The sequence below is a fragment of the Sphingobacterium sp. KH_072 genome (genome assembly GCF_057837975.1).
Genome location: NZ_CM174457.1, coordinates 230,687 through 346,029, shown reverse-complemented (window position 1 = coordinate 346,029; position 115,343 = coordinate 230,687). Strand labels below are relative to the sequence as shown.

The 115,343-nt window shown below is 42.3% G+C and carries 98 protein-coding genes and 1 pseudogene (2 of these 99 running past the window's edge); 31 read left to right on the top strand and 68 right to left on the bottom strand.

The window, feature by feature from the left end; all coding sequences use genetic code 11:
* The 8 genes in view from AC3IRT_RS01580 to AC3IRT_RS01545 are tightly spaced (at most 40 nt apart) and all read right to left on the bottom strand, a layout consistent with a single transcriptional unit that may run on beyond the window.
* On the bottom strand, positions 1–1,363 hold the 5' portion of the coding sequence (locus AC3IRT_RS01580; protein WP_489394796.1) for a cytochrome c oxidase subunit I. Its footprint begins 524 nt before the window's first position; the window shows 1,363 of its 1,887 coding nt (coding positions 1–1,363); its start codon is at positions 1,361–1,363; its stop codon lies off the left edge, out of view.
* A 26-nt stretch (positions 1,364–1,389) separates the two neighbouring features.
* Entirely contained in the window at positions 1,390–2,727 is a 1,338-nt protein-coding gene (locus AC3IRT_RS01575) for a cytochrome c oxidase subunit II (RefSeq protein WP_489394795.1), read from the bottom strand.
* A gap of 40 nt (positions 2,728–2,767) precedes the next feature.
* Positions 2,768–4,003 carry a quinol:cytochrome C oxidoreductase gene (locus tag AC3IRT_RS01570; RefSeq protein ID WP_489394794.1) on the bottom strand — a complete coding sequence of 412 codons (1,236 nt, stop codon included), beginning with the start codon at positions 4,001–4,003 and terminating at the stop codon, positions 2,768–2,770.
* A gap of 19 nt (positions 4,004–4,022) precedes the next feature.
* Positions 4,023–4,655 carry a c-type cytochrome gene (locus AC3IRT_RS01565; protein ID WP_489394793.1) on the bottom strand — a complete coding sequence of 211 codons (633 nt, stop codon included), beginning with the start codon at positions 4,653–4,655 and terminating at the stop codon, positions 4,023–4,025.
* Positions 4,648–5,184, bottom strand: a complete 537-nt coding sequence (locus AC3IRT_RS01560) for a DUF3341 domain-containing protein (RefSeq protein ID WP_489394792.1) — start codon at positions 5,182–5,184, stop codon at positions 4,648–4,650. The genes AC3IRT_RS01565 and AC3IRT_RS01560 overlap by 8 nt, the downstream gene beginning before the upstream one ends.
* Positions 5,185–5,189: 5 nt before the next feature.
* Entirely contained in the window at positions 5,190–6,671 is a 1,482-nt protein-coding gene (nrfD, locus tag AC3IRT_RS01555) for an NrfD/PsrC family molybdoenzyme membrane anchor subunit (protein WP_489394791.1), read from the bottom strand.
* A 29-nt stretch (positions 6,672–6,700) separates the two neighbouring features.
* Positions 6,701–9,715 (bottom strand): TAT-variant-translocated molybdopterin oxidoreductase, encoded by a 3,015-nt coding sequence (locus AC3IRT_RS01550; protein ID WP_489394790.1) that lies wholly within the window; start codon positions 9,713–9,715, stop codon positions 6,701–6,703.
* A gap of 39 nt (positions 9,716–9,754) precedes the next feature.
* Positions 9,755–11,044 (bottom strand): cytochrome c3 family protein, encoded by a 1,290-nt coding sequence (locus tag AC3IRT_RS01545; RefSeq protein WP_489394789.1) that lies wholly within the window; start codon positions 11,042–11,044, stop codon positions 9,755–9,757.
* A 225-nt stretch (positions 11,045–11,269) separates the two neighbouring features.
* Here AC3IRT_RS01545 and AC3IRT_RS01540 point away from each other — a divergent pair, with 225 nt between their 5' ends.
* The gene (locus tag AC3IRT_RS01540; RefSeq protein WP_489394788.1) at positions 11,270–11,734 is read left to right on the top strand and encodes a methionine-R-sulfoxide reductase; all 465 of its coding nucleotides are present in this window, start codon (positions 11,270–11,272) and stop codon (positions 11,732–11,734) included.
* Between the two features lie 568 nt (positions 11,735–12,302).
* Here the strand turns inward: AC3IRT_RS01540 and AC3IRT_RS01535 are convergent.
* A complete protein-coding gene (locus tag AC3IRT_RS01535) occupies positions 12,303–13,025 on the bottom strand; it encodes a 3-keto-disaccharide hydrolase (protein ID WP_489394787.1) in 723 nt (240 codons plus the stop codon).
* A 66-nt stretch (positions 13,026–13,091) separates the two neighbouring features.
* Complete coding sequence (locus tag AC3IRT_RS01530) at positions 13,092–13,625, bottom strand: NAD(P)H-dependent oxidoreductase (RefSeq protein WP_489394786.1); 534 nt, start codon at positions 13,623–13,625, stop codon at positions 13,092–13,094.
* Positions 13,626–13,717: 92 nt separating this feature from the next.
* On the opposite strand from AC3IRT_RS01530, the gene mutL reads away from it, so the two are divergent.
* The 4 genes from mutL to AC3IRT_RS01510 are packed head-to-tail and all read left to right on the top strand — an operon-like array spanning position 13,718 to position 18,313.
* A complete protein-coding gene (gene mutL / locus AC3IRT_RS01525; protein WP_489394785.1) occupies positions 13,718–15,601 on the top strand; it encodes a DNA mismatch repair endonuclease MutL in 1,884 nt (627 codons plus the stop codon).
* A gap of 24 nt (positions 15,602–15,625) precedes the next feature.
* Positions 15,626–16,339 (top strand): rhomboid family intramembrane serine protease, encoded by a 714-nt coding sequence (locus AC3IRT_RS01520; protein ID WP_489394784.1) that lies wholly within the window; start codon positions 15,626–15,628, stop codon positions 16,337–16,339.
* Positions 16,340–16,365: 26 nt separating this feature from the next.
* Positions 16,366–17,220 (top strand): rhomboid family intramembrane serine protease, encoded by an 855-nt coding sequence (locus tag AC3IRT_RS01515; RefSeq protein WP_489394783.1) that lies wholly within the window; start codon positions 16,366–16,368, stop codon positions 17,218–17,220.
* Positions 17,221–17,224: 4 nt separating this feature from the next.
* Positions 17,225–18,313 (top strand): endonuclease/exonuclease/phosphatase family protein, encoded by a 1,089-nt coding sequence (locus AC3IRT_RS01510; protein WP_489394782.1) that lies wholly within the window; start codon positions 17,225–17,227, stop codon positions 18,311–18,313.
* A gap of 10 nt (positions 18,314–18,323) precedes the next feature.
* On the opposite strand, the gene AC3IRT_RS01505 is transcribed toward AC3IRT_RS01510, so the two are convergent.
* From AC3IRT_RS01505 to AC3IRT_RS01495, 3 genes are all read right to left on the bottom strand, one after another.
* On the bottom strand, positions 18,324–18,842 hold the full coding sequence (locus AC3IRT_RS01505) for a fumarate hydratase (RefSeq protein ID WP_489394781.1): 519 nt from the start codon (positions 18,840–18,842) through the stop codon (positions 18,324–18,326).
* Between the two features lie 15 nt (positions 18,843–18,857).
* Positions 18,858–20,255: a class II fumarate hydratase gene (fumC, locus tag AC3IRT_RS01500; protein ID WP_489394780.1), complete on the bottom strand. Its 1,398-nt coding sequence runs from the start codon at positions 20,253–20,255 to the stop codon at positions 18,858–18,860.
* A gap of 100 nt (positions 20,256–20,355) precedes the next feature.
* Entirely contained in the window at positions 20,356–20,925 is a 570-nt protein-coding gene (locus AC3IRT_RS01495; protein WP_489394779.1) for a hypothetical protein, read from the bottom strand.
* 136 nt (positions 20,926–21,061) lie between these two features.
* Between AC3IRT_RS01495 and AC3IRT_RS01490 the strand changes: the two genes are divergently transcribed.
* Positions 21,062–22,678, top strand: a complete 1,617-nt coding sequence (locus AC3IRT_RS01490) for a S41 family peptidase (RefSeq protein ID WP_489394778.1) — start codon at positions 21,062–21,064, stop codon at positions 22,676–22,678.
* A 76-nt stretch (positions 22,679–22,754) separates the two neighbouring features.
* On the opposite strand, the gene nagB is transcribed toward AC3IRT_RS01490, so the two are convergent.
* A complete protein-coding gene (gene nagB / locus AC3IRT_RS01485) occupies positions 22,755–24,671 on the bottom strand; it encodes a glucosamine-6-phosphate deaminase (RefSeq protein ID WP_489394777.1) in 1,917 nt (638 codons plus the stop codon).
* Between the two features lie 210 nt (positions 24,672–24,881).
* Between nagB and AC3IRT_RS01480 the strand changes: the two genes are divergently transcribed.
* Together AC3IRT_RS01480 and AC3IRT_RS01475 are read left to right on the top strand one after the other, a co-directional pair.
* Positions 24,882–25,547 (top strand): TlpA family protein disulfide reductase, encoded by a 666-nt coding sequence (locus tag AC3IRT_RS01480; RefSeq protein ID WP_489394776.1) that lies wholly within the window; start codon positions 24,882–24,884, stop codon positions 25,545–25,547.
* A gap of 75 nt (positions 25,548–25,622) precedes the next feature.
* A complete protein-coding gene (locus AC3IRT_RS01475) occupies positions 25,623–26,810 on the top strand; it encodes a trans-sulfuration enzyme family protein (protein ID WP_489394775.1) in 1,188 nt (395 codons plus the stop codon).
* A gap of 23 nt (positions 26,811–26,833) precedes the next feature.
* Here AC3IRT_RS01475 and AC3IRT_RS01470 read toward each other — a convergent pair whose 3' ends face one another.
* From AC3IRT_RS01470 to AC3IRT_RS01460, 3 genes are all read right to left on the bottom strand, one after another.
* Positions 26,834–28,087, bottom strand: a complete 1,254-nt coding sequence (locus AC3IRT_RS01470; RefSeq protein ID WP_489394774.1) for a metallophosphoesterase — start codon at positions 28,085–28,087, stop codon at positions 26,834–26,836.
* A 2-nt stretch (positions 28,088–28,089) separates the two neighbouring features.
* Positions 28,090–29,127 (bottom strand): ferrochelatase, encoded by a 1,038-nt coding sequence (gene hemH / locus AC3IRT_RS01465; protein ID WP_489394773.1) that lies wholly within the window; start codon positions 29,125–29,127, stop codon positions 28,090–28,092.
* Positions 29,128–29,197: 70 nt separating this feature from the next.
* Positions 29,198–30,046 carry a 4-hydroxy-3-methylbut-2-enyl diphosphate reductase gene (locus tag AC3IRT_RS01460; protein ID WP_489396089.1) on the bottom strand — a complete coding sequence of 283 codons (849 nt, stop codon included), beginning with the start codon at positions 30,044–30,046 and terminating at the stop codon, positions 29,198–29,200.
* Positions 30,047–30,142: 96 nt separating this feature from the next.
* Between AC3IRT_RS01460 and AC3IRT_RS01455 the strand changes: the two genes are divergently transcribed.
* The 3 genes from AC3IRT_RS01455 (at position 30,143) to AC3IRT_RS01445 (ending at position 33,062) form a co-directional block, all read left to right on the top strand.
* On the top strand, positions 30,143–30,460 hold the full coding sequence (locus AC3IRT_RS01455; RefSeq protein WP_489394772.1) for a Rieske (2Fe-2S) protein: 318 nt from the start codon (positions 30,143–30,145) through the stop codon (positions 30,458–30,460).
* 50 nt (positions 30,461–30,510) lie between these two features.
* A complete protein-coding gene (locus tag AC3IRT_RS01450) occupies positions 30,511–30,834 on the top strand; it encodes a hypothetical protein (RefSeq protein ID WP_489394771.1) in 324 nt (107 codons plus the stop codon).
* A 110-nt stretch (positions 30,835–30,944) separates the two neighbouring features.
* The gene (locus AC3IRT_RS01445; RefSeq protein ID WP_489394770.1) at positions 30,945–33,062 is read left to right on the top strand and encodes a M3 family metallopeptidase; all 2,118 of its coding nucleotides are present in this window, start codon (positions 30,945–30,947) and stop codon (positions 33,060–33,062) included.
* A 58-nt stretch (positions 33,063–33,120) separates the two neighbouring features.
* Here AC3IRT_RS01445 and AC3IRT_RS01440 read toward each other — a convergent pair whose 3' ends face one another.
* From AC3IRT_RS01440 to AC3IRT_RS01425, 4 genes are all read right to left on the bottom strand, one after another.
* Positions 33,121–34,986, bottom strand: coding sequence for a M1 family metallopeptidase (locus AC3IRT_RS01440; RefSeq protein ID WP_489394769.1), 1,866 nt, complete (start codon positions 34,984–34,986; stop codon positions 33,121–33,123).
* Between the two features lie 93 nt (positions 34,987–35,079).
* Positions 35,080–35,517, bottom strand: a complete 438-nt coding sequence (locus tag AC3IRT_RS01435) for a hypothetical protein (RefSeq protein ID WP_489394768.1) — start codon at positions 35,515–35,517, stop codon at positions 35,080–35,082.
* Between the two features lie 27 nt (positions 35,518–35,544).
* Positions 35,545–35,946: a bactofilin family protein gene (locus tag AC3IRT_RS01430; protein WP_489394767.1), complete on the bottom strand. Its 402-nt coding sequence runs from the start codon at positions 35,944–35,946 to the stop codon at positions 35,545–35,547.
* A gap of 30 nt (positions 35,947–35,976) precedes the next feature.
* Positions 35,977–36,831: a M23 family metallopeptidase gene (locus tag AC3IRT_RS01425; protein WP_489394766.1), complete on the bottom strand. Its 855-nt coding sequence runs from the start codon at positions 36,829–36,831 to the stop codon at positions 35,977–35,979.
* 127 nt (positions 36,832–36,958) lie between these two features.
* On the opposite strand from AC3IRT_RS01425, the gene mutY reads away from it, so the two are divergent.
* From mutY to AC3IRT_RS01400, 5 genes are all read left to right on the top strand, one after another.
* On the top strand, positions 36,959–38,011 hold the full coding sequence (gene mutY, locus AC3IRT_RS01420) for an A/G-specific adenine glycosylase (protein ID WP_489394765.1): 1,053 nt from the start codon (positions 36,959–36,961) through the stop codon (positions 38,009–38,011).
* 19 nt (positions 38,012–38,030) lie between these two features.
* The gene (locus AC3IRT_RS01415; protein ID WP_116775128.1) at positions 38,031–38,474 is read left to right on the top strand and encodes a single-stranded DNA-binding protein; all 444 of its coding nucleotides are present in this window, start codon (positions 38,031–38,033) and stop codon (positions 38,472–38,474) included.
* A gap of 81 nt (positions 38,475–38,555) precedes the next feature.
* Positions 38,556–39,596, top strand: a complete 1,041-nt coding sequence (gene pheS, locus AC3IRT_RS01410) for a phenylalanine--tRNA ligase subunit alpha (RefSeq protein WP_489394764.1) — start codon at positions 38,556–38,558, stop codon at positions 39,594–39,596.
* A 52-nt stretch (positions 39,597–39,648) separates the two neighbouring features.
* Positions 39,649–40,224 (top strand): TetR/AcrR family transcriptional regulator, encoded by a 576-nt coding sequence (locus AC3IRT_RS01405; protein WP_116775130.1) that lies wholly within the window; start codon positions 39,649–39,651, stop codon positions 40,222–40,224.
* A 76-nt stretch (positions 40,225–40,300) separates the two neighbouring features.
* Positions 40,301–40,720 (top strand): nucleoside-diphosphate kinase, encoded by a 420-nt coding sequence (locus AC3IRT_RS01400; protein WP_489394763.1) that lies wholly within the window; start codon positions 40,301–40,303, stop codon positions 40,718–40,720.
* Between the two features lie 93 nt (positions 40,721–40,813).
* On the opposite strand, the gene ybeY is transcribed toward AC3IRT_RS01400, so the two are convergent.
* Complete coding sequence (gene ybeY, locus AC3IRT_RS01395; protein WP_489394762.1) at positions 40,814–41,251, bottom strand: rRNA maturation RNase YbeY; 438 nt, start codon at positions 41,249–41,251, stop codon at positions 40,814–40,816.
* On the bottom strand, positions 41,251–41,667 hold the full coding sequence (gene ruvX / locus AC3IRT_RS01390; protein ID WP_489394761.1) for a Holliday junction resolvase RuvX: 417 nt from the start codon (positions 41,665–41,667) through the stop codon (positions 41,251–41,253). The genes ybeY and ruvX overlap by 1 nt, the downstream gene beginning before the upstream one ends.
* A gap of 136 nt (positions 41,668–41,803) precedes the next feature.
* On the opposite strand from ruvX, the gene def reads away from it, so the two are divergent.
* Complete coding sequence (gene def, locus AC3IRT_RS01385; protein WP_489394760.1) at positions 41,804–42,427, top strand: peptide deformylase; 624 nt, start codon at positions 41,804–41,806, stop codon at positions 42,425–42,427.
* A 1-nt stretch (position 42,428) separates the two neighbouring features.
* Here the strand turns inward: def and AC3IRT_RS01380 are convergent, their stop codons facing one another.
* The 5 genes from AC3IRT_RS01380 to dcd form a co-directional block, all read right to left on the bottom strand.
* Positions 42,429–43,472, bottom strand: a complete 1,044-nt coding sequence (locus AC3IRT_RS01380) for a glutaminyl-peptide cyclotransferase (protein WP_489394759.1) — start codon at positions 43,470–43,472, stop codon at positions 42,429–42,431.
* Between the two features lie 66 nt (positions 43,473–43,538).
* The gene (locus AC3IRT_RS01375; protein ID WP_489394758.1) at positions 43,539–43,895 is read right to left on the bottom strand and encodes a YraN family protein; all 357 of its coding nucleotides are present in this window, start codon (positions 43,893–43,895) and stop codon (positions 43,539–43,541) included.
* Positions 43,896–43,904: 9 nt separating this feature from the next.
* Entirely contained in the window at positions 43,905–45,881 is a 1,977-nt protein-coding gene (gene dnaG, locus AC3IRT_RS01370) for a DNA primase (protein WP_489394757.1), read from the bottom strand.
* A 35-nt stretch (positions 45,882–45,916) separates the two neighbouring features.
* Entirely contained in the window at positions 45,917–47,863 is a 1,947-nt protein-coding gene (locus AC3IRT_RS01365) for a polysaccharide biosynthesis protein (RefSeq protein ID WP_489394756.1), read from the bottom strand.
* A gap of 39 nt (positions 47,864–47,902) precedes the next feature.
* Positions 47,903–48,439 carry a dCTP deaminase gene (gene dcd / locus AC3IRT_RS01360; RefSeq protein ID WP_116775578.1) on the bottom strand — a complete coding sequence of 179 codons (537 nt, stop codon included), beginning with the start codon at positions 48,437–48,439 and terminating at the stop codon, positions 47,903–47,905.
* 102 nt (positions 48,440–48,541) lie between these two features.
* Between dcd and AC3IRT_RS01355 the strand changes: the two genes are divergently transcribed.
* Complete coding sequence (locus AC3IRT_RS01355) at positions 48,542–49,186, top strand: 4'-phosphopantetheinyl transferase family protein (RefSeq protein WP_489394755.1); 645 nt, start codon at positions 48,542–48,544, stop codon at positions 49,184–49,186.
* 37 nt (positions 49,187–49,223) lie between these two features.
* On the top strand, positions 49,224–50,225 hold the full coding sequence (gene dusB / locus AC3IRT_RS01350) for a tRNA dihydrouridine synthase DusB (protein ID WP_489394754.1): 1,002 nt from the start codon (positions 49,224–49,226) through the stop codon (positions 50,223–50,225).
* A 21-nt stretch (positions 50,226–50,246) separates the two neighbouring features.
* On the opposite strand, the gene AC3IRT_RS01345 is transcribed toward dusB, so the two are convergent.
* The 8 genes from AC3IRT_RS01345 to AC3IRT_RS01310 form a co-directional block, all read right to left on the bottom strand.
* Positions 50,247–52,808, bottom strand: coding sequence for a hybrid sensor histidine kinase/response regulator (locus AC3IRT_RS01345; RefSeq protein ID WP_489394753.1), 2,562 nt, complete (start codon positions 52,806–52,808; stop codon positions 50,247–50,249).
* 80 nt (positions 52,809–52,888) lie between these two features.
* Positions 52,889–53,233, bottom strand: coding sequence for a response regulator (locus tag AC3IRT_RS01340; protein ID WP_489394752.1), 345 nt, complete (start codon positions 53,231–53,233; stop codon positions 52,889–52,891).
* A gap of 13 nt (positions 53,234–53,246) precedes the next feature.
* Entirely contained in the window at positions 53,247–54,611 is a 1,365-nt protein-coding gene (locus AC3IRT_RS01335) for a hypothetical protein (RefSeq protein ID WP_489394751.1), read from the bottom strand.
* Positions 54,612–54,772: 161 nt separating this feature from the next.
* Complete coding sequence (locus AC3IRT_RS01330) at positions 54,773–55,540, bottom strand: sulfite exporter TauE/SafE family protein (RefSeq protein ID WP_489394750.1); 768 nt, start codon at positions 55,538–55,540, stop codon at positions 54,773–54,775.
* 178 nt (positions 55,541–55,718) lie between these two features.
* Entirely contained in the window at positions 55,719–57,032 is a 1,314-nt protein-coding gene (locus tag AC3IRT_RS01325) for a dicarboxylate/amino acid:cation symporter (protein ID WP_489394749.1), read from the bottom strand.
* 24 nt (positions 57,033–57,056) lie between these two features.
* Entirely contained in the window at positions 57,057–58,592 is a 1,536-nt protein-coding gene (locus AC3IRT_RS01320) for a lipopolysaccharide biosynthesis protein (RefSeq protein ID WP_489394748.1), read from the bottom strand.
* Positions 58,593–58,871: an acylphosphatase gene (locus tag AC3IRT_RS01315; protein ID WP_489394747.1), complete on the bottom strand. Its 279-nt coding sequence runs from the start codon at positions 58,869–58,871 to the stop codon at positions 58,593–58,595.
* 85 nt (positions 58,872–58,956) lie between these two features.
* Complete coding sequence (locus AC3IRT_RS01310; RefSeq protein WP_489394746.1) at positions 58,957–60,129, bottom strand: amidohydrolase family protein; 1,173 nt, start codon at positions 60,127–60,129, stop codon at positions 58,957–58,959.
* Positions 60,130–60,462: 333 nt separating this feature from the next.
* Between AC3IRT_RS01310 and AC3IRT_RS01305 the strand changes: the two genes are divergently transcribed.
* The gene (locus AC3IRT_RS01305; RefSeq protein ID WP_489394745.1) at positions 60,463–62,910 is read left to right on the top strand and encodes a TonB-dependent receptor; all 2,448 of its coding nucleotides are present in this window, start codon (positions 60,463–60,465) and stop codon (positions 62,908–62,910) included.
* Positions 62,911–62,994: 84 nt separating this feature from the next.
* On the opposite strand, the gene AC3IRT_RS01300 is transcribed toward AC3IRT_RS01305, so the two are convergent.
* Positions 62,995–63,648: a hypothetical protein gene (locus tag AC3IRT_RS01300; RefSeq protein ID WP_489394744.1), complete on the bottom strand. Its 654-nt coding sequence runs from the start codon at positions 63,646–63,648 to the stop codon at positions 62,995–62,997.
* 254 nt (positions 63,649–63,902) lie between these two features.
* On the opposite strand from AC3IRT_RS01300, the gene AC3IRT_RS01295 reads away from it, so the two are divergent.
* From AC3IRT_RS01295 to AC3IRT_RS01255, 9 genes are all read left to right on the top strand, one after another.
* Positions 63,903–64,454, top strand: a complete 552-nt coding sequence (locus AC3IRT_RS01295) for an RNA polymerase sigma-70 factor (protein ID WP_489394743.1) — start codon at positions 63,903–63,905, stop codon at positions 64,452–64,454.
* 84 nt (positions 64,455–64,538) lie between these two features.
* Positions 64,539–65,528 (top strand): FecR family protein, encoded by a 990-nt coding sequence (locus tag AC3IRT_RS01290; protein ID WP_489394742.1) that lies wholly within the window; start codon positions 64,539–64,541, stop codon positions 65,526–65,528.
* A 224-nt stretch (positions 65,529–65,752) separates the two neighbouring features.
* Entirely contained in the window at positions 65,753–69,043 is a 3,291-nt protein-coding gene (locus tag AC3IRT_RS01285; RefSeq protein WP_489394741.1) for a SusC/RagA family TonB-linked outer membrane protein, read from the top strand.
* 10 nt (positions 69,044–69,053) lie between these two features.
* Entirely contained in the window at positions 69,054–70,670 is a 1,617-nt protein-coding gene (locus tag AC3IRT_RS01280; protein ID WP_489394740.1) for a RagB/SusD family nutrient uptake outer membrane protein, read from the top strand.
* A 26-nt stretch (positions 70,671–70,696) separates the two neighbouring features.
* The gene (locus tag AC3IRT_RS01275; protein ID WP_489394739.1) at positions 70,697–71,749 is read left to right on the top strand and encodes a glycoside hydrolase family 18; all 1,053 of its coding nucleotides are present in this window, start codon (positions 70,697–70,699) and stop codon (positions 71,747–71,749) included.
* 76 nt (positions 71,750–71,825) lie between these two features.
* Positions 71,826–73,052 carry a DUF1735 and LamG domain-containing protein gene (locus AC3IRT_RS01270; RefSeq protein WP_489394738.1) on the top strand — a complete coding sequence of 409 codons (1,227 nt, stop codon included), beginning with the start codon at positions 71,826–71,828 and terminating at the stop codon, positions 73,050–73,052.
* A 12-nt stretch (positions 73,053–73,064) separates the two neighbouring features.
* Positions 73,065–74,027: a BT_3987 domain-containing protein gene (locus AC3IRT_RS01265; protein WP_489394737.1), complete on the top strand. Its 963-nt coding sequence runs from the start codon at positions 73,065–73,067 to the stop codon at positions 74,025–74,027.
* Between the two features lie 546 nt (positions 74,028–74,573).
* On the top strand, positions 74,574–75,371 hold the full coding sequence (locus AC3IRT_RS01260; protein WP_489394736.1) for a tyrosine-protein phosphatase: 798 nt from the start codon (positions 74,574–74,576) through the stop codon (positions 75,369–75,371).
* Between the two features lie 288 nt (positions 75,372–75,659).
* A complete protein-coding gene (locus AC3IRT_RS01255) occupies positions 75,660–76,160 on the top strand; it encodes a hypothetical protein (protein WP_489394735.1) in 501 nt (166 codons plus the stop codon).
* Positions 76,161–76,247: 87 nt separating this feature from the next.
* Here the strand turns inward: AC3IRT_RS01255 and AC3IRT_RS01250 are convergent, their stop codons facing one another.
* From AC3IRT_RS01250 to AC3IRT_RS01150, 21 genes and pseudogenes are all read right to left on the bottom strand, one after another.
* Entirely contained in the window at positions 76,248–77,804 is a 1,557-nt protein-coding gene (locus tag AC3IRT_RS01250) for a gliding motility protein RemB (protein ID WP_489394734.1), read from the bottom strand.
* Positions 77,805–77,876: 72 nt separating this feature from the next.
* A complete protein-coding gene (locus AC3IRT_RS01245) occupies positions 77,877–78,875 on the bottom strand; it encodes a mannose-1-phosphate guanylyltransferase (protein ID WP_489394733.1) in 999 nt (332 codons plus the stop codon).
* A 66-nt stretch (positions 78,876–78,941) separates the two neighbouring features.
* Positions 78,942–80,327: a nucleotide sugar dehydrogenase gene (locus AC3IRT_RS01240; RefSeq protein ID WP_489394732.1), complete on the bottom strand. Its 1,386-nt coding sequence runs from the start codon at positions 80,325–80,327 to the stop codon at positions 78,942–78,944.
* Between the two features lie 34 nt (positions 80,328–80,361).
* A complete protein-coding gene (locus tag AC3IRT_RS01235; protein WP_489394731.1) occupies positions 80,362–81,729 on the bottom strand; it encodes a capsule assembly Wzi family protein in 1,368 nt (455 codons plus the stop codon).
* Positions 81,730–81,926: 197 nt separating this feature from the next.
* The gene (locus AC3IRT_RS01230; protein ID WP_489394730.1) at positions 81,927–83,165 is read right to left on the bottom strand and encodes a WcaI family glycosyltransferase; all 1,239 of its coding nucleotides are present in this window, start codon (positions 83,163–83,165) and stop codon (positions 81,927–81,929) included.
* Between the two features lie 13 nt (positions 83,166–83,178).
* On the bottom strand, positions 83,179–83,754 hold the full coding sequence (locus tag AC3IRT_RS01225; protein WP_489394729.1) for a WcaF family extracellular polysaccharide biosynthesis acetyltransferase: 576 nt from the start codon (positions 83,752–83,754) through the stop codon (positions 83,179–83,181).
* Positions 83,755–83,840: 86 nt separating this feature from the next.
* A pseudogene (locus tag AC3IRT_RS01220) lies at positions 83,841–83,999 on the bottom strand (DapH/DapD/GlmU-related protein); the annotation flags it as partial.
* A 330-nt stretch (positions 84,000–84,329) separates the two neighbouring features.
* Complete coding sequence (locus AC3IRT_RS01215) at positions 84,330–85,496, bottom strand: glycosyltransferase (RefSeq protein WP_489394728.1); 1,167 nt, start codon at positions 85,494–85,496, stop codon at positions 84,330–84,332.
* Between the two features lie 90 nt (positions 85,497–85,586).
* A complete protein-coding gene (locus AC3IRT_RS01210; RefSeq protein ID WP_489394727.1) occupies positions 85,587–86,714 on the bottom strand; it encodes an EpsG family protein in 1,128 nt (375 codons plus the stop codon).
* Positions 86,711–87,589, bottom strand: a complete 879-nt coding sequence (locus AC3IRT_RS01205) for a glycosyltransferase family 2 protein (RefSeq protein WP_489394726.1) — start codon at positions 87,587–87,589, stop codon at positions 86,711–86,713. The genes AC3IRT_RS01210 and AC3IRT_RS01205 overlap by 4 nt, the downstream gene beginning before the upstream one ends.
* Positions 87,590–87,595: 6 nt before the next feature.
* Complete coding sequence (locus AC3IRT_RS01200; RefSeq protein ID WP_489394725.1) at positions 87,596–88,726, bottom strand: polysaccharide pyruvyl transferase family protein; 1,131 nt, start codon at positions 88,724–88,726, stop codon at positions 87,596–87,598.
* Between the two features lie 6 nt (positions 88,727–88,732).
* Positions 88,733–89,761 (bottom strand): nitroreductase family protein, encoded by a 1,029-nt coding sequence (locus tag AC3IRT_RS01195; RefSeq protein WP_489394724.1) that lies wholly within the window; start codon positions 89,759–89,761, stop codon positions 88,733–88,735.
* Positions 89,758–91,284 carry a lipopolysaccharide biosynthesis protein gene (locus AC3IRT_RS01190; protein ID WP_489394723.1) on the bottom strand — a complete coding sequence of 509 codons (1,527 nt, stop codon included), beginning with the start codon at positions 91,282–91,284 and terminating at the stop codon, positions 89,758–89,760. Before AC3IRT_RS01190 ends, AC3IRT_RS01195 begins: the two co-directional genes overlap by 4 nt.
* Before the next feature lie 15 nt (positions 91,285–91,299).
* A complete protein-coding gene (gene gmd / locus AC3IRT_RS01185; RefSeq protein WP_489394722.1) occupies positions 91,300–92,412 on the bottom strand; it encodes a GDP-mannose 4,6-dehydratase in 1,113 nt (370 codons plus the stop codon).
* 205 nt (positions 92,413–92,617) lie between these two features.
* Entirely contained in the window at positions 92,618–93,568 is a 951-nt protein-coding gene (locus tag AC3IRT_RS01180; RefSeq protein ID WP_489396088.1) for a GDP-L-fucose synthase family protein, read from the bottom strand.
* 7 nt (positions 93,569–93,575) lie between these two features.
* Positions 93,576–95,954, bottom strand: a complete 2,379-nt coding sequence (locus AC3IRT_RS01175; protein WP_489394721.1) for a GumC family protein — start codon at positions 95,952–95,954, stop codon at positions 93,576–93,578.
* Between the two features lie 77 nt (positions 95,955–96,031).
* Positions 96,032–96,847, bottom strand: a complete 816-nt coding sequence (locus tag AC3IRT_RS01170) for a polysaccharide biosynthesis/export family protein (protein ID WP_489394720.1) — start codon at positions 96,845–96,847, stop codon at positions 96,032–96,034.
* Between the two features lie 32 nt (positions 96,848–96,879).
* Complete coding sequence (locus AC3IRT_RS01165; protein ID WP_489394719.1) at positions 96,880–97,623, bottom strand: tyrosine-protein phosphatase; 744 nt, start codon at positions 97,621–97,623, stop codon at positions 96,880–96,882.
* A gap of 187 nt (positions 97,624–97,810) precedes the next feature.
* Positions 97,811–99,427 (bottom strand): hypothetical protein, encoded by a 1,617-nt coding sequence (locus AC3IRT_RS01160; protein ID WP_489394718.1) that lies wholly within the window; start codon positions 99,425–99,427, stop codon positions 97,811–97,813.
* 30 nt (positions 99,428–99,457) lie between these two features.
* Positions 99,458–100,198: a hypothetical protein gene (locus AC3IRT_RS01155; RefSeq protein ID WP_489394717.1), complete on the bottom strand. Its 741-nt coding sequence runs from the start codon at positions 100,196–100,198 to the stop codon at positions 99,458–99,460.
* A gap of 35 nt (positions 100,199–100,233) precedes the next feature.
* Positions 100,234–101,652 (bottom strand): exopolysaccharide biosynthesis polyprenyl glycosylphosphotransferase, encoded by a 1,419-nt coding sequence (locus AC3IRT_RS01150; protein WP_489394716.1) that lies wholly within the window; start codon positions 101,650–101,652, stop codon positions 100,234–100,236.
* 143 nt (positions 101,653–101,795) lie between these two features.
* On the opposite strand from AC3IRT_RS01150, the gene AC3IRT_RS01145 reads away from it, so the two are divergent.
* Together AC3IRT_RS01145 and AC3IRT_RS01140 are read left to right on the top strand one after the other, a co-directional pair.
* Positions 101,796–102,062, top strand: a complete 267-nt coding sequence (locus AC3IRT_RS01145) for a transposase (protein WP_489394682.1) — start codon at positions 101,796–101,798, stop codon at positions 102,060–102,062.
* A 23-nt stretch (positions 102,063–102,085) separates the two neighbouring features.
* On the top strand, positions 102,086–102,880 hold the full coding sequence (locus AC3IRT_RS01140) for an IS3 family transposase (protein ID WP_489394683.1): 795 nt from the start codon (positions 102,086–102,088) through the stop codon (positions 102,878–102,880).
* A gap of 407 nt (positions 102,881–103,287) precedes the next feature.
* Here the strand turns inward: AC3IRT_RS01140 and AC3IRT_RS01135 are convergent, their stop codons facing one another.
* The 10 genes from AC3IRT_RS01135 to AC3IRT_RS01090 all read right to left on the bottom strand — a co-directional run.
* Entirely contained in the window at positions 103,288–104,889 is a 1,602-nt protein-coding gene (locus AC3IRT_RS01135; RefSeq protein ID WP_489394715.1) for a tetratricopeptide repeat protein, read from the bottom strand.
* Between the two features lie 340 nt (positions 104,890–105,229).
* A complete protein-coding gene (locus tag AC3IRT_RS01130; RefSeq protein WP_489394714.1) occupies positions 105,230–107,140 on the bottom strand; it encodes a polysaccharide biosynthesis protein in 1,911 nt (636 codons plus the stop codon).
* Positions 107,141–107,308: 168 nt separating this feature from the next.
* The gene (locus AC3IRT_RS01125; protein ID WP_489394713.1) at positions 107,309–109,699 is read right to left on the bottom strand and encodes a GumC family protein; all 2,391 of its coding nucleotides are present in this window, start codon (positions 109,697–109,699) and stop codon (positions 107,309–107,311) included.
* Positions 109,700–109,705: 6 nt separating this feature from the next.
* Positions 109,706–110,476 (bottom strand): polysaccharide biosynthesis/export family protein, encoded by a 771-nt coding sequence (locus AC3IRT_RS01120; RefSeq protein ID WP_489394712.1) that lies wholly within the window; start codon positions 110,474–110,476, stop codon positions 109,706–109,708.
* A 197-nt stretch (positions 110,477–110,673) separates the two neighbouring features.
* Positions 110,674–111,018, bottom strand: a complete 345-nt coding sequence (locus tag AC3IRT_RS01115; RefSeq protein WP_489394711.1) for a hypothetical protein — start codon at positions 111,016–111,018, stop codon at positions 110,674–110,676.
* Between the two features lie 47 nt (positions 111,019–111,065).
* A complete protein-coding gene (locus tag AC3IRT_RS01110) occupies positions 111,066–111,992 on the bottom strand; it encodes an MraY family glycosyltransferase (RefSeq protein ID WP_489396087.1) in 927 nt (308 codons plus the stop codon).
* Positions 111,993–112,035: 43 nt separating this feature from the next.
* Entirely contained in the window at positions 112,036–112,944 is a 909-nt protein-coding gene (locus tag AC3IRT_RS01105) for an NAD-dependent epimerase/dehydratase family protein (protein WP_489394710.1), read from the bottom strand.
* Positions 112,941–113,756: a glycosyltransferase family 2 protein gene (locus AC3IRT_RS01100; protein ID WP_489394709.1), complete on the bottom strand. Its 816-nt coding sequence runs from the start codon at positions 113,754–113,756 to the stop codon at positions 112,941–112,943. Before AC3IRT_RS01100 ends, AC3IRT_RS01105 begins: the two co-directional genes overlap by 4 nt.
* Positions 113,756–114,649, bottom strand: coding sequence for a hypothetical protein (locus AC3IRT_RS01095; protein ID WP_489394708.1), 894 nt, complete (start codon positions 114,647–114,649; stop codon positions 113,756–113,758). Before AC3IRT_RS01095 ends, AC3IRT_RS01100 begins: the two co-directional genes overlap by 1 nt.
* A gap of 4 nt (positions 114,650–114,653) precedes the next feature.
* On the bottom strand, positions 114,654–115,343 hold the 3' portion of the coding sequence (locus AC3IRT_RS01090) for a glycosyltransferase family 2 protein (RefSeq protein WP_489394707.1). Its footprint extends 42 nt past the window's final position; only the last 690 of its 732 coding nucleotides appear in the window; its start codon lies off the right edge, out of view; the stop codon is at positions 114,654–114,656.

The following is a 115,343-nucleotide window of genomic DNA, read 5'->3' as shown; positions in this document are numbered from 1 at the left end:
TACGGCCAAACATTTTTGGATACCAGTGGTACACACCACAAAGCATTCCGAAGATCGAAGCAGATCCCATTACCAAGTGGAAGTGAGCTACTACGAAGTACGTATCGTGCAAGTTGATATCTAGTGCCGCATTACCTAAGAAGATACCAGTTACACCACCAGATACGAAGAAGGATACCATACCAATGGCAAACAACATCGCTGGAGTAAATCGGATATTACCACGCCACAAAGTCGCAATGTAGTTAAATGCTTTTACTGCTGATGGTACCGCAATGATCAACGTCGTGATCATAAATACACCACCTAAGAATGGACTCATACCGGTCACAAACATATGGTGACCCCATACGATAAATGATAATACAGTAATACCAACTAAAGAGTAAACCATCGCGTGGTAACCAAAGATGGGCTTACGCGCATTGGTAGAAATTACTTCCGAAGTCAAACCTAACGCAGGCATAACTACGATATATACCTCTGGGTGACCTAAGAACCAGAATAAGTGTTGGAACAAAATTGGAGAACCACCTTCATTCGGTAAAATTTGACCACCTACTACTAAATCAGATAAGTAGAAAGATGTACCTGCAGATCTATCGAAGATCAAGAGAACAACAGCAGAAACCAATACCGGAAAGGATAGTAAACCTACGATAGCCGTCAGGAAGAAAGCCCAAATCGTTAAAGGCATTTTCCAAAGATCCATACCTTTTGTACGCATATTCAAGATTGTACTTACATAGTTAGTACCACCTAAAACCTGAGATGCAATGAACAGGACCATACTCGCTAACCACAACGTCATACCCAAACCTGAACCTGCGATAGCAGTTGGTACGGCAGACAATGGCGGATAGATCGTCCAACCAGCGGAAGCTGGACCAGACTCGATGAAGAACGATGCGATCATGATGATACAGGCTACAAAGAAGAACCAGTACGAAAGCATATTCATCAAAGGCGAAGCCATATCACGTGCTCCAATTTGATACGGAATCAATAAGTTACTAAATGTACCTGATAAGCCGGCTGTCAATACAAAGAACACCATCATCGTACCGTGAATGGTCACTAATGATAAGAAGAACTCTGGCTTAATGCGACCACCCTCAGCCCATTTTCCTAAGAAAACTTCTAAGATTGGAAATTCAGCATCTGGCCACGCGATTTGAATACGAAACAAGATCGACAAGATCATAGCAAAAACGGCCATGATAATACCCGTAATCAAGAATTGCTTGGCGATCATCTTGTGATCCTGGCTAAATACATATTTAGTCAAGAATGTCTCATGATGATGGTGATGATCGTGCGAATCGTGATCTGCTGCGCCGTGCGATATAACTGTAGTTGACATATCTAAAATTAAAACTCTTTAAAAAATTAATTCAATGAAGCTGTTTTCAAAACTTCTTCTCCTTTATCTGCCTGAGCATACTCTTGCTGCAGGGACTCCGTGAAGAACTTCGGTTGTTTAGCAAGCCATTCTTTATATTCCGCTTCGGTCACCACTACGACCTTTTTCTGCATATTGAAGTGACTGGATCCACAGATCTTAGCACACAACATCACGAAGTCATACGATTGATCGTTCAACTTATCACGCATATCACGTGTGGTGGTAGTCGGCGTAAATTGGAAGTAATTCGTCATACCCGGTACAGCATTGATCTGCACTCTGAAATCTGGCATGTAGAAAGAGTGAATAATATCTTTCGAAATGATGTGGAAACGAACTGGTTGATTTACCGGCAATACAATATCGGCTCCTTGTACATCATCCCAAGCAGTTTTGTCTGTAAAGTCAATACCGTAAGGATTCGTTGGTGACGTCAATTTGTAGTTACGCTTACCGATACTTCCATCAGCTCCAGGATAACGAACCGTCCACATAAACTGCTCACCCATTACTTCTACTTGAAGCGCTGAATCTTGCAATTCTTGAGGAACGTTGGTAATCTTTCTCCAAGTAAAGAAACCGAACAGTACTAACACGGTCAATACGATAGCCGGTACAATAGTCCACAAGCGCTCGATCGCGTCATTGTGTGGGTAGAAATAAGCTTTGCGGTTCAGACGCATGCGGTATAAGTATGCGAAAACCAACAGAAGAATATGCACCACAATCATCACAAAAGTGGTGATGATCAACGTGATGATAAACATCTGATCGATATCTTTACCATGCTCGGTAACTGCTGCTCTCCATGACCATACTCCCCATACTGCGTACGAATAATACGTGCCTGCTAGAAATAGCACTAGGAAAACCAGAAGCAAGGCCGCCTGAAGGTTGTTATTTGCTAATGGATTGTACTTCCCGTTGATACGGCGAGATAATGTGTAGATGTGTTGTATCTTACCAATGACTGCCACGATGATACAGATCAGTAGGAAATACATCAAGTAATAAGTAATATCCTTATATACTTGCGAATCGATCTGCTTATCTGCCTCTACCGATGCTGTTGCAGCACCAGTAGTCGCTTGCTCATCCGGAGAAACTACTGCCGAAGTAGTAGTATCACCAGAAGCATCATCCGTAGCTACCGTTATGCTATCTACCTGTGCTTCATCACCCGGCGTAGCTGCCTCATCAACCTGTACATTGCTCACTACCGTATCTTGTAAAGAAGCGGATGCTGGCAAAGCCACGAATAAATTCAACAGGAGCAAACAGCCTATTATCGTCTTGAACTTGTTATATTTTGTAAACTTCATTTTCTATAAAAACGTTTATACGTAATACGCTACTTAACCCTTAAATCTGATGATGTAAACTCTCATCCAAGAATGGATGATGTTTCGGTGCCAATGCATGTTTGCTCAGCTTACTAAGCACTAGGAAGGTGAACAAGCCGGAAAAGCCAATCGCTGTACCTATCTCAATGATACCAAAACCACGATGCGCTTCTACTGTACCAGGCATAATCATAATGTAATAATCTAACCAGTGACCTAAAAGAAGTAAGATAGCGACACCCATCATAAAATTCTCTTTACGTTTTGCATCACGATCTACTAACAGTAGCAATGGTGCTACAAAGTTAATCACGATACTCAACCAGAACCAAGGCTTATACTCTGGTTCCCATCTTTTGTAAAAGTATACTGTTTCTTCCGGAATGTTAGAGTACCAGATCAACATGAACTGTGCAAACCACACGTATGTCCAGAAGATAGAGAATCCAAACATCAATTTACCTAAGTCATGTAAGTGGTTTTCATTCACCCACGACATATATCCAGCTTTCTTCAACAAGATCAAGATCAATGTAATAGCAGAGATACCGCTTACCCACATCGCTGCGAAGTTGTACCAACCGAACATGGTAGAGAACCAGTGTGCTTCTAGAGACATAATGGTATCAAACGACCAAATTGGCGTCGTAAAACCAAAGACTACTAGAAATAGAGCCGATAATTTAAAGCTCTTTTTATAGCCAGTCAATCCACCGCTTAAATCCTCATTGTAAGATAACTTAGCTAAGATAAAAGCGAAGATGCTGTAAGAACCCATGAACAATACCTGACGGATCAAGAATCCTGGTACATTCAAGAATGCTGCTTTTCCAGCTATTAAGGCATCATAGTTAGGACTTGTTGGATCTGTAAGACCATCAGCATGCCAGTGGTGATATAGATTGTGTGTGTATAATCCTAAACCAACGATGATCAATAAAATTAAAGATGCGATCGGTAATACACTTGCCATTGCCTGCGGAATGCGTAGTAAACCTGCAGACCAGCCAGACTGAGTGACTAATTGTAATGCCACGAAGAATGCGCCAGCGGCACATACACAAGTGAAATAATAGCCCATCAATAATAAATTGGCGTAAGTACGCTCATGGATGATGTGATCATGCGACAACAAACCCCATGCAATACTTGCTATACCAATTACAACAGCGACAATGCTCAAAATTTTGGCTACGCCACCAAATTGAAACTGCTCGCTAAAATTATAATCGTGATGATGATTGTGAGTTCCCATTTATTAACTTGATGTTTAATTATTTCTTTTGTAATTCTTGCACATACATAACAACTTTCCACCGATCTTCTGGTGAGATTTGTGATGCGTGCGGCCCCATAGAGTTCCATCCGTAAGTGATGGTGTGAAAGATCTTACCAGCAGTCAATTCAGACATTTGCCCACCACGTGAAGATGGTGTACCAGCAGACTTTTGGTAAGAAGGTGGCTCAGGGAAGTTCTCCAAAGCACGTTTGCCTCTAGAATCTTCTACTTCTCTGTCCTTTGTGATCGTACCGTCACCATTTCCATCTGCTCCGTGACAAACTGCACAGTAGGTCACGTATAATGCATGCCCTTCCTTCAAGTTCTGCTCAGTAACAGTCAATGGGTTGGTCGTGATCTCAGCACCTGCCAATTCATATCCTTCTACACTGTTTTCGTAATCGAAACGTGTGAAACCAATCGGTGTAGTACCTGAAGGTGGCGTTTGAGCCGTGATCCCGTTTTTAAAGTTTTTATTTGGCTGATCTGGATTGAAAGCAATCGGATCATACATATTGCGAGAAAATTCCCAACCTGTACTACGAGTAGTACCGTCTCCGCAAGCAGAAACTACAGCAGCTAATGCAACCGCCGCACATACAGTTCCAAGAAAGTTCTTCTTATTCATAGCTAACATATTTCCTTTCATTGTATTTAACCTCTACCGCTCCAGCGTCTTTCAACAAGCCGTCAATAAGGGTGTGATCTGTATTTTCATTCGCATCGATAGCGATGATAAATCTATCATCAGATGCACGCAAGTCCATCACACGTGGTGTACGACCTGGAAACAAATGATTGCGATAGAAGAACGTAGCCACCATACCCAATGCACATAGTAAGATCGTTACCTCAAAAGTAACCGGTACAAAGTTGGGCAAAGGTAAAGATGGTTTACCACCTACATTCATCGGCCAATCGTATGCTGTTGTATAAAACAACAAGCTAAAACCTAAAATCGTTCCTGTAGCACCTGCAACAAAAGCTGCGATAGGTAAGCGAGATGGCTTCACGCCTAACTTCGCTTCAATACCGTGAATCGGCATCGGTGTATAGCAATCGTAAATGCTGATATTGTTCTCCTGCAATTTATCGATCCCGTGCATCATCTCGTCGGGATCTGCAAAACTACCTAGTATATATTTTGTGTTGCTCATTGCTATTATTTTTTACGTAAAGCATTAATATCCTCTTCCGAAACGGAATCATACTTTGTTAACGAATCTCTAAAGTGCTGTACTTGCTCCTCAGGGAATGCACCCTCTTGAACCAATTTCGTTTTTTGCTGTAGTGAAGCACTTTTCAATAGCAATTTCACCTCTGCCATAGCAATACTTGGCAAGAAACGGATAAACAGTAAGAACATAGTAAAGAATAGACCGATAGATCCGATGAAGATACCCACATCTACCCAAGTTGGGTAAAACATTGCCCAAGATGATGGCAAATAATCACGGTGAAGTGACGTCACGATAATTACAAAACGCTCAAACCACATACCGATATTTACCACGATAGATAGTACCCATGAGATCGGAATACTGGTACGGATTTTCTTGAACCAGAACAACTGTGGAGAGATTACGTTACACGTCATCATCGCCCAGTAAGCCCAAGCGTACGGACCAGCCACACGATTGGCAAAAGCGTACATCTCGTATTCGGAACCCGAGTACCATGCTACAAAAAGCTCTGTCAAGTAGGCAATACCTACAATAGATCCCGTTGTCATGATAATCTTGTTCATCGATTCGATGTGGAACATCGTGATATAGTTCTCAAAGTTCATCACTTTGCGAAGAATCAACAATAGTGTCTGTACCATGGCAAAACCAGAGAAGATCGCTCCCGCAACGAAGTATGGAGGGAAGATCGTGGTGTGCCATCCCGGAATTACCGAGGTAGCAAAGTCCATGGATACAATGGTGTGTACCGAAAGTACCAGTGGTGTAGAGATACCGGCTAATACTAAGGAAACGATTTCAAAACGTTGCCAAGTCTTTACCGATCCATTCCAACCAAATGATAAGGTTGAATAAATTTTCTTTTTCAAACCAGTGGCACGGTCACGTACCGAAGAGATATCCGGTAATAAACCTACGTACCAGAATACTAATGATACCGTAAAGTAAGTAGAGATCGCAAAGGCATCCCATACAAGTGGAGAGTTGAAGTTTACCCAAAGTGAACCATATTGATTCGGAAGTGGGAAAATCCAATAGGCTAACCAAGGACGACCCATGTGAGCTACTACGTACGTAGCGGCACAGATTACAGCGAAGATCGTCATCGCTTCTGCCGAACGGTTAATGGAGTTACGCCAGTTTTGGCGGAAGAGCAAGAGTACAGCGGAGATCAACGTACCGGCGTGACCGATACCTACCCACCATACAAAGTCGGTGATATCCCATGCCCAACCTACGGTCTTGTTCAAACCCCAAGCACCAATACCAGTCCAAAATGTGTAACCGACACTGATAACCCAAAGCATGGCTCCGCAGACAGCCACGATAAATCCTATCCACCAAGCTTTGTTAGGCTTGTTTTCTACCGGAAGCAATACATCGTTCGTGATTTGCGCGTACGAGATATCTTTCCCGGTAACTAATGGTTCTCTTAATATTGATTCGTTATGCGATGACATAGTTGTTTATTTCAAAAATTTGAACAAGATTAAGCTTCAAAGCTGTTTCTAACTTTCGTCATATAACCGATGTTCGGTTGTACGTTGATTTCTTCCAATACGTAGTAGATACGCTCGCTACGCAATGCTTTGGAAACTTCTGAATTAGGATCGTTAGCATCTCCGAAGATCATAGCATTTGCGCTACAAACGCCTGAACATGCCATTTTGATATCTCCATCTTTCAGCGGACGACCTTCTACTTTTGCTTGAAGCTTACCTGCTTGGATACGTTGGATACACATCGAACATTTCTCCATTACCCCACGTGAACGAGTGGTAACATCTGGGTTCAACACTAATTGCGTGAACTCATTGTTCAAGTAGTTATCAAAACGAGAGTCATTCCAGTAGTTGAACCAGTTGAAGCGACGCACTTTGTACGGACAGTTGTTCGCACAATAACGTGTACCAAAACAACGGTTGTAAGCCATGTGGTTCAATCCTTCTGACGAGTGTACAGTAGCTAATACCGGACAAACCGTCTCACAAGGAGCGTGCTCACAGTGCTGACACATCATCGGCTGATGTACCACTTTCACATTCTCGAATGAAGAAAGGTTAGCAATATCATCTTCTTTGGTGTAATCTACTCCGTCTTCTTCGATCGTGTAATAACGGTCGATACGCATCCAGTGCATCTCACGACGACGGCGAACCTCGTCACGACCTACTACTGGAATATTGTTTTCGATGTTACATGCTACGATACAAGCACCACAACCTGTACATGCGTTCAAGTCGATCGCCATCACCCATTTGTGACCTGGCTGCTCGTACTTGTTCCACAAATCGTACGTTTTGTGATCATCAGAGAACTTACCGGCTTCAGAAGCTGGGTTCTTTAAGAATTTAGAGAATGTCGTTTCACGAATGATGTTACGACCTTCAATAGTATGGTGTGTTTGCGTCTGTGCCAACTCGTAAATACGAGAAGCTTTCGTAATAGATACTTTATTGACAAACTGCAAGCTTCCAGCTTTCACTTGTGCGAAAGGAAACGCGTTCACCCCTACATTATTACCTGCTTTACCGACTTTAGTACGACCGTAACCTAAAGCTACTGATGCTGTACCCAAAGCCTGACCTGGCTGTGCTAATACAGGAAGTTCTACTTCGAAATCACCTGCTTTGATCGTAGCCGTGCTTTTTTCTCCAAAACCAAGACGTTCTGCATCTTTAGGATTAAGGGCAACATAGTTGTCCCAAGTAACTTTAGATACTGGATCTGGCAATTCTTGCAAGAAAGCATTGTTGGCATAACGTCCGTCGCGGATTGCAGCAGATTCGTACAACGCTAATTCGAAGTCGTCACCTGCTTTAAGAGCTTGAGCAGCTGTAGTTGCCGCAGAAGCTGCCGCATTTACATTACCTGCAAAAGAAGCCGCACTAGCCGTAGCATTACCTTTATACTCAAATCCTGTCTGTAGGATATCCGTCCAGTTTTTGGTGCTACCAGCTAAAATATTAGTTTCCCAAATAGTGCGAACGTACGTGTAGATGTCCGTGTTGTTACCTGCCCAAGTTAGCAAGCTAACTTCAGCTTGGCGGGTGTTGAATACCGGATTGATCGTTGGTTGTACGATGGTGTAATAACCGACTTTTGATGACTCATCACCCCACGATTCCAAGAAATTGCTAGTCGGAGCAATTGCTTTCAATTCTGAAGCAGTCTCGTCTGCACGATCGGAGAATGAAAGTGTGAAATCTATTTTTGAAAGGGCTTGCTTTACAGCAGCACTATCGTAGTAATCGTATACTGGGTTGCTATTCCAAAGGATAGCTGTACCGATCTGACCTGCATTGGCCATGCCCAATAAAGCGGCAAATTCAGATTCAGAACCTTGGTATTTCTTAGAATAGTTTGCAAGATCTATTGTCGTACCGTACGCGCCAATAGCGACATTGATCGCATTGGTCAACGTTTGGATATGTACATCATTAGCGCCAGCTACGACCAATGCTTGGCCGCGGTTTTTCAACAATTCTTGCGCCGCTAGCTTAATTGCTTTTGCTGCGTTTGCTTGTTGAATAGCTCCAGCTAGTGAAGAACCGGTGATCTCGTTGTATAATGAGATCAAAACAGCTGCTTCTTCCGAAGGCTTGATGGCAATACGCACATCTGCATTGGTACCCGTCATGCTCAATCCAGTTTCGAATTGGATATGACGCGACATTTTGCCTGCTTCTAAAGATTTATAGTTTCTATTCTTAATGTAGTCTTGTGTGTGCTCTTCGCCATCCAACCACGTTCCTAAGAAATCAGCGCCTACTGAAAGGACTACTAATGCTTGTTCGAAATTGTATGATGGCACTACTGCTTGTCCGAAGCTAGCTTCATTGGCCGCGCGAATACCCGAGTAAGAGATCGAATCCAATTGTACGTGAACTGTACCAGGATACTTATTCGTGAACTCTGCAATAGCAGCCAATGAAGTCGGGCTATTGATTGTTCTTGAAACGATGGCAACGCGTTTTCCGGCTTGAACCGATTTATTTAATGCCTCAATTACTTTAGCATCCAATTTTGCCCATTCTACATCTCTACCACCAATCTGTGGATTCTGTAGTTTATTCGTCATGTCGTACAAGTCCAGTACCGAAGCGACCGTAGCCGACTCTGTACCTTGTACTAAACCAACACTATTTGGGTTTGCCTCTACCAAGATAGGACGACCTTCACGTGTACGTACTAATATACTCTGTCCATTAAAAGATGAAGCATAATAGTTAGGAACACCTGGCGTGATCTCCTCTGGCTTGATTAAGTAAGGAACGGCCTTGTGAACAGGTGTCGTTTGACAAGCTGCCAAAGAAACCGCTCCCAAACCGAAACCTAAAACCTTTAGGAAGTCGCGGCGAGGCGTTTTGGTGCTCAATCCTTCTTCATTCAACACATCCTCTACAGGAATCGACTCAGAAAACTCTCCCTTGCTCGATTGTACGAACGCAGGAGTTTGATTTAGTTCTTCTAACCCTTTCCAATATTTTTTGTTGCTATCCATGTAAAGCTATATATTAAGATTGCGTTTTTTCTGATTTGATTAATAGTGACACTTACCACATTCTAGACCACCGACCATAGCGGCTGTCATTTTCTCTCCTTTTTTCAATTTATCGTGTGCCTCGATTAATTGATCATAGTATTGATTGTCGGTATCCACCGAAGTTTCGCGGTGACAATCGATACACCATTTCATGGTTAGTGGAGAATATTGATATACTTCTTCCATCGATTCGATCGGACCATGACAAGTCTGACATTCTACACCTGCAACAACAACGTGTTGTGAGTGGTTGAAATAAGCGAAATCTGGAAGGTTGTGGATTCTAATCCATTCGATTGGGCGTGTATCGTTACCATAAGTACGTGTCTCTACATCCCAATCTACCGCACGGTACAACTTGGCAATCTCTGGTGAGATACCGCTCTCGTTGTCGTAGTGATCGCCAGCAGTAATCGTATTATGACAGTTCATACATACGTTTGCAGATGGAATAGATGCATTCTTAGATTTGAACGCTCCACCATGACAGTATTGACATTCAATCTGATTCACACCTGCGTGAATCTGGTGCGAGAACTTGATCGGCTGTACCGGCTGATAGCCTTGGTGCACACCTACATTCCATCCAGTCTTCCAACCGACAACACCTAAAAGTGCAACAATCATTAAGACTGCAAAGAACACCAATTTCTTATTACGAACGAATGCCTTAGCAAACTGACCCAATTTGGATTCCCGAGTAGCATACTCTGCGGTAGCAACATCGATCGATTCTTTGTTGGTATCGATTACTTTCTCTAAAGTCTTCGCAATGCGAGACAATAAGATAGAAACGCCTACAACAATAACCACGAGTACCGACACGATGACAATCATCAACGAGCTAGCACCTTGGCTACCACCAGCACCACCACCTTGGGCAGCAGCTTGTTCTTTCTTCTCAGCTGCCTTTACTTCTTCTGCTTGCAGGTACGCGATGATATCACGCACATCGTCATCAGACAGGTTGCTGTAAGAAGCCATCATTGTAGGGAATTGCCCTTTCAGCTCTACCGCTTGCGGATCACCAGAATCCACCATGGCTTGCGGACTGTGCACCCACTTAATAATCCATGATTCTTCACGACGATCGGTTAATCCTGCCAAATCTGGCCCCGTCAATTGACGACCTACAGCATGACAAGAATTACATGCGTTCGCTTTAAAAAGAGCACCTCCATTAGAGGCATCCTGCGCATTTGATACACTTGTAGCGGCAAACAACAACACCAAACCAACTGATATTGACTTCGCCAGTTTTCCCAAAACGGATGAGATATTTCTCATATTTAGCACTTTATACTATTTTAATGTGTATGATATATTCAAAATCTCTTTGAAAGCAGTGTTTTCACCCCACTAAACTTTGCACAAAAGTATAACTATTTAAACAATCCCTGACAATTTGGTGACTGAATAGTTTAATTTATAAACGTTCTAAATAGTCAGCTTAAAACGCCATTTAAATGGGTTTATTTCGTATTTTTGTATAGAGATACAAACAAATTTAGCATGAAATTAATTATAATTTTGGGCATCATTTGGATTTCATTACTACAGGTGAATTGTAGTAATGAATCTACTAAAAATCGAACGGAAATGAACAACGGCAAGTATAACGAATTAACAGCAGAAGAGAAATATGTAATTGAGGATAAAGGAACAGAGCGACCATTCACGGGCGACTTGCTAGACAATAAACAGCAGGGCACGTATTTATGCAAGCGATGTGACGCTCCGCTATACCGTTCAGAAGACAAATTTGAGTCTTTTTGCGGATGGCCAAGCTTCGATGATGAGATCGAAGGATCTGTACGCCACGAGACCGATGCAGATGGTCGCCGGACAGAAATTTTGTGCAGCGCGTGCGGTGCACACTTAGGTCACGTATTTAATGGTGAAGGCTTTACAGAGAAAAATACACGTCATTGTGTGAATTCGATCTCGATGAAGTTTGTACCGGAAGTGGTGGAGTAGGTTTTGGGGGAGTTAAGAAAGTTGACGATAGTAGTTGAGAAGGTTGATAGTGTTGAGGGTTGATAATGTTCATAAAGTTGATAGCGCTTTAGATTGCCACAGCCTCGTGCCTCGGCTTCGCAATGACGATTTCACTTAACCGATGACCTTCCTTTACATCGTCATCGCGCGGAAGCACGACAACACGATCTTAATTATTAGAATACAGAAAGTTCAAAGATTGCCCATCCTTTCACACACGCTGTTCCCATCATTGGCTATACATTGCCGTATGCTACGCATGCTATACTACATAAATAGTACATTCGCAGTACACTCACACCCGAGAAAAGGTTAAGTAGACGACTATCTAACCCGAATAAATGCCCTATCTGACGGCGCGAAACACCGCCGTAATCAAGAAACAAATGTGCTTTGTAAGACGACTTTTACGTAACGGATAACCTCCTCTGATCTCGTCATCGCGCGGAGGTACGACAACGCGATCTTAATGATTAGAATGCAGAAAGTTGCAAGATTGCCACAGCCTCGTGCCTCGGCTTCGCAATGACGAGGTATTCTAACCAAATTAAAGCAGCTCTTTAATCCGAATATTCCGAAAGGATACCGAGTCCGTATGGTTTTGTAAAGCAATCCTACCTGAAGCATACTTTCCAAAGTCAGGGTAGGCCGTAATCGGACTATTGCTCACTAATTCGTGAAAAGCAGGTGAATCCACTTCGCGCTCGAAAGTTAGTTTGTCATTCAACCAAAAGCTCACCTTACCCTTTTGCTGCACTATCCGCGCTTTATTCCATTGCCCGTAGGGCAATGGCAAAGAATTCTCCGCCTTACAATCTACCGAATACAAGCAGCCTGCCCAATGCGTCGAATCCCGCTGATGTCGCGGCTCGGCATATTGATTATCTAATAATTGCATCTCTAAGCCTGTAGCAAAAGTAGCAGCATAGGCCGAATCTTCTTTTACGTTGATCAGAATGCCGCTATTTCCCCCTTTTTTCACTTTCCACTCCAGATCCAATTCAAAATCTTTGTATTCCTTATCCGTGATGAGATCTCCAAATACGCCATCCGATTTGTGCGGATCGCAGATTAATTCTCCCTGCTGCACTTTCCATTTCGATGCTACATTTCCCGTATTGTACAAATGCCAGCCCGTCAAAGAATCACCTTTCAGCAAATCATTCCACTCTCCTATTGTATCTTCTTGCTCCACTGCGGTCTGTTTTTTTTCCGACTGCGCACAGCTTGCTAGCAATAGAACAAGTAAGATATTGAATACTATTCTCATAAAGTCTATATTGAGCTCACAAGATAGGGATTGCATGGAGAAAATAGATGATGCTATCGTCAGATGTTACAAAGCATCTAGGTACGCTATATATAAAGGTACACTACGGGCAATCCATGATTCTTGCGTATTGAACTCCAGATCGTAGTACGCAAACAATGGGCGGTAGTCTGCCTTAATATAATCGAAGGTCAACTCGAAGGGTCGCGTTAGTTCTTCTAACGTGTATTTATACTTCTCTTCGGCCCTATATATATGTTCTGCTACGCCCACCGAAATCGCGAGCGCAATTTTCTTATCAGCCATCTTAAAACCACTTTTACTGCCATACGCCCAACCATAGGTGAGCACCTCATCCTGCCAAGTCTTAAAAAGTGGCGGACTGCTAAACCAATACAGCGGAAATTGAAAAACAATTTTATCATATTGCCCCACAAGACGTTGCTCTGCCGCCACATCAATCACACCATCTGGATAGTGGCTATACAAATTATGTATATGGTATCGATCAGGATATTGCTGCAACTCACTGATCCACCTTTTATTGATCACCGAATTTTGCAGATCCGGGTGTATGACTATAATTAATACTTTCTCCATACTACGAGTTCACATTTTCAATTCGAAGATCTCGCTTTATTTTTCGACTAATGTCATCCAGTGATAATAAAGCATTTTTGTAACTTCGCGTTATGACGTCGGATATCATTCAACTATTGCCAGATGCTGTGGCCAACCAGATCGCTGCTGGAGAAGTTGTACAACGACCCGCTTCGGCTGTGAAGGAATTGGTGGAGAACGCGATTGATGCTGGAGCAGATCAGATCAAACTGATCGTGAAAGACGCCGGAAAATCGTTGATCCAAGTGATCGACAATGGCTGTGGCATGAGCGTGACAGATGCACGCCTTTGTTTTGAAAGGCACGCTACTTCAAAAATTCGAAAAGCAGAGGATCTCTTTGCCATTCGCACGATGGGATTTCGTGGTGAAGCCATGGCTTCTATCGCCGCTATTGCACATGTAGAATTGCGCAGCAAACGGGTGGAAGATGAACTGGGCACGATTGTACAAATCGAGGGCTCTACTGTGCTTGATCAATACCCCGAAAATATTCCTGCCGGAACTAATATCTCTATCAAGAATTTATTTTACAATATCCCGGCTCGCCGCAATTTCTTAAAAAGCAATGCGGTGGAGATGCGACATATCATAGATGAGTTTCAGCGTGTGGCTTTGGCACACCCAGAAATCAGTTTCTCACTGCATAGCGATGGCAACGAAGTCTTTCGCTTGCCAAAAGAGGTATTGAAACAGCGTATTGTACATTTATTTGGAAATAGCTACAACCAGCGGTTGGTGCCGGTAGAAGAGGATACTACGATTCTACGCATTCAAGGTTTTGTGGGCAAACCAGAGTTTGCCAAGAAGACACGCGGCGAGCAGTTTTTCTTTGTGAACAAACGCTTCGTAAAAGACCCATATCTGAATCATGCGGTGATGAATGCTTTTGAAGATATCCTTCCCTCTGATTCTTTTCCATTTTATGTGCTGTGTATTGACATCGATCCTGCAAAGATCGATATCAACGTGCACCCGACGAAAACGGAAATCAAATATGAAGATGAGAAGTCCATTTATGCCATTCTTCGGTCTGCGGTGAAGCGATCGCTGGGTAGGTACAATATCGCACCTACGCTTGATTTCAATCAGGAGACGAGTTTCAATAATATGATCTCCCAAAAACCGTTGGACGAGATCCAAGCACCAACAATTACATTCAATCCAAGTTTCAATCCATTTGAATCGGAAGGTGGCACCACGGCTCGCACCTCCACACGAAGTGCAGATTACGCGAAGGGATTCGAAAAAAAGGCCGGCATTCCGCAAAACTGGGATACGCTATACCAAATCACCGAACAGGACAACGGTGCACAACAGCTGCCACTGATACCTGCCGATGAAGAAGAAACTTCGGAAAAAGAAGAAGTAAAAACCAACTTCGTCAAACAGCCGTTTCAGCTACATAATAAATACATCGTATCCCAGATCCATTCGGGCTTTATGCTGATCGACCAACAAGCGGCACACGAGCGTATATTGTACGAGCAGTTTGTGGAACATCTAGAACGGCAGCAAGGATTGAGTCAGCAAAGCCTCTTCCCACAAGCCATCGAATTAAGCAATGCCGATGCGGCATTGATGCAAGATCTATTGCCCGAGATACAGTCTCTAGGATTTCAGCTACGCCCATTTGGAAAAACAACGTATATTGTAGACGGTATTCCGGCAGATGTGGGCAACCACCTGAACGAAACTACGGTGATTGAGCAATTGCTGGAAGATTTTAAGAACAACAAAGATGAGCTCAAAATGAGCAAGCGAGAGAATCTAGCCAAAAGTCTGGCGCGCAGCGCTGCTTTGAAAACTGGCACAGCACTTGACCATGCTTCGATGGGAGACCTGATAGACAAACTGTTTGCCTGTGCGGCACCGAGCATCTCTTTACAAGGAAAACCGATCATTATTACGTTTACGCTACAGGAGCTGGCCGAACGATTTGGAAAAACACTATAACACAAACTATACTTTTAAGATTGTATGAATCCGTTGAATAATTTACCACCAATTGCCAAAAACCTACTTATAATTAACGTAATATTCTTTGTCGGGTCGGCAATCTTTTCCGGATCTACGTTCTTTTTTGGCGTTTTTTATCCAGATTCTCCTTTATTTAAGGTTTGGCAACCCATCACATACATGTTTATGCATGGTAACTTGATGCATATCTTTTTCAACATGTTTGCCTTAGTGATGTTTGGTGCGATCATTGAGCAGGCTCTGGGCAACAAGCGCTTTCTTAATTACTATTTGATTTGCGGTTTAGGCGCATTGGTATTGCAATATGGTGTGCAAGCCGTCGAAGTATATCAAATTACGGGAACGGTAAGCGCGCGCGACTGGTTGGACATCGACCTCTATAGCAATAGTGTACGACCGACTCGCCCGATGGATCCAGATAGTTACGATTTACTTCGTTCGGTATATACCACTCCAATGGTTGGTGCATCGGGCGCCGTTTTCGGCCTTTTATTGGCCTTTGCGTACCTGTATCCCAACATGCCTTTGCAGTTCTTATTTATCCCGGTACCTATCAAAGCTAAATACTTTGTAGGTGGATATATTCTGATCGAGATTTACCTGGGCTTTGCCAATAGTGGCTCTTCTATTGCTCATTTGGCGCACGTAGGCGGCGCACTTTGTGGTTTTATCCTGCTTAAAGCTTGGGGAATCCGACGTACAAATTTTTATTAGAATAGGTGATGTATAACGAAGGGACTTTGAAGGAATTTCTCCGAACGACATATCGTTCAGGATCTCCTGTACCCTATATTATCTCGGCGAAAATCCTGTTGTTCGTACTGATCCACATTTTTGATCTTCTGTATGACACCGAAACCATCGCCGCGCCCTTGTTTGATCAAGCGTTGGCCCTGCTGAGTCTTCCAAAAGCATTTCCTGTTTTTTTACAGCAGCCATGGTCATTGCTGACCTATTCTTTTCTCAATCAAAATTTACTCGAATTACTGTTTGATTGCCTTTGGCTGTACTGGACTGGGCGCATTTTCCTCAATCTATTACAGACTCGTCAACTGATTACGGTATATATTGGCGCCATAGTATGGGGCGCTGTGATCTATTTGGCGATAGGTCAGATCAACTTCTTCGCACAACAAGGGACTTCTTATCTATACAGCGGCGCGGTAGCCAATGCTGCTGTGATCGGATCATTACTCATTTTAGTGCCGGAAACGGAAATTCGATTGTTTTTATTTGGCAATGTGCGCCTGCGCACCATCGGTCTGATATATTTGGCATTACAATTGGGTTATTATACCATGGTTGATCAATCGTCCGCCGGATCGTATGTAGCCGCTATAATTTGGGGAGTAGGTTTTATGCATGCGCTAAAGCAGGGTAATGATTGGAGCTACCTGTTTCGTCAGAAAAAGAAGCATTCACTAAAGGTGGTGCATCACAAGCCGACAGGCCCAACATATAAAAGTTACCGAGCAGATCTTCCGAATCAGGAAGTGATTGACGAGATCTTAGACAAAATATCACTGAATGGATATGATAGTCTAAGCGCATTTGAAAAAGAAATCCTCTTTAAAGCCAGTAAGCAGGAAAAGTAGTACCATGCCCAGACAGACGAACAAACTTGGTTTTTTCAGCAAAATTATATTGTTGCTCAATGCATTTGCTGTGTTGACCTTATTAGCTAGTTACTCGGCATCATTCATTAATCCGACTTTATTTTGGCCTACCGCTATTTTTGGTCTAGCCTACCCTCCTATTCTTCTCGCTAATATCGTCTTTGTAATCTATTGGCTCATTAAGAAACCAAAATTTGCCATCGCATCTCTTGTCGCCATTCTAATTGGATGGCCGCTTATGAGCAAACATATCGCCTTTAATAGCGCGACTGCGGCACACGCAGAAGATAGCACACTTCGCGTCATGTCGTACAACGTACACCTATTTCAGGCCATTCAAGATAAAAACACACAGACGCACGATAGCGTGATCAAGCTAGTGCAAGACCACGAGCCGGATGTTCTTTGCATGCAAGAATTTCAAAGCACCGTGACTGGCGAGCAGAAATTCACTGAAAAGCTGAAAAAGGCCTGCGGTTTTAAAGATTACTACTTCTCGCCGGCCAATGAGAATGCGTATCATGGCTACGGACATGTGACCTTCTCTAAATATCCGATCGTCGATGCTGGGGTGATCAATGATTACTCTTACGGTATCAACCGTATTGTATTTACCGATATCGCCAAAGATCAGGACACGATTAGAGTGTATAATGTACACCTGCGCTCTTTCTTGTTGCAGGATGAAGACAAAGATTTTATAAAAAATCCGTCTGGTGCTGATGATGAGAAAGCAGCTAGTAAACGCGTAGGCCGTAAATTGAAAGATGCCTTTTATTACCGTAGCAGACAAGTGGAGTATCTTCTAGCGCATTTTGAGACGACCAAACATCCTAAGTTGGTGATGGGAGACTTCAACGATACGCCAATGTCGTTTAGCGTGAATACGATTGGAAAAAACATGAATAATGCTTTTCAAAAGAAAGGCAATGGCTGGGGTGTTACCCACTTTGAGGTGTTTCCAATACTACAGATCGATTATATCTTTTCGGACTATGATGTATTGGATTATGGCATCATTAAACGCAAGTTTTCCGATCATTACCCGATCTGGGCAGATGTGAAGCTCTAAGATTTCTATTTTAATATTCCCAACGTGGCTTGGGCACACAAGTAATATCTGCCATTTTTCGTAACACAATAGGTCGTTGGTCAAAGCGGCTTACCAACACCACACTATCCGCGCTTTTTGCCGTTATTTTGAATCGCGGAATATACGTTCCCGACCGGTAACAGCCCGAAATCTTCTGTTTAAAATTGGGTTTGGTGTACAAGCCATCAACGATCAGACTGTCGCCACGCACCACATAAACGCCTTTGGCATATTCGGTCCAACTACCGGATCCAAAACAGCTATCCGGCATATTTTTAACCGTCGAATTAACGTAAAAAGTAGCGTAGATAGAATCACAAGTCACCTTAAATTCGTGTAGTGTATAATGCAACATTTGCTGCTGATCTGCCGTAGAATCCTGCGCCCATTCCCCTTGAAAAAAATCAGCTCCCGTAGTCTGCATCTCCGATTGCCTCACACAGCTGGCAGAAAACAAAAGCATGCCCACTAAAAGTAGGCATGCTTGGCTACGATATGTATTTATCATCGTAAAAATAATATACTATTTGATGTTTCCAACCATCGTCTCTGGGCGTACCCACGCATCGAAGTCTTCAGCAGTTACATAACCCAAACGAACCGCTTCCTCTTTCAAGGTAGTGCCATTTTTATGAGCCGTCTGCGCGATCTCCGCCGATTTGTAATAACCGATTTTAGTATTCAATGCGGTCACTAACATTAAGGAGTTGTCCACCAACTCTTTGATACGCGTATGATTTGGTTCGATTCCTTGTGCACAATGCTCATCAAACGACATACAGGCGTCGCCAATCAAACGGGCGGACTGCAAGAAATTGTAAGCCATCAATGGCTTGAATACGTTCAATTCATAATGACCTTGCGTACCTCCGATCGTGATCGCTACATCATTACCCATTACCTGCGCTGCCACCATCGTCAAAGCTTCACATTGCGTTGGGTTTACCTTTCCAGGCATGATAGATGATCCGGGTTCGTTTTCTGGGATCAAGATTTCACCAATTCCCGAGCGTGGCCCCGAAGCTAGCATACGAATATCATTCGCAATTTTATTGAGTGAAACGGCCAACATCTTCAATGCACCGTGTGATTCCACAATCGCATCGTGTGCCGCCAAAGCCTCAAATTTATTAGGCGCCGTTACAAATGGAAGTCCGGTAAAGTCAGCAATGTATTTTGCGACCAACACATCGTATCCTTCTGGGGCATTCAATCCTGTACCTACGGCTGTACCACCCAATGCTACTTCAGACAAATGCGATAGGCTGTTATTCAACGAACGCAAACCGTAATCCAACTGTGCTACATAGCCCGAGATTTCTTGTCCTAAGGTTATTGGTGTAGCGTCCATCAGGTGTGTTCTACCAATTTTTACTACTTCTTTGAAATCGGCAGATTTCTTCGCCAACGTATTACGCAATTGCGTTACGCCAGGAATCGTCGTTTCTACCACTGCTTTGTACGCCGCGATATGCATTCCTGTCGGATACGTATCATTGGAAGATTGCGACTTATTGACATCGTCATTTGCTTTCAACACAGGCTCGCCCTCTCCGATCTGACCGCCAGCCAGTACTTGCGCACGATTGGCAATTACTTCGTTCAGGTTCATATTAGATTGCGTACCAGAGCCAGTCTGCCAGATCACCAATGGGAAATGCTCGTCTAGCGTACCAGCCAATATTTCATCACACACCGCAGCGATAGCATCTCTTTTCTCGATAGGCAATACGCCCAAATCGTAGTTAGCGTAAGCAGCAGCTTTCTTCAAGTAAGCAAAACCATCGATCACTTCCTTCGGCATAGAGGCCGATGGACCTATTTTAAAATTATTGCGTGAACGCTCCGTTTGTGCTCCCCAGTATTTGTCTGCAGGCACTTGGACTTCGCCCATGGTATCCTTCTCGATTCTGAATGACATAGTAAAATATTATTGTTGTGTATACAGCAAAGTTAATGAAAATAAGCCTTTTTGGGGAATCTATAAACCACCGCAGGCAAGCTGAAATGTCACATTAAGGTCACATACCCAATCTCCTATTCACATGCTCTTTGATGTGGTGATACAATTGTTTGGGCTTCAGTGTACGCCAAGGAAAATCATTGAGGTAATCTCCAAAACTCACATAATAATCGATCTGATTGCGCACAAACTCCTCGATCACATGCGGCCGAAAGTTGAGCCCAGCAATCCAGCCGTCTTCAATATCTTGAAACCATTCTTCGTAGTAAGAATCATCCGACGCATGAAAGTTAAGCACATTCTCTCCGATCAGCACAAATTGGTTGATGCCTGCATCGATCATTACGTCGATAAGTTCTCGTTTCATGATCATAATATCATTATAGATGGCGTCATTCCACTCTCCGATCAGCTCGATAATCGCGTAACCACGATCGTAGTCGGCATATAAAATTTTGAGATATAAGGTATGAGATCCAAATTCATCCCACTGCGGGTGCAACAGAAAATTATAGATCTTCTTATCAAATTCAAACTCACTATACTCCATTCCGAAGAATGGACTGCGTTCATCATCCGACGCAATGTAATCATCTCTCCAGTTGTAAAAAGGCTCTATTTCGTGCATTTAAAGATTTTTTCAAATATTATAAATTATTTATTTTTATAAAAACATGTTGGACTGTATTTTGTACATAAAATAATTGTTATTATGTTTTTAACATTGTGATTTTGCAAGTAATTTTGCTTTCCAAACCACGTAGATGCAGAAGGAGACTAGGAAGAATATTTTTGTTGCCGCCACCTATGGCGCGACCTTAGTGTTGGGGTTAATTTTGGGGCAAAACTATGCAGATCAGCAAGGTAATAAGCCAGGCAATACGCTGGTGCCTATTGGCCTTTCTGATAACACCTACAAGTTGCAACAAGTGGTTGACCTGATCTCTGCGGCTTATGTAGACAGTATCAATACCGACTCCGTACAAAACGGAGCGATCAACCATATTATTGCCCATCTCGATCCTTATTCCACATTTCTGCTTCCGAAGGAATCTCAAGCCCAAACCGAAATTTTAGAAGGAACTTTCGAAGGTATTGGAATGGAATATTTCAACCTGAATGATACGCTTCTGATTGTCGGGCTTATTACGAATGGGCCAGCAGATAAGGCGGGCTTCAAAGTGGGCGACCGCATCCTGCGCATAGATAATAAGCACTTAGCTGGCGTAGGCGTATCGAAAGAAGAGGTAGATAAATTGATCCGTGGCAATCGCGGCTCGGAGGTGAGTTTTCATATCAAACGCGAGAATGTAGAACTACCCGTACCGATCAAAGCGATTCGCGATCAGATCAATGTGAGCTCTTTAGATGTAGCTTACATGATCGAGCCCACGATCGGATTCGTACGTATCCGCAGATTTGGTCAGCGTACCGCGGATGAATTTCGCTCAGCCATCATCCAACTAAAAAAGCAAGGCGCACAAAGCTTGGTATTGGATCTTCGAGATAATGGCGGCGGATATTTTCACGTGGCCATACAATTGGCGGGTGAATTTTTCTCCGACAAACGCCTCATTGTGTACACCGAAGGAGCGCACGAAAAACGTCGTGAATATTTCTCGGAGCGCACAGGAGAATTTAAAGATGGTAAATTAGTCGTATTGGTCAATGACCGCACGGCATCGGCTAGTGAAGTCGTGGCTGGCGCTATCCAGGATTGGGACCGCGGCACCATCATCGGGCGCCGAAGCTATGGCAAAGGGATCGTGCAAGAGCAGTTTGATTTTGCAGATGGATCAACGATTAATCTCAGCATTGCTAAATATTTTACGCCGCTGGGACGAAGCATTCAGAAAAAATATAGCGCCAATTGGTCCAATATGGATGCTAAGACAAGTTTGTACAAAGGATTATGGGCGCTAGACACGTTGTACGCGCACGGACAGACTTACAAGACGGGCATGGGCCGCGAAGTATATAGTGGCGGTGGCATTGTGCCCGATATTCTGATTCCAAGAGATTACAATGAATTGAGCCTGTTGTATCAGCAGATCACGAAGTCCAATTATCTCGATCAGTTTGTATACGAGCGGTTCACCAAACAGCTCCCTGCTTATTCAATTGAAAACTTTTTGCAAGGATACAATCTGCCGTACAACGAATACTTGGCTTTTATTGAGTTTATCAATAAAGCAGGTGGCATAGTGGTGTCGCCACAGAAACAACGCGATTTGCACGATCTAATTCAGACCGACATTGAAGCATTGGTCGGACGTTATTATTTTGGGCGCGAAGCATATTTTAAAGTCAAAAACCGAGATGACAAATACATTCGCAAAGCGATGGAAGCCTTAGCACCACCATTGATCGTACAAAAATAAGCCTCTCGAAAATCACTTCCGAAAGGCTTATCTATATCTTATTGTGCTTTCGCACAATGAAATGAATTCCTGATTACTAGAATTTCCAGCGTACGAATGCTTCAATCGCTTCGTAGTTGGCCAACCCAAGCTGGTGGTATAATCCGGCAGTTTCGCTCGTACGATCTTCTGCACGCACCCAGAATTCGCGTGGATCATCACCCGGGAATACCGGTACATCTTTTTGTGATTGGTGTTTGAAGATCGCAATACGTTTACGTTTTACCTCCTGCGGAGAAAGTGGGACGGCCATCTCAATCTCATGGATCGGATATTCGTGCCAAGCACCACGGTACAACCACAACCAACAATCTTTCGTCCACTCATCGGTTTCTCTCAAGCGGATCAATGCTTGTAGAATAATATCAAAACAGACGCGGTGCGTGCCATGTGGATCGGCAAAATCACCTGCCGCAAACACTTGGTGTGGTTTTACCTGACGAAGTAATTCTATCGTCTGTTGGATATCGTCTTCGAAATCCACTTCTTTTGAGAATTTGCCTCGATCATAGAATGGCAAATCTTGGAAATGAATGTGCTCATCTGGCAATCCAACAAAACGTGCTCCCGCAATCGCTTCCCCTTTGCGAATCAAACCTTTGATCGTACGAATCACTTCTGGATCTACTTGATTTGGTTTTTTAGATTCGAAGAAGGTTCTGGCTTCGTCGTATATTTTTTGCTTCGCTTCTTTTTCTTCAGCGCTAGATGCAAAATCAATCACAAACTCCAAATAACGCAATACATCATCATCCCAAACCGCGGTATTGCCAGAAGTCTGGTAAGCTACATGTACCTGATGGCCTTGATCTGCCAAACGGATAAACGTACCGCCCATGGAGATCACATCATCATCTGGATGCGGTGAGAATAGGATTACATTTTTAGAAGCCGGATTGGCACGCTCCGGACGATTGGAATCATCCACTCCCGGCTTACCGCCTGGCCAACCCGTAATGGTGCGTTGCAATTCATTGAACACGCGAATATTGATACCATAAGCTGGACCTTTTTCGGTAACCAACTGCGCCATACCATGTGTATTGTAATCGTCGTCTGTCAGCTTCAGAATGGCTTTATCCAACTCTAACGAAAGCCATACGACCGCTTTTTTGGCTAATTCATCTGTCCAAACTACATCTTCGGCCAACCAAGGCGTGTCAAAGCGCGTCAGCAAAGAAGCGGCATCTTGATCTAAGATGAATTCTACATTATCAGACAATTGTAAGTATGTAGCAGGGATGTCTGCCGAAAGTTCCCCTTCGATGGCTTTCTTAACAATTTCGGCTTTCTTCTCATTCCAAGCCATCAAGATAATCTCTTTGGCTTTGAAGATCGTGCCTACTCCCATCGTAATGGCTTTGGTAGGAACATTTTCTTTACCACCGAAATCTCTTGACGCATCTCTACGAGTCAAGTCATCTAGAGTGACTAAACGTGTACCAGAGTTTGGCGCAGAACCGGGCTCATTGAAACCAATGTGCCCCGTACGACCAATACCCAACAATTGAATATCCAAACCTCCGTAGCTGCTGATCTTGCGCTCATATGCTTCGCAATAAGCGTGAACCTCATCGGCGGCTACCGTACCATCTGGAATATGAATATTTTCAGTAGGAATATCGACCAGATCAAACAGATGTTTTTTCATGAAAGAAACGTAACTCTGGTCTGCCGTCGGGTGCATGGGATAGTATTCATCCAAGTTGAACGTGACAACATTTTGAAAGCTTAATCCTTCCTCGCGGTGCAAACGTACTAGTTCGCGATACACTTTGATCGGAGTAGCACCGGTAGCCAAGCCCAAAATTGCTTTTTCACCATTGTGCTGTTTGCTTTGAATTAAATGTGAGATACGATGGGCTACGTCGATCGACGCTTCATCTGCTGTTGGATATACCTTCACAGGCACCTTCTCAAACCGAGTTTCTTCCAATAAATTTAATCTGGCCATTCTATTAAAATAAGTTTTATTACGGTAGTGATAGAATAGCAAATGTAACGAAAAACACAGAAAATTTTGGCTGGATTGAAGAAATATCAAGCAAAAATATTCGGATACATCCATAAATGAGAAGATTGCTCCTATGTGCTCGCTACAATATTTAAACTTTTTGAGGCTAGCCAGTCTAACTTTAATTAAGTTTACAAAAACGAGAAAAGTATGAAGTCAATAATTGCATTGCTCCTATTTTGCCTACCTATCTTGGCGATTTCGCAATCTAAAGAAGAATTGATAGAGAAAATATCCGCAAACCCGAAAGATGTAGGTAGCATTGCCTTGATCCAGAAAGTTGGCAGCTACGATCCAGACTATAAAGAACTGACTGTTTTATTTAAAAAGCTGGACAAGAAAGTGCGCAAAAGCACACAAGGACAGATTTTTGACCGCTACCTACAAGCATTAGAAAATAGTTCGGTCGGCAAGAAAGCGCCAAGCATAACCCAGTTCGATCTAGAAGGGTCGCCGTACGCCCTCTCTGATTTGCAAGGACAATATGTGCTGGTTGATTTCTGGGCAAGTTGGTGCCCGCCATGTCGGGAGGAAAATCCAAAATTGGTCGCGCTTTATGAAGAATTCAAGGGCAAAAACTTTGAAATATTAGGCATTTCCTTCGATTCAGAATTCGAAAATTGGGCAAAAGCAGTGAAAGATGATAACCTGACTTGGAAGCATATCTCGGATTTGCAAGGTTGGAATAATTACGCTAGCCTAATATACGGTGTGAAAGCCATCCCTCAGAATATCCTAGTAGACCCAAAAGGTATTATCATCGGGCGCAATCTGCATGGCGACGCACTTCGTACAAAGTTGATGGAAGTATTGTAGTCTTGCCAAAAAGCACCCACCCGAATAGTCTACTATCTTGCCAGACTTTTTCTTATATTAGAAAAAAAAGAGATTATGAGAAAGGTAGAAACGGATTTGATTCACGAAGGCGAGCAGTACAATGATACACGGGCGATAACTCCGCCCATTTATCAGACAGCCACCTACACGGCTAGCGCAACCATTGAGGAACAATTAACAGATGCTACTGGAACCAAATCCCCTTATTTCTATCATAGACATGGTAATCCGACCAACAGCCAGCTCGGTGAACTCTTAGCCAAGCTGGAAAAAACAGAAGATGCGCTCTTACTAGCTACCGGTATGGCGGCGATATCTACTTCGGTGCTCGCCACTGTCGTAGCAGGAGATCATGTCGTGGTGCAGCATGCGCATTATGCCGCAGCGCAGGTTTTGTTCCGAGAATTTCTTCCTGCGTATGGCATTGAAGTAAGCCATGTAGATCAGACGAATATCTCCGAATTTGAACGCGCTATACAGAAAAACACCAAGCTGATTTATTTGGAAACGCCTTCTAACCCAAATCTCGAAATAACGGATTTGGAAGCCGTAGCGCAACTGGCGCGAAAAAACCAGATATTTACGATTGTCGACAACACGTTTGCCTCTCCAATCAACCAGACACCACTCGACTTTGGGATCGATGCTGTAGTGCACAGTGCGACGAAATATTTGGGTGGCCATAGCGATTTGACCGCTGGCGCAATCTGCGGCAGTAAGGAATTTATTCATAAAGCTTGGCGTAGATCACTGCTGTTAGGCGCTTCGCTTAGCCCGATGGATTCTTGGCTATTATTACGCGGGCTAAAAACACTTTCTTTGCGAATCAAGCAGATCAATGAAAATGCGTTGCGACTTGCCACATGGCTACAAGGACAGCAGGGGATAAAAAAGGTGACATATGCCGGCTTGCCTTCGCATCCGCAACATGCATTGGCTACAAAACAAATGCGTGGATTTACAGGAATGCTCTCGGTAGAATTGGCTGGGGCGGATGAACAGACCGCTTACGCCAACGCGCAACGTCTGTTAGAGAAACTCGAGATCTTTGCCAATGCGGTAAGTTTGGGTGGCGTGGAGTCGTTGATTACGCATCCGGCCAGTTTGTGGAATTCTACACAGCAGCCCGGAGCGCAAGGCAAACCAGCTTTCCCTTTAGGTTTGCTGCGTATCTCCGTCGGGATTGAGCATATTGACGATCTCAAAGCAGATCTACAGCAAGCGCTGGAGTCAACGCTTTAGTTAGAAATCTTCGCGGCAGCGCATTACGCCTGTCCGCGAAGCAATTCGAAGATCGTAATCTCAGGCAATATACCGACACGGCCGGGATAACCTAAAAAGCCAAAGCCTGTATTCACGTACAATTGCTTATTTCCTTCTTTGTATAAACCTGCCCACTCTGGATAGATATATTGTGCCGGACTCCACTGAAATTGCTCGGCACGCACGCCAAACTGCATCCCATGGGTATGACCAGCGAACATCGCGTCTACATCGGTATCTAATACTTGTGCGCGCCAATGTGATGGATCGTGCGACATCAACAATTTCACCGCATCTTCCTCCGTACCTTGCAATGCTTTAGTCAAATCTCCTTTTTTAGGAAAACGGCCCATACCCCAGTTTTCGACACCGACAATAGAGATGCTTTCGTTGCCCATCGTAATACGACGGTTTTCATCACGAAGCAGATCCCATCCCATCACTTTGTGGGTATCCACTAGATTTTGAAAGTTTTTACGCTTCGCCGCCGACTCTTCAAACCCATATTTGTAATCTCCATAATCGTGATTACCGAGCACAGAGAATACGCCCAATTCGGCTTTTACTTTGGAGAATATATCTTGGTAATCGCGCATTTCCGACGCCTCGTTATTCACCAAATCACCCGTAAAAAAGATCACATCCGGTTTCTCACCCAACAACATTTCCACGCCGCCTAATACCGCTTTGCGGTTGTAGAAAGAGCCCGAGTGTACATCGGATAATTGACCCAACTTCATACCATGAAACTCTTTGGGCAGGTTGGGAAGATATAATTTCTGATGGCGCACCTTGTAATCGTAAGCACTGGAGATCACGCCCCAAGTAAGCGGGAAGAAAGGTATTGATGCCACAGCAAGACCAGATTTCAACAAGAAATCTGATCGACTGATTCCATGCTTTTTCGTATCCACTTCTTCTTGCTGCTCTTCTACCGCCGGACTAGTTTCTTTTTTACGGAATAGCCTAGTCAGCCACACGCCACCACGGCGAATATCATCGATCAACAGAATAATCACATAGATCAGCTTGCACACTACCGTGATGAAAAAGGCGACCAAGATGATAGATCGATACATCAACGGGATACTATATTTGTACGAAATCAGCACTCCTGCCGCTAGGATTACGCTATATCCCCACCAGACCCAACTAAACCATTTCTTTTTGGCAAATTGTATTCCCGAACTGCGCAGCGCAAAGAATATGTACAAGTCAAAAACAAACAGTAAAATGGTATTATAGATAATCATCATAATTAATTCGTTTCATTTAGCGCCAAGCGCTTCAAAGATTCAATCCATTTCGGATTGAGGTTTAGACTCTCCACCATAGCCACCTCTTCGCCACCCAATGCTTTAAATTCATCGGCGTACTCCACCTGAATTTCATCCAGCGTCTCGATACAATCTGCCACAAAAGCCGGACTGAAAACTAATAAGCGTTTTTTGCCCGACGTGGCCAAATCGTGCAAAGCATCCGAAGTATACGGCTGTATCCAAGGCGTTTTTCCTAAACGAGATTGAAAACAAACGGAATATTGCGCTGGGCTAAGACCCAATTTCTGTACGATTGCTCTGGTAGTCGTATAACATTGTGACACATAACAATACGGATTGGTATTTTCGCGACAGACGGCACACCCATTGCTTTCGCAAGGGGTTTCATCTTTGCGCGGATTGATTTTTTGCAATTGCCTTACCGGCAGTCCATGATAGCTGAAGAGAATATGATCAAAGCTATTTAGGTCATGCCGTTGTGCATGCTCCGCAATCACATCGACTAACAGATCATCATCACAAAAGCTATTCACAAAGCTGATTGCGGGAATGTATTGCCATTCGCGTACAATCTCCATTACCCGATCGATGATCGATCCAGTTGTTGCGGAAGCATATTGAGGAAACATTGGAATAACGCGAATAGATTCCAACAACATGCCTTCCATCTCTCCGAGCACATCAGCCAAGGAAGGATTTTGATACCGCATCGCTAAAGCCACGTGGTATTCTTCACCTAAGGCTGCTTGCAACATTTCTTGTTGCTTCACACTATAATACATCAAAGGCGAGCCTGTCTCTTCGTCCCAAATGGTTTTGTACGTTGCGGCTGATTTTTGCGCTCTTCGTGGTACGATAGCGCCTTTCACGAGCAAAGAACGCGTAAAGTAAGGAATATCAATCACCCGGCCATCCATCAAAAACTCATCTAAATAACGACCAACATCGCGGGTAGTAGGCTTATCCGGTGTACCCAATTGCACCAGCAAAATGCCTTTTTTTGCACTCTTCTTCATGTACCAACAAATTTAAGATTTCTTGATTATTACGACCGTAAAACGCACGCAATGTGATGTAAAAATGACCTTACAATGCTTCAATTGATGCTTTTACATCCTTCATCAACCACATCGGTGTAGATGTAGCTCCGCAGATGCCCACCGACTCCTCGGGTTGGAAAACTGCTGCATCTAACTCACTCACATCAGACACAAAATAGCTGTTGGGATTAGCCGTTTTGCACACATCATATAAGACTTTTCCGTTAGACGATTTCTTGCCAGAAACGAAGACAATGCGATCATAAGCCTGCGCAAATTGCAACAAGTCTTCATAGCGATTAGATACTTGGCGACAGATCGTGTCATTGGCTTTCACTTCGTGACCGCGATTAATCAACTCTTCCTTGATCGCGTAAAATTTATCGACACTTTTCGTGGTTTGGCTATACAAGGTAAAGGATTGTGGCAATTCTACATCATCCAACTCAGCGATATCCTGAAACACGAGCGCTTCATCATTTGTTTGCCCTTTCAATCCAATCACCTCGGCATGACCATGCTTTCCGAAAATGAGTATCTTTTCTTTGTTATCGTGGGAAGTTTTGATCCGGTTTTGCAGTTTTAATACTACTGGACACGAAGCATCGATCAGCGTAATATTATTTTCCAGCGCCGTTCTATAAGTTTCCGGAGCTTCACCGTGCGCCCGAATCAATACCTTGGCATTCTGCAAGCTGGGCAAATCTTCGTGGCTAATGATCTGCAATCCTTTCGCTTTTAATCGCGCGACTTCTTCATCATTATGCACTATGTCGCCCAGACAGTAAAGCTGTCCTTCTTCTTCCAAGATCTCTTCGGCCATATCTATAGCATAGACCACTCCAAAACAGAAACCTGAATCCTTGTCAATGGTAACTTGTAAATTCTTCGACATCGTGTTACAAAGATAATCAATAGATGCGAGATCCAACTCTTTGTCAATCTGCATTTATATGCAACGATTATGCGTACAATTTGTTCATATTTATATATGATATGGCACGAATTTAAAATACCCGAACGGCAAGGTGTATCTTCTATCGAGGTGGATGGAAAAAAACTTTGCCTGATTTATGAAGCAGGACAGCCTCACATTACCAGTGCAAAATGTCCTCATGCTGGCGCGGACCTATCACAGGGCTGGTGCGAAGAAGGAAAATTGATCTGTCCATTTCATCGGCACGCATTCGACATCAAGACAGGCAGAGGAAATCCCGGACAGGGAAATTACATCAATACCTACCCTATTAAGCAGGAAAATGGCAATTGGTATGTGGGTATTTCTAAACCATGGTGGAAAATATTTTGAGATCATCACTAACTTATTTATATTTGATCTAAATAAATATAAATAAGCACATGTGTCATTCTCGAATGCTCAGCTCCAATGGGCAAACTCATATCACCTATTGCCTAAGTTGCAAAACCTATTACATCTGGCAAGATTCTTCACTGCTCTCTTTCGAGGAAGAACATTTCCAGCATTTCGCCGAATGTGTGCATACCTACAAAGGGCGAGAAAGATTCTTTAATTGCCCTGACGGCGTATCACGTATGATCTTGCCCACACCACTTCCCGAGTTATCATTGACATTTACTTTTTCCGAATGGGGAAATTTTATTCTGTCGCTCGAAGAAGCTCGGTACATGACTGAAATCTATCAGATGGTTGGGCAGCTCTAAAAGTATCGCTTTAGTAACGATAACCTATCGCCATAAAGTAGCGCTCGCGCTACAGTTGAAATTAATACCTACATTTGTAGGTAAAATTTCGACGACTAAACATATTTTAAATGATTAAAAAGCGATTACTTCCTATCTGCATGGTGATTACTTCCATTGTAGTAGGTTGTGGAGAATCTAACCAAAACGACACGATGAGTAACCCATTGTTAGGATTCTTTGACACCCCTTTTAATGTTCCTGCGTTTGACAAAATCAAAGACGAACATTTCCGTCCAGCATATGCTGAAGCCCTCCAATTGCACAATATAGAAGTAGATTCTATCGTCAATAACGAGGAAGACCCTACGTTCCAAAATACCATTGTGGCTTTGGAAAACGCAGGTTCTATGCTTAGCCAAGTAGCGGTAATTTTTGGCAACCTTAATTCGGCCAACAAAACGGATTCGCTACAAGCGATCGCTGCGGATATGGCGCCAGTGCTATCTGCACACCGCGATGAGATTCAATTAAATGCGAAATTGTTTGCTCGCGTAAAAGCCGTATACGATCAAAAAGATGCTTTGGGTCTGGATAAAGAAGATATCAAATTGCTAGAAGAAACGTACAAAGGATTTGTCCGTTCGGGGGCTAACTTACCAGAAGAAAGCAAAGAAAAACTAAAAGCGATCAACTCGAAATTATCTACGTTGACAAATGCTTTTGGCGAAAACCTACCTTCGGAAGCGAAAACTTACGAGCTGGTCATCGAAGATGAAAAAGACTTAGCAGGCTTACCTGATGGTGTGCGTGCTGCCGCAGCCGCTACGGCCAAGGAAAAAGGCAAAGAAGGAAAATGGGTATTTACCTTATCTAACCCATCGGTAATGCCATTTCTACAATATGCGGACAACCGCGAACTGCGCAAAGAAATCTGGAATGCTTACCAACTGCGTGGCAACAACGGCGGTGAGTTTGACAATAAGAAAAATGCCATTGAAATCGCTAACCTTCGTTTAGAAAAAGCGAAACTGTTGGGCTACTCTTCGCATGCAGCTTATGTATTGGAAGAATCTATGGCCGAAAATCCAGAAAATGTGTTCAACTTATTGAATAAATTGTGGGGACCTGCATTGGCCAAAGCCAAAGTAGAAGAAACAGATCTGCAGCAAGAGATTAAATTGGCAGGTGATACCTTCCAAGTAGCACCATACGATTGGCGTTATTATGCGGAGAAAGTTCGCGTAAAACGTTTTGCATTGAATGAAGAAGAAATCAAACCATACTTTGGCCTGGCGGAAGTGCGCGAAGGCGCTTTCCAAACCGCCGCTAAACTGTGGGGATTGAGTTTCGTAGCGTTGAACAATGTACCTGTATACCACGAGGAAGTGGAAGTATATGAAGTAAAAGACAAAGACGGGTCGCACTTAGGCATCTTGTATGCCGATTTCTTCCCACGCGATTCAAAACGCTCTGGTGCATGGATGACGTCTTACCGCTCGCAGTACACCAAAGATGGTAAACGTGTCGCTCCCGTAATCTCTATCGTGTGCAACTTTACTAAGCCGGTAGGCGACAAGCCTGCCTTGCTAACCTTTGACGAAGCGAGTACTTTGTTTCACGAATTTGGCCATGCATTACACGGTTTAATGTCTAATGTGAAATACAAAAGTTTGTCGGGCACATCTGTACCACGTGATTTCGTAGAATTACCTTCACAAATCATGGAAAACTGGGCAGCAGACCCAGCGGTAATGAAATCTTATGCTAAGCACTACAAAACAGGCGAAGCAATTCCAGATTCATTGATCGAGAAAATGCAGGAGGCAGGCACATTTGATCAAGGCTTTGCTACAGTAGAATACTTAGCAGCGTCGTTGCTAGACATGAATTACCATGCCGCAACTTCGCCGATCACCGCAGATGCTATCGCTTTTGAAGATGCTGCCATGCGCAAGATCGGATTGATCGATGCTATCATCCCGCGTTATAGAACGACTAACTTCCAACACATATTTGCAGGTGGTTATTCTTCGGGATACTACAGCTATATCTGGTCGGAAGTATTGGATTCTGATGCATTTGCTGCCTTTAAAGAGAAAGGTTTGTACGATCAATCTACGGCAAGTTCATTCCGTCGCAACATCTTGGAACGTGGCGGGACAGGCAATCCAGCCGAGATGTATCGCACCTTCCGTGGTGCTGATCCAAATCCAGTACACTTAATGAAAAAAAGAGGATTAAACTAATCCCCTTTTCCTCTCAAAAGCAAAAGAGCCAACTCGATGGAGTTGGCTCTTTTTGTTGTTATTTAGTAACCGTATTATCGCTCGATTCTACATCGGCTAAGCGCTGCGTAGGATCTATTGTTACTTTCCTTGGCTTTTTAGATAAAGCGATGTTGTACGTAGGTTTTGTCCAGAACCAATCTTCCAGCACCGTCCGTTTTACACCATCATACAGCGCGTATCCTTCCGCAGGTTTTTGTCCGCGCATTTCGCGAAGCGGAATGTAAAACAACTCTTGGCTGCCGTCTTGGTATTCTACCAATACATCCAATGGCATGGCCAGATCCGACTTATTCCGTAATACGATTTGCTGATCCGTTACCTGCTCTATACCATAATCTATCGTGCGTGTAGTATTGATGAATAGATTGAAGTACCATTTCAGATTGATGCCTGAAACCTCTTCAGCCACCCGTTTAAAATCATTCGGAGTCGGATGTTTGAACTTCCATTGATCATAGAATGCCAAGAATGTTTTCTCTAAGTTCTCTTTACCAATGATATAACCCAACTGCTCTGCCAACACAGAACCTTTTGTGTAAGAACTTTGCGTGTAGCCATAGTTGGTTTTATAGTAATCAGCCAACAAGCTCATCGGCTCTTCTTTTCCTGATAGCACAAGTTTGTAATACGCGCGGTACGAATCGATCATCGGGTTAGTTTCTACAGCGCCTTTCTTGTCGAACAACTGTTGGAACGCGATGTCTTGCACATAGCTCGTAAAACCTTCGTCAAACCATTCATCGACCGTTTCATTGATACCAAACAGATGTTGGTACCAAGAGTGTGCTGCTTCATGGAAAATCACGCCCACCAATCCCTCTAGTTTTCGTCCGCCAGTTACTAGCGTTGCTGTTCCGTATTCCATGCCACCGTCGCCACCTTGCAAAATGCTGTACGTCGGCCATGGATATGCACCAAATTTTGCGGAAGCAAAATCAAAAAACTCCGTCGCCAAACCTAACGCCGTTTTCCAGTTTTGAATCACCTCCTTATCTGTGGGCAGAAAGACCGTATACACCGTCACACCACCGTTGGTTTTCGCGGAATCGACCATCATTTTGGGATCTGCCGCCCAAGCAAAATCGTGTATTTGATTGGCTTTGAAATGCCAAGCCACTTTATTGTTTTTGTCAGCCTTTGGTTTGGCCGACCGATCATATCCTTTCACTTGCTTAGGGTTTTGTAACTTACCTGATCCGCCCACCACAAAATCTTTATTTAAGTGAATCGTGACATCAAAATTGCCAAATGGTGCAATGAATTCACGCGCCACATATTCGTCCAGGTGCCATCCGTAATCATCGAAATGGGCCATTTTTGGATACCATTGTGTCATCGACAAAGCCACACCTTCTTTGGAATTGCGACCGCTACGGCGAATCAGCTCAGGCACCTGCGCATCCCAAGTCATATGAAATTCGCCCACGGCACCGTCTTCTAACGTCGCAGGCAATTCTACTTCCAATATGGTACCGCTTACCGCGTACTTTGTGGGAGCCCCATTAAAGGTCAGCGATTTTATTTTTTGATAGCCGATCTCATTAGGTTGTAATAGCGAAATTCGACTTTGCAGCGCACTCGAATTACCAGACTTGGCCATCATCCGCTTATCAGGATCTGGAATGGTTTGCAATCGGTAATCCATCATGCTACCGGGCTGAAAAGCATTGAAATACAAGTGAAAATACACTTTATTTAGTGGCTTGCCGGAGTTGTTGGTATATAATAATTTCATATCTCCAGCATATTGATATGCTTTTTCGTCGACATCAATATGCATGGTATAATCCACTCCCTGCTGCCAATAACCTTTTCGCTGCGCTTGAGCTTGCAACATCAAAAGAGAAAGGCCAAGGGAAAGAAAAGTATAAAGTAGCTTCATAGAAGCCAAACTTACAAAACAAAAGAAACTATTGGCGAGAAGGCTTCGTAAAAAATATGCGATAGAGCAGTACTTGGTGACTTATGACTCGCTTTAGGCCAGCGTTACCGGCACACCCAAGCTTTCCAAATGACGCAGCATTTCAGCCATCTCATCGACAGATTGAAACAGTTTATTGCGCCAAAAACGAATGGGTTGGAATTTTTTCTTTTTGTGAATGGCTAGCAGATTGCCGCCAGAACGCAAGTGATTTTGAATATGGGTAATCTCTTTCAGGTCAAATTCCCAATTTTTGCTACCTTTTACAATGTGCAACGTTCCTGCTTTGGTAGACCATGTGGAGGGTTGCTGACTCCCTTTGACACTCAAAAACAAAAGCAATGGTAGACAAAAAAGAAGTGCAATAATCTTTGGGATCTCTTCTATATTGATATAAGAAGCTCCAATTCCGACCGCAAATAAAGAGCCGAGCAGAATTTGGATAAACCGCCCCCGATGTAAGGTATGAATGACGAAAGTGGTTTCGCTCATGTTAAAAATCGCGTAATAATGATGGCTTTAGTCGGCTTTACTTGCTAATAGCATGGGCTCACGCGCATCGGCTACCGTAACAGCACCGATCAACTGTCCGCCCATATCAACCGAAAATTGTGCTATCGCTGCATTGCCATACAATTTACCTACTGACTTGAGTGTAAGCGTTTGACATTGCACATCACCCTTGACATGGCCATATATTATTAATGTTTCGCAGGAAATATCACCATCTACAAAAGCCGACTCGCCAATAATCACACCTTTATTCATGCGGATATTGCCCTTGATCTTACCATCAATGCGCAAACTTTCTGTACCAATCAAATCACCTTCGATAGAGATTCCTTCCGCAATGACCGTGCTGATTTGGAAATCTTCTGGACGATTTAGTTTGCGGACTTTATCTTGCTTGGCGTTGAACATAATGGTTACTATCGACTTTATATGGATCTATTAAAATTGGAAATACTTTTCAGGATTAATCGTACGACCGCCTTGCAACACTTCGTAATGAAGGTGCGGCCCGGTGCTACGACCTGTACTACCCAACAAACCAACAATAGTACCTACATCAATACGTTGTCCAGATTTCACTCGAATTCTACTTAGATGCGCATAACGAGTCTCGTATCCATTAGCATGCCTTACAGCAACTAGGTTTCCATATCCACCTTTGTATCCGGCAAATATCACCGTTCCTTTAGCGGTAGATTTGATGTTTTCACCGGTACGACCTTTGAAATCAATACCAGAATGTCTTTCACGGCCACCTCCGGTGAATGGATTTCCTCGGTAACCGTAGCGAGATGTAATGCGACCGCTGTGTGGGCGACCGAATGGAGCGCCGTCCAACCGATTTTCTACATCTTCGAGCATGTTGACATAATATTTGGCTAATTCTTCAAGATTATCATCGTCTTCTACCAGTGGGCCACCGGCGTTGTTGAGAGCTATGGCTTTCAAGCCACGTTTTTTCATTTTAGCATTGATGCGGTTGAGGGTGCTATCAAAGCTATTGATGGAGCGTCTTACATCATCTATATTGACCTGCTTACTCGCATCGTCTAATGTAAGCTGCTGATTACGCTGTCGAAGTTTATCAATCTTCTCCAAGTATACATCTGCATACAGTTTCTCATTTCGATGGTTCACGAAATAAACAATCCCCACAACACCCAACAATACAACTGTAGCAAATGAAAACGCAATATGTTTCCAATAAGACAGTAAGAATGTAGGAATCTGAATCTTCTTGTTAGGGTTACCATCAGCGCTAACAATCAGTACAGAAGTCTTCTTCTTCAGCATAATTTTTTGCTCCTATATTTTTTTACACAGTCGCAAACTTACTGATTATTCAAACTTACCCTCATATTTTCACAATTTTTAACACTAATTTTTGCAATTCGGCACGATATTTTCAAACTTTGGCCTCATGTCATTTTCTTCAAAACTCATCGCGTGGTACGAAAAATATGGGCGAGAGTTACCTTGGCGGCAAACATCTGATCCCTATATCATCTGGCTATCGGAAATCATTCTGCAACAGACACGTGTAGAGCAAGGCCTACCCTACTTTCAGATTTTTGTAACACAGCTGCCAACGGTTCGTGATTTTGCGCAAGCAGAAGAAGATTTTATTTTACGACTATGGCAAGGCTTAGGATATTATTCGCGTGCTCGCAATATGCACAAAGCAGCGAAGGCGGTGCTAAGTGATTTCAATGGCGCATTTCCCACTTCATATGAAGAGGTGATTAAGCTACCAGGTATTGGCACATACACCGCCAGCGCCATTGCCTCATTTTCCAGCAATGAAGTGCGTGCGGTGGTTGATGGCAACGTGTACCGTGTATTATCTCGAGTTTTTGGCATTGACACCGACATCAACAGCGGGGCAGGAAAGAAACAGTTTCAAGAATTAGCTGATTCCCTGATTAGCACCAAACAACCCGGCTTATACAATCAGGCGATTATGGATTTTGGCGCTACAGTGTGTAAGCCGAAGCAACCTTTGTGTGCTGATTGTATCTTTGTCGATCAGTGTGATGCTTTTGCAAGCAATCGCATCGATCTGCTACCTAGAAAAGTGAAAACGACCAAAATACGAAAGCGGTATTTTCATTACTTTATCATTCGCCGTGGTGCAGAAGTGATGGTAGCCAAAAGACCGGAGGGCGACATCTGGGCAAACTTATATGAGTTCCCTATGCTGGAGACAAACGCTCCAATATTGGTGGACGAATTGCAGAACAGCGACGCCTATATTGCGCATTTCGACTCTGCAACACCCATTCCATTAGGCGCTCCGATCAAGCAAGTATTGAGCCATCAGCACATATACGCCCAGTTCTATTTGCTTCCAGAAGACGTGATGATTAAAAATAAAAAAACGGACTGGGAATACATTTTGTCAGATAATTTAGATAAATTAGCTAAACATAAGCTGATCTTCTCCTTCCTAAGGACGGACAACTTCCCAAACTAACACCCTAAATTACTCCATTATGGCAAGCGTAAACAAAGTTATACTAGTTGGACATCTTGGCAAAGATCCTGAAATTCGCTATTTAGACGGCAACGTTTCTGTTGCAAGTTTTCCACTGGCTACTTCCGAATTTTACAATAAAGACGGCAAAAAAGTGGAACAAACCGAATGGCACAATATCGTACTGTGGCGCGCTTTGGCAGATTTAGCGGTTAAATACTTGAAAAAAGGCAAACTCGTATACATTGAAGGTAAGTTACGCACCCGCACCTACGAGGACAAAGAAGGTGTGCGTCGATTTACCACGGAGATCGTAGCTGAAAGCTTCAATTTGTTAGGTAGACGTTCTGATTTTGAGCCGCAGTCGGGAGAGCGCAGTAGCGATAGACCCGAAGATCAACCCGATGAGGAAAAGGTAGACTTCCGCGAGAACGATGATGATAATGATGGCCTTCCATTTTAATTCAAGATAGCTAAAGCAACAGATTCTTGTTGCAACACAGAGGTGCAAGGAATTTTTAATATTTTCCAGTATCTTTGAGCCATGTTGCAAGATAAAATAGCGCAGTATACGCAGGAGATTCAGGAAAGTTCATTGACCAATACAGCCGAGATTGAAGCATTTCGCCTCAAATTTTTGGTGTCTAAAGGTATTGTAAAATCCCTATTTGAAGAATTTAAATCGGTTTCGACCGAAGAGAAACGGACGCTTGGAAAAGTATTGAATGAATTCAAAATCCTGGCAGAATCTACGCTACAGAACGCGATTGACTCCGTGGGCGACGCTAGCGACAGTCAAGAAAAGGCTTTCGACGGTGATTTAACGCTTCCGGGCGAAGGATTCCAATTTGGTTCCCGTCATCCGCTTTCTTTGGTTCGCAAGGAAATTGTGGAGATCTTCAAAAAATTGGGTTTTATCGTAGCAGAAGGGCCAGAAATCGAAGACGATTGGCACAACTTCTCTGCACTGAACTTCCCGCCAGAGCATCCCGCTAGAGATATGCAGGACACGTTTTTCATCAAAAAACAAGATGGAAACGACATCGCGTTGCGCACGCATACTTCCTCGGTACAAGTTCGTCTGATGCAAGCTGGTCAGCCGCCTTTCCGTGCGATCATGCCGGGAAGAGTATTCCGCAATGAAGCGATATCTGCGCGAGCACATTGCTTTTTTCATCAAGTAGAAGGTTTGTATGTAGATGAGAATGTATCATTTGCCGACTTGAAACAAACGCTCTTTCACTTTGTGCAGGAATTATATGGTGAAGGTACGAAAGTGCGCTTCCGCCCTTCTTATTTCCCATTTACAGAGCCTTCTGCAGAGATGGACATCTCGTGTACGATCTGTAAAGGTAAAGGTTGCCAACTTTGTAAAAACTCAGGTTGGGTAGAGATCTTGGGCTGTGGCATGGTGGATCCTAATGTGTTGGAAAACTGTGGGATTGACTCCAAAAAATATAGCGGATTTGCTTTTGGTATGGGTATAGAGCGGATCACCAACCTCAAATACGAAATCCGCGACCTGCGTCTTTTCTCTGAAAACGATACGCGGTTCTTATCCCAATTCGAAACAGAAATCTTATAACAAAGTAGCGCGACAAACGTTATAAACATCCGCCAAAGTAAAGCGCGACCTTATGGATACGGATATTATTGTAAACAATATTAAGAAATCTGCTCGCGAGCTGTTTAGGCGATATGGTTATAATAAAACCAGCGTCAACGAGCTCGCCAAGCATGCTAATGTGGCAAAAGCCACTTTTTACAAGCATTTCAGCAGCAAAGAGCTCATCCTGCACGCTGTGCTGATGGATTATATCCAAGAAAACGTACAGGATATTCTGAGTAAAGAAGTCGGTCAACAGGATTTACGCACCTTTCTAGCAAAAACGATTCTTCGCGTAAGTCGCGTCACGTACACGGTGTGTAATGAGTTTATTGGTTGGGAGTTTATCCGTGAATCGGCCAATGCGCAAGAATACCTCAAAATTCTATCCGACGATTTGGAATTTCTGCTACTCAGTTCCTTTATCCAAAATGAAACAATTGGTGCTGTCGTACCGGAGGAAAAGTTGACGTTTCTGATCAAATGCAGCAAGAACATTGTATTCTCCTTTGCTTTTACGGCAGTATCTGACGCAGATGTCCGCAAGAATTTCATCTCTTTCCAAAAGGATATGCTGCCGCATTTAGTGGCTGCTACACTCCAGTAGACAGCGAGCAATTTGTCATAGAGCTACGCTTTTTTTCGCTGTCAAATTCATACCTTTGCATAAAATTTCACCCAATATGGCAACTAACAGAACTTTTACGATGATTAAGCCGGACGCAGTAGCAAACGGACATATCGGAGCAATCTTGAATGACATTACCGCTGGCGGTTTCAAAATCGTAGCGATGAAATATGTACACCTTTCAGATACAACAGCAGGTAACTTTTACGCAGTACACAAAGAGCGTCCATTCTACGGAGAGCTAGTACAATTCATGACTTCAGGTCCCATTGTAGCGGCTATTTTGGAAAAAGAAAATGCTGTAGAGGATTTCCGTACTTTGATCGGTGCAACCGATCCCGCTAAAGCGGATGCGGGTACAATCCGTAATAAATATGCAAAATCTATTGAGGCGAATGCGGTACATGGTTCCGATTCGGACGAAAATGCTGCGATCGAAGGAAATTTCTTCTTCTCGCAATTAGAGCGTTTCTAGTCGAACCCGTTTATAAAACAGAAGGCCTGAATTGCATAATTCAGGCCTTCTGTTGTTATTAGCTAACGCAACTCGTCAAAACGAGAAATCATATTAGGCGAATGCTCTCGTACCCAAATAATGATCTTCTTTGGCAGTCATTAACTTTTTGTCCGCTGCTTTTTTATCCAAGTACCCACAAAGGTGTAGCACACCGTGGATAATCACGCGATGCAACTCATCGCTCTCCGGCACGCTAAACTTTTGCGCATTATCCTGAATACGATCTACGGAGATAAATATATCTCCAGCAACTACATCTTCGTCTTCTGAGCTATCAAATGTCACGATATCGGTAAATGTATCGTGATTTAGATATTGTTTATTGATCTCTAACAGATACTCATCCGAGCAAAAGATAAAGTTCAACTCCCCAACACGGCCAAAGCCTTCGGCTTTGATGGTATCAGCGATCCATTGACGCACCTTTTGCTTTTGTTTTAATGTAAAGTCGATCTCTTCGACGAAGAAAGTAATATCTTTTAATGCCATTAGTAGATGGATTTGCTATTCATATAATCTTGTAAGATGATGGTGGCCGACAAGGTGTCAACCGTCTCTTTGTTCTGTCTTTTCTTGCGGTTCATGCCGCTCTGCGAAATAACGGCTGACGCCATTTTGGACGTAAATCGCTCATCAATCTCCACGACCGGTATGCTTGGAAATTCCCGTTGCAATCGCCTCGTAAATCCAACTACGTGCTCCGCCGATTGAGAATCGGTACCATCCAGTCGCCGCGGTTTGCCGACGACAAATGTAACCACCGCTTCGCTTTGCAAGTACTCGTGGAGGAACGGCCACAATTTGTCGGGATGCAACGTCGTTAAGGGATTAGCGATGATCTGCAACGGATCTGTCACGGCGACACCTACTCGTTTGGTTCCGTAATCGAAAGCCATTATACGCATATCTTTTTTTACAAAAATACGATTTAAATGCTAGGATGCCAGACTGAGAAAAAATCTCTACATTTGATAAACTAATCCACACGCTATGCATCAGGCTATTATTATTCTACTGTGCATGATCCAGACCAGCACGCTTATGGCACAAAACATTTCCGCGGAGCAAAAAAACGTATCCACTTTTGCGGCACACGAACGCAAGCTCATCACCGAGGGAACAGGAACGATGCACGTTTATTTGGTGACAGATGAAAAGGAATTGGCCGTATTGACGACGATTTCGGAGGATATTAATCCGACTGATCCGCTCGTGCAAAACCTCGCTGCGCGCATGCTGGCGACGGTACAAGATGAAGCGCATGCGGGCGTCGGGATTGCAGCGCCACAAGTAGGCATCAACAAAAACCTGATCTTAGTACAGCGCTTTGACAAAGCCGGTGAACCGTTTGAAAGTTACATCAACCCAAAAATCATCTGGCGATCTACTTTACTGCGCACTGGCGCAGAAGGTTGCTTGTCTATTCCAGATCGTCGCGAAGAGGTGGAGCGTAGCTACGCGATTCGTTTACAGTATGCTGTACCAACTGGCGATATCATCGAAGAGAATGTGGAAGGTTTTACCGCGGTAATCTTTCAACATGAAATTGACCACTTGCATGGCGTTTTGTATCCAGACCGTGTGGACGAGCAAGAAGCTGCGCCCAGTAATTCTTTAAATTCAGCAATAAAATTCTCTGCCAAAGACGGCGCTCCGCGACTATAATCTATCTCGGCGACAGACGCACTTCAAATAGTTTTGTCCAGTCTTTTCCAGTTACGTAGAAGGTTTTGGTATTGGCATTGTAAGCAATACCATTCATTTCATTGTTTACTGGTTGACGCTCGCCATCATAAAGACCTACAAAGTTAATTTTTCCCTCTACGACACCCGTTTCTGGATTGATGATAACCGCTTCGTCGCGATCAGCATAATATAGGTTTGCATAGATCTTGCCGTCTACATATTCCAATTCATTCAGGCTATCGACAGGTCCACGATCGTCAAACACTTCAATTGATCCTAGCTCGCGGAAAGTAACTGGATCCACAAAGTATAAGAAGGAAGATCCATCGGTTTTGATCAACCGTGTGCCATCGTAGGTAATGCCCCAGCCTTCTTGCTTTGGATTGGTATAATCAAAGGTTTGTAATCGCTTTAAGCTAGATTTGTCATACACAAATCCAACTCCGCTTGTATAGGTCAAGAAGATAATTTTATCACCCACGATAGTCATTCCTTCTCCAAATAGCTCCCCGTCTAAATCGGTTTTTTGAATCACATTGCCGGTTTTCAAATCGACTTTGCGCAGAGAAGAGCGCCCTTGCATCCCCGTAGATTCGTACAAGACACCATTTTCGTATTGCAATCCTTGGGTAAAGGCCTTAGGATCGTGCGGATAGGTATTAAGCACTTCGAATTGATATGCTGTAGCTGCCGGCGGCACAATGAGGATATTGGTATACGCGATATCTTCTTTGCCTCCGTAGTATATTTTGGCACTTAAGCTGCGATTACCATAATTAAATTGATTACTATCGAATTCTACCGCCGTGGTATCTGTCTTGCTTGCCAGCAAAGCTCCATCTACCGAATATACAATTGAGTCCACGGTCTCTTCTGGGAACCGCAGTGCTAATTGTAGCTTCTCCCCTTTCAATACAGATGTGCCCGCTTCCGGTGTTACAAATTCGAATCTTCCTTTTTGACTCTTACAACCTACTAGGAATAAACAGGCGGATAATGCTATCGCAAAAGCTTGGTATTTCATATGTGTATTTTTTTTGACGGCTAACTACTCATCTTAGATCTTAGTTCAAAAATCTTGTTAGCGCTACTAATATTGCCAAAAGGCATCTTTAATATGTTCTATTATAACTTCATCTTCGGAAATGATGGATACAATATCAAATCGTATTTCTCCCTCATGCCCATATTTTGCGAGATAAACATTCGCCAGCCGAACTAGGTTTTTTTGCTTGGCATAGTTCACGGATTCTTCCGGATAGCCATACCGCAACGAAGAACGGGTTTTGACTTCTACAAACACAAGGATGTCACCATCCTTCATGATGATATCGGCTTCCACATGTTTGTGTCGCCAATTTACCGTAAGTATTTCGTAACCACAACTCCGAAGATAAGCTTGTGCGCGTTGTTCGCCAAAATCGCCCTTATCTTTTTTTTCGGTCATGCAGTAGTTTTATTTAACGATCGTATTGCCGAGGTACACGCCCAACATCATTTCCATATCCTTGTATTTCTTGTATTTGGCCAACAAGATTTCCATGTCGACAGCCGATTGCGGCGATTTCAGCTCTTCCCGAATATTTTGCAATTCCTGCTCTACCTTCCTTTTTTTGAGACGGTAAACGGTTTCGGTCACCAAGCTTTTCAGATGATCAATTTCTGTGGTGACATGGATCTTGCGTTTATCGTCGTTCCAGTTTGGACTAAGCTCATACCTCGTGGCGATGAGCGTAACCGCCAAATCAGAAACGCCGGGGTGCTGATCGGAAATAAAATGTTTGGCTTCGGGTATATCGAAGGTGACCATTTTCTTTTTGAAAACATCGAAGATGTATGCACTGGCCGGATCTTCGAAACTAATATCATCAAAGTTATTGATGAGATACGGCGCAATCGGCATGTTCTCCACTTCTGGATCCCAAGTAACGAGTTCGTTGCCGTAGTTTAATAATATGCGGATCAATTCTCTTTCCTGCAATATTTCAGGCGATAGCTTAGTGCTTTGCGGTGCGGCTTCCTGTTGTGGCATTACAGCACCTTCATCCGAACCCATCATCGCAGCAAAGAATTCTGCCGGAGGCTGATCGCCAGCGCTAGCAGCCGCCTTTTTCTCCTTGGCGGCCGACTTATTGATGCGCATTTTGTTTAATTCCGATAGGAGAATCCGCTCCTCCATATCCAACAAAGTGCTACACTGACGGATGTAAAGCGACACCTTTATTTCGTCGGGTATTAACGAAATACTTTCGACTACATCCCGAATTACTTCGGCTCTCTTGACGGGATCATTCCCCGAATCTTTCAGGAGAATATTGGTTTTGAAAAACACAAAATCCTCGGGATGCTTATCAATATATTCCTTAAAATGTGCCGAGCCAAACTTCTGCACATAGGAATCGGGATCGTGCCCATCGGGGAAGAGCAAAACTTTGACATTCAATCCTTCTTCGAGCAGCATATCGGTACCGCGCAAAGACGCTTTGATACCGGCCGCATCGCCATCGTACAGGATAATGACATTTTTGGTGTATCTGGAGATCAGGCGAATCTGGCCGCTGGTGAGCGATGTACCAGAGGAAGACACCACATTTTCTACGCCTGCCTGATGCATGGAAATCACGTCGGCATAACCTTCTACGAGGTAACAAACATCGGCATCAGAGATCGCTTTTTTGGCCAAGTTAAGGCCATATAGCACATCGGATTTGTGGTAGATCTCACTTTCGGGTGAGTTCACATATTTCGGTACGCTCTTCTCGGTCTTGAGCGTTCGTCCACCAAATCCGATGGCGCGCCCCGTGACATTGAAGATTGGGAAGATCACCCGACCGCGAAAGCGATCGTACATACTTTGATCTTCACGCTGGATGGCAAGGCCAATTTCTTTGATGTATTCTTTCTGAAATCCGGCATTCTCGGCCGCAGTGACCAAAGCTTCCCATTTATCGGGCGAATAGCCCAAGGCAAACTTGCGGATAATATCTTCGCGGTAACCGCGCTCTTTGAAATAGGACAAACCGATGGAACGGCCTTCTTCCGAATCCCAGAGTTGATCTACGAAATACTGACCTGCCCATTTGCTGAGCACGAATAGGCTCTCGCGTTTATCTTGCTTGGCCATCTGCTCGGGCGATCGCTCGACTTCTTCAACCTGTATATGGTATTTGTTGGCCAAGTACCGGATCGCCTCTGGATACGAGAATTTTTCGATCTCCATCACGAACTTGAGCGAATCGCCTCCCGCGCCACAACCAAAGCATTTGTAGATACCTTTGGCTACCGAAACGTTGAAAGAAGGCGTCTTTTCATCGTGAAATGGGCAATTGCCAATTAAGGAAGTGCCACGTTTTTTTAGGGGTACAAAGTCGCCTACGACTTCGTCTATGCGCGCCGTATCCAGGACTTTGTCTACTACCTCCTGCTTGATCATACCCGAATGTACTAAGGATAACTAAAAAGAAAAAATTAATGTTTTTGCACCGCTTCGTTGTGCGCGTTTGGAACATCCAGATCCATAAATTTGGAGTTCTGCGATGTAAATTCTGGCACCAGCGCTTTAACCCGTCGCACTAAGTCCATTTGATCTTTTTCTGGATCTGCGTCGTGTACAAAAATGCAGAGGTCATCGATCTGCATCATACTCGTTTGTGCATCTTCGCTATTCACTAATGAAATCATAATCTTCTTATGATGCGTTTGTATGGTGTTTTCGTCACTAGCTAGCAGTTCCTCGTAGATCTTCTCGCCTGGGCGTAAGCCCGTGTATTTGATTTGAATATCTTCTGGATAACGGTATCCTTTGAGAAGAATCATGCGCTTGGCCAAATCGGTAATCCGAACGGGCTTGCCCATATCAAACACGAATACCTCACCACCTTTGCCCATGATTGCCGCTTCTTGCACCAATTGGCAAGCTTCGGGAATGGTCATAAAATAACGCGTAATATCATGATGCGTAACAGTCAGTGGTCCACCATTTTTCAATTGTTTTTCGAATAACGGAATGACCGAACCATTAGAACCCAACACATTGCCAAATCGAGTTACGATGTAGTTGGTGGCGCTTAATCCATTCAAGGCAGAAACGTAGATTTCGGCAATCCGCTTGGTCGCGCCCATCACATTGGTCGGATTCACTGCTTTATCGGTAGAAATCATCACAAACTTATCCACGCCATATGCACTAGCAAGATCGGCTACGATTTTCGTGCCGTATACATTGGTGCGTACAGATTCGTATGGATTATGTTCCATCAATGGCACGTGCTTGTATGCTGCCGCATGAAATACGATGGCAGGTTTGTATTTTTTGAACACGCTATCCATGAATTGCTTATCGCGTACATTGCCTACAACAAACGCACTATCCGAAGAAACAAGGTGCTTTAGCTCTTGTTGTAGATCATACAAGGGCGATTCGGCCTGATCCAATACGATCAATTTAGCTTCAGTATTCATCGCAATTTGTCGGACCAATTCGCTTCCAATCGATCCTGCCCCTCCGGTGACTAATATCACGCGACCCGCCAACGCTTCGGCAATTATGGGATTATCCAACTGAATAGCAGCTCTGCCCAGTAGATCGGCAATCTGTAATGGCCGTAGCTGATTCACCGCGATCTGGCCCTGCAGCATTTTGGCAGAGGATGGCAAAATCTTTATTTTCACTGCACAGGCTTCGATCATCTGCGTGATGTGATTTAACCGTTCTTGATTATTATCATCCAGCGCGATAATCACTTCGTCGACATTCATATACTGCACGGTATCTTCATTGAGCCGATTGATGTCCAAAATTTTATATCCGTGAATCATCTTACCAATCCGCGACGAATTATCATCGGCAAAGGCCACCACTTTGTATTTCTGCTTGATATCGCCCCGCAAAATATTGAGCGTGATCGCGCCCATATTTCCTGCTCCAACGATCAATACCCGAGTCAGTTTACGTCCGTACAGAAAAAGGGATTCATAAACCGTACGATAAAATACGCGCGCTGCCACCAGTGCCACTGTGGTCAAAAACGCGTGCATAAACACCACTGCATGCGATAGTCGGAGAAATTGGCCCAACAGCTCTTCTCTTTCCAGCGTATTGCGCGCTATCAGCGAAATCACTACCAGTACGCCCAATGCACTAAAGGTGGCAACCATAATCCGACCTGCATCTTGAATACCGGCCTGTCGTACGATACCGCGATACGTACGATAAAAAACGAAGGAAATCGTGTATGCTACTGTGACGGTAAAGGCTTTTTGAAACATCAGCTCGTAATCAAATCTTCCTTTGGAACTATTGATCATGTAACTGGAGAAAAAATAACAAAAAAGCACAATCGTGATGTCGATGAGTAGAATCACCCAACGAGGATTGTCTTTACGAAATCTTTTTGCAATGGATAGAATCGCCATGAAATGGTAATATAAGAAAGCTTTAGCGTATTACTCGAGCTAAAAGGAGTTCTTCCACATCATGCTTTCGACTGGTCGTACGGTTTTAGTGTTGTATTTAGCATTTCCTTTGGTATTGTAAAGTGTCTCGATATCACCTTCTACATCAAAGTAAATTAACTGTCCAATAGGCATTCCAGCATAAATACGAACCGGTTGAGCTACGGAAATTTCTAGCGTCCAGGTATTGCAAAAGCCAACATCACCTTTACCTGCGGTGGCATGAATATCAATACCTAATCTTCCGGTGCTAGATTTTCCTTCCAAAAACGGAACATGCTTGTGCGTTTCGGTGTACTCCAGTGTTACCCCCAAATACAAGGTATCCGGCTGTAAGACAAAACCATCTTCCGGAATTTCAAAATGATCTATCTCGTTGTGTTTCTTTGCATCCAAAACACGATCACGATAGGTAGCAAGGTACTTGCCCAAGTGTACGTCGTAAGAATTGGTACCAAGGCAGGTACGATCAAAAGGTTCAATGACTATCGTGCCCTCTTCAATCTCTGCCAGTATTCGCTTATCAGATAAGATCATATTTTCTCTCGTTAAACCCGACATTAGGAAAATAGCCGGGCATCAAAAATACATCATTGAATGATATTCAGCAAATTTCACTTTTGTTGCTTATTTTTGAATATGGGATTAGTCTATCTACGGGAGCTCGATGCAGACTCTAAATTTGCGATTTGGAAAATTGAGGAAACAGCTGACGAGTTATTGTCCTTTCTACAACTCAATGACGTCGAGTCACATACGCTAAAAACCTTAAATAAGGGACAGCGTACATTGCACTGGTTGGCTACTAGAGTGTTGCTACGGCAATTGTTACAAACGGAAGAATATATTCAGTGCGTACCAGACCCAAATGGCAAGCCATATCTCCCAGATTACCCCATGCAGATCTCACTTACACATTCTTTTGACTATGCCGGCGCCATGTTGAGCAACAAAGGAGCGTGCGGTATTGACCTAGAACTGGTGAAAGATAAGATAGAACGGATCAGAGAGAAATTTCTTCGGCCAGAAGAACTTGCTTTTATTCCTGCTACCCTGAACCGCATCGAACAGCTGTATGCGTGCTGGTGCGCAAAAGAGGCTGTGTATAAGTTGCAAGGCAACAAAGGCACTTCCTTCTACCACAACATGACGATCTTACCTTTTGAATACACGCCGCAAGGCGTGATGCAAGTTCGCTTGGAGGCGCATGGTACGTCGCACGTTTTTGATGTCTACTACGAACGCTTCAACGACTACATGCTAGGCTATGTAGTAGGACCTTAACATCCTGAAATAAAATATTTCGTATCTTTGTGCCGCTATGTCGGTAAAAATTGGAGATCATATAGATTTGGGCGCGTTCCCGCTATTACTTGCACCTATGGAAGATGTAAGTGATCCGCCGTTTCGCTTTGTTTGTAAGCAAAATGGGGTGGATATGATGTACACCGAGTTCATCTCATCAGAAGGATTGATTCGCGATGCGGCCAAGTCACGTCAAAAATTAGACATATTTGAGTACGAACGCCCGATTGGGATTCAGATCTTTGGCTCTGAAATCGACCACATGCGCATGGCCTCAGAGATCAGCTCTCAAGCCGGACCAGATCTGATCGATATCAACTATGGTTGCCCGGTCAAGAACGTAGCTTGTCGTGGTGCAGGCGCCAGCCTGTTGCAAGATATCGATAAGATGGTCGCTATGACTAAAGCCGTCGTTGAAGGCACGAATTTGCCGGTAACCGTCAAAACGCGCTTAGGCTGGGATGACAACACGAAAAATGTGTACGAAGTTGCCGAACGGCTGCAAGACGTGGGCATCAAAGCGCTTTCGATTCATGGTCGCACCCGTGCACAAATGTATAAAGGACAAGCAGATTGGACGATGATCCGGGATGTCAAGAAAAATCCGCGTGTAAAAATTCCAATTTTCGGAAATGGTGATGTGGACTCCGTGGAGAAAGCAGCGGCATGGCGCCAAGAATACGAAGTAGATGGCATTATGATTGGCCGTGCTGCGATTGGTTATCCGTGGATCTTTAGAGAGATCAAACACTTTTTTGAAACGGGTGAACACTTGGATGGCCCAACCATCAAAGAACGCGTTGATGTGTGCAAAACGCATTTGACAAAATCCATCGAGTGGAAAGGCGACAAAACGGGTATTTTTGAAATGCGCAGACATTACGCCAACTACTTTAAAGGCATTCCAAATTTTAAAGAATATAGAATGCGCTTGGTGAGCCTCCCTACGCTGGCTGAGATCTTGGAAGTACTGGAAGAAATCGAGCATCAATTCGATGCGGAACTTACGTTCTCCTAACCGGAATCACAAAACTGTTTTCTAGCCGATTGGCTTAAACCGATCGGCAATATATTGCTCCAACAGGTGATTGACCTCGCTCCAATAGGTGAGCAATTCTTCGGCCTCCGTCATTTTATCTTCCTGATTAAGTAAGGCCTTTTCCAGTGGTTTTACGGGACGAATTTCCTTGACTTTAATCTGCGCGAAGCGCGAACTAAGCTTATGCACCAATTCTCCTAGAGCGACCGTATTGCGCTCACGCAGATAACGCATACCATCTTGTAACATGGTGCTATTGCCTTGCTGCAACTCCTCCAATACCTCTTCCAGCATAGCATCATCCCCCATCGTGAATGCCTCTAAATCTTCGAGATAAAACATCGGTTGTGATGAACCATTGGAAGCAAGACCAGACTCTTGCGGTCCAGATGTATCCCAAGCCACCCCTAGGATTTCGGTGATCGACTTCAAGAGTTTGATCTTTAAGATTGGCTTGGATATGTATGCATCATAAGCTTCTAACTCATTTTTTTCTTCGTCGTTCAACAATACGTTGGCGGTAGACGCAATCACTTTCTTTGGCCGCGCGCCATCTGCCGTCAAAGCTGCAAGCAATTCGTGTCCCGTCATCTCCGGCATTTTGACATCCGTGATGACTAGATCATATTTACCCCCTTCTTGCTTCAAGTGCTGGTAGGCCTTCAGTGGTTCGTTTATAGAAGATACATTTGCCCCATACTCGCTCAAGATCATTTCATACAGCTTCGTGATAAGTGGATCATCATCGACACAATAAATTTCTTTTCCTTTCAGCAAGGATTTTGACAAGCTAGCAATTTCATCTTTAGACACCGGTGCATCTGCCTTTTTCAAAGGCAAAAAGAGGTGGAATGTAGAGCCCTCTCCTACCTTGCTTGTGACCGAAATAGTTCCGTCTAGTTGTTGCACCACTTTTTTCACCAAGCCCAAACCTAGTCCAATGCCTTTAGATTTGTTCTTGTATGTACCAATTTGTTGATATTCTTCGAAGATCCGATTGATGTTAGATTCCTGAATCCCGATGCCCGAGTCGGCCACATCGATATTCACTTCGTAAATTCCATCTGTCTCTACTACACCGGCAGTTAGTTTGACAAAACCCTTATAGCTAAACTTAATCGCATTGTGGATTAGGTTATAAATGATCTGCTGAATACGGTAGGGATCTGACGCTACGTAGAATGGTTCTTGCGGCAGGATGTACTGCGCTTCCAATTTAGCATCTGCAATCATATTGACCGTATTATCTTTGATTTGTTGCAGCAGCTCGGTCAGATCAAACACGTTATCCGAGATCTCAATGATGCCCGACTCGATCTTGGCACTATCCAAGATTTCGTTGGCTACGTTGAGCAGGTGCAGCGAAGATGACTTGATGGAGCGCGCCTTGGTATCCGACGCGTCAAGCAATTCGGCGTAGCCAATGATCGATGTAAGCGGTGTCCGTAGCTCGTGACTCATCGTCGTCAAAAACTGTTGCTTCGCAATTACTTCTCGCTTGGCCTTCTCTTCATTATTCAATATCTGTTCCTGATATTCCTTGTTCTTATTGATATCTCGGCCTACCAGGAATACCAGTAAGAAACTCAACACCGCAAATGAAACAATGACAACGATGATGGTATGCTGGAAATTCTTGGAGAATGCGGCCGTGCGACGCGCCTGCTCCATCGTCTGATTATTCTCCTGAAAACGCAAATCATTTAAGATCTGCTCGAGATCCATCGTGATACGAGCACTTTTCTGATAAAGCTTAACCTCATTTTGATTAATTCGCTCCATGAGCTCCAGCTCATCCGTATAATAATTCGTGAAAGCATCTTTTATAACCTCGGTCACCCGATCTTCTGTGGGTGGCAGATCGACACGTTCGACCACGACGGTATCTGTCACCGTGTGCACAACCGTATCCGAGATGGTTTTATAGGTTTGCTGCAGCACCTTCGGTTCTGACCGTGCTGGCTTTGATTTTGAAAATAACCTCTGGAAGAAGCCTCTCTTTTTATCACCAGTGGCTTCCTGCTGGAAAAACATACTATCTGGGATATTTCGCCTGCGGATTTCTAGCGAGATACGATCCACAATATTGAGCGAATCACTAGAACTAAAGGTATCCAGCTTCGCTAATAGATCCTCCTCTAAGTTATCGAGAACCTCCAACTGTTTTTCACTACGCATGGATTTCAGCACGCGAAACTCATTCTTTATCTGTTCTAAGACCACCGGAATCGAGTCTAAACCTCGAATATCCGCCGAGTCTAGCTCACTTGAATAAAGTGACCGTAATTGGCGTATATTATCTCCGATAGAATCGATCAGCAGCACGTGCTGGCTGTCGAAATCTTCCGCAGGGTGTAGACTTTGCGTGTAAAATACATCATTGAGGCGATGTAAATCAGACGTGATCTGTCGAAAAAGCTCCCATTTCTTATTCGGATTGGACAATTGCGCTACACGATCCGTGAGTTCAAACAGGTTATTGATCGAATAAAAGCCTATCCCGCCGATACAGAGTGCCGACAGCATAAGAATGAAGAATATCTTGCTTTTTAATGAATTCACGGACGAGCAAATTTATGTAGCCATATAGTAATCGCATGGCACTGCTAGCGCCATGCGATTAACATGAAATGAGAATATTTCTATTTCAGAAGTTCCAGTAGCTCTGAGGGATTGAAAGGTTTGTTAAGGAAAGTAGTGACGCCCAAAGACTGCGCTTCTTCTCGCAATTGCTCATCGAGCATGCGGCTCATCACAATCACTTTGCTTACCTGTGTATTTTCTTTGATCCAACGTACCAGATCGACGCCGTTCGTATCTGGCAAACGGTAATCCACCAGTGCTACATCAAATTCCGTTCGTTGTAATTGCTCCTTCGCAGAAGCACCATCTGTAGCCTGCGATGCTTGATGCCCGTTTTTGTTCAAGTAATTACTTACAAGCTTACAAAACATCAAATCATCCTCTATAACCAATACATTGTTCATATCTTTCTCTTGTTTAATCAAACATTCTTTTAGCTTGTTGATCTATCGTATAAACGGCCATACAACTTTGCACAAAACCTTCAATCAACTCATCCAGACCAAGACCTAATATACCGAAATTTTTAATATCGAACAAGATCAGGCGCACGTCGTCGTAAGACCAGCCGTCGGTATTCTTGACCGACAGATTAGTACCATACACTTCCCAAGAGTCCAGCCCTTCTGGCAAAGGTTGATTAAGTGGATACTTAGATTTACGAGAATAAATGGCTAATGGCCTCATCCCTTTATCTGTAGCATGCACCATCATCCGTGCGTCGAAGGCAAAGCTTCGGTTCTTGGTATCTGGCAAGGTACCTATATGGTAAAAGGCATTTTCGAACTTTTCGTTTGCATTGCTGAAAATTAATTCCTGAATGAGGTATTTATCATCTGGATTGACCGATAGCGCTTGGTACGCTTTATCAAACTCCGCTTGCGAAGTCACCGTGTACACACCTTGTCCTGCATTGCTATCCGGAACTTTTATGACCATGCTTCCTTCCAGTTGATCGTAGTACGAAGCCAATTCACCCAGTGATACATCTAAGAAAGTTTTGGGCACGTAAATCTCCAATCCATCCTTCTTAAATTCTTGGTTGAAATCTGCATACGCTTTGTAAGCGGCACTTTTGTTTCGGCCTCCGGCCAAACAAGCTTCGATAGGATTCAATAGCAAGGTTTTGGATTTCTCCGGAATGCGATCCCAAGGATGCTGCGTAACATAGCGAAACGCCGCTCTAATTGGCACCCAATTGCCTTGCTCATCTTGGATATGCAGTTTACCGTTCTCAAACTTCACAGATTCCGTATCGCTTGATTTATATTCTGCCAAATACACGGGCTCACCAAACACATCGGCAATCGCCGAAGCATAGCCCACATTTTCCATCGGATTCTTATCGTAGATCAGCGCGAGTGCGCCCGTCTCTTCGTGTGCATCGACAATCGGCTTGAACGTATCGTTCATCAATTTGTAATAGCCCCCACTTTCTGGATCAAACTCTGGCAATGGCATCGATTTCTGACCCGATGGGCAAGAGTTGGTTTCGATAACTACGAGCTTTTTCTGGCCCTTGCTATTCACCACGTGCATCAAGTCGGTACCCGCCCATTTGAAATACTTAGGCGTGTAATTAATCACCTTCTCTAATGCTTCACTTTGCACATGCGGATTTAAGCGCACATAGCGCTCCACTAGCTGATGATTGTTTAGATTTAAAAAATAAGACACCAATGGGTGTAGGTTGGAGTTCAACGCGCGTGGATACCAGTGATCCGCCGGCTCGAAATCTCCCGGCTCTACCAAATGAACCCCTTTAGAAATGGACAGTTTCATATATATAATTTTGTCTTTTAACGGCCTTATGCACTATCTGAATGTGCTGCATGCATAATGTATATAGCAATCGCAGATAGCACCTATCTAACTTTTTAATTTTTCATAGTCATATATCCTGCTTATGATCTTGTAATGCTCATAAGCATACTTCATTCCAATTAAATGGATACATCCGACAAATACGAAAGGATGTATTCTTTGTTTTTAATCAACATATAGATACCACTCAGGACCATACTAGACACCACGATCATGCGAAACATGTATTCGGAAATGCGTCCTAAAAGCTTGCGCCCGAAGTAGACGCCAACCATGGAGGCCGCACCAACGATCAATCCGTATTTCACAATTTCACCATTAATGAGCCCTAAGGCAGCATAGCTGATGATTTTAGTAACGTGTAATAATATCGCGTTAGCAGAACGGGTTCCTAACAGTGCTTCTTTGGACATGCCGTACTTGAGGTATGCCGAATTCATCAACGGACCTACGCCACCAATCAATCCCGAAAGAAAGGAAACAACCAATCCCATGGGCGCAAAATGCCAGGCTTTGATCGATTTTTTATTTTCTACTTCCGTTTTTTCTGGCGCTTTGAATTGCACGACAGTAGAGACCAGAAACAGCCCGATGATAACCTGTAGCAGATCTGTGGGCACTTCGGCCAACAGGCGCGCCCCAATCACCGACCCGATAACAGTAGAAGGAAAAAGCCATTTAAATAAATGCCAATCGATATCTTTCCAGAAGAAAAATGTTTTAGAAACGCTGCTACAAGCGATTCCGATCGTCATGATCGGCGCTACACCTTGCACACCGATAAATGCTGCGATGATCGGCATGACTAACAAACTGGCTCCTCCACCGCTGAGGACACTTAAGATAAACGTTATGATAACCCCAATAATGAGGAATATTAAATACATATAAACGGGTTTGATTCTGCCACTATGCTGACACAAGAATCAAAAATGATGCCTTTTAGGTAAAATAGAATAGGCTAGAATAGCCAATCAATCGTTTCAGCTATGTTAAGCGCGTATTTACCGTAAAATGTTAACGTTTCTTAACTTTATGAGAAAATTATAATGCTTTGCATAAGGCTTAGGTTAGCCTTTCGGTATTCACCCCATCCAATGCGTCATGCAACTGCTGAGAATCCAATTGCTTTTCCCAGCGCGCTACAACAACCGTTGCGACTGCATTGCCCACCAAATTGGTCAGCGCACGGCATTCGGACATAAATTTATCCACGCCTAAGATCAAAGTCATACCCGCAACAGGAACTTCGGGCACGACGGCAAGCGTAGCTGCCAAGGTAATAAATCCAGCTCCAGACACTCCAGCCGCACCTTTGGAACTGAGCATCGCGACCAAGAGCAAAATAATTTGCTGATCCAACCCTAGCTCGATGTCACAAGCTTGCGCAATAAATAACGCGGCTAAGGTCATATAGATATTCGTGCCATCCAGATTGAAGGAATAACCAGTCGGCACAACAAGCCCGACAACGGGTTTTGCACATCCTGCCTTTTCCATCTTCTGCATCAAGCTGGGCAAAGCTGATTCGGAGGAACTAGTGGCTAACACTAACAGCAATTCATCTTTCAAATACCGCAACAGTTTAAAAATGTTAAAACCATTGTATCGCGCTACCGCTCCTAAAACCACTGCGATAAAGAAGAAAGCCGTCAGATAAAATGTGAGCACCAAAAACAGGAGGTTGGACATCGCACTCAAACCGTACTTGCCGACGGTGAAAGCCATCGCGCCAAAAGCACCCACTGGAGCCAGTTTCATCAACATGCTGACCACTTTAAAGATCGGGAAAGAAAGTGCCTGTAGAAAATCGTACACCGGCTTACTCTTATCGATGGTCGTAGCGATGCCGATTCCAAAAATAATAGCGGTAAACAGCACTTGTAAAATATTCGTACCGGTGAGTGGACTAACCAAAGTTTGAGGAATGATGTTCATGACGAACTTGACCAAGGAAGATTCCTTGGCGCCAGCCACATATTCCGAAACGCTATCCACATCCAAACTTTCGGGATCAATATGCAAGCCGTTGCCCGGCTGAACGAGGTTGCTCACGATGAGTCCGATGATGAGTGCAAGCGTAGAAAAAGTAAGGAAATAAATGAATGATTTCCCGGCCACACGGCCAACCTTCTTCATGTCATTCATCGAGGCGATGCCCAATGTCACGGTGATAAAAATTACTGGCGCAATAATCATCTTAATGAGCTGGATAAAGCCATCACCTAAGGGCTTTAAGGATTCGCCGACATTAGGATAAAAATGACCTAAGAGCACACCTGCCGCTATCGCAAATAGTACCTGCACATAGAGCAGCTCGTAAAATCTCTTCTTACGAATAGGTTTATCCACACGTATATCTTGCGGCTCGATGGGCATGCGATTGGGTTTAAATTTCAGAGATTACTTCGATGGCTGACTGGAGGCTTTAACAGCTCCTTTCCAGAGGCGCATAATCATGGCCTTTTCGCTAATCGCTACCACAGCGATATATAACAGCAGCAACACATTACACCACCAAAAATTGCTATTTAATGGCCCTTGCATAATCGCAGACAATATAATAGCACTTAGTAAATATAAAGAAATCTTACCAACCGTGTAGGGAATGGGATAGTTTTTCTGCCCCCAGAAATAAGACAACGAAATCATACATAGATAGGTCACAGTTGTACTTAAGGCTGCTCCCACATAAGAATAACGTGGTATGAAAATAATGTTCAGCACGATAGTGACGATAGCTCCAATCACCGATATATATAGACCATACCGTGTCTGATCGGTGAGCTTGTACCAGATAGAAAGGTTCATGTAGATGCCTAATAAAACGTAGTTAAACATCAAAACAGGCACAATAAAAAGCCCTGACCAGTATTGCGCCTGCTTGATAGGGTCTTTCGCACTTAGGTAGTACTTTACCCAATCTAGATTAGCACACATAGCCAGCATACCCACCACCATAAATACAACGAAATAAAGCATGATGTTGGCGTACGTTTTCTTGGCATTTTCATTTTTGGCGTAGGAGAAGAAGAAGGGTTCGGCTCCCAAACGGAATGCGGTTACAAAAAGACTGATAAAAACGGCGATCTTCGACACAGCACCATAAATCCCCAAATCGACTTTACCCGATGCGCCCTCAAAAAGATGGGGAAACATCATCTTATCCAAATGTTCGTTGATAATAAAAGAGATATTGGCTATTAAGATCGGAAAGCTGTACCACAGCATACTTTTAATAAGTGATTTATCAAGTCGCAACCGAAGACTGAAAATTTGAGGCAGTAGTAATAGCAATGTGGACATACTGGCGATGAGATTGGCTAAAAAGATATTGCCTAACACCCAGTCTGCCTGAAACCAGCCTGCGAAAAACATCCGCCAGAAATCGCTATCTGCAATAAGCTGCGGAAAGAAGAACAGAAAAAGTAGATTAGCACCGATATTAACAGTGATATTTAGAATCTTCAGCGCACCGTATCGCATGGCCTTACCTTCGGCACGTAGCTTCGCGAACGGAACAACGGCAAGTGCATCGGCAATTAGAATACCCAAAAACAATTGAATGTAGGTACTATAATCTGCGGATTCTCCCCCCTCATTGAACCAAATCGCGATATTATCTTTCGTTAGATAAATGGTAATCCCTAAGAACAAGGAGGTTAACAAAGTCACAAAAAAAGCATGATCAAACACCTTTCCCTTTTCTTCAGGTTTCACTTTTTGCAAATATCTGAAAAAGGTCGTTTCCATACCGAAGGCCAGAAGCGCATTGAACATGGACATCCATGCGTACAAGTTGGTATAAACACCAAATGCGGCTGGCCCATTAAGCCTATTAACAAAGATGGGGGTCAAGAGAGCATTGACCAGACGGGAGACAATGGTGCTAAAACCATAGATAATTGTGTCCGTCAAGAGCCGTTTGATACCTGCCACCTAGCGCTGTTTTTTGAATACTTCAAAATTGTGGCATGCCTTTGGTTCGACTTCCACGATCTGTACATCTTCTACCGCCGCATAATCTGGCCCTTCCCAGCACCATTCTTTCATGCTTTCTAGGGCAAAATCATCCCCCACGGCCTCCAGAAACACAGAACCATCGGCTTGGTTGACGACATAACCTTTGACGCCTAATTGATCTGCAACGGCTTTGGTAGATGCCCGAAAATGCACGCCTTGTACTTTACCCGTTACGGTGATATTCCACTGTTTCATGATTACAAATATAGGGGGACATTTTCAATTTAATCCCATTCATTTTGCAACCCGATAAAGGTATCGCAGTTATTTCGAAAAAAGATTAAACAATCCGTTGTACTTCTGATTGTTCGGTGAGTGACAAACTATCCAAATCCTTAATTAGAAGTAATCCAGGAGATTTACCAACTTCTAAAGAACCATACTTATCCTCCAAGCGAAGCGCCATGGCGCCGTTGATCGTGGCCCAAGCGATGGTGGTTTCCAAAGACAAGTCTGTAAACTCCCGATGAATGGTTTTCAATTCTTCTAAAATATCCAATGTATCATTAGAGGCCAAACTATCTGTACCAATCATAATCCTCTGCTTGCTGAGTACGAAGCTTTGTATTTTTGGCAAGCGACCTTCTATATATAAATTGGCCTTTGGGCATACACAGTAGTATACATCCCTTCCGATTCGAGTCACATAATCCATATCTTTTGGGGCGGTATAGGTATTATGTATCAATAGCACCCGATTCTCCTCCGGCAAGAATTGGATGCTATTTTGCAAAGCATTCTTGCCATTGGGCATGACGTGTTCGTGAGATATGTTATTTTCTTTATAGAAATCTAGAAATGCACCTTGTTTGTAACGAAAAAACTTATTTTCTTCGTCACTTTCCTGATTATGGATACTGAATATATTATTTGCATCCACCTTACTGGAAAGCGATCGCAACAATTTTTTGGAGCAGGAATAGGCGGCGTGCGGCGTGATCGAAGTGCGCTGCGGTTCGAATTCGTATTCCGTATCTCTTGCTTGATCTACTCGCTCATCGGCTACCGCCGGATCAAAACCCATCAATTCTACAAACGTATGGTATAGGATCGGACTTTTCGCTTTCACGGTCGCTGAAACAGGAGTATTCACATGATCGCCAACTACTTGTATTCCCTTGGCATACATGTCCTGATCTGCTTCGATCATAGCTTGCATAATATCCTCTTGCGAAGCGCCTCGCTCCGACATCACCGTGCTCAGGAACTTAGGTAATCCAGTACCCAGAGGCACTTTGCCTCTCATATGAGAAAGTTCAAGATGGCAATGCCCGTTTACAAACCCGGGTATCAAAACACCCTCATAGCGGGTCAATTCTTTATCTTGAAGTTGTGGATCGGCAGGGTGGTAAACCCCGATAATGAGGCCCTTTTCATCCAAAGCAACAACTCCTCCTTTTATGACTGGAGAAGTGACGGGAATAATGTAATCCGCAGTATAGTAAGTTATCATCTAGCGCAAAAATGAGTTTATGTGAAGAAATAACCCTCCACCCTTGTAATCAAACGTAAAGAAAACTGAGCGAATTTAAAAATTAACGGTGCTCAAAAATTTGCTACTTCTGAAATTTAGGCTTTTATATTCTACAGGAAAAATTTAGCTTTGCGCCATCGATTAGGGGTGCCTTGTTTTTAGTAACACAAATACAGGCTGAGATTATACCCAGTTTCACATAAGCGGGAACATACCTGATCCGGATAATGCCGGCGTAGGGAGGGAAGTTAAATAGAAAGTGTTGTAAACCCCTTGCAGCACTCCGTTTAACGATTAAAAAAACAAATTAACATGATGAAGCACTATTTTGCTTTATGGGCGCTTTGCCTAATGGCCTGTGTGGCATTCGCACAAGAAAAATTTACTGTTCTGGTGGTCGATGAGCAATCTCAACCTATTAGTGGAGCCACAGTAATTATGGGCAATGTAACACAAACGACCAGTTCGCGTGGTACTGCACTATTCACCACGCGCGCAGCGTCAACATCAGTAAAGGTCAGTTATGTAGGATACGAAGCGGTATCACAACCCATTCCGGCAGGACAATCTACCGTACAAATCACTTTAAGACCTGCGATACGCCAGACGGGCGAAGTATTCGTCCAATCCACCAGAGCGCGGGAAAACAGTGCGACCACATTTCGCAACATCGGCAAAGAGGAGCTACGCAAAACAAATTTGGGACAAGATATTCCATTTCTATTAGATCAAACTCCTGGCGTGGTCGTTAGTTCGGATGCAGGCGCCGGCATTGGCTATACGAGCATGCGTATTCGCGGATCGGATAATGAGCGTATTAACATCACTTTAAACGGGATTCCGCTGAACGACGCCGAAAGCATGGGTTCTTTTTTTGTGAATCTACCCGACTTTGCCTCTTCTGTAGAAAGTATACAAGTGCAACGCGGTATTGGTACGTCTACCAATGGTGCCGGTGCTTTTGGTGCTTCGGTCAATATTCAGACCGATGTATTGGAAACACAGCCCTACGCCGTGTTGAACAATTCCTACGGATCATTCAACTCCTGGAAAAACACGGTGAAAGTAGGATCGGGTTTATTAAAAGATAAATATGCTTTCAACGCACGCTTGTCTCGCATTGCTACGGATGGGTATGTAGAGCGCGCCTCGGCCAATATGCAATCTTTCTATCTGGATGGTGGATTGTACACACAAAAGCATACCTTGAAAGCGACCTTGTTTTCGGGCAAGCAAACAACCTATCAATCTTGGTACGGCACACCGGAGCCTTTGCTCACCGGTAATCGGGAGCAACTGCCAGCCTATGCCGATGCGATGGAATTGTATGATGGACCAGAACGCGAGCGCTTATTAAATGCTGACCGCCGCTACAATTTCTATACTTACGACGGGCAGACGGATAATTACCAGCAGACGCACGCACATTTGCAATATACCTACACGCCTAGTCAGAAATTGAGTTTGCAAAGTGCCTTGCACTACACACGCGGAGCAGGTTATTTTGAGGAATTCCGGGCAGATGATCGTCTTTCTGGGTACAATCTTCCAAACGTTATCCACGGCACCGACACGATCTCTCGGACAGATCTGGTTCGCCAACGCTGGTTGGACAATCATTTCTACGGGGTGACCTACGCCGCCAACTACAAAGCATCCAACAACTTACGATTTACAGTAGGCGGCGCATACAATGAATATATTGGCGATCATTATGGTGAAGTCATTTGGGCACAGTATGCGTCTACTGGAAATCTAGGCGATCGCTATTACTTCAACGACGCCAAAAAAACTGATTTCAACATCTATGGTAAAGCAGATTATCAGAAAGAGGATTGGTTGTTCAATGTAGATCTACAATACCGCAACATCAACTACCGCGCAGAAGGACCTGACCAGCGTGCGGTATACCTGAATTTCCGAGATAACTTGAATTTCTTTAATCCAAAGGCCGGGGCTACGTATTTTATCAACCAGTCAGCGAACATCTATGGCTCGTATGCGTACGCGAGCAAGGAGCCGGTGCGCAAAGATTATGCAGAAAATCCACTCAACGAATTCCCAAGACCAGAGCGCATGCATAATGTGGAAGTGGGCTATCGCTTGCGCCAAGGGAAGTTTAATTTGGGGGTGAATGCCTACGCCATGATCTATAAAGATCAATTGATCTCGACAGGTGCTTTGAATGATGTAGGTGGATCTATCCGGCAGAATGTTCCAGATAGCTATCGTACCGGTGTGGAATTCGATGGCGCTTGGATAATCTCTCCACAGTTCGAATGGAGAGCTACTGCAGCGCTGAGCGCCAATAAAATTCGCAATTTCGTGGAATACATCCCGATCTATGATGCAGCTTGGGAGTTAGCCGGGGAGCAGGTGAATACGTATGACAAAACAAACATTGCGCTGTCGCCGAGTACGGTTTTATCCAATGATTTTACCTACCGCCCATTGGAACCTTTGGCCTTGAGCCTGACGAGTAAATATGTATCGCGCATGTATTTAGATAATACGTCCTCCTTGGACAGAAGTATTGATCCTTCTTTTGTCAATAATCTTCGTGCGGTATATACGCTATCTGCTTGGGGATTGGAGCGCGTGGATCTGAATTTAGCAGTCAACAATGTGCTGAATGCCAAGTTTGCTACCAATGGCTACACCTGGGGATCTATTGACCCAACAGGTACGCATAATTTTTATAATTTCTACTTCCCACAAGCGACAACCAACTTCTTATTCGGGTTGAATATTCGTTTCTAATATCATGTAGCAACGCTGCTGTCGATCTTATTTCACCTGATCGCCAGCAGCGTTTTTACGATTCTTTCAGTTTCGTCCAATACACTACCGGCCGATTCCCATACTTACTTGTAGATAGACTGTACCGGTACGATCGCGTGGGGCATTCATGAGTTCGGTGCTACCCACTTTCCAAGGTTGGCGACTGAGACCAGTCTGGTAGCCCATTTTGAATTTTGTACGATACGTTGCTGTAAAGAGATCATACGTTTTGAAGGTAATGCCGAGATCTACCACCGGTGTGGTGTGACTAAAGTGTGTTTGATTGGACTCTCTGGTCAAATAGTCATCAAAACTACCCGCTATATTATCTTTATCAAGGAGCGCAGAGGCAAATTGTGCACCAACACCCAGCGAGGGTACCACCACCCAGCGATTGATGTGCAGCATATTGGTAGCGATAAAAACGGTTGGTGTTGTTGCGCCAAATTTACTATCTCGACCCACACCATACATCCGCGAAACATTACCACCTACGAGCACCTTACCCAATCGATAACCGATGCCCAAGGCGACATTGACGCCTACTGGCGAGATACCACTCAGATCTTGATCTTCCAGTGCGCGATTGAAAGACGGAGCACTAAAGTGGCTTGCGCCGACATGCACATTCCACTCAAAGGGAAGGCTGTTAAACTGCGCGGATGCGCTGTGGCAAAAGACGAAAAGAAAAAAGACGACAGCGTAGTATCTGTTCATAGCATGTGTAAGCATAAATTAATTGAACACGGATGTAATGGATAACCGATCAGATCGGCGTATTTATAACAGCTAGCTCGTTCACTAGTTTTAATCTAGAAGCAATATGTGCGTGCTTAAAAATTTTCCTATTGCATATATTTCAAATATCAGTAATTTAGCTTTTATATATAACCTATACCAACGATACTTTCTATCCATGATAAGCGTGCTTTACCACACCGATATGGCTCCTATTATAATTCTGCGCTGATATGTCGGACTGGGAATTATTGGCGGGACTTGCTGCGGGTGATAATCGGGCTTACAAGGAATTGTATGAAGCGCACTATTATCCGCTATGTATATATGCTGATCGGATCATTAACGACGAATATAGCGCCCAAGCTATCGTAAACGACGTTTTCTTGAACTTATGGCAAAATCGCACTAGCTTAACCGAAATTCAAGCGCTCCGGCCTTATCTGCTTCGATCAATTCGTAACCGCTGCCTAAACCACATTAAACAAGAAAATAGAAGAAGCAAGATCAATCAGCGATTCCAAAACATATCTCTCGAAGATTCAGATCCAGCCTCCGGAGACAATACGATTAGTAAGATCTTGGCCACCGAGTTAGATTTAAAGATTGCTGCGGCGATTGAGCTGCTTCCTGCCTTGACGAGAGAAGTATTTACGCTAAGTAGGTTTAGCGACAAAAAATATGTCGAAATAGCTCATGAGTTAAACGTTTCTATAGATGTTGTCAAATATCACGTGAAACAAGCGCTTGCATACCTAAGAAATAGTCTCCAAGAATATCTTTAAAAAAAGTTAACATTCCGTTTACCCTCTCTTTACTTCCGGTTGTCTTACTAGTAATTAACCGTCGTATTACCGACCCCTAAATCAATGACAAAAACTGAACAAGCATATTGGTCTACGCTCATTTATGATGTATTGAGCGGCAACGCTTCCGAACAGAAAGTCGAGGAGCTACAACAGTGGCTACCACAATCTGCAGCGCATGCCGAATTTTACGAGCAAACCGTCGCACTGTATACTGCCATGGATTTTGTGCCATACGGTAAAGACGATGCAGCTACTAAAGAAGCATATCAAACATTCGTTACCGCAACAGCTCTAAAACGGTATCTGCCTCTTCGTCGGGCGCTACCTTATATTGGCGCAGCCGCGTCACTGATTGTGTGCTTTTTTCTCGGTTTGCTTGTTGCGCGGCAATCAGGACATTCCTCCACGGCTTATCCATCCACCATTACTGTAGCCAAAGGTTCTAAAACACAAACGACCTTGCCCGATGGCACATCGGTGTGGCTCAATGCCGAATCTACTTTACACATACAACCAGACTTTGGTGTAGGCGAGCGTAGGGTAGAAATAACCGGAGAAGCCTTTTTCGATGTGGCGAAAGATGCTAATCGTCCCTTCATTGTAGAAACCGCAGCGGTGAAAGTAAAAGTACTGGGTACTTCCTTTCACGTAGCCAACCGCCCTAGCCGCCGCGAAGTGCGCATCGCACTCGTGGAAGGCGCTGTAGATTTATTCAGTACGAATGGCAAAAAGCTCAGCATGAAACCCAATCAAACCGTGGTGTACGACATACAAAGAAACCAATTTACACGGACACAAGATGCGACAGCATATGAATATGGTTGGCGCGATGCAAAATTCATATTCAAGAACAAAAAATTTGCGGAGATCACCGACGAGTTAGAACGTCTTTTTGATGTGGAAATAAAAGTAAATAATCCTAAGCTGGCTTCTAGAAAGTTCACAGGTGACTTCGAAAACAATGAAAGCCTCGTAGATATTTTGGATGTGATTGCCGAATTAGGCCAATTCCGATATGATGTCCGCGGACGCATCGTTACCATTAAATAACCCTACAAACCAAAATTATACACGTTTTAAACCGATAAAAATTATGATAACCTAGTAAACAAAAAACAAGTAAAAAAGAGAATCGGAAGATATTGCAGCACCCTCCGATTCGAATTGGAGCAACACATCATTGTATTAACCTCAATCAATAGCAAATGTATAAAAAAATACACTGCGGCGGCTTGTTTTGCCTCTTAAAAACACATCGTAGAACCTTGAAAATTATGAAATTAACCTCACTATTGATGTTTGTGGGTGTTATGGCCGTTTCGGCATCTGGATATTCACAAGATGCTACCGTCGCGCTAGACATTCGCAACCAACCTTTGTCCAGTCTGATTGCCGAGATCAAACGGCAAACGACGTATTCCTTCCTTTTTGATGCCGACGAGGTCGACATTGCCCAGAAGGTCACCTTGAGCTCATCGAAAATCACCGTTAAAGATGCCCTCAAGCGTGTTTTACAAAATCATGGTTTGGAATCCCGCATGAGCGGAAACCACATTTTATTACTTAAAGCCAATACCACACGCAATAGTCAGCAGCGAACGCTTTCTGGCGTCGTGAAAGATGCGAGCGGTGCTTTCGTTCCCGGCGCAACAATCACCCTGCGCGGCACATCAGCCACGACACAAACCGATCAACGCGGTGTATTTCGCATCGCCGCGCCAACGGGCAGCCAGACCGTCAACGTTTCCTACACAGGACTCGGCGCCACCGATGTGACTTTTGCGGCCAACCAAGACTTCTTGGAAATCACCTTACAAGGTCAGGTATCCGACATTGAAGATGTCGTGGTTACGGCCTTAGGCATTAAACGCCAAAGCCGATCGCTGACCTACAATGTACAACAGATCGAAGCTGATCAGGTAACGCGCATTCCAGACCCCAATTTTGTCAACAATTTAAACGGTCGTGTGGCCGGAGTGACGATCAACGCTTCTTCGTCTGGTGTGGGCGGCGCTTCCAGAGTAGTGATGCGCGGAGCAAAATCTATTTCTGGAAATAACAATGCCTTGTATGTGATCGATGGTATACCAATGCCTAATTTATCCTCGGAGCAACCAGACGGCATTTTTGCTGGCGCAGGACAAACGGGAGATGGAATTTCGAATTTAAATCCAGAAGACATTCAGAGCCTTTCGGTGTTAAGTGGACCGGCAGCAGCAGCGTTGTATGGTAGCGCTGCCGCAAATGGTGTGGTATTAGTGACTACGCGAGGCGGATTGAAAGATCAAACCTCCATCAGCCTTTCGAATCAGACCGTTTTCTCACAGCCATTGATCCTTCCAAAATTGCAAAACAGCTACGGCCCTACCGAGCCGGGAAGTTATTACAGCTGGGGCGAGAAACTCAATGCGCCATCAGATTATGATGCGAGAGATTTCTTCCAGACAGGTTTCAATACCACCAATGCTATCAGTCTTTCGACGGGAACAAGCCGTAGCCAAACTTACGTATCCGGTGGTTTGGTCAATGCCAATGGCATCATCAACAATAACGACTATAAGCGTTATAACTTCTCTGTCAGAAATACCACCAACTTCTTCGATGAGAAGCTGGTGTTGGATCTAGGCTTTATGCATGCCAATGTGAACGAGCAAAACATGACGGCGCAAGGTCTTTATTTCAATCCGCTCGTACCGATTTACTTATTCCCGGCAGGCGATGACTTTAGCAAGACCGCGCTATTTGAGCGGTACGATGCTTCGCGTAACTTCAAAACACAGTTCTGGCCGTATGGCGATCAAGGCCTTTCATTACAGAATCCGTACTGGATTACGCAACGCGCCCTGTTCCCTAATCAGAAACAGCGTTACATGACCAATGCATCATTACGATATAACCTATCGGACTGGATCAACCTAACTGGTCGTGTGAAGATGGATCGTAGCAATGACCGTTTCGAGCGTAAATTCCACGCCTCAACCAACATGTTATTTGCCTCAGAAAATGGATTTTACTCCCTCAATGAAGCACAAACACAGCAAGTGTACGGTGAGTTTATTGCCAACATGAATAAGCAATTTATGGATGATGAATTGCGTGTGGTCGCTTTAGTGGGTGCCAACGTAGAAGATATCCAATACGAACAAAACATGTACGGTGGCAAACTGCACGGTGTGCCCAATCTATTCTCTTACGGCAACGTCAATAACGCGACGGCCGAAGCAGCACAGACAGGCTACCGCCGCAACAAGCAAGCGGTATTTGCCAGTGCACAACTGGGGTACAAAGATCGTTTGTTCTTGGATTTGACTGGTCGTAATGATTGGCCTTCTACCTTAGCCTTATCGCAAACAAAATCATTCTTCTATCCGTCGGTCGGCGTATCAGCGGTGATTACCGATCTATTCCCAATGCCTTCCGATCGTTACCTTTCGTATTTGAAAGTGCGCGGGTCCTATTCGGAAGTGGGTAATGAGCCCGAGCCGTTCTTAACGATTCCGACTTACGGTCTATCCAAAGGATATCCACAAACACAAACGCGGATGCCAAACACCGATTTGAAGCCAGAACGTACCCGTTCTTTAGAGGCTGGTTTGAATGCGACATTTTTCAGAAATCGCTTAACATTGGATGCGACATTGTATCAATCTAGCACATTTAATCAATTTTTCGAGCCAACGCTTTCCGCTTCGTCAGGATATACCAGCGTCGTGGTGAATGCCGGCCAGGTGGACAACAAAGGTATTGAGCTGACAGCGCGCTATCATCAGCCGATTGGTAGTGCTTCTTGGAATACTTATGTGACCTACTCACTCAACCGCAACAAGATTGTAGAACTGCTTCCCAACTGGACGAATCCGATCACCGGCGATCAAATTTCCTTGACTGAGTTGGATATGACCGGCACGGGCAGCTACAAGATGATCTTGAAAGAAGGCGGCCGAATGGGTGACATCTATGTCAACACTTTGCGTGTAGATGAGCATGGTGCCATTTATGTGCACCCAACCGATCAAGTGGTGGTTGCAGAAACCAATGAATATGCTTTTGCAGGAAACAGTGCACCGAAGTATAATCTTGGGTGGGGTAATGATTTTCATTATCACGGCATTCGTTTTGGATTTTTGTTCAACGCACGCGTTGGTGGTGTAGTGGTTTCTAATACGCAAGCCGTATTAGATGCATTTGGCGCTTCGCAAGCGACTGCAGATGCACGTGATGCTGGCGGAGTTATGGTCAATGGCCGTCCGATTCCTACCAAACCTTATTACGACGTAGTCGGCGGCGGATCTTCTGGCGGTATCGGCTCCATGTATGTATACAGCGCAACCAACGTAAGATTGGGCGAAGTAAGTCTTGGATATGATCTGCCCGTGGCCAAATGGATGCGCGGTGTCAAAGGGGCAAACGTTTCGGTAATCGGAAAGAACCTATTCTTCTTATATAATAAAGCACCTTACGATCCAGAATTGACGGCAAACACCGGCACCTACTTTCAAGGTATAGACTATTTCATGTCGCCGAGTTTGCGCAGTATAGGATTTTCTCTTCGTTTACAATTATAAGACATCAGCTATGACCAAAAATATATTTATGACCATGCCTAGAGCAGGATTTGCCCTGGCAGCGCTTGTACTTGGGCTGCATAGCTCTTGTACCAAGAACTTTGAAGAGTACAATACCAACCCGCATGAGGCGACGGAGGACATGATGACGAGAGACAACCTGAAAACAGGTGCTTTCTTTACACAGATGCAGCGAAACGTCGTTTTGTTTAAAGATGGGTCTAATGCCGATTCCGATTATCAGGTGGCACAAGGATTGACGAGCGACTTGTACTCTGGCTATCTCGCTCCTACCGGAAGTTGGTATGGTGGTGTACACAATGGTACCTACTACTTTATCACCAATTGGTTGGAAACGACTTTCCGTTCTGGTTTTTCCTCCATTATGCCCGCATGGCAAGCGATTGTAAGAAATGCTGAAGAGCAAAATTTGCCTGAGGTGGCCGCATTAGCGACGGTCATCAAAGTGCAAGGAATGCACCGTTTGGCGGATACCTACGGACCGTTACCTTACATAAAATATGGTAGCGGTAATCTCACCAACGAGTATGATGCTTTAGCCGATATTTATGCCAAGTTTTTCGAGGAACTCGATCAATCGATTACCGTCTTGACCAATTTTGCACAAGCAAATCCAAATACCAATCTATTGACTACCTACGATCTTATCTATGGTGGCGATGTACAGAAGTGGATCAAATTTGCGAATACGCTACGACTAAGGTTAGCCATGCGCGTGGTATATGCCGATCCCGCGATGGCCAAAACCCAAGCGGAAGCCGCCGCCGCCAATCCTTTTGGATTTGTTGCTCAAGCTGCCGAGAAAACCTCGCTTAAGCATTCGTCCAATCTAGTGTATTATCATCCACTGTTTGAGATTGCTTACAACTTCAATGCAGGCGAGGTGCGCATGGGCGCCACGATGGATGCGTACATGAATGGATATCAAGATCCGCGCCGCGCTCGTTATTTCCGCCCGGCTAATGATGGCAATTACCACGGTGTTCGTTTAGGTATTGTTACCTCGGTATGGGCCCCTTATGTGAGTCCACGCATTTCCAATTTGAATGTAGACAATGGCACGACAGAAATTGTATGGATGACGGCAGCAGAATCTCATTTCTTACGTGCCGAAGCCGCGCTACGTGGATGGAATGTCGGCGGCGGAGCCAAAGCCTTTTACGAAAGTGGCATCAGCGCTTCATTTGAAGAAAACTCCGCGACAGGTGCTGCTGCGTATACGAGCAATAGCACCTTGCAACCGATCGCTTTCACGGATTATGCCGAAGGTTCGGCCTATCACGCGGCAGCACCAAGTACGATTACGGTCGCGTGGGCAGATACCGATTCTTTTGAACGCAATCTGGAAAGAATTATTACGCAAAAATGGTTGGCGATGTACCCCGATGGACCAGAAGGTTGGGCAGAATTTCGCCGAACAGGTTATCCACGATTGATCCCTGTGGTCGTGAACAATAGCCCGTCGATCAATAGAGAGGTACAGGTAAGACGTATCCCCTATCCGCAAGCCGAGTACAACAACAACCGAGCTGGTGTATTAAGTGGCGTAGCCAAATTGCAAGGACAGGATAATGGAGGAACCAAACTATGGTGGGACAAAAAATAGTAATCGATAGATTAAAAAATTCTGTGATGAAACATATACTAAAAACAAGCATTGCCAGCCTTTTTGCGCTACTCCTAGTCATGAGTAGTTGTGATACGGATATTGAAAACCTAGAGATACAGAAAGTGAAAACCTACGACGCGCAATATTTTGCAAATGTACGTGCATTTAAGAAAACGGATCATCAGATATCCTTTGGTTGGTACGCTGCCTATGCACCTATTGAGGGCGTAACAGGCTTTAAAGATCCAGCCTCTTGGGGCGAGCGCATTCGTGGCATTCCGGACAGTTTGGATATCTGCTCGCTATGGGGCGGTATTCCAAGCAACGACCCAAATAGCCATCTGTATGCACCCATTGCGTATGAAGATCTACAATATGTACGCGAAAACTTGGGTACACGCTTCGTAGTACCAACCATCGTGCGGATGAACAAAGTGATCAAACTAAAAGATGGTCGGGATTACGATCTTCGCGAAAACAAAACAGAGGAAGGCGTACACGTCTACGCACAACAGTTAGTCGATGATGTACTCGATTACAATCTCGATGGAGTCGATCTGGATTATGAGCCCGAAGGCGATTGGTTACAAGGCGATAACTTCACCATCATGGTCAAATACATTAGTCAATTTTTTGGCCCGAAGGGCAAGTATCCAGACAAATTGCTGATTGTAGACTTCTATTCGCAGTATCCGCCAGCGGAAACAGAACCGTATGTCGATTACTTCATCCGCCAAGCCTATACACAAGGTTTTACGGAACATTCTGCAGCGCGCTTGCAAGGTTATTATAACAACATTAGCTGGGCGCCGCCAAGCAAGTTTATCGTAACAGAAAACTTAGGTAGTTTCTATGAAAACGGTGGTTCGCCGTTTATCGAAGCCAATGGTAATCGACTAACGACGAATGGTACCACCATGTATTCTTTAGAAGGAATGGCACGCTGGAATCCAACGCAAGGTCGCAAAGCGGGATTTGGTGCTTTCTACTTTGATCGTGATTATTATAATACAGCGGGCATCCCATATTACAATATGCGAAGAGCGATACAGATCGCGAACCCAGCAGTACACTAGATTTTTGGAGCTATAGAGCAGCACTGTTGGTCGTCGCTAGGCAGACATCAACAGTGATAATTAAAATATTTGAAAAATGAAAAAATCAACAAGAATAATAGGCCAATTGTGTCTCTTTCTATTTCTGTGCAGCGGCTTGATGTCGTGCAACGAAGGTGATCGATTTGATTACGACAAAGAGGCAATATTAATGACCGGAACGGAAGTAAATCCCATGGTTCGCTTCGTCGTAGAAAATACGCCATCTACCTACAACGTCACCGCTAGTGCCACCGGAAAAGTAGACGAAGATGTAACCATCAACTTCGCTTATGACCAATCCAAATTGGATGCGTATAACACGGAAAACAACACGAATTTCTACGCTGTGCCAAACGGTTCGGTAGTTGTTGAAGGCTCGAGTGGCGTCATCAAAGCAGGTAGCGCTTCATCCACCGGCGTGCAAGTTCGCGTGGTATCTACCGACGAATTTATCGATGGACGTACTTATGTAATTCCCATGTCTATTACGCAGGTATCTGGCGGCAATATGCAAGTATTAGAAAGCGCACGCACCATTTACTTGCGGATCTCGCGCGTATCCAATTTCTACTCGCTAGATATGAACAATACTGCACTCTACAGCAATTATATTTTTGAAGATAGCAAGGCGGTAAACTTAGATAAGTACACGTACGAAGTACGCTGCTTCATCAATGACTGGCATACCACACCAGAGCCTATCAGTAGGTTGATGTCGTTTACCTCCAAAGATGAACAACGCTCTAACATGCTCCGTTTCGGGGAAAATGGACAAGCGATCAACTCCCTACAATGGGTAAATCCAGGAGGTAGTTTGATTTCCAAAACACGATTTAATACGGGACAATGGTACACGATCTCTCTTGCGTACGACGGTACACGGTTTACGATGTATGTGGATGGCGTGAAGGATTCAGAGATGGCAGGATCTGGAAATGTCACTTTCCAACGTTTGGAGTTGGGCATGTCTTGGGCAAACTATCCTTCCATGCAGTATTTTAACGGGCGCATGGCAGAAGTTCGCGTATGGAACAAAGCCTTGACGGCTGGCGAAATACAAAACGGTATCTGCGGCGTAGACCCTACATCTGATGCGCTGGTCGCGTATTGGAAGTTCAACGAGATGGATGGTTATATTTTCCACGATGCAACTGGTAAAGGCTATGATATTGATTGGTCGAAAACCGTACGCGATAATGCTGGAAACGGCGTATTGAATGCCTTCGACAAACGCGGCGCAGTCCGTTGGCTATTGGATGAGAAGAATAAATGCACACAATAATTTAAGCATGCTATGAAAAAGATTATGATAAAAGGATTGTTGGGTATGGCATTGCTTGTCCAATTCTCCTGCTCAGAAAAAGAGCATTTTGATGTGACCGGTGACGAGGTAAACAGAATATTTGTCAACACACGCTCTAGCTATGTTAACGAAGTTAATTTTAATGTGATCCATACGCCGATAGGTAATATGGGAGATGATGTCGCCATCAAAATCCCCGTGAGAGCAACTATGCCAGTATCGAATTCGACACGGGTCACATTAGCATTAGATCCGAGCTTACTAGACAGCTATAATGCGCAGCAGCAAACGGCTTACAAAGCAGTACCTGCCAATTTACTGGAAATCGACAATGGCGATTTAACCATTCCGTCTGGAGCTACCTTATCTACTGATTCGATATCTATAAAGGTGCGTGATATTGCCGCGTTAACAGAATCTTCCTATTTGATTCCGCTAAAAATCATGGCAATCTCTGGCGCAGTTGATGCAGCTATTAGTGAGAATCTTAGCACGGTATTTTTGCGCATACAAACGCGTCGTACGAATGTGTATGATAGTCCAACTTCCGTTCCAGGCACTTTGATTACGGATCGTGCTGGTTGGACAGCTCAAGTTTCGCCAGCACCAACTGCAGGCCAAGTTGCGTGGATGTTCAATACCTCTACTACGCAGCATTGGACTTTAGCACCAGCTGCACAATGTGATATTGATGTCAATATGGGGAGCATCAAAGAGGGCATACAGGGCATTAGGATGGTGAGCGCCAACAATTATCGCATTACACAAGTAGAAACATTTACCAGTCTGGATGGCATAACGTGGGATTCCCAAGGAATATCCACCGTTTCCAACGCGAACAATCAATTTATACGTTTTTATGCTCCGGTAAGAGCACGTCACACGCGTGTACGCGTATTAGGTTGGCAAAATGCCAATTTCATCCGAGTAATCCAATACCACATCTATCAATAAAACCGGATAAAATCGTTTCATTAAATGTTCTTCAGAGCTGGTATCCTTACATCGGATACCAGCTTTTTTCGTAAAAATTTTCTAAACATGTACATACTTTCTGCTGTTATATGAATTGAGTATAAATTTCAATCTGTATCATCTCATAACTTTGTAGCGTTACTATGGCAAAACCAGTCTATCAAGGTCGCTAATAAATAGATCTATTGTTATCCATCTTGCATGTAAATTTACCTCACCTTAGAACACATGCTTAAACCATCTATTCTGGGCTTAGTCAAAGTTTACTTAAAGAGGTAATAACGAACACGATACAGACATAGGTTTAATTACGAAAATTAATTTTTTTTCGCAATAAGATAATGTTGAGATTATTTTTATATTTGCATACATTTCTCTCCTAACAGAATTTTGTTGGGAATGATAATGTCGCTGAGATGAGATAAATCTTTCCATATTGTAGCGTAGATTCATTTATGTTCGTTAATACGATTATGATACAATCAAACATTCATTGGAAGATTAAAGGTTGGATATAATTTAGATATGGGTTTTTTTTCAAAATTTTTAGGTCGTAATCAAGAAAAAGGGAACGTGAAGGTCATCGGGAAATTGGCTTTTCTCGAAGTAGATATGCATAATCATCTCCTCCCAGGGATCGATGATGGTAGCAAATCAGCCTCCCAATCCATTCGGCTTATCGATGGATTACAGAACATGGGCTTGAATAACTTCATTTGTACACCCCATATTATGGATGGGGTACACCCTAATAACAAATCCACCATTAATCGCGCTTTTGAAGAATTACAATTAGCCGTCAAAAAAGAAAATAAAAATATTCAGATTCAAGCTGCTGCAGAGCATATGATCGATGATGGTATTCATAAAATGATAACCGACGATTCTCTGTGTGTTATGCCGGGCGGATATGTGCTCATTGAAATGTCTTATCTGTCAGAGTCGCGGTCTTTGTTTCATACAATACAACAGATTCGCAATCTCGGCTACAAACCGATCTTGGCTCATCCAGAACGGTACAATTATTATCATATGGATTTTAAGATGTACAAGCAGATTAAGGACGCGGGCTGTCTCTTACAATTAAATTTATTGTCCATCAGTCGTTATTACGGAGAATCTGTCAAAGCCATCGCTTTAACACTCATTAAATCTGGGATGTATGATTTTGTAGGAACCGATTTGCACCACGAACGCCATCTAGCAGCTATGGAGCAAGTGGTAGCGAAGTATCCTGTTCGCGATTTATTGAAAACGTGTAAGATTCTCAATCCAACATTATTAGATCATAACACCTCCAAATTATCTATCGCAACTGGATAAAAGAGTCTATTTTCAGAATATTAAACAATATTGATTACAATTTTTTAGATCCCTTCTGAAAATAAACTTTCAGAAGGGATCTTATTTCAGTAAGGTCGTCAGCAATCCTAGACATCTGAAATCTGACTATTAAGTATTTCTTCCAATACGCTCTCTCAGAAGCTTTTTGATATCCCTACTCTCCAGATTTTCCATCGCGATTTTTCCGTTTCCGTGTTCACCAATCAGATCTTTCCCAAACAATACGCTATCGTTCTGGTTCTTATCAATATACAAAACAGAAAAGACATGAAAAAGATAGCCAACTTAGTTTGGGTCGCGGGTGCGGCCGTATTTTTAATGAGTGCTTGCAATAGTGGTCCACAAAATGCCCATGAGCAAGCGGTTGATCCTGCTTTGGAGGAACCAACTACTGGAGATGACAATATGCATATCGACTACAAGGTAGCCGATCACTTCTTGGTAAAACACACTATTCAGGAGGTACCCTCTAATCCAAAAATAGAAACCAAAGAAGAATTCGACCGCATCTTTTACTGCACCGAAGAAGACAAGAAAGCACATGAGATTGATTTCTCCAAAAACTACGTCATCGCCGTTTTAGCGCCAGATGCAGCATTGCGCACGACTGTGCAACCGATTAGCTTACGCGATTCTGAGCCTGATGAAGTAGTGTTCTCATACCGTTGGGTGAGTGGCTCATCACAGCCAGATACCACACGCTCCAGCATTGCGCTGATCGTAGATAAAAAGCACGATGGCACGGTTATACTCAACGAAATGAAATAAACCTATCTGAGATAGACCAACTATACGCACAGCGCCTGATAATCTAGATTATCAGGCGCTGTTGCTTTTAGCATCTATGCTGATGACCTAGTATTCGGTCTGGAAGGTACGGAAGGTAGATCGCAAACCGATAGTAAAGATATTAGCCGTAGTTTTTCCTAACGTATTTGGTGCATCTTGAATTCTGTTGATAAAGCCTACTTCTGCTCGTAGGTTATATCGTGGATTGATAATGTACGCTGCTCGGATCTCATTGTAAAATAGGTTGCGCAAATCACCTTGTCCGATCCGATAGCCCATGGAAGGATTTCCAGAGCGAAGTACGTCTTGACCGACATTGGTGGCCGTTGTAGGATCTACCCCGTAACGAGCATACATGCTTTGTCCATAAAGATCAAAACGTTTCCAACGATAAGTTAGTATTCCTAATATTTCTCGGAAGTTCGCGCCATTTGGATGTGCCAATGACTCGCCATTATTACTGTAATTGATGCGGTTATTGGCATTCTGATATGTATGTGGCGCCGCTTGGTTGTATTCAACTGTGGCGTTCAACCGATCTACGTTGAAAAGATCATGGGTTTTCACACCAAACTGGTAAGAGGTACGACGATCCTTATCTTTGTTGAAGCCAAATTTTGAAAGCTGATCAGCAAATAATTGTCCATAGACCACCCACTTCGGAATGGGTCGGTATTTGACATTCAAACCTAATCCGCCATTTGCTCCCGATTCACCTGCGGTATTGTCCTGCGCCCAGATCAAGGAATGAAAGGCGCCAACCGTGAGGTTATCGGCAGCGAGGTAATCCACGTATTGAAAAGCCGCATATTTTACACCTTCTCCCAAACGTGTCGTAAAAGCTTGATCACCACCGTAAACACGTGGATTGAAGCGATCCAACATCGTTCCCCAGATACTATTGTATTGGAAGCGTTTTACCTTTCCAGAAAAATGAGCATGCGCAAAGTTGTACGGACTTTCGGACACCAACATGGAGCGATAGCCATCGCCAATATGCAATTTGTCATACGCCAAGGTTACACGAAATGCAGTATCGACCTCGTAAGTCATATTCACCGTGGTATTCATCCAATCAAACTCACTAGTCGGGACATTCTTAGAAAAACCCTGCCCTGGTATACCGCCAATACGCATGGCGCTATTGTCAATATGCGTTGGGAAACGTGCTTGGTTTTCGAAGAAATTGACATACAGGGAGAACTTCTCCCCTACGGTCAGTCCGGCCTGTGCGCCACGCGTATTGGTCCACAAGTTTTTTTGATTGGTACCACGCTGCGTACCGACTATTAAATCCGGCAAAAAATCAAGATAAAAGGTATGATCATCCTTTACAATCTGCACCAGATGCTCATCAAATACTTTCCTCAAAAACCAATTTTTTGATGTATCTGCGGGGCGCAGAGGATCGTCAGAATAGCCGAGTGATTGTTTCACCAAAGGTTTTACAGCGGTGTGTCCGAAAATGGTATCGTTGTACAGTTCCTTCTGATAGTATTGGTATCGTTGATAGGAATAGGGTTGATAGGTAATCTGCCCAACAGCAAATTGTGTCAGCCCGGCAAAGAAGAGAAAAAGCGATAATCCTTTAGTAAAGTAGTGTGTCTTTTTAAACGTATCCATCGATCCATCAAATATTGATGAATCGAAGATACGCTTTTTAAGAATAGAATATTCGCCTTAGTTAAGTTTGTACTAATCGATCAATTTGGATTGATGCTTTTCCAAGGTGTTATATACTTTTTTGACATCCTGGGATTTTTCCTTTTGAACAAATAGCATGGCATCTGGCGTAGATACCACAATGGTATTTTTCAGGCCAACAAAGGCCGTGTACAAATCTGACCCCAACACCATATTACCGTTTTCATCCACTGGATGCCCGGTTTGCACTAAGTAATCGTAGAGAGATTCAAACGATCCGAGGTCCGACCAAGCAAATTCGGTCGCCACTACGCGGATTTTCTTGGAGCGCTCCATTACGGCGTAGTCAATACTAATGGATGGTATTTTCTTCGACAAAGCTTCATCCAAATGTCCTTCCTTCTGACTTTTCCAAGTGGCTAATGCGGTGGCATATACCTGCGGCTCAAACTGCTGCAACTCGTGTAATAGCGTATCTGCTCGGAAGCAAAACATACCTGAGTTCCAAAGGAAATTTCCTCTTTCGATAAAATCTTCGGCGGTATCTTGATTGGGTTTCTCGCGGAAGGAAAGCACTTGATCCTCTTGAAATTCAATATAGCCGTAGCCTGTTTCTGGACGTACTGGTTTAATACCAAAGGTCACAATATAGCCTTGTTGCGCTTTGGCTATCCCAGCTTGCATCGCTTGGCTATAGGCTTCTTCACCCACGATCACATGGTCGGATGGTGTTACAATCAGAATATCATCTGGATTTGCGGCGAAAGCAGCGAAGGCAATAGCGGCAGCCGTGTTACGAGGCGTCGCTTCAATAATATCGGTATAGGCGATATCTTGTGCATCCATTACTTCTTGACTAAGTTGATGGTTGTCGCAGTTGCCCACCACGGTCACTTGGTCGCACAGCGTTTGGTTGCGCATGACGGTCATGGCGAAGAGCGAACCTTCTTTAAATAGTTTTAAATATTGCTTTGGATTGCTTTTTCGAGATAATGGCCACAGTCGACTTCCTACGCCGCCTGTCAGAATTACGTGGATGATATTGCTCACTGCTTGATGACTAAGTTTGGTTGTAAATAATGATCTGTTCGTAAAGTTATGGTATTTCTCCTTGCCTTATCCTTCTCCGATGGCATAATACGAAAAGCCTAATTTTTCTAGCTCCGCTCCGTCTAGTAGTTTCCGGCCATCGAACAGGAATGCTGGACGCTTCATATTTTCTTTGATTTTCGCCCAATCGTATTGCTTAAACTCATCCCACTCTGTCAATACAGCCACGGCATGTGCGCCATTTACAGCTTCTTCCGCTGTATTCACCACAGTTACCAAACGACGGTTTTCCTCCGAGGACCGTGTGCCTAGATAATCCAAGTCGCGGTAGATTTGCTCAGCAGATACTTTTGGATCGTACACGATGATATTTGCCTCCTCATCCAACAGATGATCTGCGACATAAATCGCTGCCGATTCGCGCGTATCATTGGTATCCTTTTTGAATGCCCAACCCAAGAAAGCGATTTGCTTACCGTTAACCGTGTTGTACATGGTTTTGATGATTCGCTCAGCAAAACGTGTTTTTTGATGATCATTTAACAAAATCACTTGTTCCCAATAATCAGCCACTTCGTTTAAGTGATAAGAGCGAGCGATGTACACCAGATTTAGAATATCTTTCTGGAAACAGGAACCTCCAAATCCTACCGATGCTTTTAAAAACTTGCTACCAATACGGCTATCCTTACCAATGGCATGAGCTACTTCATCGACATTAGCACCGGTTACCTCACACAATTCGGAGATAGCATTGATACTGGAAACACGTTGCGCCAAGAATGCATTAGCCACCAATTTAGATAGCTCCGAAGACCAAAGATTGGTGGTTAGGATCCGTTCTCTTGGCACCCAAGCTTCATACACCTGTACTAAAGCTTCTATTGCTTCGGCATCTTCACCACCTATGAGTACACGGTCTGGATTGTGCAAATCGGTCACTGCTGTACCTTCTGCTAAGAACTCAGGATTGGAAAGAATATGGAAGTTTACACCATTACCCGTGTGATCCAAAATACTTTTTAGTGCCTCTGCCGTACGAACTGGAAGCGTTGATTTCTCTACTACGATTTTGTCTGACTTAGCTACTGCCGCAATCTGACGGGCGCATAATTCAATAAACTTTAGGTCCGCCGCCTGTCCTTTCCCTTTTCCATAAGTTTTGGTGGGCGTGTTCACCGAGATAAAGATCATATCTGCCTCGTCAATGGCTTTATCCACATCGGTGGAGAAGAAAAGGTTTCGGCCACGAGCTTCACCAACTACAGCATCCAAGCCTGGCTCATACACCGGCAGTTTAGAAAGATCTGCATCATTCCATGCGGCAATTCTTTGCTCATTTAAATCGACCACGGTGATTTCTACGTTCGGATTTTTCTGTGCAATCACAGACATAGTTGGTCCGCCAACATAGCCGGCTCCGATACAGGTTATTTTTTTTATGCTAGTCATATTATTGTTTAGAAATAGTATTACAAAAAATGATTTAGAAGAATTTATTTACTTTTAACATGATTCCAAGACTATTATTTAGCATCTTCCCATAATCACATGCGACAACACCACTGATCACTATGTTATTCCGAAGATTTCGTTGGCCCTCTATATACGCAGAGAAATGATTTACAGGAGTAAACAATCCGGCTGAAAAATTTTGCGGAATACGTTTACCATTAAACCATTGTGTATCTGGTCCGCTAGTGCGAAAATCACCGTAATGTCTAGCAAATGTACCTTTTGCTATAATGTTCCAATCATAAAACAATAGTTCGGCACCCACATGTCCTGCTACCACCCTATTACTGATAAAATAGTTAGACGGATGATTCACTTGACCTTCACGAGCATCTTTCGCTGGAATGATTAATGGCGTACCAAGCCCCAGTCCACGGTAAGAAAAACCTTCCGGATATACAGCATGGTTATAATAATATTCTGGACCAGAGGGCGTCCAGCGAGCGCCATAATCTCCTGCTTGATTTTTTGAATAGAAAACTTCAGCTAATATTTTTTTCCAATGGAAAACTGAATTTCTTTGCGCGCGATTACTTATAGCGACACCCGTGAGCCCATCTCTTAAATTGGCAAAATGAGCTATAGCTCCCTTTTCATAGAAAAACTGACGATAAACATCGAGCTGTACATTTGAGAAATCATATTGAAACTTTAGATCTATCGACCCTAAGTGATTTCCTACCTTGGAAATATCTACTTGTCCCTCATATCCAGCTGGAGGGACATGGCTTCGACCCGTAACAACATGCCAAAACTCGCGTAACCAACTAAGATCATATTGATCTCCAAAAATATCTTGATCGGATCCCCAAATCACATCGTGGTGTATCGCACCATAAAGTCTCCATCGGGCATCTGGCTTACCTACTCTACCATAGAAAGACAAGTGATGGAAGTTCGTAGGGACACGATCGCCACTATTTTCTCCATATCTGATTCCTACATTACCCATCCATCCGTAACTAGCATTTCCCTTTAAAGCTAACCATGTACCAGTGTAAGGAATTGACCAATAATCTGGGATACCAATGCGCACATTGGGCACACCTAATGCGTTACCCGAAAGCGTAAATGATCCAGAAGAAAGCAAAGAATCTACTAAGCCTTCACGATCACGACTTCGTCCTACTTTAAGCTCAAAGATACTCAGACGACCTTTAAAATACGCTTCCACGGGTATAAACTCCACACGATTCCCTACGTTTAATCTGAAATCAACAACACCAGACCAATCTACCAATCGTTCGGATGTAGAGTACTCATAGTTTTTAGTAACATTACCATACACCGATGTAGACAACCCGGTTAGAGGAATACTACCATACTGATTGCTTCTCATCCATAGCGGTGTTGCATTTCGATCTGTTACATTAGCGCTTAACCCGATATTTGATCGAAACTTCTGAACTCTCACGCTGTCACTTACCTCTTGTGATCGTACCTCGAAGCCGTAAAAAGCTAACGAAACTAATAAAAGATAAATGTATAGTCTATTTACAATTTTTTCGTCTGATTTGTCCCTCAAGTAATGCATATTTAATTCTTTAGGTTCACTAGATGTTTTAGTTCTTCTTCAAAATCAGTTAATATCTTGTCTTTCTCCAAGTACTGCTCTGAATAGCGGCGCGCATTTTCTTTGATCAATGCATTATCCTGACTTAAAGCGACATGAATGGTTTCAGTAAGCCGTTCAACATTTTCTGGTTGAACTAAAAAACCCATTTCATATTGGTCCACCACATCATAAAGTGTTGTACCTGGTTCTGCAGTAATTAATGCACAACCACCAGCAGCCAATATTCCAGTGAGTTTGCTTGGCATCACCAGATCCGCAGCCGAAGCTTTCTGCAGTACCAAGTGCAAGTCGGCCATTGCTAACAATGAAGCTAATTTTTCGTAGGGTTGCAAGCCAAAAAAGAACACATTATCCAACACGAGCTCTTTGGACATATCCACTAACTTTTGTTTGGCACCACCAGAACCGCAGATTACAAATTTTATTTGATTGTTTGTACGCAGTTGTGATGCGACTTGTATGATTGCATCTAGACCTTGCTTTTCACCCAAATTCCCACTATAAAGAACAATTTTATCGGTATCTGTGAAACCAAGCTCTTGGCGCATCGATAGCTCCCGACTCAAAGGATATACAACTTTGCTATCTACCCAATTCGGAAAAAATAACAACCGCTTGGCTTCAATTTTTTTAGCCAATATTTTCTTTTGCATTCCTTCACTGATCGTTGCTACGCGAGTCGATCGGTTTAAAAAGAAAGCTTCCATCTTGAACATGATGTTTAGTAGCGCTTTATTTTTAATCATCCCTAGATCCTTTGCAGCGTCTACTTGCAAATCTTGAATGTGATTGATCCAAACTGTTTTTTTAAACCAACAATAAATCCACGGAGCTATGGCTAAATGAAATGGGGGCGCAATACTAAAAACAACGTCAAACCGCTTTGTAAAAAGTAATTTAAACCAATGTGCACCACTTGATAGAAGGAATGAAAATTCATGGACTATTCTTTTTGCAGCACCAACATCTTTTGGCACATACAAGGGGGTCCGATGTACATATACTCCATTTATTTGCTCCGTATGCCACGCTTTCCCTTTATACGCAGCATGAACCGACCATTCTGGATAGTAGGGCATTGCGGTAATGACGTGTACTTCATGACCTTTAGCCGCTAACCATTCCGTCATTTCTCCTGTGTACTTTCCGATACCAGTCAATTCTGGTGAATAATTTATACCGTATAATAGTATTTTCATCTTATTTTTATTGTTAATGTGTTGCTGGTTTCCAACGTTGCCCGACAAGTTCTGCTGGATTCCCTCTATACAACCCATTTGCACAGGTGCTCTTCGTGAGTATAGAACCTGCTGTAATAATCGTATCAATTCCTACAATCACATTAGGACCGAGAAAGCAACTTGCACCAACCCAACAGCCATCTTCCAGAGTAATGACCCCATTACGGTAAGGCATTTCCGTTTGTCTAAAGTCATGATTACCACCACATAGAAAAGCACGCTGACTGATACAAACATTATTACCAATAGTACATCTTTCAAAGTTTAAGATAAAAACCTCTTCTCCGATCCAAACATGATTGCCTATACTAAGCTTCCATGGGAAGTGAATATTCACTCTCGGCTTTATGATAACACCATAACCAACCGTTCCTCCGAATAGTCGAAGCAGCCAACACTTTAAAGCATTTGGATATGGAATAGCTGACAAGAAAAAAACAACTTTCACAAAATACCACACAATCTCTTTGAAGAAATTTGCACCTCGATCTAATCCTTCATCAGATTTGAAGTTATTGAGTTTAACTTTAGATTCGTTTGAGACCATTACAATTTAATCGGTTTATTTCTTACATTACTTAGGACTTCTCCGTACAACATCTCTATGTGTTTTTTCTCATCAGAACCGCTCATAAATCTTCTTCTAATTATCCTTGCAGGAACTCCGCCTACGATCTGAAATGGTGGAACATCTTTAGTAACTACCGATCCAGCGGCAACAACACTACCATCACCGATTGAGACACCGGTCATAATGATACTATTAGTGCCTATCCAAACATCGCGACCTATTGATGTTTTGGCTAAAGACGGTCTCCCTGAAAATGTCATTGGTACCCCAACTTGCTCGAAATTATGGTCTCCTCCAATAATTTGTACGTTTGGCGCCAACATACTGTATCTTCCTATGGACACTCCTGGATATATCTTTGCATTTTCTCCTACATAAACATATTCCTCAGCTACCAGATCTGGACTAATCTTACATTTGCCACCTATATTAAATGTTGAATGAACCTTTTTTAATCCATACCAATATTTTGACTTCAAGCGTTTTAAAGACCTATAAAGTAATGCTATGTCGTCGCTCTGTTTAAGTATTTCAATAATTTTCATCTTCATTTATTTTTTTAGAACATTTCTAAAAATTGCTGCTTGATTAATCGGATTATACTTGGTATCGATGACATTATAACAAGTGCTGACCAGCGACTGGCTTTTAAAAGGATTCTTTATTAACCAAGTTTCGATTTCCTCTGCTAGGCTTTCCAGTGATTCATATTTGTAAAGACTTCCAGTCTCACCTTGAATTATCGCCTCGACCTCAGGCATTTGAACGTTCAAATTATCATGTGAAATCACTGGCGTACCATAAGATAACGAATGTATCGCTGTAAGTCCCACTTCGCCAGGCGTTACGCAGAGGTCAGAGTTTGCTAGGTATGTAGCGTTCTCAGCTTCATCATAGATCGCTCCTAAAAACTTAACCGTATTACCCAAGCCAAGTGTTGTCGTTTGAGTTTCTAAATTCTGTTTTTCTTCACCGTCACCAATGATCAACAAATTAAAAAAGGCTGTATTATATTTTGACTTCAAAAGAGATTGAACTTGGATAAGCATATTTAACCGCTTAATCTTATTAAGTCTTCCTATAAAAACAACAATCGGTACATCAACATTTCCGAAATGAGTGCTTCTAAACAATTCAACTCTTTGCTTATCATAGGGCAGGCGTAAGTTGAGACTTTCACTGTAATTCAGTGAATTATAAATCACGTGAATGTTATCACCCGTAGTTACATTATACTTTAATAACGTTTTAGCCGATCTATTTCCATAAAGAAAAAAACCGTGAGCAAGCTTATAGAAAGCAAATAGCTTTACTCTATCAAATGCTGTTATCTTTTCTCTATAAACACCATGCATCCAAAAATAAACTTGTTTACCCTTCAATCTTGCGAGAGCTGCGGCTACCCATGTAGAAATAAAATATGGTGATCCGAGAAAAATATAAGTATCTGAACTAGACTTTAAAACATGTCGTACTAAATCGCTTTGCCATAGCAACTTTTTCCTGAACAACCAATAGTTTTTAAGTATTTCCCATCTTAGTCCTCCTTCATAAATTGGCTTTTTTGAAAGGGATGGATCAACTTTTTTAATATTAATTTCGCTAGTAACGCCAGATAATATAGTCAAACTTAAATCAGAATCTAAGGCCATCAACTCTTGGAAAATAGGCAAGCGATATAATGCTACATAATGATAAACAATTGCGATTTTTTTCATAGGTTACTAGCTAATACTTATATAATTTTTCATCCTTCGAGCTCATTTCACTTTCCTACTTATTACATTTATTGCCATTTAAAATCTGGATTAACTCCAATAAAAATTAAAGGGCGTCATTCCATTGGCACCTGTGAAAATTTCATAGTAGAATATAAGTAGAGCTATAGAAACAAAAACAAATCCTACAACCTTATCAGAAAACTTACTAGATATATAAAATAGATAATAACATAGATAGGCAGCAATGATAAATCTAAAAGAATAGAAGTATACGTTTATTCGATTCATTACCATAAAAGAACCAAAAATAGGTCTTAACAAAACTCCGATAAAAAAAAGATTGTAGTATATCTGAAATCCAGTAGCTTTAAATATTCGAGACAAATATGGATAGTAGTACACTATCATGAAGATCATAATCCAACTTAGAAGTGTACCAAGCCCTGTATTCTGAGCTATTTGAGTTTCGCCCCGACCGTCACTAAGATCATAGGCAGAATACCCCAGAGACATAAAAACACTTGAAAATGTATTCCAAAGATAACTAAGTAATATTTTACCCAGTATGAAGGAAATGCCTATTAAGATATATTGCATTACCCTCCCTTTGAAAATATTATCTCTATTAACTAGGTAATAAAAAGGGAGTAACACTATCGCACTTTTGTGAAAAAGGCTTGCTAAAAAAATAGTTAAAGCGTAACGTATAACAGATCTTTTAAAGATAAATGTCGTACCATAGAAAATAATCATGAATGCTATGTATTGCCGCATGACGTTATTCATGGTCCCAAGTAAATACGTGACTAGAAAGAAAGAAGATAAGGGTAGCAGGAATAACAAACGCTTATTCAGATGCCCACCAAAAAAGAAAATTATCTGAAAAAACGAAGTAGCAATAAACAATGAAGAAAAGTGAAATTGGTAGTCTGCAAATGTATTAGTAATTAAAGCATAGAAATATTCCCATCTATCCCCATCACTCAGGGATCCTACTCCAGTTTTCATAATATGCTGATACTCGAGCATATAAGCTTCGTAGTCTATTCCAACTTTAAATCTTGAGCCATTTAAAATAGAAAATACACATACTATCAGTGACAGAACGACGTACGAAGTGTATCGTTTGGTCGGATCATGATACGTACGCTTTATCCACAAAGCTCCCAGTACCAAACTGACAAGATATACTGTATATATTATTATTGCAATCATCCCTTCGATACAAACCTATTTTCTAGCCAGACATATAAAATATTCCATACGCCTCCTGATCCATGCTTTTTATGTATCCTTCTAAATTCAATCAACTCCCTCAAGCCGTATTTTGCGGCTCTTTTCAGATAGATAATTAAAGAAATTTGATATTTCGACAAATCTCGGTTTTGCAAAAAGGCATTGTACCGAACGGCAACAGAGAATCGACTTCTATTTCTATTTTGATCATAACTACTTGTAAGACTCCCTTTGGTTACCGTGACATTATAGAGGCAATCGTAAGATGCTTCAACTTTGGTTGCAAAATAGCCCGTCAGCCCTGAAAACATCATATCATTACTTGCTGGCACTTCGTCAAAACGTATGTTATTCCGGTCGATCAAATCTTTAGCAATCATTTTCCCCCAAGGCACGAAGTGCATTAGCCTGAGTTTCATCTCGTGATGTTTGGATTTATTTTCTAAATAATCATTCACTAACTCATTATAATTGTCTGCCCGATTAGCCACCACTCCACTATCAGAATGTGTTGATTTACTCTGGAAATATATTACATCTGCTTCGCTATTATGGAATCTATGAAGTGTATCAAAGGCCTCAGGCAGAAAAAAATCATCAGCATCGGCAAATACGATCCATTTACCAACTGCAGAATTTAAACCTACGTTTCTCGCGTGACCTGCACCTAACTTCGGATCTGAATATAATATCTCTACGCACCCCCTACCTTCAAAACTATTTTTCGGAATGCGAACTTCGCTATTGTCAACTACAACAATTTGAATATCTTCAAGCTGAGGTATAGACGCCAAAAGTCTTTCAAGAAGCTGGAAGGAGTTTTTATGAGGTATTACAATAGAAATATTAATCATATAATCCTACTTAACTGCCCAAACCTTATCCCACATTGTAGCAGACGCTTGTTTTAATTCTGATTGCTTAGATTGCAATTTTTGTTTTACATTCCCATTGTTCTCTGAGTCTAAGAATGAACGCATTCTATCTAGAATCACTTCGGATGTAGTGCCAACATCTAGAACTTGGTTTTCTAACCCATAATCTTCGAAAAGCAGCTGATACTTATGACTCCAACTTGTAGCTATACAAGGAATGGATTGGCTTAATGCACTCGCAACACCATGAAATCTAGAAGAAAAAACGGCATACGATTGTCCAATAACACCCTTTATTTCTTTAGCATTTAAACCAGAAATAATGGGAATTTCATGGGCCAGCTTACTATTTATCTGCCTACATATTTCGAGGTCGCCTTCTCCTTCATGATTAAGTAAAAAAGCTTCATACCCACATTTTTCAACAGATTGAATAACATTCATCACACAATCTAAATATGCTCCAGGCTTCAACCCTCCGTGGGTGACCATTTTCTTGTTTGGAATAATGCACACTTTGCCCTTAACATCGACATTTGCTGGTACAGTTCCACTTAGGAGATTTGTAAAATCGGTCGAAACAATCGTTTTATTCGATTGAGGATTAACTTCTAAAAAATACTTATAAGAAACATCTTCTCTTGCAATTACAAGATCTGCATATTTTTCAATTATACTAGCAACCCGCTTTCCATTGGGAGTTCTAAATGGCCCAAGCGCTTGAGGAAGAAAGATTATTCTAGTATTAGCCTTTTTCATATTCTTCATGTAAGACTCAAACACATCTACATATTTACTATCCCTGTTCCATTGATCTCCATACTTGAAACCGCTTCCATCAAGAAGTATATCCACTCTATTTGATGGATGCATAGTGGTAAAATAACTATTAGGTAACTTGAATTTAGATAGAATTACACTTGGGGTAATACCAAATCTCAACCTAAGGTATCCAGTAACTCTTTGGTTAACATCTAAATCTTTATATCCACTATCGTAAGCATTGTAAACTATTTCTGCCTGCGGATAAACCTTTTCTATCTGTGCTAATATTGAATAGAGCATTAATTCTGCTCCCTTATTCAACGTATTTGTACCATCAATCTGAATTACCATTTTTTATTAATTAAATTTTCTCAAACTATCTAAATTCATTTTTTCGGAATACGCCACCATACCTTCAGGATCTGGATATCCAACGGCCATACACATAATTGGTCTTTGATGAGGCTTCAGCTTGAGGCTCTTTGACATTTTCTCTTCCAAATGCTCTATATCCGGCCAATTAATGGAGCATGAACTTAACTTCAATGTTTCCAACGCTAAGATGAGACTCATATTTGCTAATGAAGCGTCAATATAAATGACATGACGATCACGTTCATTAAAGTAAGCATCTAAATTTCCTATAGTTACGATTAGCATTGGCACATTGTGTTGATATCCTTTAATGCCCATTGGAATATTAACCACTTCCTTAAGTAATTCAGGATCATCAATAATTCGGTATTCAAAAGGTTGTCGATTACATGCTGATGGTGACTGATTAGCAGCTAAAAGGGCTTTGTCAACCAAATCGCGTGGAACACGTTCTTGTAAAAACCATCTTACCGACCTTCTAAATTTTGTTAATTGCAGGAAATCTTCGTAACTAATTTGCGGTCTATTCTCCATATTTCGTTTATATGGAATTGACCTGACATCTAAGTTTCCTTCTCCAAAATCATTAATGATTTTTTGAAATCGATCCCGCTGCCGATCTATAACTATGTGCTGGCCTGTAACTTGAAAATATTCTTTCAGGACATCATAGGCCCACTTGATTTGGGATCCCACTACGCATTGATTAGAAACAAATATCGATTCAAATTGATCAAGAGTTTCAACTAAAAAATCGACCGCAAATACTTCTCTACGTGGTATCATTAGTAGTCCTTTTTCAATCCGATGGATATTTCGAACCAAAGTATAAAGACTCTCTTTCTGATTTGTACTTTCTTTGAGGTGCTTAACTCGTCCATTAAGCACTGCATGCATCTCTCTTCGAAATTGAGAATTGACTGCAAAATAATAGAAACTACTCCCGAACCTCGTCTTCGAGAAAAATTTGGGAAGAATTTCATTTTTTAATTTTTTCAAATAAACTTTCATAAAACTTTTTTTCTTACCTTCAAAACCAAATCTTTAACAACCTGCTTCTCAGAATATTCCAATCCAAAAAACCAAATGCAAAGTGAGTACAACAAACTAGATGTTACAAAAATCAGAAAGAAGTTAACCCAACCATCTGTCAAGTTTAAGGACAAAGAATAAACAACTATTACAGATGGAGATAGTGTGAAAATGCTCTTCAATATGATAGAAGTGAAATATTTCTTGACCTTAAATCCGGTGAGATATTCAAAATAAAACATTCTAAAAACTGTAGAGAGACATTCTAGACCAAATGATATGTATAGGATTGATTGTGGTGGATAACCACGTTGTAAAAACAAGTATCCAATTGGAAGTGTAAGTAACTGCATCCCCCCAGCTACGATCTGATACACACGAATTTTTCCAATCGCCTGAACAGCCGTCATCAGACCTAGATTTATCTGATTTGCCATAGTCAGTAACAAAATGGCTTGACAGAATATAACTGTATATTCAGGCACCTCCTTTAGCCATTTACTAAGCACAAAGTTCATCTGATAAAACATGGGTAATGCAAAGAAAGTAAATAGGTAAAATGAAAGCCTATTTGCACTTAACGCTAACTTAATCATGCGATCTCTATTATTAGCTCCTTCGCTCTTCATGATTTGAGGCCGCATAGCTGTCATCAACGTTTGCGAAAAAAACATCAGTTGACCATTAATTTGATTTGCAATTCCGTACGCCGCATTGACCACAGTTGAATAAAACAGATTTAATACAATTGCTACACCTTGATTTCTACCAATTGCACACATAGTTCCAAAAAGATTCCAACTAGCAAATGTCGTCAGTGTCTTTATTTGATCACCATCAAATTGACTCCAAATTGCACCTCTGCATTCCTCGTATTTAAGTCTTGAGTACCTTCTCTTTATAATCCTTATTATTATTACTGAAAAAAGAGTAAACAATCCGAAATACATTAGTTTATCTCCAGAAACGAAATAGAGACTCGCAGCAACGACTATTTTAAAGATAGCTTCGAGTACACTTATGATAGCTAGGAAAACCATATTCTCTCTTGCGTTAATCACTGCGTCATAAGGCACTGAGATTACCGTAATGAATGTTGATATGACAAAGAAATGCAATATGATTTTCGCAATTTCTAATCTATCAGATGGAATTTGCAGCTTATTACTAATCAAGTACAAACCAAGAGTCTCCAATAATAAAACTATAATTAACCCAATAATTAGATGAAGCAAGATACTGTTGGCAAATATTTTCTCCAACAAATCTGGTTTCTGCTGCCCCAAATTAAAAGAGATAAAACGTTGGGTAGATACTGTCATAGCTGCATTCAAGAAGGACAAAGAACTTACCACCCCACCAATTACATTAAATAATCCAAAATCTGACGCACCTAGTGATTCAAGTAGAAGCCTAGTCGCATAAAACGTAATTAGCGCAGTTAATACCGCTCTCGCATATGTTATACCAGTATTAAAAACAATTCTGTGAGAAGATTTCAAAATATACAAATTTTGTTACCCTACAATATGCTCCCATTGGGTATTGTAATTCCCTTTCATCAAGGCAATATCAGACACGACCATTTCGGACACTAATGCCGCTAAATCGTATTGTGGTTTCCAGCCTAACTTGGTTTTTGATTTTGTAGGATCCCCTAATAATAAGTCTACTTCAGTGGGTCTGTAATAGGTAGGGTCTACGCGTACGACAACTTGACCTACTTCAAATTGATACTCCGTATTGTTCACGCTCTTCACCGTGGCAATCTCCTGTTCGGCTTCGCCGGTAAACTCTAATTCTACTCCGACTTCTTGGAACGCCAAACGCACAAAGTCTCGCACCGAAGTAGTGATACCCGTTGCAATTACATAATCCTCCGGTTCATCTTGCTGTAAGATTCGCCACATGGCTTCTACATAATCTTTTGCATGCCCCCAATCGCGTAAAGCATTCATATTACCTAGATACAAGCACTCTTGTTTTCCTAAAGCAATGGCTGCCGTAGCCATCGTAATCTTACGGGTCACGAAAGTTTCGCCACGACGAGGTGATTCGTGGTTAAACAGGATACCATTACATGCATACATATTGTAGGCTTCACGGTAGTTCTTCGTAATCCAAAATCCATAGATTTTGGCTACACCATAAGGAGAACGTGGGTAAAAAGGAGAACTTTCATCATAAAAGCCCTCGGAGTTTTTATTTTCTTCTAAACCACCATATAGCTCTGAAGTAGAAGCCTGATAAATCCGTGTTTTATTCTCTAGTTTTAGGATGCGTACTGCTTCCAAAATACGTAAGGTACCTAGACCATCTACATTACCCACATATTCAGGCGAATCAAAAGAAACTTTTACATGCGACATCGCGCCTAAGTTGTAAATCTCGTCTGGTTGTACTTCCTGAATAATACGAATTAGATTAGTCGAGTCTGTTAAATCACCATAATGCAGCTTAAAACGCACATGCTGCTCATGCTGATCGATATACAGGTGATCAATACGGTGGGTATTGAAGGAGGATGCTCTACGCTTCACGCCATGCACCATATATCCCTTTTCTAATAATAATTCGGCTAGGTAAGAACCATCTTGCCCCGTAATACCTGTAATTAATGCTGTTTTCATGTATTGTCGTAATTAGTACAAAGTAGGTAGATCATAAATACTACCTAAGGTTGATGTCTATTTTATGAGATTGGTTTCCTTTAGATCTGCCTTCGGCGGTTGTCGTTGCTCTCCTCGCAATGACGATATCTTAAAGTTTGAATCCTTATCCGCTTGGCTTTCCAAGAGATCGCTTCGTCGTTGCTCTCCTCGCAATGACGGTGTCTTAAAGCTTGACTTGCTTGTAATCTTGCTGATTGGCCAAAAACCATTCGTATGTCTTGGCAATTCCTTCGTTTAATGCTACGGTGTGCTTCCAACCAAGGTTATGCATTTTAGAGATATCCATAAGCTTCCGCGGCGTGCCATCGGGTTTACTGCTATCCCAGATAATATCTCCTTTATGCCCGACAGCCGCTTGTATGGTCTCCGCCAGTTCTTTGATCGTCAAATCTTCGCCCGTCCCCACATTATATAGATACTCTGGTAATACATTCTCCAAAGCAAACAAAACAGAATTGGCGAGATCGTCTACAAATAGAAACTCGCGCATAGGCGTGCCCGAACCCCAGAGTGTAACGGGTACATGACAATTTTCTTTGGCTTCATGAAACTTGCGAATCATGGCCGGTAAAACGTGAGAGGTATTTAGATCAAAATTGTCATTAGTACCATACAGATTGGTCGGCATCAGGCTCACAAAGTCCTTTCCAAATTGCTTGCGAATAGCTTGACAGGCTTTAACTCCCGTAATCTTGGCAATGGCATACCACTCGTTGGTCGGTTCCAAAGAATCTGTTAATAAATATTCTTCTTTCAACGGTTGTGGCGCCAATTTTGGATAGATACAAGATGATCCCAAGAAAACGAATTTCTTAACATCGTTTCGATAGGCAGCATCAATCAGATTATTCTGAATCTGCATATTCTCCATCAAAAATTGGTAAGGATAATCATTATTCGCTAGAATGCCACCTACACGAGCCGCCGCATCAATAACTACATCCGGTTGCTCTCGCTCAAAAAATTCTGAAACAGCTTGTTGATTCCGCAGATCCAATTCGGACGAGGTACGTACAATCAGATTGGCATATCCATTACTTTCTAACATTCTCATGACTGCTGAGCCCACCATCCCTCTGTGTCCAGCTATGTATATTTTAGCCTGCTTTTCCATGTATCGTTTATTTACGCTTGAATAGTTGTTGCCACCATGTTTTGCTTTTCCCTTCTTGACCGTATTCACCATAGCCGTATCCATAACCATAACCGTAGTTACTGTAATAGCTTCCGGTAGCCTTCACATCATTCACCACGAGTTGTATCGGCTTAATACGATCTTTGGCAACAAGGTCATTTGGAATACGCAGTTGCTCTTTATAAGTATGGCCATGTCTTACCAAATAAAGACATAGATCCGCATAACGATTGAGCAATTGTGCATCGGTCACCATACCAACGGGAGGAGCATCCATCAGCACATAATCGTATCTTTCCTTTACGGCCGACATTAATTCTTCTGCCCTTGCACTAATTAACAACTCAGCGGGATTAGGTGGAATAGCACCGGCCTGAATTAGATCGACATTTTCATGCACACCGGATGACATAACCACATCTTCTAACCGCATTTTGGGACGTACGACATAGTGAGAAAATCCTTTTCCGGCGGACAAGCTGAGCTTAGTGGTAATGGAAGGCTTTCGTAAATCCAGCTCCATTATTAGAACTTTTTTGCCTAATAAAGCCAGAGACACAGCCAAATTAAGCGCCACATAAGACTTTCCTTCACCCGACATGGAAGAAGTAAAAAGAATCGTTTTGTTGCCTTGCAAGGCAAACTCCAGATTGGTACGTATCGCGCGAAACTGCTCGGCAATGGGTGAGCGGGAGGTTTTGGTAATTACGACCTGCCCTTGCTCGTCTGAATGAGAAACAGTACCGAGTATCGGCAACTTATTTTCTCGCTCAATATCGTCCATACTCATCACTCGAACATTGAGTAGGTTTTTGATATAGAGCAATCCAATTGGAAAAATCAAACCAAAAATCAAACTAAAAGCATAAACAATTTTTTTCTGAGGAGCAAAAGGTAGCTCTTGAGATTTTGGCGAATCTATGATTTTTGAATTAGAAACATTGGCAGTCCTACTTATAGCTGTTTCTTCCCATTTCTCCTGAAGGAAAATATATTGTGCTTGTTTGATTTGTTGTAACCGAGCTAAATCTATATATCCTCGTTCAATCGTTGGTACACGCTGAATCTGAGAGGTCAATTGATTAGACATCTGAGACTGTTTGGAACGCGACAACTCGAGATTACGTTTTGTAGATGCCAAACTGCTAATCATATCTTCTCGTACTCCAGCAATCTGCACCGTGATGTTCTTTACCAATGGATTATCTTCTGTATTGGCAAGCAATAGACGCTCTCGCTGTAATATTAATTCGTTGTAGCGATTAATTAATGCATTAAATGCTACATCATGAAGAATCACAGAAGCAGGTACCACACGGGGATTGTTGGCATCACGTAGGTAGTTAGACATGGCATCCAAGCTAGAAAGTTGTACATCGATCTCAGCCAAACTCTTAGTGTAACTTGCCGAATTCTCTAGCAAGATTCTACTCTGCTCAGCCATATCCGCCAGTTGCGTACTCTGTTTATAGCCAGAGATGCGATCTTCTACTCCAGCCAACTCTTCTTTAATAGTGCTTAATCGTGCGTTAATGAACGAGAGAGTTGAGTCAGCAATTATATTTTTGTCTTGTAGATTTCTTTCGACATATTTTCTAATCAAAGTGGAAAGCAATTCTTCTCCTCTTTTTGGTATAGATGTTTCCAAAGTAAGATCAATAGTTGACACAAGTTTATTGGTTACCCCGACCGATAATCTATCACTGTAAGATGCTACAGCTTTTTCCAAAGGTTGAACTGTAAAACCATACGTCTCCCCTTCAACTACTGGCTCATTGCTATAGCTAACCTGAAAAGTACCGACTTGCCTGATAGAAAATGAACTACCAACAGAAACGATTATACTGGTGTCTCTATTCTCAAGAATCACCTCGTGATTTCCAGCAGCTCTAAATTTGAAACTAGTACTGATACTAATTGAATCAGGATTACTTAGTAGGTTAAGTCTATACGGGGATGCTGCAACTGGAACATTATGCACTTTCCCAAGATTGTAATAATTGATGTAAGCCGATTCAGCTAAAACCATCTCACGCATAAGATCCGCTGTTCGCAAGACTTCAACCTCGTTATCAACAGAACTCTTCCCCCCCATAATCCCAGATAAATCACCCAGTACTGACGAAGATAGAAGGCTACCACCTTTTTTTTCATCTGAAACTAAAATTTGAGCTCCTACCTTATACGACGGGATTGTATAACGTAAATAAGCAAATGCTAACAAGAAACCTATGACAATACATATTACAAATACATACCAATTCGCTATTAGCTGTCCTAAAAATCTAATAAACTCCCTGTTATCATTAATTTCTGATTTCGAATCGATATGGAGATATTCTTTTTTTTCCACTTTTCTATCCATTTAAGTTATAACGTAAATTTTCAACAATTATCAGTTACTGTACGTGTACTGAAACTATCAGTCAATTTATCGTGCAATTACAAGCGTGTAATAACAATTATCAGCAATGATACAATTGAGCCAATGATCGCATAAGTTTGCGTTCTTGATGCATTATTAGCAGCAGCTTTTGCCTTGCCTGGCTCTACATAGATCACGTCGTTCTGGCGTAAATAATAGTAAGGCGATTGAAAGATGTCGCTATCGTTTAAGTTGAGTCTTACCATAGCTTTTTGCCCATTTTCTTCGCGTACGAGCAACACATTCTCCCGCTTTCCGTAGATCGTTAAATCACCAGCTAAACCTAAGGCATCTAAAATCGTTACTTTTTCGTTAGGCACCGTGTAGGTCGCGGGTCTTAAAACCTCACCGAGTACCGTGATTTTGTAGTTAGCAAAACGAACTTGCGCAGTAGGATTACGGTAGAATCCCGATGCTTTTTGGGTAATTAGTTCTCTGGCTTGATAGGTGGTTAGACCAAGTACTTTTACTTTCCCAAGCAAAGTCATGTGCACGTAACCATCTTTATCTACCAAAAAACCAGATATTATCTGATTGCCCACATTACTCGCGCTACTCGCACCGACGGCTTGAACCGCTTCGGCCTGGTTTACTACACTACTCGTAGTGGGATCTAATGTCTGTACAGTAATGCTTAGGATATCGTCTGCCTGAATAATGGGCTCAGTAAAGTCCGCGGCTGCTTTCATGACTTTGAGAGAGTCTGCCGGAAGGTCATTGAAATACACGATGTTCTTGACCGAGCAGCTTCCCAACAGGATCGCGAACAATAAACCGCTGAGTAGGCCCCAAACGGGTATTCGTGGTAAAGTCTTTTTTAAGTTGTTAGTCATTGTGATTGTAGTTGTAGTTTTAATATGTCATGTTAGGCATGTGTCATGTCGAATAATGCCTGATTTTGTAAATTGCATTGCTTGAAAGAAGGCCATAAATCTTCTTTTCCGATCCAGTGTTCCAATGCTTTGATATGCCGCATATGATGCACATCGCTACCGACCAGATCTATCAAACCTTTTTCAGTTAATTGCTTAGCTGCCTTTCTTTCATTAGGACCATAATAGCCGTAAAGTGATAGCAGATTGAGCTGTAACAAGCATCCTAATTCGCGTAAGCGTTTTACGGCTTTTAGATTGCCATGGTAGAAAACATAACGCTCTGGATGTGCCAAGATGGGCTTGAAACCATTCATCTGTAAGTCGAAAATGACTTTCTCAATCAACGAGCTTTCCTGAATGTAAGACATCTCAATGAGGACATGATTGTCGGGCAATGTGGCCAACGGATCTCCTTTTTGTATTAGACCATCAAAATACGTGTCGACCATATATTCTGCGGCATAACCTCCAAGGGTATCTGCATATTTGCTATTCAAAATGCTTTCGTATGCCGTAGCAATACGTGCTGGTGTGTTGGGATACATGCCTTGAAAAATATGAGGTGTGAAAAAGAATTTTCTAATCCCCAATCCATTCAAGCGTTCTAACAATTGTAAACTATCTTCCAAAGTTGCAGCGCCATCATCTAAGTTGGGCAAGATGTGCGAATGCATATCAATCTGCATCCATTCTAAATTCTGAAACTTTCTTTTTCCTCGGAAGATGTTTAGCATATATTCTCCTGATAAGCGAAGTAATTGTAGAAATACCCGGACGGAGCGACCGTCCGGGATATTTCCCTACAATTACAAGCTAACACTTGTTTCTTTCGTAAACCATACTGCTTTTATTCTCCAAACTATCATTCGAAGAGTTTCTAAAAACCAGATGGAATACACTGTCTTTCACGTTTAATTTATATTATAATTTTCCGCACTCTTCGGTCAAGATCGCCAGGTTGGTTGCACCGGCTTTTTCGCCCATGATATCACCTGGCTGTATACCCACCGTAGCAGTGTTATCTACGCTGATGGTCTTGCCGCCAACCACTTTCACGCGGTTGTTCCAGATTGCTCTGAAATCGTATCTAGTACCGTCTGTACGCAACAAGGTTGTTCTCAAAAATCCATTGGTAACAGTTCCTAAGAATGTATACGCCTGCGTACCTGTTGGACGATAGTACAATTGGAATGTCGGCAGCAACGTAATTGGATCTACCTTATCCGGACAACGTACATATAGTTGTAAGGTTGCTGTAGTGTTGGTAGGATCACCTGGGTTAGGTAAGGCGACCAAAGTAGTCTGACCACAAGCGGCAAGTGCTGTTTCAGCCAAAACGGTTCCTGCAGAGTTTCTAACGACTATGCGTACACCCGATGCTGGAAGATTAGCGATCGAGATCGTAGGGCTAATTGCTGAAATAGAATACTCGATGGAAGCAAGTACACTTCCTGCCCAAATCGCTTCTACAGTTACTGGGTAAGTGGAGCTATTGGCCATCCATTCGCCTGTAAATGTAATGGTATGCTGCACCTCACAACCTTCCGCAAATACACCTGCCATATAAAATGTTAAGTGCGTGATTGGAAAGCTAACCGAATAACCAGAGGCAGCAGATCCTGTAACCGTACTATTTTGTTCGAAACGCCAAATCCCGTCCGTATCACTATTACTGAAAATTGTTAAGGCAGCTCCGTTCGTTAAACTCTGGTTCGTAACAGGATTCACGTAATCGGCATTGATCGGCATACTAACGGTAATAGGCTGGCTGAATTGACGAATTTCGACACCATTAACATACATCCGGATGTCGGATAATGCGGCGGCACTGAAAGCTCCAGCAGCTGAAGAACCATCTTCTAGAACCACATTGTCACTCCGTAAATCACCTCCTGGTAAAAGAGTCTGTGCTTCCTCTTCGTCCGAATCAATACTAGCAACAATAATCTGAACCGTATTTCCGGTTACTACATTGCCCGCTGCATCGCGAAACTGAGTTCCAGCTGGAATGGTTAAGGATACATTACCTTCTGCAGTAGCTGATGGAAGGGTGATCGTAGTGGCTACCAAGGTAGCACCATTAGCTGTCAAATCTACATTCTGTGTTTTCTGCTCCACACCGTCAGGAATCTGCAACGGTCTATTAAGCACAATGGTTTCAATACCTGCCGAAGCGTCTGTAATCACAACAGGCACGATCTGGGTGGTGTAACCACTCGCACTGATCGATACGCGAAAGCGCACCGGCGCGGATGCCGAAGCAACCCGTTTTGGGTCTAAACCAAAGGTTACTAGGTTTTCTGTGGGCTTGAAGTCACGGAAACCATTCATATTGTAGATGTCTTGGGTATCACCAGATTCTAGTGCAACCGCTATGCCATTGATGGTATTTCCATTTTGATCAACAATGCGTAAAGTCGCAGAGTGCCTGATCACCTCGGTGCTGATGAGTAAATCAAAATCTTTTAATGGGTTCTCGCAAGAACCAGCAACACTTATCAGAATAAGCGCGCATATATATGTAGCTAATTTTTTCATTTTTGTAATGTCTTTATGGCTGAAAGTGACTTACCAAAAACGGTAACTAAATCCAATTTCTACACGCGGCAAGAATCGATAATTGCGGATGTTGTTTTCAATCTTTGATGCATTAGCCACATTCTCTTCCAATAAACCACTGGCTTCCATACGCACAGATGGTTTTGACAAGTAATAAGTACCCAGATCAATATTCATCGAAAAACGGCTATCAATAATGATATTACTCCAACCTATACCCGCGTAAGGATTGATCGTCTCTTTCCAGTTGACATGTGTGGTAATCGTACCAACGTACTCTGGATCGACCGCTATCTCCCCATAACGGTATGGATCAGCTAAGCGAGTTTCCAATCTGCCATCCAATTTGAAGAAATATGCTCCTCCTAATTGTACATTAAATGAGCGGAAAAATCCTGTTCTAGAGGCAAAAGGCGTCCAGCCAAATAGTAAGGACACATTATGTGCTTTCGCAAAAACATTAGTTCTGGTATCGCGATTACTGTAGTTGCCCTGAATTTTAGTATTAAATGGCATAATACTACCTGCTAATCGCGCTCCGAAATGTGTTCCAAGCGGTTGATAATAATGTAAGCCGACGCCGGTAGTACCAACGTGGACACCTAACCCTACAGGATATGGATAACCATACTCATAGGCCGATGTAGGGATACTGTCTCGATCGCTACCATTTGCAAGCACGCTTGTGCTCGCGAATAGGCTGCAGAGACCGAACAGCATCATCACGACAAATGTGAATTTAAATTTCATAAAGGTTGATTTGATATTAAAAAAAGATTTAGTTGTTAATAAGCATTTTCTTCCCCTTTGATCATATTGATTGCCGTCATACAGACAATCTTAAAATCAAGCATGGCTGACCAGTTTCTCAGGTATTCGATATCATACTCCACACGTTTAGCCATCAACGCGGGATCTTTGGTTTCTCCCCTAAAACCATTTATTTGCGCCCAACCGGTAATCCCTGGTTTCACGAAGTGACGCACCATATAATGTTGGATCAATTGACTGTAGTGCTCTGTATGCGACAACATATGCGGACGCGGCCCAACGACGCTCATCTGACCTAGAAACACATTGATGAACTGTGGAAACTCATCTAAATTGGTTTTTCTAAGAAATTGACCAATTGGTGTGATTCGCTTATCGCCTTTGCTCGCTTGCTGTGCATTAGATTGCTTGTTGACGACCATACTGCGGAATTTGTAACAACCAAAAGCGCGATTATTTCTACCAGAACGGGGCTGTTTGAAGAAAATAGGGCCCGGACTCTGAATTTTGATAATTAAGCCGATAATAGGAATCATCCAACTCAAAATAAAAATCATGACCATGCTGCTAATAAATAGATCGATCAAGCGTTTTTTAAATCTATTCTCCATGGTAGACATGGGCTCCTCGTGCGATTTCAGCACAGGCAAATCAAACTTGACTGTCGTATTCTCACTACCGTTATAGGTAATTCGTGCACTAATGGCAGGCACAAAATTCAGTTGTACACATTGAAAATCAGCCGCTACGATCAGATCTTCGCTGTAAGCACTAACCTCGGGTGTGGTGACTAGAAAAACATCGTGAATACCGTCTCTGGATACTGTTTCGAAATATTCTTTGAAGCGCTGTAGCGTCTTTTCTTTATTATCCAAAGCATCTTGATCTTTATAACCGATCGTGTTGATACTATAGAAATCTCCTTGCTTTTCGAAATATTCTGCAACTGGTGCCAAATGGTCTCCATGACCAATGATCGCTACGCGCTTAGACCAATTAAATCGTTTTGCAAATGCGGGATAGATATAAGTCATGAAAAAACGAGATACAATAAAGTAAGTTGCTAACCCGACTGAAAGAATGGCTACAAATGGCCATGCGTGTGCTAATTGAAAACCCGACATCACGCAAACACCGAACGAAAGAATCAGACCTGTACCGCCTCGAAGTGTTGCACGGAACATATTCTCCAATCGCTCCATAGAAATATCACGATATAGATGAGACAGCAGCGCGGCTAAAATGGCTAGTAGATTGTACATCATCCAAAGGGACTGAAAAGCGGATGATGACTTGTCGATGTATTGAATCAAATTTAATTCTAAAGCCAAATCAAAGGCTAGTAGAAAGGCCAAATTCACACAAATAAAATCCGTTGCTATCCAAAAGGCTCTCAAGTATACTAATACTCGATTTTGCACGTACCTAAACATAGTTTTTCATGAGTTAGTGGATAATTCTGTAAAAACTCCTTAATATTTGAAGTAGATTTTTATGAATATCTTCTCCGAAGAGGGGGTAGCCTTACCTGTTTTTCAAACCAAATAGAAATATTAAATTTAGTTTGTTAAACATTATGAAAAAGAGCAAATTTTCAGAGCATCAGATCGTCAATATTCTTAAAGAATATGAATCAGGTAAGGCCACTAAAGATATCTGTCGGGAGCACGGTATATCAGCACCAACTTTTTATCAATGGAAGCAAAAGTACGGAGGTATGGATGCGCAGCACCTAAAAGAGCTAAAGGCTCTGCAGGAAGAAAATTCACGGCTGAAGCGCATGTTCGCCGATTTAAGCCTCGATCACCGCATTCTAAAAGATATTATTGAAAAAAAGCTTTAAAGCTTTGTGAACGTAAAGAGCTGGTGGGGTCTGTAGTGACTGAGGAAGGGATCAGTATTCATAGAGCTTGTAAAATTGTCTGCATGAGCCGCAGCATGTACTATTATAATCACACGAAAGATGATGAGGAAGTGGTTGCTAAACTCATGGATCTGGCAAATTGTTATCCAACCAGGGGCTTCGAAACCTATTATGGCAAAATCAGAATGGAGGGTTTGGTGTGGAACAGAAAACGGGTTCTAAGAGTCTACAGAAGGATCAACCTGAAGCTTCGTAGTAAGCGTAAGCGTCGGATTCCGTCCAGAATTAAAGAGAAACTAATCGTTCCAGAAGGAATCAATAGAACATGGTCAATCGACTTTATGAGTGATTCGCTTTCTAACGGACGCAGGTTTCGAGTACTAAATGTGATGGATGATTATAACAGAGAATCTCTGATAAATGAAGCTTTCTATTCGATTCCAGGTATTAGGCTGGTTCAGAAATTGAAAGAATTAATCTTTTCTCGGCCTAAGCCTAAGCGTATCCGAACCGACAACGGACCAGAGTTTCTGTCTAGGGTTTTTGTTGATTTCTGTAAAGAGAATGACATCGAACTACAATATATACAACCCGGTAAGCCTTCGCAGAATGCTTATATCGAAAGATTAAATCGAACGTTTAGAGAGGATGTCTTGGACGCTTACTTGTTTGGATCACTAACAGAAGTCAATGCTATTTCTTACGAATGGCAGATCGACTATAACAGTAGTCACCCTCACAAATCATTAAATGGACTAAGTCCGTGGTTATATATGAAGGAATCTTTGAAAACGTAAAGAACGTTTTTATATTTATTCACTGTTTGAAAAAGGGTAAGGCTTCAAGGGCTATACACAAAACTTTATTCAGTAATCGATTTCAACACTTCATTTAAGTTGTCAAACTCTTCAAAAGATTGTCCCTAACTTTTGTTGAGGACTTGCTGAATCTTAATTTTCGATTACTCGCCAAAGATACATGCAGATTTTGCTCGAAACAACGATTCCGAACGTGCTAGGGGTAGACAAATAAGGGACAATTGTAGAAATAGTGCGTCAGAACCTCTGAGAGTAGCATTTGAAAATAAGATGTCCACCCTTTGTCCACCCCATTACATATTAACAAAAACACAAAATTACACGCATTATATTAACAATTACGTAACACAAGCGCGCAATATTTAAAATTTTTGATGTTATAACAACTAAGCTTGTTCGGAAGAATCTTCCATTTTCTTCTTGAGACGCTGTTTACCTTTCTTAACACCATCCATGGAGATACCTAACAGCGTGGACATCCCCATATTGCTGTACTTCAATTTCATCAATGCCAGTAGTCTCAAGTCTCCTTCGGTAAGTCGGGGATACTTTACCTTTTTCTTCTTTAAATAATCTGGAAAAACTTGATCAAAGGTGAGCTTGAATTTCGCCCACCGATCATCCGTCATAATAGGCTCTTTTAATAACTCATCCAATACCTCCACGGAGCGAACTTTTATATTGGTATTTTCTTTACCTAACTTCTCTAAGTCATTTTGAAGACCTGCTATCAGCGAGGTACTTTCTTTCGATTTTTCGGTAGCCTCTTTCCAGGAGTTTGTGATTGCTTCGAGCTCCTTATTCAACACCTCGCGCTCCAGCGCGTAGGTCAATTGTTCTTTCTCTAATAGGGTGGATTTGATCTTATGCTTATTTTTACTTCTATTGAGAAGTAGGATAATAATAATTAAAACTGACGTGAGCAGGAGTCCGAATGCTAACTCCAACAGTAGCGTTGTCTTTCTTTCCTCCTGTGAAGCGGCGATAGAACGCTGGAAATCGTCGGACTGCCATTGCCAATACGCCCGTTGCAGTTCATCATAGCGTTCGGTAGCACGCAAGCTATCATCATAATGCACATACTGCTTTAGATACTGCAACTCATCGGCTTGATAACCCTTGATATTCGCAATCTCAGAACGAAGTTTAGCCACTTGTGTCTTGATAGGTAGAAAGAAAGGTTTGGATTTGACATACACTTCGCTACGCGAAAGGTATACCTCTGCTTCTTGCCAGCCACCTACATCGATCAGTACATCAGCTAGCTTGATCATAGACCGCATAGCATCTAAATGCTCGTGATACTTTATCGATAAACGCACATTTTCCTTCAACAAACGGATGGCCTTATAAGGGTTCCCCTTTTGCTCCTCTATAGAAGCGAGGTTGCCAAATATAATTCCCATCCATAAACTATCTTGATTGCGCTCGGCAATACCAAGTGCTCGTTGAAAATGTACGACTGCCTGTCCTAAAAGCTGTTGTTTTTCGCTATATACCCCCATGGAATTTACCATGCTTATATGCAACGCTGTGCCATCTTTACAGTATGGCAGACCTTCTTGGAGGAGCTTGATAGCGCCAGTATAATTTCCAATATATCCGTAGAAAGAGGACATCTGATGTATATGCCGGCTAAACATGGGTACGGATTTATATTCCACATCTCCAATCAATTCACCCGCTTGCAAAAAATACGGAATTGCTGCTTCTAATTCTCGATATACAAAATAGTAATACCCTTGTCTGATGAGCACGATGAGACGAAGCCCGTCGTTTTGAACACGTTTTGCTGCTGATAGCGCCTTCTTATAATACAGATCTGATTTGGAATTGACTTTATCGCTCAATCGAGAGTAATGATCTGCAGCCAGTAAGTCATGGACAATCTCTAATTCGGGGCTTTTTTTTGTTTTGGCTGTCTGAAGTAATTTGTTCAACTGTTCTACAGCTGCTAAACTATCTTTGGATTGATACTTCTGATCCATTAAGATAGATTCTAGAAAAGCTACGCTACCTACGTTATTAGATTTATTCGATAAGGATCTATGTTGGGCAGGTACGTTCACACTGCACAACAAAAAAGCTATCACGCAAAGTAAACGAGACATGTGTAGAGCTAATCTTTTCAAAGGTTGACATTACAATGATACCGATTGTGAATCGAAAATCAAATTTTTGTCATAAACTTTAAATTTCAGCTCAAAAGAACCAGAAAGTGCAATAATGGGGATCTCGGCTGTAGTTAGAGCTTTGTAAACGTCTTTCTGTTAGCAGATATTGTTATCATACTAAGCGTATATGTTAGAAAAACTATTGTGGAGGAAACTATCCAACACTTTCAAGCCCATCTAATTCGCTATAAATAGAATTTTGGGATTTATATTCAGGAACGATGCATTTTACCATAGCTACTATACGCCGTTTATCACCTACTTGATAATTTTTTTTAGCAAAATCAGCAAGTTCATCAATCGCTATCATATTGCTCGCTGGATCACCGATTGCGACCTTCGCAATCATGATTTTTTCATTGTAAGTTTTGACTGTATTTTCATGCGTAGCCAACAACTCTTCAAACGTCTTCTCGCCAGGCCTCAGCCCAACGTACTGTATATCTACATCTTCAGGATACCGCAATCCTTTAAGGCGAATCATTTTAATGGCCAAATCAACGATACGAACAGGCTTACCCATGTCGAATACAAATACTTCACCTCCATTCCCCATGACTCCAGCTTCTTGAACTAACTTACACGCTTCTGGAATTGTCATAAAGTAGCGCGTAATATCCGGATGAGTAATAGTTAAAGGGCCACCTTGTTTAATCTGCTTCTCAAAAAGTGGTATCACCGATCCGTTAGACCCTAGAACATTCCCAAAGCGAGTCACTATATAAGCAGTCTTCGAGATAGCATTTAAGGAGGATACGTAAATTTCTGAGATCCTTTTAGTAGCGCCCATGACGTTAGTGGGATTGACGGCTTTGTCGGTAGAAATCATAACGAACTTCTGCGCACCGAAACGATCTGCAAGAAGTGCCACATTACTGGAACCACAAACATTCGTGAGAACCGCCTCATAGGGGTTGTCTTCCATTAATGGCACGTGCTTGTATGCCGCAGCATGAAAAACAATATGTGGTCGATATTGAGCAAAAATAGTTTCTATAAATCCATAATCGCGTACATTTCCCACCACGCATATAATAGGGCATTTACCATTAAGAGATAGTAGTTCTTGCTGAATGTCATAAAGTGCAGACTCTGCTTGATCAATTACCACCAACTTTGTACATTCTGTCCGAGCAATTTGCCTTACAAGCTCACCGCCGATAGAACCAGCACCTCCTGTAACCATGATAACCTTGCCCTTCATCTCTTCGTTAACCAAAGGATTATTAATATCAATAGATTTTCGACCGAGCAGATCATCAATTTTTAAAGTCCGAATTTGCTTGGTCGCGACCATATCCTCCATCAACTTCGTAGATTTAGGGATAATTTTCAGCTTCACTGGTAAACCTTCTGCTTGGGCAGCAATTCTTTGGAGTCGGGCTGGCTGGTGATCGTCAATCGCAATAACTAATTGTTGCACTCCTCCAATCCGATCAATGAAGTCGATTGTGAGTGCACTCAGTGGAAGTATACGAAAGCCGTGCATAGACTTCCCGATTCTGGAAGAATTATCATCAACAATAGCTACGATCTTGTACCTATTGCGCGAGCCTAACTGAAGCAGATCAAATGTACTATGCCCCATATCCCCAGCTCCAAACAATACCACTGGAATCGCATTCTGCCGACTATGCCAAAAGAAAAAACGGTAGATATTTTTATAGAGTAGCCTTAGCGTCGCCATACCAGCCCCTACGACAAGCGCATGAATAAAAAGATGTCCCTCTAATAAAGTGAACGCATTTCTGCTCTCTTCACCAGATAAATAAAACCGGTTGTACATAAAATTGAAAATCACCAGAACAATCAAAGCTGACGCCACCGCATTTCCTATGCAATAAAGCTCGGCCATTCCTGTTTGGCGGACAATACTACGATAAGGCTTAAAATAAAAGAAGGCACAGCCATAAATAGCCGAGACAAAAATGGATTGAAGAATAAGGTTGTCTAGCACCAAAACTCCAGCATGCTGATAGACGAGGATATAACTAAGCAGAAACGCAACGATTACCATGGCCATATCCACCAATAAAACAATCCAACGAGGCCCGTTCTTGTCCATCGTCCTTAAAAGGCTTCTACTATGCATAAATAAAGTTCATCGGTAAATGATGTAATATACTCCTGCGTTTTACAACACAAATTACGTTCCACAATAGCGCGCAACTAGATGTGAATACTAAAAATTGAGGCATCCTATGTTAGGATGCCTCAACAATTTTTGAAAGACCTATATTTTTGCTTTTTTAAATAATGTCTTCATACGATGTTTAATCTTTGAAAATACTGATCTATTTCCTGACTCACCATAACCATAACCATAGCCATAGCCGTAACCTCGAGCAAAATCAACATCGTTGATCACGAAGGCCATATTCTTAAGCTTTCCATCCTGATACAGTTCTCTCGCCACATTCAATAATCTTTTATCTAAATAGTTTGCACGAGATACATAAAGCGTCAAGTCTGCGTTATCTGCAATCAATAGCGTATCAGTAACCAAACTAACTGGCGCAGTATCTACAAGTACGTAATCGTAGTGCTCCTTCGCATAATTAATCACATCCTCAAAATGCCCATTCATTAATAATTCAGCGGGGTTTGGAGCCACATAGCCCGAATAGATAATATCGAAATCGTAATCTTCTGGCTTCTTAATGATAATATTATTCACATCCATATCTGGATTGATCAAAAACTGCGTAATGCCCACATTTGTGTGTTGCAAATGCGATAAGACTAAATAATCCAAGACCTTCGGACTGCGAATATCAGCTCCAATCAATAACACACTTTTGCCAGACATGGAAAGAATTCGTGCCAAATTGGTAGACACAAATGACTTACCCTCTCCCGATGTGGTAGAAGTAACGTATATAACAGTAGAATCTTTCTTTCCACCTAACATGAAAGACATATTGGTGCGCAGTATTCTAAATGCCTCAGCTAGAGGGCTCCGATCACTATGATGAACCACGGGATCTTTCGCAGAAGGAAGTTCTCCTAGCACTGGTGCGCCCACCATATCTTCAATATCTTTTCGCGACTGAACCTTATTATCTAATAAAAACTTTACGTAAAGAAAGCTAAGTGGCACGAGGAACCCTGCTATTAGCGCTCCTAACAATATTATGGCCTTCTTAGGAGCTACTGGATTTGCAGAGCTATAAGCCGAATCAATAACCTTTAAGATGTCTGGTCGCGCAGCCGCTTTAATTTCATTTTCTTCTCTTTTTTGTAGAAGAAAGAGATAAATTGCCTCAACAGTCTGCTGCTGTCGCGCAACATCTTTGAATCCAGACTCCTGCTTAGGAGTTCCCGCAATCCTACCCTTTATTTCTCCCTGTCTTTTCTCAACACTTTGTAGTGAAAGTTGTAAAGTAGATCTGTAATTGGACAACGACTTGTTCAGATTTCGATTAAACTCTAAAATAGAATTGGTGATATTCTTTACCATTGGATTATCCTCGGTAGAGCTTCTAAGTAAATCTTGCCTTTCCAACACGAGTTTATTGAATTCTATTAGAGATTTTTCAATCGAAAGATCAGTCAATCCAATATTACTCGGCAGAAGTTGGAACTCGTCATTATTTGCCACAGATTCTCGCATATGATCTACCAGTTGAAGTTGGGTACGAGCATCTAAAACCTGCCGATCAACATCCGATAAATTTTTTAAATTTAATTCTGCTTCAGCTTCCAAGTCGGTCAATCGATTAGACGTTTTAAAGTCTTCGACCTGACGATCTGCGCTTGCAAGGTCTCTGCTAATTAACTCCAAACGACCGTTAATAAACTCGGAAGTCGCTTTTGTGACTTTACTCTTATCTTCAGAAACATCTCGATTATACGTTGATATCAAATTGTTTACAACACCAATAGTTCTTTCCTTTAACGGATCCGTTATGGAGAAGTTTATAATATAGGACTGTTTTTCTGTATTAGGAGTAATTTGGATATTTTTTCTAAAGGATTCAACGGCATCAATGACTGGGGAAACAGTGATATCTACCACATTGTCCGAATCTCTTTTACCTCCCATTTTACCCCGGACAAACTGCAAAAGTCCAACCTCCGTTTGTAAAGGAGTATCAAAAGCTATTTCGAAAGTCTTTTCGTTACTTAAATCGTTAACAAGTAGCTGATCATGTTGTATTTTTGCATTAAAATGAACAGCTTCTGTTGCTAAGTTCCCATCGATGAATTCTAATATTATAGGACTTTGCTCTTTTAAAACTTCCCGAGAAATAAAGCCATCCATAATTTTGTATGCAATTGACAACTCGCTTTCTAAGACGACATTTTGGGCAAGCCTTCTAGATTTCAAAACATCTATTTGATCAACCACAAAGGCGGATGCACCTGCTCCTCCTGTAATATTACTAAGCTCAGCTAATCCAGCAAGATCACCGGTGGCTTTATCTTCGCTTTGTAATAAAATTTTCGCTTCGACTTTGTAAAGAGGAGCCGCATATTTTACATATAAAAAAGCTATCCCCGTACATAATACCAGTGAAACAACAAACCACTTCCAATAGTATAGGTACTGTTCAGCTATCTGTTTCAAATCTATAACCTGCTCAATCCCATTATGGGGTTTATTGGCCATTTTTTTATCCATATTTATTTATCGACGGCTATTTGTAACAACCAATGTTAAAATACTAATTATGACGCTAGAGACTGAAATCAAAACATTTGTATTAGCCCCTAAGCTCGAACCTCTTACCTGGGCCCCATTAGGCTCAATATAGATTACATCGTTTTGCGCAAGATAATAGTAAGGTGAGGCAAGTAGTAAATCAGAAGTCAGATCGAGTCTTTCAGTTTCTCTTACACCGTTACGTTCTCTGATTAATAAAACATTATTCCTCATCCCCCTTATCGTCATGTCTCCAGCAAGACCCAATGCTTCCAAAACTGTTACTCGTTCTTGAGGCAGTGTATATGTACCCGGCTTCGCCACCTCACCCAAGATAGTCACTCTAAAATTAGCGAAAGTAAGATTGACACCTGGATCTACAATATATTTACTAAGCTTCGTTCTTAATAATGCTGTAGCCTCCAAGCGAGTTAAGCCCCCTAGCTTTACTTTGCCTAATACCGGAAAATCAATTTCACCATTTTCGTCCACCAAATAAGTCGGCTTAAATGCTAAATCCTGACCCGCTGCAGCCTGCATCTGATAAGGATTTTGCTGATTAAATGGCATGGTAGCTTTTATATCAGCAGCAGAGATAGCAATAGTGATCAAATCTTCCCCTTGGATTCTGGGGATAAATCGCGGGTTAACCTCATTTGTTATTGAATCAGAGGGTTGAAAATAAACGATACTTTTTCGAGAAGCACAGGAATTTAGCGTTGCTATAAACACTAAAATGAGAATAACTTTATTCATTAAAGGATGATATGTGAGCTTTTTTTAAAATTAAGACCGAGCTTAATCGCAAAAATAAGTTTTTTTATGTATATAATACCGATTTAACAATTAGAATTATTGAAGGGTATCAAAACTTGCTGAGGTATACGATTGATGAAATAATTTAATGACCAAATATAATCATCATTTTTGGCATGTTCAATTGGAAAATTGGCCTACACAAGCAACTTGCTATCTGGAATCGTTGCTTGAAAAGCTGTGCCATAACCCGCTGGTAAATGTACGATTTGCATCTGTTCAGCAGTCAGTACCATTTTCTCTGCTGGAAGTTGCATCGATGCACATGCAAAATCATCAATTTTCACAAGATCAAGCGCAAAAGCACCCGATAATACATAAAACCAACGTTGTTCAATACGGTGTGCGCGCCAGCCACGCACCAGTTTCATGTCTGCATTTCTGATGATGTAAAAACGCTTAACTGCGCTCATATCGAAATCATTCACGAAGCGAATTTGTCTCCGTTGAGCGTGAGCAATTCCTCCTCTTATACTTTCCATTAATTCGTCTTTTTATTTATACAATTGAAGACACGATCATTTTGTACTTATAGTACATATCGTTTTATAATATAGTTTTTGCCGATCAGATAAATTGCACTTAGCAGTAGCAAGAGGATTGTCGCAAATAGCAACTGAACCTCAAAACTTTGAGTTGCAAAATACATAACCACTAGGCCAATAAAAAACTGAGCAACACCATAAGAAAAGGAGATAAACAATTTATTGACGCCAGCTTCATTAGCTAAATATTGATAAAGATGGGAACGGTGAGCCTTAAATATATTTTCACGCAAGTAGATTCGGCGAGCTATAGTCCAGACCGTATCTATACCATAAACTGAGAGAAAGAGTATATAAATAACTTTTCCGGTCGTCAATATAAGCGCGCCAAGCGCAAATAAAAGAATGTATGCGATAGCTACAGATCCGACATCACCAGCGAAACATTTAGCTTTTGTTCGAAAATTAAAAAAAGCAAAAACCAATACGCCTATTATTATATATATAAGGAGGTCTTGATCAATAAATTGGATGGTACGATTTGCCAACAGAAGCAGTCCCCCAACCGCCAAACTGTAACATGCTGTTATACCATTAATGCCATCCATAAAATTATAAGCGTTGATAACACCAACAACAACAACAAAAGTAATGAGCAAGACATACCAGGGCATATCAAAAACGTTCAATTCAAAGGCCATAAGCAGGACAGCGGAAAAATGAACGAGAAGACGTAATTTGTTGGATAAAGTGAAAATATCGTCTAAAAAAGATACGACAGTCATCATAGTCAATCCTAAAAAGAACCAAGGGTAGGAATATCCCGAGACGGCAAAATATATTGCCGCTGCAAAATAAAATATAATACCACCCCCCCGAAGAGTAGTTACGCTATGCGAGCTTCGTAGATTGGGTTTGTCTACTATATTAAAAAAGTGTGCGATCCGAAAATAACCAAGTTCGAACACCATTAACAACAAAAAAATTATTAGATAATGCATATGCGATTTCCTTCTAAGAACATTTTTTTGATTTCAAATTTCTTATTGTTTGTTGAAGGCCTTCTTCAGCGGTCATCGGAAGCATAATTACCTTCAATGTAGCCTTAATTTTACCATTATCCACGATCAAGTCTGAGGTCATTTTCTCCAGTTTTATAGTATTAAAGAAGACGCCCAACTTGTCACCGATCTTCGCCAAAAATCTGACATAAGATTGCGGTATCCGTAAAATCCTCGCCGTCTTTCCCATTTCGCGGTTAATCAGGTGGATTATTTCATTGGTAGAGACCTGCTCGTCGTCGGCAACATGATAGATACCACTAGGAAAGTTCGCCATTTGCTCAAGAAGCTTGTCGAGTATAAAACAAAAATTCCCTATACCAAGAAAAGATCGGCGGTTTTTGAACGCGCCCAAAGGATACGGAACCCCCTTACTGACAACCTTATATAGAAGGCCAAGGTTACCTTTGTCGTTCTCGCCATGTATCATTGGAGGGCGTAAGATTACTAATTTCTTATTCGCTGGCAAGGGTTGCATAGTGAGCCACTTTTCTGCAAGGAGCTTAGACTTTCCATACCAAGAGTTTGGACGCGGAACAGTATTTTCTGTTAGTGGAAGCTTAGACTCAAGTTCCTCTATTGCCGCGATAGAGCTAATATGGATAAGCAGTTGCGCTTCACTTAGCAAAAATGCGGCAAAAACCTCTTTAACCAATTCAACATTGGCGAAAAGAAAATCTTGTTCTGTAGCCACTTCTTTATGGTCATGTGCTTTGCCCACCAGATTGATTACAACTTTAGAGACGGTAAAATCCAGCTTGCTTTCTCTATTGCGTAACGAATAACCCTTAGCAGCTTTCCCGAAATGATTCATCAAATGAGTACCTACAAAGCCTGTAAAACCTACAACCGCTATTTTCATCTTTCGAGTTTTTCTAAAATATGCTTATTTATTCTTATTCTTCCTTTATCGATGAACCATCCCCATTTATTAAAATAATATATTGCGGATTGTATCCCGATCTTTGTTAGGCGCCACGACTTGTGAGAACCTTTTTCGAAGTGATGATAGATTGAAACCTTGGGATAAAACATCGTCCTGTAACCACCAGCAATGAATCTTCTACATAAGTCCGTTTCTTCACCATACATAAAAATGTTTTCATCAAATAGTCCTACCGTTTGCAGTGCACTCATGCGCAAAAACATAAAACAGCCTGATAGATATGGCACTTCCATTTCTTCATTATATCCAGTAAATCTTAATTCAAATAATTCGTTTCGTCTATCCACCATCTTCTTAAACGGATTAAACCTTCTGCCTATCCAATCATAGGGAGTAGGTAATAGTTTACAAAGATATTGGATATTCCCATTAGGATAAAGAACCCTCGGCATAACATTGGCTACATCCTGCCTTGAGTCCATGTATTCCAAGAGCATTTCCAACACATTCTCCGAATAGAACACGTCCGGATTCAATACCAAATGGTAGGTGCTCCCTATCATCATAGCTTTATTTATTGCAATATTATGCGCAGCGCCAAATCCTGGATTTGCTGGGTTGTGAAGGTATAAAACACGTTCATCATCCACCAAATCTGTCAATACATCCTCCTGTGAATTGTCTATTAGATATAGCTTATCGACAACTGTACTGTTAAGAAAACTCTCAATTGCTTCCAAGAGTACACCACGATTATTATTGTATAAAACGATTGAACCTGTTATCATTACGTTAGTTTATTTATTCTATTTGGTGCCCTACAAAATAGTCTATAGTCTCCATCGACTATTCTATGTTTATCAGAGGCTAATTTTGGTAACACCAGCAACTTTCCGAGCTCATCTATTACGCCAATATCATAACCTAGTCTTTGTACAAGGCGGGACAACCTTGCTTCTCCAAATTTTATGATGGCTAACTTGTAGTTTTCACCATCTCCAGGGAATTTACCACGATTGGCATCTACAATCTCTCGTATCATAGATGAGGTGGTAAGCATAAAAAAAGATTGTATGTGCGGGTTAAAATTATTCTTTATCAAAGACTGGTATATCTTCGAAGAATAAGACACACCCAATAATCCAAGATTTTTGTTGGCAAGGAAACAATCGACATAAGTATCTAAAAAATCGTGAATATCATCGTCGATCGACGTATTAGTTAGCAATACAATCTTATTGTCACTAGAATTCAATAAATCACCTACAACATATGAATATCCTGAAAAATCCATCCCATCATTATTAACTGAAACGACAGTGAAACTTTCATCAAAAAAATCTGCGCGCTGCAACCTTGCTAAGTATGCATCATCAGCTCCGGAAACTGTTAGAATCTTTTTTAACGACCTAACACCGCTGTAACGACTAGCGCGTAATATTGCCGGTTTTAAACCGCATGAAAAATCGTAATTCCTGTATCGAATAGTCTTTTTACGTTCATAAGGGTAGCCAGCCCATTCATGTATGTGATAAACAACTGTATTCGAAAGATCACCATCCTCTCTTTCCTTCACGGTGCCTACAGAAACCATTCGATTCAATGGGAACAAAACTATTTCCTCAAGAACCGAAGTCCAAAATCTCAACTTCGACCGAAATAATTTAAACGCTCTTCTCATATATTCACAGATAGCTTTTATAAAGTTCTGCAAGATCTACTAAACCTGCTCTTTCATATTTTTCAATATCCCTTTTCAGAAACCCAAACTCTTTAGAATAGTATGGTCCCGTCGCATGTAAACATCTAACCCCCTTTAAGACTGCAATTTTTTTAAATAAAAGGTATTTCATAAGCCTAACTAGCGTGCCATCTTCCCCATTGGCCATTGACAAATTCATACGTGAAAAAACTGGTCTAATTCTTTTGAAGTCTCGATGCCTCATCGCTGCGCACCAGCCGCCTGCAGGACCTATATCAATTTCAACTCCTTGTTTAGTTCGTGTGGAGCGATAATGTTCCGATCCGGGCTTAGCTCCATTGGTAAATTCGTTTTGAACGACATCCAAGGAAATAAAACCAATTTTTGAATTTAACCTCAAGACATCAACTAGCTGAACATCAAAAAGATACGGAAATGAAATGACATCATCGTCCAATATAATGATGTAACCGTCACTACACATATCGAATAATCGTTTATATTCCTGTAATCCAAAATTTTGATCGTTGATAAACAGTTTAATATTTGCATCAGATTTTGCTACCTCCTCAAGATACTGGGCTGTTCCATCAGTGGACGCATTATCTATAATGAAAAAATTATATTCTAAAGCACCTTTAGTACTATAAAAGCTCTCCACTAAAGTCTTTAC

Bases quoted from the DNA above. Each gene is read 5' to 3' on its own strand.
- AC3IRT_RS01575 (WP_489394795.1), bottom strand. From the start codon at position 2,727: ATGAAGTTTACAAAATATAACAAGTTCAAGACGATAATAGGCTGTTTG.
- AC3IRT_RS01570 (WP_489394794.1), bottom strand. From the start codon at position 4,003: ATGGGAACTCACAATCATCATCACGATTATAATTTTAGCGAGCAGTTT.
- AC3IRT_RS01565 (WP_489394793.1), bottom strand. From the start codon at position 4,655: ATGAATAAGAAGAACTTTCTTGGAACTGTATGTGCGGCGGTTGCATTA.
- AC3IRT_RS01560 (WP_489394792.1), bottom strand. From the start codon at position 5,184: ATGAGCAACACAAAATATATACTAGGTAGTTTTGCAGATCCCGACGAG.
- nrfD (WP_489394791.1), bottom strand. From the start codon at position 6,671: ATGTCATCGCATAACGAATCAATATTAAGAGAACCATTAGTTACCGGG.
- AC3IRT_RS01550 (WP_489394790.1), bottom strand. From the start codon at position 9,715: ATGGATAGCAACAAAAAATATTGGAAAGGGTTAGAAGAACTAAATCAA.
- AC3IRT_RS01545 (WP_489394789.1), bottom strand. From the start codon at position 11,044: ATGAGAAATATCTCATCCGTTTTGGGAAAACTGGCGAAGTCAATATCA.
- AC3IRT_RS01540 (WP_489394788.1), top strand. From the start codon at position 11,270: ATGAAATTAATTATAATTTTGGGCATCATTTGGATTTCATTACTACAG.
- AC3IRT_RS01535 (WP_489394787.1), bottom strand. From the start codon at position 13,025: ATGAGAATAGTATTCAATATCTTACTTGTTCTATTGCTAGCAAGCTGT.
- AC3IRT_RS01530 (WP_489394786.1), bottom strand. From the start codon at position 13,625: ATGGAGAAAGTATTAATTATAGTCATACACCCGGATCTGCAAAATTCG.
- mutL (WP_489394785.1), top strand. From the start codon at position 13,718: ATGACGTCGGATATCATTCAACTATTGCCAGATGCTGTGGCCAACCAG.
- AC3IRT_RS01520 (WP_489394784.1), top strand. From the start codon at position 15,626: ATGAATCCGTTGAATAATTTACCACCAATTGCCAAAAACCTACTTATA.
- AC3IRT_RS01510 (WP_489394782.1), top strand. From the start codon at position 17,225: ATGCCCAGACAGACGAACAAACTTGGTTTTTTCAGCAAAATTATATTG.
- AC3IRT_RS01505 (WP_489394781.1), bottom strand. From the start codon at position 18,842: ATGATAAATACATATCGTAGCCAAGCATGCCTACTTTTAGTGGGCATG.
- fumC (WP_489394780.1), bottom strand. From the start codon at position 20,255: ATGTCATTCAGAATCGAGAAGGATACCATGGGCGAAGTCCAAGTGCCT.
- AC3IRT_RS01495 (WP_489394779.1), bottom strand. From the start codon at position 20,925: ATGCACGAAATAGAGCCTTTTTACAACTGGAGAGATGATTACATTGCG.
- AC3IRT_RS01490 (WP_489394778.1), top strand. From the start codon at position 21,062: ATGCAGAAGGAGACTAGGAAGAATATTTTTGTTGCCGCCACCTATGGC.
- nagB (WP_489394777.1), bottom strand. From the start codon at position 24,671: ATGGCCAGATTAAATTTATTGGAAGAAACTCGGTTTGAGAAGGTGCCT.
- AC3IRT_RS01480 (WP_489394776.1), top strand. From the start codon at position 24,882: ATGAAGTCAATAATTGCATTGCTCCTATTTTGCCTACCTATCTTGGCG.
- AC3IRT_RS01475 (WP_489394775.1), top strand. From the start codon at position 25,623: ATGAGAAAGGTAGAAACGGATTTGATTCACGAAGGCGAGCAGTACAAT.
- AC3IRT_RS01470 (WP_489394774.1), bottom strand. From the start codon at position 28,087: ATGATGATTATCTATAATACCATTTTACTGTTTGTTTTTGACTTGTAC.
- hemH (WP_489394773.1), bottom strand. From the start codon at position 29,127: ATGAAGAAGAGTGCAAAAAAAGGCATTTTGCTGGTGCAATTGGGTACA.
- AC3IRT_RS01460 (WP_489396089.1), bottom strand. From the start codon at position 30,046: ATGTCGAAGAATTTACAAGTTACCATTGACAAGGATTCAGGTTTCTGT.
- AC3IRT_RS01455 (WP_489394772.1), top strand. From the start codon at position 30,143: ATGATATGGCACGAATTTAAAATACCCGAACGGCAAGGTGTATCTTCT.
- AC3IRT_RS01450 (WP_489394771.1), top strand. From the start codon at position 30,511: ATGTGTCATTCTCGAATGCTCAGCTCCAATGGGCAAACTCATATCACC.
- AC3IRT_RS01445 (WP_489394770.1), top strand. From the start codon at position 30,945: ATGATTAAAAAGCGATTACTTCCTATCTGCATGGTGATTACTTCCATT.
- AC3IRT_RS01440 (WP_489394769.1), bottom strand. From the start codon at position 34,986: ATGAAGCTACTTTATACTTTTCTTTCCCTTGGCCTTTCTCTTTTGATG.
- AC3IRT_RS01435 (WP_489394768.1), bottom strand. From the start codon at position 35,517: ATGAGCGAAACCACTTTCGTCATTCATACCTTACATCGGGGGCGGTTT.
- AC3IRT_RS01430 (WP_489394767.1), bottom strand. From the start codon at position 35,946: ATGTTCAACGCCAAGCAAGATAAAGTCCGCAAACTAAATCGTCCAGAA.
- AC3IRT_RS01425 (WP_489394766.1), bottom strand. From the start codon at position 36,831: ATGCTGAAGAAGAAGACTTCTGTACTGATTGTTAGCGCTGATGGTAAC.
- mutY (WP_489394765.1), top strand. From the start codon at position 36,959: ATGTCATTTTCTTCAAAACTCATCGCGTGGTACGAAAAATATGGGCGA.
- AC3IRT_RS01415 (WP_116775128.1), top strand. From the start codon at position 38,031: ATGGCAAGCGTAAACAAAGTTATACTAGTTGGACATCTTGGCAAAGAT.
- pheS (WP_489394764.1), top strand. From the start codon at position 38,556: ATGTTGCAAGATAAAATAGCGCAGTATACGCAGGAGATTCAGGAAAGT.
- AC3IRT_RS01405 (WP_116775130.1), top strand. From the start codon at position 39,649: ATGGATACGGATATTATTGTAAACAATATTAAGAAATCTGCTCGCGAG.
- AC3IRT_RS01400 (WP_489394763.1), top strand. From the start codon at position 40,301: ATGGCAACTAACAGAACTTTTACGATGATTAAGCCGGACGCAGTAGCA.
- ybeY (WP_489394762.1), bottom strand. From the start codon at position 41,251: ATGGCATTAAAAGATATTACTTTCTTCGTCGAAGAGATCGACTTTACA.
- ruvX (WP_489394761.1), bottom strand. From the start codon at position 41,667: ATGCGTATAATGGCTTTCGATTACGGAACCAAACGAGTAGGTGTCGCC.
- def (WP_489394760.1), top strand. From the start codon at position 41,804: ATGGCACAAAACATTTCCGCGGAGCAAAAAAACGTATCCACTTTTGCG.
- AC3IRT_RS01380 (WP_489394759.1), bottom strand. From the start codon at position 43,472: ATGAAATACCAAGCTTTTGCGATAGCATTATCCGCCTGTTTATTCCTA.
- AC3IRT_RS01375 (WP_489394758.1), bottom strand. From the start codon at position 43,895: ATGACCGAAAAAAAAGATAAGGGCGATTTTGGCGAACAACGCGCACAA.
- dnaG (WP_489394757.1), bottom strand. From the start codon at position 45,881: ATGATCAAGCAGGAGGTAGTAGACAAAGTCCTGGATACGGCGCGCATA.
- AC3IRT_RS01365 (WP_489394756.1), bottom strand. From the start codon at position 47,863: ATGGCGATTCTATCCATTGCAAAAAGATTTCGTAAAGACAATCCTCGT.
- dcd (WP_116775578.1), bottom strand. From the start codon at position 48,439: ATGATCTTATCTGATAAGCGAATACTGGCAGAGATTGAAGAGGGCACG.
- AC3IRT_RS01355 (WP_489394755.1), top strand. From the start codon at position 48,542: ATGGGATTAGTCTATCTACGGGAGCTCGATGCAGACTCTAAATTTGCG.
- dusB (WP_489394754.1), top strand. From the start codon at position 49,224: ATGTCGGTAAAAATTGGAGATCATATAGATTTGGGCGCGTTCCCGCTA.
- AC3IRT_RS01340 (WP_489394752.1), bottom strand. From the start codon at position 53,233: ATGAACAATGTATTGGTTATAGAGGATGATTTGATGTTTTGTAAGCTT.
- AC3IRT_RS01335 (WP_489394751.1), bottom strand. From the start codon at position 54,611: ATGAAACTGTCCATTTCTAAAGGGGTTCATTTGGTAGAGCCGGGAGAT.
- AC3IRT_RS01330 (WP_489394750.1), bottom strand. From the start codon at position 55,540: ATGTATTTAATATTCCTCATTATTGGGGTTATCATAACGTTTATCTTA.
- AC3IRT_RS01325 (WP_489394749.1), bottom strand. From the start codon at position 57,032: ATGCCCATCGAGCCGCAAGATATACGTGTGGATAAACCTATTCGTAAG.
- AC3IRT_RS01315 (WP_489394747.1), bottom strand. From the start codon at position 58,871: ATGAAACAGTGGAATATCACCGTAACGGGTAAAGTACAAGGCGTGCAT.
- AC3IRT_RS01310 (WP_489394746.1), bottom strand. From the start codon at position 60,129: ATGATAACTTACTATACTGCGGATTACATTATTCCCGTCACTTCTCCA.
- AC3IRT_RS01305 (WP_489394745.1), top strand. From the start codon at position 60,463: ATGATGAAGCACTATTTTGCTTTATGGGCGCTTTGCCTAATGGCCTGT.
- AC3IRT_RS01300 (WP_489394744.1), bottom strand. From the start codon at position 63,648: ATGAACAGATACTACGCTGTCGTCTTTTTTCTTTTCGTCTTTTGCCAC.
- AC3IRT_RS01295 (WP_489394743.1), top strand. From the start codon at position 63,903: ATGTCGGACTGGGAATTATTGGCGGGACTTGCTGCGGGTGATAATCGG.
- AC3IRT_RS01290 (WP_489394742.1), top strand. From the start codon at position 64,539: ATGACAAAAACTGAACAAGCATATTGGTCTACGCTCATTTATGATGTA.
- AC3IRT_RS01285 (WP_489394741.1), top strand. From the start codon at position 65,753: ATGAAATTAACCTCACTATTGATGTTTGTGGGTGTTATGGCCGTTTCG.
- AC3IRT_RS01280 (WP_489394740.1), top strand. From the start codon at position 69,054: ATGACCAAAAATATATTTATGACCATGCCTAGAGCAGGATTTGCCCTG.
- AC3IRT_RS01275 (WP_489394739.1), top strand. From the start codon at position 70,697: ATGAAACATATACTAAAAACAAGCATTGCCAGCCTTTTTGCGCTACTC.
- AC3IRT_RS01270 (WP_489394738.1), top strand. From the start codon at position 71,826: ATGAAAAAATCAACAAGAATAATAGGCCAATTGTGTCTCTTTCTATTT.
- AC3IRT_RS01265 (WP_489394737.1), top strand. From the start codon at position 73,065: ATGAAAAAGATTATGATAAAAGGATTGTTGGGTATGGCATTGCTTGTC.
- AC3IRT_RS01260 (WP_489394736.1), top strand. From the start codon at position 74,574: ATGGGTTTTTTTTCAAAATTTTTAGGTCGTAATCAAGAAAAAGGGAAC.
- AC3IRT_RS01255 (WP_489394735.1), top strand. From the start codon at position 75,660: ATGAAAAAGATAGCCAACTTAGTTTGGGTCGCGGGTGCGGCCGTATTT.
- AC3IRT_RS01250 (WP_489394734.1), bottom strand. From the start codon at position 77,804: ATGGATACGTTTAAAAAGACACACTACTTTACTAAAGGATTATCGCTT.
- AC3IRT_RS01240 (WP_489394732.1), bottom strand. From the start codon at position 80,327: ATGACTAGCATAAAAAAAATAACCTGTATCGGAGCCGGCTATGTTGGC.
- AC3IRT_RS01235 (WP_489394731.1), bottom strand. From the start codon at position 81,729: ATGAGAAGCAATCAGTATGGTAGTATTCCTCTAACCGGGTTGTCTACA.
- AC3IRT_RS01230 (WP_489394730.1), bottom strand. From the start codon at position 83,165: ATGAAAATACTATTATACGGTATAAATTATTCACCAGAATTGACTGGT.
- AC3IRT_RS01225 (WP_489394729.1), bottom strand. From the start codon at position 83,754: ATGGTCTCAAACGAATCTAAAGTTAAACTCAATAACTTCAAATCTGAT.
- AC3IRT_RS01215 (WP_489394728.1), bottom strand. From the start codon at position 85,496: ATGAAAAAAATCGCAATTGTTTATCATTATGTAGCATTATATCGCTTG.
- AC3IRT_RS01210 (WP_489394727.1), bottom strand. From the start codon at position 86,714: ATGATTGCAATAATAATATATACAGTATATCTTGTCAGTTTGGTACTG.
- AC3IRT_RS01205 (WP_489394726.1), bottom strand. From the start codon at position 87,589: ATGATTAATATTTCTATTGTAATACCTCATAAAAACTCCTTCCAGCTT.
- AC3IRT_RS01200 (WP_489394725.1), bottom strand. From the start codon at position 88,726: ATGGTAATTCAGATTGATGGTACAAATACGTTGAATAAGGGAGCAGAA.
- AC3IRT_RS01195 (WP_489394724.1), bottom strand. From the start codon at position 89,761: ATGAAAGTTTATTTGAAAAAATTAAAAAATGAAATTCTTCCCAAATTT.
- gmd (WP_489394722.1), bottom strand. From the start codon at position 92,412: ATGAAAACAGCATTAATTACAGGTATTACGGGGCAAGATGGTTCTTAC.
- AC3IRT_RS01180 (WP_489396088.1), bottom strand. From the start codon at position 93,568: ATGGAAAAGCAGGCTAAAATATACATAGCTGGACACAGAGGGATGGTG.
- AC3IRT_RS01175 (WP_489394721.1), bottom strand. From the start codon at position 95,954: ATGGATAGAAAAGTGGAAAAAAAAGAATATCTCCATATCGATTCGAAA.
- AC3IRT_RS01170 (WP_489394720.1), bottom strand. From the start codon at position 96,847: ATGACTAACAACTTAAAAAAGACTTTACCACGAATACCCGTTTGGGGC.
- AC3IRT_RS01165 (WP_489394719.1), bottom strand. From the start codon at position 97,623: ATGCTAAACATCTTCCGAGGAAAAAGAAAGTTTCAGAATTTAGAATGG.
- AC3IRT_RS01160 (WP_489394718.1), bottom strand. From the start codon at position 99,427: ATGAAAAAATTAGCTACATATATATGCGCGCTTATTCTGATAAGTGTT.
- AC3IRT_RS01155 (WP_489394717.1), bottom strand. From the start codon at position 100,198: ATGAAATTTAAATTCACATTTGTCGTGATGATGCTGTTCGGTCTCTGC.
- AC3IRT_RS01150 (WP_489394716.1), bottom strand. From the start codon at position 101,652: ATGTTTAGGTACGTGCAAAATCGAGTATTAGTATACTTGAGAGCCTTT.
- AC3IRT_RS01145 (WP_489394682.1), top strand. From the start codon at position 101,796: ATGAAAAAGAGCAAATTTTCAGAGCATCAGATCGTCAATATTCTTAAA.
- AC3IRT_RS01135 (WP_489394715.1), bottom strand. From the start codon at position 104,889: ATGGATCAGAAGTATCAATCCAAAGATAGTTTAGCAGCTGTAGAACAG.
- AC3IRT_RS01130 (WP_489394714.1), bottom strand. From the start codon at position 107,140: ATGGACAAGAACGGGCCTCGTTGGATTGTTTTATTGGTGGATATGGCC.
- AC3IRT_RS01125 (WP_489394713.1), bottom strand. From the start codon at position 109,699: ATGGATAAAAAAATGGCCAATAAACCCCATAATGGGATTGAGCAGGTT.
- AC3IRT_RS01120 (WP_489394712.1), bottom strand. From the start codon at position 110,476: ATGAATAAAGTTATTCTCATTTTAGTGTTTATAGCAACGCTAAATTCC.
- AC3IRT_RS01115 (WP_489394711.1), bottom strand. From the start codon at position 111,018: ATGGAAAGTATAAGAGGAGGAATTGCTCACGCTCAACGGAGACAAATT.
- AC3IRT_RS01110 (WP_489396087.1), bottom strand. From the start codon at position 111,992: ATGGTGTTCGAACTTGGTTATTTTCGGATCGCACACTTTTTTAATATA.
- AC3IRT_RS01105 (WP_489394710.1), bottom strand. From the start codon at position 112,944: ATGAAAATAGCGGTTGTAGGTTTTACAGGCTTTGTAGGTACTCATTTG.
- AC3IRT_RS01100 (WP_489394709.1), bottom strand. From the start codon at position 113,756: ATGATAACAGGTTCAATCGTTTTATACAATAATAATCGTGGTGTACTC.
- AC3IRT_RS01095 (WP_489394708.1), bottom strand. From the start codon at position 114,649: ATGAGAAGAGCGTTTAAATTATTTCGGTCGAAGTTGAGATTTTGGACT.